General features: G+C 45.3%; 117 protein-coding genes and 3 pseudogenes. 44 read left to right on the plus strand and 76 right to left on the minus strand.

Annotated features, from left to right (window positions below; all coding sequences use genetic code 11):
* Window positions 1-377: 377 nt before the first annotated feature.
* From QUA23_RS16115 to QUA23_RS16125, 3 genes are all read left to right on the plus strand, one after another.
* A complete protein-coding gene (locus tag QUA23_RS16115; RefSeq protein ID WP_333076906.1) occupies window positions 378-10667 on the plus strand; it encodes a DUF4347 domain-containing protein in 10290 nt (3429 codons plus the stop codon).
* 427 nt (window positions 10668-11094) lie between these two features.
* Entirely contained in the window at window positions 11095-11355 is a 261-nt protein-coding gene (locus QUA23_RS16120) for a hypothetical protein (protein ID WP_333076907.1), read from the plus strand.
* 537 nt (window positions 11356-11892) lie between these two features.
* Window positions 11893-12687 (plus strand): leucine-rich repeat domain-containing protein, encoded by a 795-nt coding sequence (locus QUA23_RS16125; protein ID WP_333076908.1) that lies wholly within the window; start codon window positions 11893-11895, stop codon window positions 12685-12687.
* Between the two features lie 109 nt (window positions 12688-12796).
* Here the strand turns inward: QUA23_RS16125 and QUA23_RS16130 are convergent, their stop codons facing one another.
* The 3 genes from QUA23_RS16130 to QUA23_RS16140 all read right to left on the minus strand — a co-directional run bounded on the left by QUA23_RS16130 (window position 12797) and on the right by QUA23_RS16140 (window position 15017).
* The gene (locus QUA23_RS16130) at window positions 12797-13150 is read right to left on the minus strand and encodes a hypothetical protein (RefSeq protein WP_333076909.1); all 354 of its coding nucleotides are present in this window, start codon (window positions 13148-13150) and stop codon (window positions 12797-12799) included.
* 309 nt (window positions 13151-13459) lie between these two features.
* Complete coding sequence (locus tag QUA23_RS16135; protein WP_333076910.1) at window positions 13460-14110, minus strand: hypothetical protein; 651 nt, start codon at window positions 14108-14110, stop codon at window positions 13460-13462.
* A gap of 16 nt (window positions 14111-14126) precedes the next feature.
* Entirely contained in the window at window positions 14127-15017 is an 891-nt protein-coding gene (locus tag QUA23_RS16140; RefSeq protein ID WP_333076912.1) for a hypothetical protein, read from the minus strand.
* A gap of 268 nt (window positions 15018-15285) precedes the next feature.
* On the opposite strand from QUA23_RS16140, the gene QUA23_RS16145 reads away from it, so the two are divergent.
* Together QUA23_RS16145 and QUA23_RS16150 are read left to right on the plus strand one after the other, a co-directional pair.
* On the plus strand, window positions 15286-16044 hold the full coding sequence (locus QUA23_RS16145; protein ID WP_333076913.1) for a phytochelatin synthase family protein: 759 nt from the start codon (window positions 15286-15288) through the stop codon (window positions 16042-16044).
* A 134-nt stretch (window positions 16045-16178) separates the two neighbouring features.
* A complete protein-coding gene (locus QUA23_RS16150) occupies window positions 16179-16493 on the plus strand; it encodes a YciI family protein (protein ID WP_333076914.1) in 315 nt (104 codons plus the stop codon).
* Window positions 16494-16895: 402 nt separating this feature from the next.
* On the opposite strand, the gene QUA23_RS16155 is transcribed toward QUA23_RS16150, so the two are convergent.
* Together QUA23_RS16155 and QUA23_RS16160 are read right to left on the minus strand one after the other, a co-directional pair.
* Complete coding sequence (locus tag QUA23_RS16155) at window positions 16896-17555, minus strand: DUF1295 domain-containing protein (protein WP_333076916.1); 660 nt, start codon at window positions 17553-17555, stop codon at window positions 16896-16898.
* Between the two features lie 53 nt (window positions 17556-17608).
* On the minus strand, window positions 17609-17854 hold the full coding sequence (locus tag QUA23_RS16160; RefSeq protein ID WP_333076919.1) for a tyrosine-type recombinase/integrase: 246 nt from the start codon (window positions 17852-17854) through the stop codon (window positions 17609-17611).
* A gap of 243 nt (window positions 17855-18097) precedes the next feature.
* Here QUA23_RS16160 and QUA23_RS16165 point away from each other — a divergent pair, with 243 nt between their 5' ends.
* The 4 genes from QUA23_RS16165 (at window position 18098) to QUA23_RS16180 (ending at window position 21683) form a co-directional block, all read left to right on the plus strand.
* Window positions 18098-18280 (plus strand): hypothetical protein, encoded by a 183-nt coding sequence (locus tag QUA23_RS16165; protein ID WP_333076921.1) that lies wholly within the window; start codon window positions 18098-18100, stop codon window positions 18278-18280.
* A 167-nt stretch (window positions 18281-18447) separates the two neighbouring features.
* Window positions 18448-19650, plus strand: coding sequence for a nucleotide disphospho-sugar-binding domain-containing protein (locus tag QUA23_RS16170; protein WP_333076923.1), 1203 nt, complete (start codon window positions 18448-18450; stop codon window positions 19648-19650).
* 155 nt (window positions 19651-19805) lie between these two features.
* The gene (locus tag QUA23_RS16175) at window positions 19806-20510 is read left to right on the plus strand and encodes a tyrosine-type recombinase/integrase (protein ID WP_333076925.1); all 705 of its coding nucleotides are present in this window, start codon (window positions 19806-19808) and stop codon (window positions 20508-20510) included.
* Window positions 20511-20711: 201 nt separating this feature from the next.
* On the plus strand, window positions 20712-21683 hold the full coding sequence (locus QUA23_RS16180; RefSeq protein WP_333076927.1) for a GIY-YIG nuclease family protein: 972 nt from the start codon (window positions 20712-20714) through the stop codon (window positions 21681-21683).
* Here the strand turns inward: QUA23_RS16180 and QUA23_RS16185 are convergent.
* On the minus strand, window positions 21655-23103 hold the full coding sequence (locus QUA23_RS16185) for a Tic22 family protein (protein ID WP_333076929.1): 1449 nt from the start codon (window positions 23101-23103) through the stop codon (window positions 21655-21657). The two genes, QUA23_RS16180 and QUA23_RS16185, sit on opposite strands and share 29 nt — an antisense overlap.
* A 459-nt stretch (window positions 23104-23562) precedes the next feature.
* Here QUA23_RS16185 and QUA23_RS16190 point away from each other — a divergent pair, with 459 nt between their 5' ends.
* The 5 genes from QUA23_RS16190 (at window position 23563) to QUA23_RS16205 (ending at window position 27775) form a co-directional block, all read left to right on the plus strand.
* The gene (locus QUA23_RS16190) at window positions 23563-24414 is read left to right on the plus strand and encodes a DUF1614 domain-containing protein (protein ID WP_333076931.1); all 852 of its coding nucleotides are present in this window, start codon (window positions 23563-23565) and stop codon (window positions 24412-24414) included.
* A gap of 321 nt (window positions 24415-24735) precedes the next feature.
* Window positions 24736-25218 (plus strand): Hsp20/alpha crystallin family protein, encoded by a 483-nt coding sequence (locus QUA23_RS16195; RefSeq protein ID WP_333076933.1) that lies wholly within the window; start codon window positions 24736-24738, stop codon window positions 25216-25218.
* Between the two features lie 650 nt (window positions 25219-25868).
* Complete coding sequence (locus tag QUA23_RS16200; protein ID WP_333076935.1) at window positions 25869-26102, plus strand: hypothetical protein; 234 nt, start codon at window positions 25869-25871, stop codon at window positions 26100-26102.
* A gap of 430 nt (window positions 26103-26532) precedes the next feature.
* The gene (locus QUA23_RS31065) at window positions 26533-26952 is read left to right on the plus strand and encodes a GFA family protein (protein WP_445243499.1); all 420 of its coding nucleotides are present in this window, start codon (window positions 26533-26535) and stop codon (window positions 26950-26952) included.
* Between the two features lie 472 nt (window positions 26953-27424).
* Entirely contained in the window at window positions 27425-27775 is a 351-nt protein-coding gene (locus QUA23_RS16205; RefSeq protein WP_333076936.1) for a hypothetical protein, read from the plus strand.
* Between the two features lie 171 nt (window positions 27776-27946).
* Here the strand turns inward: QUA23_RS16205 and QUA23_RS16210 are convergent, their stop codons facing one another.
* Together QUA23_RS16210 and QUA23_RS16215 are read right to left on the minus strand one after the other, a co-directional pair.
* Entirely contained in the window at window positions 27947-28444 is a 498-nt protein-coding gene (locus QUA23_RS16210) for a hypothetical protein (protein WP_333076939.1), read from the minus strand.
* Window positions 28445-28609: 165 nt separating this feature from the next.
* Window positions 28610-28933, minus strand: coding sequence for a hypothetical protein (locus QUA23_RS16215; RefSeq protein ID WP_333076940.1), 324 nt, complete (start codon window positions 28931-28933; stop codon window positions 28610-28612).
* Between the two features lie 261 nt (window positions 28934-29194).
* On the opposite strand from QUA23_RS16215, the gene QUA23_RS16220 reads away from it, so the two are divergent.
* Window positions 29195-29488, plus strand: a complete 294-nt coding sequence (locus tag QUA23_RS16220; protein ID WP_333076941.1) for a hypothetical protein — start codon at window positions 29195-29197, stop codon at window positions 29486-29488.
* Here the strand turns inward: QUA23_RS16220 and QUA23_RS16225 are convergent.
* The 15 genes from QUA23_RS16225 to QUA23_RS16295 all read right to left on the minus strand — a co-directional run bounded on the left by QUA23_RS16225 (window position 29468) and on the right by QUA23_RS16295 (window position 35742).
* Window positions 29468-30028: a hypothetical protein gene (locus QUA23_RS16225; protein WP_333076943.1), complete on the minus strand. Its 561-nt coding sequence runs from the start codon at window positions 30026-30028 to the stop codon at window positions 29468-29470. The two genes, QUA23_RS16220 and QUA23_RS16225, sit on opposite strands and share 21 nt — an antisense overlap.
* Window positions 30029-30052: 24 nt before the next feature.
* A complete protein-coding gene (locus QUA23_RS16230) occupies window positions 30053-30547 on the minus strand; it encodes an HD domain-containing protein (RefSeq protein ID WP_333076944.1) in 495 nt (164 codons plus the stop codon).
* 39 nt (window positions 30548-30586) lie between these two features.
* Window positions 30587-30964, minus strand: a complete 378-nt coding sequence (locus tag QUA23_RS16235) for a hypothetical protein (protein ID WP_333076945.1) — start codon at window positions 30962-30964, stop codon at window positions 30587-30589.
* A gap of 67 nt (window positions 30965-31031) precedes the next feature.
* Window positions 31032-31544 (minus strand): hypothetical protein, encoded by a 513-nt coding sequence (locus tag QUA23_RS16240; protein WP_333076947.1) that lies wholly within the window; start codon window positions 31542-31544, stop codon window positions 31032-31034.
* 28 nt (window positions 31545-31572) lie between these two features.
* On the minus strand, window positions 31573-31812 hold the full coding sequence (locus QUA23_RS16245; RefSeq protein ID WP_333076948.1) for a hypothetical protein: 240 nt from the start codon (window positions 31810-31812) through the stop codon (window positions 31573-31575).
* A gap of 202 nt (window positions 31813-32014) precedes the next feature.
* Window positions 32015-32311 (minus strand): hypothetical protein, encoded by a 297-nt coding sequence (locus QUA23_RS16250; RefSeq protein WP_333076950.1) that lies wholly within the window; start codon window positions 32309-32311, stop codon window positions 32015-32017.
* A 4-nt stretch (window positions 32312-32315) separates the two neighbouring features.
* Window positions 32316-32717: a hypothetical protein gene (locus tag QUA23_RS16255; protein WP_333076952.1), complete on the minus strand. Its 402-nt coding sequence runs from the start codon at window positions 32715-32717 to the stop codon at window positions 32316-32318.
* A 35-nt stretch (window positions 32718-32752) separates the two neighbouring features.
* Window positions 32753-33091: a hypothetical protein gene (locus QUA23_RS16260; RefSeq protein WP_333076954.1), complete on the minus strand. Its 339-nt coding sequence runs from the start codon at window positions 33089-33091 to the stop codon at window positions 32753-32755.
* 81 nt (window positions 33092-33172) lie between these two features.
* Complete coding sequence (locus tag QUA23_RS16265) at window positions 33173-33445, minus strand: hypothetical protein (protein WP_333076955.1); 273 nt, start codon at window positions 33443-33445, stop codon at window positions 33173-33175.
* A gap of 88 nt (window positions 33446-33533) precedes the next feature.
* Window positions 33534-34007: a hypothetical protein gene (locus QUA23_RS16270; protein WP_333076956.1), complete on the minus strand. Its 474-nt coding sequence runs from the start codon at window positions 34005-34007 to the stop codon at window positions 33534-33536.
* Window position 34008: 1 nt separating this feature from the next.
* Window positions 34009-34239 carry a hypothetical protein gene (locus QUA23_RS16275; protein WP_333076957.1) on the minus strand — a complete coding sequence of 77 codons (231 nt, stop codon included), beginning with the start codon at window positions 34237-34239 and terminating at the stop codon, window positions 34009-34011.
* A 214-nt stretch (window positions 34240-34453) separates the two neighbouring features.
* Window positions 34454-34696 (minus strand): hypothetical protein, encoded by a 243-nt coding sequence (locus QUA23_RS16280; protein ID WP_333076959.1) that lies wholly within the window; start codon window positions 34694-34696, stop codon window positions 34454-34456.
* A 21-nt stretch (window positions 34697-34717) separates the two neighbouring features.
* Window positions 34718-35005: a hypothetical protein gene (locus tag QUA23_RS16285; protein ID WP_333076962.1), complete on the minus strand. Its 288-nt coding sequence runs from the start codon at window positions 35003-35005 to the stop codon at window positions 34718-34720.
* A gap of 82 nt (window positions 35006-35087) precedes the next feature.
* Complete coding sequence (locus tag QUA23_RS16290; protein WP_333076963.1) at window positions 35088-35384, minus strand: hypothetical protein; 297 nt, start codon at window positions 35382-35384, stop codon at window positions 35088-35090.
* A 76-nt stretch (window positions 35385-35460) separates the two neighbouring features.
* Window positions 35461-35742, minus strand: a complete 282-nt coding sequence (locus tag QUA23_RS16295) for a hypothetical protein (RefSeq protein ID WP_333076964.1) — start codon at window positions 35740-35742, stop codon at window positions 35461-35463.
* A 127-nt stretch (window positions 35743-35869) separates the two neighbouring features.
* On the opposite strand from QUA23_RS16295, the gene QUA23_RS16300 reads away from it, so the two are divergent.
* The 4 genes from QUA23_RS16300 to QUA23_RS16315 all read left to right on the plus strand — a co-directional run bounded on the left by QUA23_RS16300 (window position 35870) and on the right by QUA23_RS16315 (window position 38103).
* Complete coding sequence (locus QUA23_RS16300) at window positions 35870-36904, plus strand: hypothetical protein (RefSeq protein WP_333076966.1); 1035 nt, start codon at window positions 35870-35872, stop codon at window positions 36902-36904.
* Window positions 36905-36919: 15 nt separating this feature from the next.
* A complete protein-coding gene (locus QUA23_RS16305) occupies window positions 36920-37117 on the plus strand; it encodes a hypothetical protein (RefSeq protein ID WP_333076968.1) in 198 nt (65 codons plus the stop codon).
* 130 nt (window positions 37118-37247) lie between these two features.
* Window positions 37248-37697 carry a DUF5049 domain-containing protein gene (locus QUA23_RS16310; RefSeq protein ID WP_333076970.1) on the plus strand — a complete coding sequence of 150 codons (450 nt, stop codon included), beginning with the start codon at window positions 37248-37250 and terminating at the stop codon, window positions 37695-37697.
* 55 nt (window positions 37698-37752) lie between these two features.
* Window positions 37753-38103, plus strand: a complete 351-nt coding sequence (locus QUA23_RS16315) for an HNH endonuclease (protein WP_333076972.1) — start codon at window positions 37753-37755, stop codon at window positions 38101-38103.
* On the opposite strand, the gene QUA23_RS16320 is transcribed toward QUA23_RS16315, so the two are convergent.
* From QUA23_RS16320 to QUA23_RS16395, 16 genes are all read right to left on the minus strand, one after another.
* On the minus strand, window positions 38066-38923 hold the full coding sequence (locus QUA23_RS16320) for a 3'-5' exonuclease (protein WP_333076973.1): 858 nt from the start codon (window positions 38921-38923) through the stop codon (window positions 38066-38068). The two genes, QUA23_RS16315 and QUA23_RS16320, sit on opposite strands and share 38 nt — an antisense overlap.
* A gap of 342 nt (window positions 38924-39265) precedes the next feature.
* Window positions 39266-41185, minus strand: a complete 1920-nt coding sequence (locus QUA23_RS16325; RefSeq protein WP_333076975.1) for a hypothetical protein — start codon at window positions 41183-41185, stop codon at window positions 39266-39268.
* Entirely contained in the window at window positions 41107-41583 is a 477-nt protein-coding gene (locus tag QUA23_RS16330; RefSeq protein ID WP_333076977.1) for a hypothetical protein, read from the minus strand. Before QUA23_RS16330 ends, QUA23_RS16325 begins: the two co-directional genes overlap by 79 nt.
* Before the next feature lie 2 nt (window positions 41584-41585).
* Window positions 41586-42365 carry a hypothetical protein gene (locus QUA23_RS16335; protein ID WP_333076979.1) on the minus strand — a complete coding sequence of 260 codons (780 nt, stop codon included), beginning with the start codon at window positions 42363-42365 and terminating at the stop codon, window positions 41586-41588.
* Window positions 42366-42457: 92 nt separating this feature from the next.
* Complete coding sequence (locus QUA23_RS16340; RefSeq protein ID WP_333076981.1) at window positions 42458-42829, minus strand: hypothetical protein; 372 nt, start codon at window positions 42827-42829, stop codon at window positions 42458-42460.
* A gap of 50 nt (window positions 42830-42879) precedes the next feature.
* The gene (locus QUA23_RS16345; protein WP_333076982.1) at window positions 42880-43086 is read right to left on the minus strand and encodes a hypothetical protein; all 207 of its coding nucleotides are present in this window, start codon (window positions 43084-43086) and stop codon (window positions 42880-42882) included.
* Window positions 43087-43091: 5 nt separating this feature from the next.
* Window positions 43092-43343 carry a hypothetical protein gene (locus tag QUA23_RS16350; RefSeq protein ID WP_333076983.1) on the minus strand — a complete coding sequence of 84 codons (252 nt, stop codon included), beginning with the start codon at window positions 43341-43343 and terminating at the stop codon, window positions 43092-43094.
* Between the two features lie 99 nt (window positions 43344-43442).
* Window positions 43443-43691, minus strand: a complete 249-nt coding sequence (locus QUA23_RS16355; protein ID WP_333076985.1) for a hypothetical protein — start codon at window positions 43689-43691, stop codon at window positions 43443-43445.
* 18 nt (window positions 43692-43709) lie between these two features.
* Window positions 43710-44051 carry a hypothetical protein gene (locus QUA23_RS16360; protein ID WP_333076987.1) on the minus strand — a complete coding sequence of 114 codons (342 nt, stop codon included), beginning with the start codon at window positions 44049-44051 and terminating at the stop codon, window positions 43710-43712.
* 11 nt (window positions 44052-44062) lie between these two features.
* Window positions 44063-44362, minus strand: coding sequence for a hypothetical protein (locus QUA23_RS16365; RefSeq protein WP_333076990.1), 300 nt, complete (start codon window positions 44360-44362; stop codon window positions 44063-44065).
* A complete protein-coding gene (locus QUA23_RS16370) occupies window positions 44352-44537 on the minus strand; it encodes a hypothetical protein (protein ID WP_333076992.1) in 186 nt (61 codons plus the stop codon). The genes QUA23_RS16365 and QUA23_RS16370 overlap by 11 nt, the downstream gene beginning before the upstream one ends.
* A gap of 211 nt (window positions 44538-44748) precedes the next feature.
* Entirely contained in the window at window positions 44749-45075 is a 327-nt protein-coding gene (locus QUA23_RS16375) for a hypothetical protein (RefSeq protein WP_333076994.1), read from the minus strand.
* Window positions 45076-45272: 197 nt separating this feature from the next.
* A complete protein-coding gene (locus QUA23_RS16380) occupies window positions 45273-45869 on the minus strand; it encodes a hypothetical protein (protein WP_333076995.1) in 597 nt (198 codons plus the stop codon).
* On the minus strand, window positions 45847-46185 hold the full coding sequence (locus QUA23_RS16385; RefSeq protein ID WP_333076996.1) for a hypothetical protein: 339 nt from the start codon (window positions 46183-46185) through the stop codon (window positions 45847-45849). Before QUA23_RS16385 ends, QUA23_RS16380 begins: the two co-directional genes overlap by 23 nt.
* 108 nt (window positions 46186-46293) lie before the next feature.
* Window positions 46294-46479 (minus strand): hypothetical protein, encoded by a 186-nt coding sequence (locus QUA23_RS16390; protein WP_333076997.1) that lies wholly within the window; start codon window positions 46477-46479, stop codon window positions 46294-46296.
* A complete protein-coding gene (locus QUA23_RS16395; protein WP_333076999.1) occupies window positions 46476-47066 on the minus strand; it encodes a hypothetical protein in 591 nt (196 codons plus the stop codon). The genes QUA23_RS16390 and QUA23_RS16395 overlap by 4 nt, the downstream gene beginning before the upstream one ends.
* 221 nt (window positions 47067-47287) lie before the next feature.
* On the opposite strand from QUA23_RS16395, the gene QUA23_RS16400 reads away from it, so the two are divergent.
* The 3 genes and pseudogenes from QUA23_RS16400 to QUA23_RS16410 form a co-directional block, all read left to right on the plus strand.
* Entirely contained in the window at window positions 47288-47515 is a 228-nt protein-coding gene (locus QUA23_RS16400; RefSeq protein WP_333077001.1) for a hypothetical protein, read from the plus strand.
* A 381-nt stretch (window positions 47516-47896) separates the two neighbouring features.
* Window positions 47897-49858: a calcium-binding protein gene (locus tag QUA23_RS16405; RefSeq protein WP_333077002.1), complete on the plus strand. Its 1962-nt coding sequence runs from the start codon at window positions 47897-47899 to the stop codon at window positions 49856-49858.
* A 569-nt stretch (window positions 49859-50427) separates the two neighbouring features.
* A pseudogene (locus QUA23_RS16410) lies at window positions 50428-50625 on the plus strand (nuclease A inhibitor family protein); the annotation flags it as partial.
* A 137-nt stretch (window positions 50626-50762) separates the two neighbouring features.
* Here the strand turns inward: QUA23_RS16410 and QUA23_RS16415 are convergent.
* Both QUA23_RS16415 and QUA23_RS16420 read right to left on the minus strand, forming a co-directional pair.
* Window positions 50763-51299, minus strand: a complete 537-nt coding sequence (locus QUA23_RS16415) for an ATP-binding protein (RefSeq protein ID WP_333077003.1) — start codon at window positions 51297-51299, stop codon at window positions 50763-50765.
* Between the two features lie 474 nt (window positions 51300-51773).
* The gene (locus QUA23_RS16420; protein WP_333077005.1) at window positions 51774-51962 is read right to left on the minus strand and encodes a hypothetical protein; all 189 of its coding nucleotides are present in this window, start codon (window positions 51960-51962) and stop codon (window positions 51774-51776) included.
* An 843-nt stretch (window positions 51963-52805) separates the two neighbouring features.
* On the opposite strand from QUA23_RS16420, the gene QUA23_RS16425 reads away from it, so the two are divergent.
* Both QUA23_RS16425 and QUA23_RS16430 read left to right on the plus strand, forming a co-directional pair.
* Window positions 52806-53105 (plus strand): hypothetical protein, encoded by a 300-nt coding sequence (locus QUA23_RS16425; protein WP_333077007.1) that lies wholly within the window; start codon window positions 52806-52808, stop codon window positions 53103-53105.
* A 291-nt stretch (window positions 53106-53396) separates the two neighbouring features.
* Window positions 53397-53990 (plus strand): hypothetical protein, encoded by a 594-nt coding sequence (locus QUA23_RS16430; protein ID WP_333077008.1) that lies wholly within the window; start codon window positions 53397-53399, stop codon window positions 53988-53990.
* 97 nt (window positions 53991-54087) lie between these two features.
* On the opposite strand, the gene QUA23_RS16435 is transcribed toward QUA23_RS16430, so the two are convergent.
* Window positions 54088-54750 carry a thermonuclease family protein gene (locus QUA23_RS16435; RefSeq protein ID WP_333077009.1) on the minus strand — a complete coding sequence of 221 codons (663 nt, stop codon included), beginning with the start codon at window positions 54748-54750 and terminating at the stop codon, window positions 54088-54090.
* Between the two features lie 254 nt (window positions 54751-55004).
* The gene (locus QUA23_RS16440) at window positions 55005-55355 is read right to left on the minus strand and encodes a hypothetical protein (protein WP_333077011.1); all 351 of its coding nucleotides are present in this window, start codon (window positions 55353-55355) and stop codon (window positions 55005-55007) included.
* Window positions 55356-56314: 959 nt separating this feature from the next.
* Here QUA23_RS16440 and QUA23_RS16445 point away from each other — a divergent pair.
* The 4 genes from QUA23_RS16445 (at window position 56315) to QUA23_RS16460 (ending at window position 59616) form a co-directional block, all read left to right on the plus strand.
* Complete coding sequence (locus tag QUA23_RS16445; protein WP_333077012.1) at window positions 56315-56749, plus strand: hypothetical protein; 435 nt, start codon at window positions 56315-56317, stop codon at window positions 56747-56749.
* A 194-nt stretch (window positions 56750-56943) separates the two neighbouring features.
* Window positions 56944-57213: a hypothetical protein gene (locus tag QUA23_RS16450; protein ID WP_333077013.1), complete on the plus strand. Its 270-nt coding sequence runs from the start codon at window positions 56944-56946 to the stop codon at window positions 57211-57213.
* Window positions 57214-57763: 550 nt separating this feature from the next.
* A complete protein-coding gene (locus QUA23_RS16455; RefSeq protein WP_333077014.1) occupies window positions 57764-58516 on the plus strand; it encodes a leucine-rich repeat domain-containing protein in 753 nt (250 codons plus the stop codon).
* A 620-nt stretch (window positions 58517-59136) separates the two neighbouring features.
* Entirely contained in the window at window positions 59137-59616 is a 480-nt protein-coding gene (locus tag QUA23_RS16460) for a hypothetical protein (RefSeq protein ID WP_333077015.1), read from the plus strand.
* 484 nt (window positions 59617-60100) lie between these two features.
* On the opposite strand, the gene QUA23_RS16465 is transcribed toward QUA23_RS16460, so the two are convergent.
* Window positions 60101-61342: a WD40 repeat domain-containing protein gene (locus QUA23_RS16465; RefSeq protein WP_333077016.1), complete on the minus strand. Its 1242-nt coding sequence runs from the start codon at window positions 61340-61342 to the stop codon at window positions 60101-60103.
* Between the two features lie 463 nt (window positions 61343-61805).
* On the opposite strand from QUA23_RS16465, the gene QUA23_RS16470 reads away from it, so the two are divergent.
* Window positions 61806-62441, plus strand: coding sequence for an adenylate/guanylate cyclase domain-containing protein (locus tag QUA23_RS16470; protein WP_333077017.1), 636 nt, complete (start codon window positions 61806-61808; stop codon window positions 62439-62441).
* 623 nt (window positions 62442-63064) lie between these two features.
* A complete protein-coding gene (locus tag QUA23_RS16475; RefSeq protein WP_333077018.1) occupies window positions 63065-64396 on the plus strand; it encodes a Rieske 2Fe-2S domain-containing protein in 1332 nt (443 codons plus the stop codon).
* 498 nt (window positions 64397-64894) lie between these two features.
* On the opposite strand, the pseudogene QUA23_RS16480 reads toward QUA23_RS16475, so the two are convergent.
* From QUA23_RS16480 to QUA23_RS16490, 3 genes and pseudogenes are all read right to left on the minus strand, one after another.
* Window positions 64895-66017, minus strand: a pseudogene (locus QUA23_RS16480) (IS630 family transposase).
* An 810-nt stretch (window positions 66018-66827) separates the two neighbouring features.
* A complete protein-coding gene (locus QUA23_RS16485; RefSeq protein ID WP_333077019.1) occupies window positions 66828-68150 on the minus strand; it encodes an acetamidase/formamidase family protein in 1323 nt (440 codons plus the stop codon).
* 293 nt (window positions 68151-68443) lie between these two features.
* Window positions 68444-68698 (minus strand): annotated as a pseudogene (locus QUA23_RS16490) (IS701 family transposase); the annotation flags it as partial.
* 274 nt (window positions 68699-68972) lie between these two features.
* Here QUA23_RS16490 and QUA23_RS16495 point away from each other — a divergent pair.
* Together QUA23_RS16495 and QUA23_RS16500 are read left to right on the plus strand one after the other, a co-directional pair.
* Window positions 68973-69461 carry a hypothetical protein gene (locus QUA23_RS16495; protein ID WP_333077021.1) on the plus strand — a complete coding sequence of 163 codons (489 nt, stop codon included), beginning with the start codon at window positions 68973-68975 and terminating at the stop codon, window positions 69459-69461.
* A gap of 246 nt (window positions 69462-69707) precedes the next feature.
* Entirely contained in the window at window positions 69708-69920 is a 213-nt protein-coding gene (locus tag QUA23_RS16500; protein WP_333077023.1) for a hypothetical protein, read from the plus strand.
* 113 nt (window positions 69921-70033) lie between these two features.
* On the opposite strand, the gene QUA23_RS16505 is transcribed toward QUA23_RS16500, so the two are convergent.
* The 7 genes from QUA23_RS16505 to QUA23_RS16535 form a co-directional block, all read right to left on the minus strand.
* A complete protein-coding gene (locus QUA23_RS16505; RefSeq protein ID WP_333077024.1) occupies window positions 70034-70600 on the minus strand; it encodes a thermonuclease family protein in 567 nt (188 codons plus the stop codon).
* Window positions 70601-70780: a hypothetical protein gene (locus tag QUA23_RS16510; RefSeq protein WP_333093892.1), complete on the minus strand. Its 180-nt coding sequence runs from the start codon at window positions 70778-70780 to the stop codon at window positions 70601-70603.
* The gene (locus QUA23_RS16515) at window positions 70770-71624 is read right to left on the minus strand and encodes a hypothetical protein (RefSeq protein WP_333077026.1); all 855 of its coding nucleotides are present in this window, start codon (window positions 71622-71624) and stop codon (window positions 70770-70772) included. The genes QUA23_RS16510 and QUA23_RS16515 overlap by 11 nt, the downstream gene beginning before the upstream one ends.
* Before the next feature lie 9 nt (window positions 71625-71633).
* Entirely contained in the window at window positions 71634-72647 is a 1014-nt protein-coding gene (locus tag QUA23_RS16520; RefSeq protein WP_333077027.1) for a metal-dependent hydrolase, read from the minus strand.
* A complete protein-coding gene (locus tag QUA23_RS16525; RefSeq protein WP_333077028.1) occupies window positions 72644-72850 on the minus strand; it encodes a hypothetical protein in 207 nt (68 codons plus the stop codon). The genes QUA23_RS16520 and QUA23_RS16525 overlap by 4 nt, the downstream gene beginning before the upstream one ends.
* Window positions 72847-73560, minus strand: coding sequence for a hypothetical protein (locus QUA23_RS16530; protein ID WP_333077029.1), 714 nt, complete (start codon window positions 73558-73560; stop codon window positions 72847-72849). Before QUA23_RS16530 ends, QUA23_RS16525 begins: the two co-directional genes overlap by 4 nt.
* A 74-nt stretch (window positions 73561-73634) precedes the next feature.
* On the minus strand, window positions 73635-74186 hold the full coding sequence (locus tag QUA23_RS16535) for a hypothetical protein (protein WP_333077031.1): 552 nt from the start codon (window positions 74184-74186) through the stop codon (window positions 73635-73637).
* A 196-nt stretch (window positions 74187-74382) separates the two neighbouring features.
* Here QUA23_RS16535 and QUA23_RS16540 point away from each other — a divergent pair, with 196 nt between their 5' ends.
* Window positions 74383-74802, plus strand: a complete 420-nt coding sequence (locus QUA23_RS16540; protein WP_333077032.1) for a hypothetical protein — start codon at window positions 74383-74385, stop codon at window positions 74800-74802.
* Between the two features lies 1 nt (window position 74803).
* Here the strand turns inward: QUA23_RS16540 and QUA23_RS16545 are convergent, their stop codons facing one another.
* The 4 genes from QUA23_RS16545 to QUA23_RS16560 form a co-directional block, all read right to left on the minus strand.
* Window positions 74804-75259, minus strand: coding sequence for a hypothetical protein (locus tag QUA23_RS16545; RefSeq protein ID WP_333077033.1), 456 nt, complete (start codon window positions 75257-75259; stop codon window positions 74804-74806).
* A 587-nt stretch (window positions 75260-75846) separates the two neighbouring features.
* Window positions 75847-76005, minus strand: a complete 159-nt coding sequence (locus QUA23_RS16550; RefSeq protein WP_333077034.1) for a hypothetical protein — start codon at window positions 76003-76005, stop codon at window positions 75847-75849.
* Window positions 76006-76228: 223 nt separating this feature from the next.
* A complete protein-coding gene (locus tag QUA23_RS16555; protein WP_333077035.1) occupies window positions 76229-76726 on the minus strand; it encodes a hypothetical protein in 498 nt (165 codons plus the stop codon).
* A 151-nt stretch (window positions 76727-76877) separates the two neighbouring features.
* A complete protein-coding gene (locus QUA23_RS16560) occupies window positions 76878-78518 on the minus strand; it encodes a DUF2493 domain-containing protein (protein WP_333077036.1) in 1641 nt (546 codons plus the stop codon).
* An 853-nt stretch (window positions 78519-79371) separates the two neighbouring features.
* Between QUA23_RS16560 and QUA23_RS16565 the strand changes: the two genes are divergently transcribed.
* The gene (locus QUA23_RS16565; RefSeq protein ID WP_333077037.1) at window positions 79372-79659 is read left to right on the plus strand and encodes a hypothetical protein; all 288 of its coding nucleotides are present in this window, start codon (window positions 79372-79374) and stop codon (window positions 79657-79659) included.
* 312 nt (window positions 79660-79971) lie between these two features.
* A complete protein-coding gene (locus QUA23_RS16570; RefSeq protein ID WP_333077038.1) occupies window positions 79972-80700 on the plus strand; it encodes a DUF4417 domain-containing protein in 729 nt (242 codons plus the stop codon).
* Between the two features lie 98 nt (window positions 80701-80798).
* Here the strand turns inward: QUA23_RS16570 and QUA23_RS16575 are convergent, their stop codons facing one another.
* The 5 genes from QUA23_RS16575 to QUA23_RS16595 all read right to left on the minus strand — a co-directional run bounded on the left by QUA23_RS16575 (window position 80799) and on the right by QUA23_RS16595 (window position 84160).
* Window positions 80799-81731 carry a DNA phosphorothioation-associated putative methyltransferase gene (locus tag QUA23_RS16575; RefSeq protein WP_333077039.1) on the minus strand — a complete coding sequence of 311 codons (933 nt, stop codon included), beginning with the start codon at window positions 81729-81731 and terminating at the stop codon, window positions 80799-80801.
* Window positions 81732-81823: 92 nt separating this feature from the next.
* Window positions 81824-82282 carry a hypothetical protein gene (locus tag QUA23_RS16580; RefSeq protein ID WP_333077040.1) on the minus strand — a complete coding sequence of 153 codons (459 nt, stop codon included), beginning with the start codon at window positions 82280-82282 and terminating at the stop codon, window positions 81824-81826.
* A gap of 119 nt (window positions 82283-82401) precedes the next feature.
* Entirely contained in the window at window positions 82402-83271 is an 870-nt protein-coding gene (locus QUA23_RS16585; protein WP_333077041.1) for a DUF5895 domain-containing protein, read from the minus strand.
* A gap of 136 nt (window positions 83272-83407) precedes the next feature.
* On the minus strand, window positions 83408-83704 hold the full coding sequence (locus tag QUA23_RS16590; RefSeq protein ID WP_333077043.1) for a hypothetical protein: 297 nt from the start codon (window positions 83702-83704) through the stop codon (window positions 83408-83410).
* A gap of 75 nt (window positions 83705-83779) precedes the next feature.
* Window positions 83780-84160, minus strand: coding sequence for a hypothetical protein (locus tag QUA23_RS16595; RefSeq protein ID WP_333077044.1), 381 nt, complete (start codon window positions 84158-84160; stop codon window positions 83780-83782).
* A gap of 142 nt (window positions 84161-84302) precedes the next feature.
* Here QUA23_RS16595 and QUA23_RS16600 point away from each other — a divergent pair, with 142 nt between their 5' ends.
* Window positions 84303-84656 carry a hypothetical protein gene (locus QUA23_RS16600; protein ID WP_333077045.1) on the plus strand — a complete coding sequence of 118 codons (354 nt, stop codon included), beginning with the start codon at window positions 84303-84305 and terminating at the stop codon, window positions 84654-84656.
* A 79-nt stretch (window positions 84657-84735) separates the two neighbouring features.
* Here the strand turns inward: QUA23_RS16600 and QUA23_RS16605 are convergent, their stop codons facing one another.
* The 6 genes from QUA23_RS16605 to QUA23_RS16630 all read right to left on the minus strand — a co-directional run bounded on the left by QUA23_RS16605 (window position 84736) and on the right by QUA23_RS16630 (window position 87916).
* Entirely contained in the window at window positions 84736-85080 is a 345-nt protein-coding gene (locus tag QUA23_RS16605) for a hypothetical protein (RefSeq protein ID WP_333077046.1), read from the minus strand.
* An 86-nt stretch (window positions 85081-85166) separates the two neighbouring features.
* On the minus strand, window positions 85167-85790 hold the full coding sequence (locus QUA23_RS16610; protein ID WP_333077047.1) for a hypothetical protein: 624 nt from the start codon (window positions 85788-85790) through the stop codon (window positions 85167-85169).
* The gene (locus tag QUA23_RS16615) at window positions 85787-86044 is read right to left on the minus strand and encodes a hypothetical protein (protein ID WP_333077048.1); all 258 of its coding nucleotides are present in this window, start codon (window positions 86042-86044) and stop codon (window positions 85787-85789) included. The genes QUA23_RS16610 and QUA23_RS16615 overlap by 4 nt, the downstream gene beginning before the upstream one ends.
* Before the next feature lie 14 nt (window positions 86045-86058).
* The gene (locus QUA23_RS16620; RefSeq protein ID WP_333077049.1) at window positions 86059-86475 is read right to left on the minus strand and encodes a hypothetical protein; all 417 of its coding nucleotides are present in this window, start codon (window positions 86473-86475) and stop codon (window positions 86059-86061) included.
* Between the two features lie 132 nt (window positions 86476-86607).
* On the minus strand, window positions 86608-87438 hold the full coding sequence (locus QUA23_RS16625; RefSeq protein ID WP_333077050.1) for a siphovirus Gp157 family protein: 831 nt from the start codon (window positions 87436-87438) through the stop codon (window positions 86608-86610).
* 142 nt (window positions 87439-87580) lie between these two features.
* Entirely contained in the window at window positions 87581-87916 is a 336-nt protein-coding gene (locus QUA23_RS16630) for a DUF3846 domain-containing protein (protein WP_333077051.1), read from the minus strand.
* A gap of 88 nt (window positions 87917-88004) precedes the next feature.
* Between QUA23_RS16630 and QUA23_RS16635 the strand changes: the two genes are divergently transcribed.
* Both QUA23_RS16635 and QUA23_RS16640 read left to right on the plus strand, forming a co-directional pair.
* Window positions 88005-88871 carry a DNA phosphorothioation-associated putative methyltransferase gene (locus QUA23_RS16635; RefSeq protein WP_333077052.1) on the plus strand — a complete coding sequence of 289 codons (867 nt, stop codon included), beginning with the start codon at window positions 88005-88007 and terminating at the stop codon, window positions 88869-88871.
* A 10-nt stretch (window positions 88872-88881) separates the two neighbouring features.
* Window positions 88882-89163 carry a hypothetical protein gene (locus QUA23_RS16640; protein ID WP_333077053.1) on the plus strand — a complete coding sequence of 94 codons (282 nt, stop codon included), beginning with the start codon at window positions 88882-88884 and terminating at the stop codon, window positions 89161-89163.
* Between the two features lie 476 nt (window positions 89164-89639).
* Here the strand turns inward: QUA23_RS16640 and QUA23_RS16645 are convergent, their stop codons facing one another.
* From QUA23_RS16645 to QUA23_RS16665, 5 genes are all read right to left on the minus strand, one after another.
* Complete coding sequence (locus tag QUA23_RS16645) at window positions 89640-89900, minus strand: hypothetical protein (protein ID WP_333077056.1); 261 nt, start codon at window positions 89898-89900, stop codon at window positions 89640-89642.
* 462 nt (window positions 89901-90362) lie between these two features.
* Window positions 90363-91580 (minus strand): hypothetical protein, encoded by a 1218-nt coding sequence (locus tag QUA23_RS16650; protein ID WP_333077057.1) that lies wholly within the window; start codon window positions 91578-91580, stop codon window positions 90363-90365.
* Window position 91581: 1 nt separating this feature from the next.
* Window positions 91582-91830, minus strand: coding sequence for a DNA cytosine methyltransferase (locus tag QUA23_RS16655; RefSeq protein WP_333077059.1), 249 nt, complete (start codon window positions 91828-91830; stop codon window positions 91582-91584).
* Between the two features lie 37 nt (window positions 91831-91867).
* A complete protein-coding gene (locus QUA23_RS16660; RefSeq protein WP_333077060.1) occupies window positions 91868-92209 on the minus strand; it encodes a hypothetical protein in 342 nt (113 codons plus the stop codon).
* A gap of 2 nt (window positions 92210-92211) precedes the next feature.
* Window positions 92212-96057: a toprim domain-containing protein gene (locus QUA23_RS16665; protein ID WP_333077062.1), complete on the minus strand. Its 3846-nt coding sequence runs from the start codon at window positions 96055-96057 to the stop codon at window positions 92212-92214.
* A gap of 193 nt (window positions 96058-96250) precedes the next feature.
* Here QUA23_RS16665 and QUA23_RS16670 point away from each other — a divergent pair, with 193 nt between their 5' ends.
* Window positions 96251-96643, plus strand: a complete 393-nt coding sequence (locus tag QUA23_RS16670; RefSeq protein WP_333077063.1) for a hypothetical protein — start codon at window positions 96251-96253, stop codon at window positions 96641-96643.
* Window positions 96644-96739: 96 nt separating this feature from the next.
* Here QUA23_RS16670 and QUA23_RS16675 read toward each other — a convergent pair whose 3' ends face one another.
* Entirely contained in the window at window positions 96740-97429 is a 690-nt protein-coding gene (locus QUA23_RS16675) for an iron-containing redox enzyme family protein (RefSeq protein WP_333077064.1), read from the minus strand.
* Window positions 97430-97637: 208 nt separating this feature from the next.
* Between QUA23_RS16675 and QUA23_RS16680 the strand changes: the two genes are divergently transcribed.
* The 4 genes from QUA23_RS16680 (at window position 97638) to QUA23_RS16695 (ending at window position 100188) form a co-directional block, all read left to right on the plus strand.
* Window positions 97638-97985, plus strand: a complete 348-nt coding sequence (locus tag QUA23_RS16680) for a hypothetical protein (protein WP_333077065.1) — start codon at window positions 97638-97640, stop codon at window positions 97983-97985.
* Window positions 97986-98078: 93 nt separating this feature from the next.
* Window positions 98079-99062 carry a GntR family transcriptional regulator gene (locus tag QUA23_RS16685; protein WP_333077066.1) on the plus strand — a complete coding sequence of 328 codons (984 nt, stop codon included), beginning with the start codon at window positions 98079-98081 and terminating at the stop codon, window positions 99060-99062.
* A 35-nt stretch (window positions 99063-99097) separates the two neighbouring features.
* Complete coding sequence (locus QUA23_RS16690) at window positions 99098-99646, plus strand: GIY-YIG nuclease family protein (RefSeq protein WP_333077067.1); 549 nt, start codon at window positions 99098-99100, stop codon at window positions 99644-99646.
* Window positions 99647-99741: 95 nt separating this feature from the next.
* A complete protein-coding gene (locus tag QUA23_RS16695; RefSeq protein ID WP_333110429.1) occupies window positions 99742-100188 on the plus strand; it encodes a hypothetical protein in 447 nt (148 codons plus the stop codon).
* On the opposite strand, the gene QUA23_RS31070 is transcribed toward QUA23_RS16695, so the two are convergent.
* The gene (locus tag QUA23_RS31070; RefSeq protein ID WP_445243500.1) at window positions 100185-100328 is read right to left on the minus strand and encodes a GMC oxidoreductase; all 144 of its coding nucleotides are present in this window, start codon (window positions 100326-100328) and stop codon (window positions 100185-100187) included. The two genes, QUA23_RS16695 and QUA23_RS31070, sit on opposite strands and share 4 nt — an antisense overlap.
* 379 nt (window positions 100329-100707) lie before the next feature.
* On the opposite strand from QUA23_RS31070, the gene QUA23_RS16700 reads away from it, so the two are divergent.
* Window positions 100708-101067 carry a hypothetical protein gene (locus QUA23_RS16700; RefSeq protein ID WP_333077071.1) on the plus strand — a complete coding sequence of 120 codons (360 nt, stop codon included), beginning with the start codon at window positions 100708-100710 and terminating at the stop codon, window positions 101065-101067.
* Window positions 101068-101090 lie beyond the last annotated feature (23 nt).

A 101090-nucleotide genomic window follows, 5' to 3' on the forward strand; every position in this document is an offset into this window, starting at 1 on the left:
TCCTGGCACATCTTTAGATGAACTCATCTGTGCCTACTGCGCTCAATAGTGTCTCTTTTTTATTTGAAATGACTATAATCTCCAACGATCTTTCTGGAAGCACTTCCGTCGGCTGTATTTTTCAAAATTGACCACGAATCGCGATCGTGACATGGCTTTCGGAGTATTTCTACTCAAATCTCACCGACTGATCGACTCTTCCTTCCCACCCCAACTGTGTGTGTGCCAGTTGAGGGTGCGGAATGTGGGTTTTATGAATAAATATTAAAAGAAATTGAGAGATGCCGTTCTCACTTATATCTAGTATTATTGTATAACTCATCTATCCGCCGACATAGATTTTCTTGAATAATCCTTAATCCAGGGAATAGCCAGCCATGAATTTCACCGGATCAACCCATTCCAGTACCTTAGTCTTCATTGATTCTAACGTTACCGATATTAATCATCTGCTCACGGGTCTTGCTTCTAATACCGAAGTGATTACCCTCGATACAACCCAGGATGGAATTGAACAAATTACCCAAGCGCTCTCAGAACGAAAAAATATTGACAGCATTCAAATCGTTTCTCACGGTGCAGACGGACAGCTACAACTCGGCGCAACAACATTAACCTCAGAAACCTTAAACACTTATACTCAGCAGTTGAGCCAGTGGGGGCAAGCACTGAACCCCGATGGAAATATTCTACTTTTAGGCTGTAATGTCGCCGCCTCTGACAGCGGAAAAGCCTTTGTACAACAGTTAAGCCAGATCACAGGCGCCCATATTGCCGCCTCCGATGACCAGACCGGAAATGCGAACCTCGGTGGAGACTGGCTATTAGAATATGCAACCGGGTTAATTGACGCGCCTCTCGCTTTTCAACTCGCAGCAATGGAAGCTTACGAAGGCGTACTCGCGAACTTTTCAGTTAGCACCCCCGATGGATTAAGAAATGCCCTAGAAGCCGATAATCAAGCGAAGAATAACTTTGAAGCCGATCAAATTACTTTAACAGGTAATATTAGCGGATTTACTGAATCCTTTGCCATCGATCTTCAGGATGGTGAACCTTTATCTATTATTGGAAACGGTCGTACTATTGATGGCGGGAATAACACTCAACTCTTTAATATTGTCAGTGGAAAAGTGGTTCTCTCTAACCTTACCCTTCAAAATGGTTTAGTCAAGGGAGGAGATGGTGCTGGTGGCGGTGGCGGTGGTTTAGGTGCGGGTGGTGCTTTGTTTGTCAGTGGTGGGAACGTCACCGTTGAGAGTGTCACCTTTAATAATAACCAAGCCAGAGGCGGAAACTCTCCTAACGGCGCTGGTGCTGGTGGTGGCTCTGACAACGCAGGACAACCAGGAGGCAGTGGCGGAAAGCTAAATAATGGGTTGGAAACTCCTGGTGCTGGCGGTCAGGGTGGTGATACACACGGGGGGGAAAACCGTGGCGACGCTCAAGCCAAGCAATTTGGGGGAGCGGGTAGTTTTGGCACAGGTGGCGGAGGTGCTGGTGGTGGGGGTGGAGACGGTGCAGATCCTGTGTTCGACCAAGATGCGGGTCGAAATGGTGGTAACGGAGGTCAAGGAGGATTTGGCGGTGGCGGTGGTGGTGGCGGTGGTGGTGGACGGGATGATGGAGATGGGTTTGGTGGTGATGCTGACAGACATGGTTACAGAGGAGCCGGAGGTCAAGCTGGAGAATTTGGAGGCAATGGCGGGGGTGATGGGGGAGAATTTCAAGACGGCGCTCAAGGTGGCGGCGGTGCTGGTTTAGGCGGAGCCATTTTCGCCAACGAGGGTGCATCGTTAAGCTTAATTAATGCAACGTTTAATAATAACCGTGCTGAGGGAGGTACGGGAGCGAATAACGGTCAAGGTCAAGGGGGGGCAATTTTTGCCAGAACGGGTGCTGTTGTTAATACGGTGAATGTGAATTATAGTGGGAATTTTGCTTCATCAGGTAGTAATAATGGATACGGAAATATTGGTAATCTCACCCTTCCGACATTATCAGTTTCTAATTTAACTAACCCTGCTGAATTCAATACAAACGGAGCATTCCAACTAACACTTGATCGAGCGTTTTTTAACGATATTACCGTTAATTATAATATTGCTGGAACGGCAACCAAAGACACAGATTATACGATTCCCCAAACCATTGTTATTCCGGCGGGTCAAACAGTTGCTGAAATTCCTGTCACCGTAAAAGACGATATCGGCTTTGATCCGAATGAAACGATTCTTTTAACCCTAGCAGCAGGAAGCCCAAATTTTTATACCATTGGCGCTGCTAATAGTGCCACACTAACCCTGAATGACAACGAACCAGAAGTTAGTATCACCGCCGGAACCACTCCAAAAGAAGCGGCTGAAGTTTCTGGAACCTTTAATATTAACTTAACCCAACCTGCTCCGGATGGAGGGTTGGAAATTCAATATACAGTTGCAGGAACGGCTAGCAAAGATGACTACACTGCCACATTAAATGGTAATGTAATTCCTTCAGGTTCTCTGATTATTCCGGCGGGAGCCACTACAGCGTCAGTTAATCTTAAACCCGTTGATGATAGTTTGATAGAAGGGGAAGAAACGCTAAAATTTACGCTGATTGAACCCTCGGATTTAGAAAAATATGCGGTTAAAGATGATGCAACCGAAGCAACTTTATCAATCACCGATAACGAAAAACTACCCATTGTTAAACTCGGAAAAATTGGCAACCCGTCAGAACAAGGACCAACTTCGGGCAGTTTTAGCATCTTTTTAGCCGATCCAGAAACAGGCGAACCGTTAAAAAATTCCCCGTTAAAAAGCGATGGACAAGCTTTAGAATTAGAAGTTTCCTATGAAATTAGCGGAACTGCAAATAACGGAGCCGATTATTCTGAGATCTTAACGTCTCCGATTACCATTCCCGCCGGAAAAACGAGCGCCGCTTTACCTGTAGAAACCTTAGAAGATCTGATTGATGAAAACGATGAAACCGTTACAATTACCCTCAAAGATGTTAAACCCGAGGGTGCCATTTATACGATTGACACGACCCCTGCAACCTTAAATCTAACGGATAATGATACGGTGGGAATTACCGTTTCTCCGATTAACGGTTCTACCCATGAACAGGGAGGAGAAGCTGGTTTTACCGTCCAACTGAATAGTCAACCCGAACAACCTGTTACCTTCAATTTTACCAGTTCTGACACCACAGAAGGACAACTTCCAACCCCATCAATTACCTTTGATAGTAGTAATTGGAATCCACTTCAAACGGTTAAAGTGAAAGGCGTTGATGATAGTGAAAGAGATGGCGAGCAAAGCTATTCGATTCAAACCACAATTAGCAGCGATGATGTTAATTATAGTACACTTAGCCTAGCAGGTATTCCCGTCATAAATATTGACGACGAAACCGAAAACGTTTTAATTTCTCAGTCCAATGGAAGCACAGAAATTAGCGAAGCAGGTGCAACCGATAGCTTTGAAGTGGTCTTAACGGGTTTTCCAATTAATGATATTGTTGTTAACGTGACCCCAGATTCACAAACGGATCTTGGTAACGGACTCGGACAACCGCTCGCCTTAAATTTCACCCCAGAAACTGCCAGTACCCCGCAAACTGTCACCGTTAAAGCTGTTGATGATGATGTTGTAGAAGGCAAACATCAAAGCAAAATTAGCTATATTGCCAATAGTATCGATCCGCTTTATGCAGGTTTAAAAGGGGAAATAAACGCTGCGATCGCAGATAATGATAGTCCAACCGTTAGCGTTAAATCGGCTGGAAATGGAAGTGAACAAAGCATCGTTCCTGGTATTTTCCAGCTAACCTTAGATCATCCCGCACCCAGCGAAGGATTAACCGTTAATTACACGATTTTAGGGGTGGCAACGCCAGGGGGAGATTATAAAGCCGTTGGTTTAAATACAGCTTCAAAAACAGGGTCAGTTTATATTGCACCCGGACAAACCGGAGCTAATCTAAATATTACCCCAATTCAAGATTTAATCACCGAAATAGGCGGAGAAAGCGTCACCGTTCAATTAGAAACAGGTGCAGGATATAACATCGGAACAGCCACACCAGTTAACGTTCTGATCACCGATGATGATGTGCCAGGGGTGCGAGTTTTAGAAACTGGAAATGGGACTCAAGTGGTTGAACAAAATGCCACTCCACCGACTATTAATAAAGCCGACACTTATCAAATTTCCCTCACCAGTTCCCCAGCCGTCGGTGAAATTGTTACCATTACACTGAATTATAATGCTGCCAATTTACAACTCCTCGACGCGAACCAAAATCCCATTACCGAAATTACATTTGACTCCACCAACTGGAATCAATCTAAAACGATTACCGTTGTCGGTTTAAATGATAATCAACCCGGAACCCTTGAACAACTGATTACCCACAGTACCAGCAGCACCGATCCAACTTCTTCCTATAATACTGGCTTAGAAATTGATGGGAAACTCCTTCCTAATGTCACCGTTGCGATTACTGAACCGACTTATAATTCTGCGGAAATTGCCGACGGATTAGGGTTACTTCTTGAACGCATTGCCGAAAGTTTGCGGCAAATGTTTAAAGATACCAGCGTTCCAATAATTGGTTCTCTGAGTGGTTCTGAACCCGCATTTATTGACACCATCAAAAATAATATTGTCAATGCGGTTAAAAGTACCGCTAACCTCACACAAGACAAGTTAAAAACGTTACTCACCGACCAATTAAAGACCATTTTTCCCGATGTAAACGTGATTTCATCGGCTCTCCCAGAAGACGTTTCGTTTAGTATTGATTTGGGGAAACGTTACGCTACCGCAGCCAATTTATCGAAAGATTTTGGTTTACCGGGTTTGGGTTTAGAAGTCGAGGGTCAAGCGGAAGCAAGTTTTGAATACGATTTAGACTTAAAGTTTGGCTATCATCAAGATTTTGGCTTCTATGTTGACACCGCAGGAACCAAACTTTCAGCCGATGCGTTGGTGGGTTTAAACGATAACTTTAATGCGAAGGCGACCTTGGGTTTCCTTGAATTAAATGTTGCAAATGGCGCTGAAGATAAAGTGAATGGGGGAACTAAAAAAACTCAAGCCTCACTAGACGCTAAATTTGCATTGAAAGATATTGATCTAAATGCAGAAGGAGGTTTAATTGCAGATTCTGGGGATGGAAACCGACTCACGTTAACCGAATTAAAAGGATTTAATCAACTTCGTCAAAACAATCAAGTTACCCTTGAAAATCTGTTTGACCTCGATATTGAAGCAGGCGCTCAAGTCGGATTAAATGCTAAAACGACTATTCTCGGAAGTTCTGCCATTCCTTCCTTTAATTTCGAGGTAGCGGGACAATTTGATATCCTCAAAGTAGACGGTTTTAAAGTCACTGGCCCCCAAACCCCGCAAATTGATTTTCAAAATGTTGCGATCGATATTGGCAGCTTTGTGAGCAACTTTGCCAAACCGATTTTAGAACAAGTTGATAAAGTTTTGCAACCGTTTCGGCCTCTCGTTGATGTTCTAATTCAAGATACTAAATTACTATCTAAATTAGGATTAGAGGAAGTCTTTGATAAGAAATGGCCGATTCCCAATGGGGGAGATGATCAGGTTTCAACCTTAGAATTAGCGGATGTTATTTTAAAGGTTTTAGGGAACGAACTTCCGCCAAAAGTGTATCAGTTTTTAGATACATTCATCAAGGTTGATAACTTCGTCAAGCAAGTTAATAGTTTGCCGGCGGGTGAAACCATTCTCATTCCCCTCGGTAATTTTAAATTGCCTAAATGGCAGGATTTAAGCAAACTGAGTGAGAGTGAAGTTGATACGATCGCCCAAAATACAACAAGCTTGAGAGCAGATTTTGAGCAAATCTTCCAGACGGCAACGGATAGTGCTAAAAAGCAAGCGGCAGAATATTTGAAAGGATTAACCGCCGATCTGTCCTTACCCAGTCTTGAATCTGTTCTCGCGCTTCAGCAAAACGTTAATCTGCTCGAAACTGAACTCAATAACCTTCTCCAAACCACCCCGGATAGTGCGAAAAAACAAGCGATTCAATTCCTAACAGATTTTGCAGATCGCCTACCCTCATCGCAATTTGGTGATTTTAGCAAGCTTAATTTAAGCGAGATTGAGCAACAAGCCAACGATGTTAAAACCGAACTGGATAAAATTATCCAAAATCCCAGTAGTTCTAGTCAAAAAGCAACTACTGAATTTACGAAAAATTTCACTTATGGTGATGGGAATACCGCCTCTCTTTTTGATATTCCCCTACTCAAAGATCCGAAAAAAGCGATCGGTTTATTGTTAGGTCAAGATGTCCCTTTATTTACCTTTGATGTTCCTGAAGTTGCCTTTAATGTCGGGGTGCGACAAACCTTCCCCATTTATGGCCCAATTCGGGGTTTACTGGAAGGTAAATTTGGTGCTTCCGCCGACTTTGCTATTGGTATGGATACCTTCGGTTTGCGGCAGTGGAAAGCGAAAGATTTTGCCGCTAATCAAGCGTATCGCATCCTTGATGGGTTCTATATTAGCGATCGCGAAAAGCCGGATGGTACGGGTGCAGATGTGGCAGAAATTAAGCTCACTGCCACCGTTGCAGCAGGCGCAGGTATCGATATTGTCGTCGCTTCTGGTTATCTCAAAGGCGGAGTTGAAGGGTTATTTAACCTCGATTTAGTTGATAAAGGTGAAGCCAATAAAACCGATGATGGTCGCATTCATGCGATCTCTGAAATTGTTCCTCGTTTTGATGATTTGTTAAGTTTAATCGGAGAAGTTAACGCCTTTCTTGGTGCAGAAGTTACGCTATTTGGTGAAACCGTTTATGATAAGCATTTTGCCACCTTTAACTTAGCAAAATTCAAAATCGGGAACAGCAGTATCGGAAAAGTACAGGATGGTTATATTTCGGGAGGCAAGGTTTTCTTAGATGCTAATTTTAACGGCATTCAAGATTTTGCTGATCTCAATAGTAACGGAATTCGCGATTTTGAGGATCTCAATAATAACGGAATTCACGATACTTATTCCGCACCCGATCTCGATACCGGAGAAATCGTTCAACTGCTCGAAGTTTTCAGCGAACCCTTTAGCGAACCCAGTACAATTACCAGTCCTGATGGTAGCTACGATCTCAATATTTTCAATCATTTTGATACGAATGGCAATGGAAATATTGATGCCGATGAAGGTCGAATGATTGTGATTAATGGAGTTGATACCTCGACCTTCCTCCCCCAAATTGTTCCTCTTACAACCACCCCCAAAGCAACCATTGCTTCACCCCTAACGTTGCTCGCTTCCCAAGGTTTAACCCCTGATTTTGACGGAGCTACAACTCAAGTTAAAAATGCGTTTAGTCTGCCGTCCGCGTTAGATTTATTAACGGATATTCCGACGGATGTAGACATTAAAGTTCTGGGGTTACAGGTAAAACTTCAGAATCTGATTATGGCAGCAACCCGAAGCCTTTCCGAAGCACCGTTTATCGGCTTACAAATTGATTCAGCCGAGGTTAAAAATCAAGCGGGTTTACTGTATCTGGATCGCAACGGTAACGATCAGTTTGCTACCGAAGAACCTGAAGTCATTAGCGATCCGGCTAATGGTGGAATTCGTTTTCTCGATCTGGATGGTAATGAACAATTAGATAGTGGAGAAGTCTCTTCTCCCGTTGCAACCGCCGGAATTGCTAAAGCTGTATTCCAAACCGTTGCCACTTTAATTCAGAACGGAGAAACACCCAACTTAAGTGATGAAACGGTTGTTAAAACGTTGCTAGAAAATGCTATTTCTGGTTTAACTCAACAAGACCCAAATTTAACTCTGGATGCCGATATTTTAACCGCAACAGTTGCAGAAATTATCGGGAAGAATCAAAGCGTTGATAGCATTCTCGCCAATACGGCTTTGGATGAAGCTACTGCTCGTCAGCAAATCGTCAAACCTTGGGTTTTCTTTGATGCGAATTATAATAAAGTTCAAGATGCAAACGAACTCTTCGCTTATCAAGCCAGTGATGGGACGAATGAGTTAGAAATTCCCGTTGCTCAATTTGATGCAAATGGCAATGGTCGCCTCGATCCGAATGAAGGAGAAACCCTCGAAGTTGAAGCTTTTGAATCAGTCGAATTAGCAACAGGTTACTCGCAGCTTGTGACGAATCCGTTTGAAACTTTAGTTCGATTATTAGCTGAACCTGTTGATCCCGAAGCTGCACAAACCCAAGTTAAAACGGCTTTAGGGCTTCCTAATGTTGATCTCTATAACTTTGACCCGCTCAAAGCAATTGCAGAAGGGAATCCAGACGGTTTAATTGTCTTCAGCAAACAAGCGCAAATTTATAATACGTTGGTGCAATTAAGCCAGTTTCTCAGTAGTTCTAGCGGTGAAGCGACCAATCGCATTTTAGAAGAACTCACGAAACAGATTAACCAACCGCATGTAACGCTAAATTTGAGTGATCCAACCCCAATTCAAGCACTCATTCAGGTGATTAATCCTAATATTTCGGCAAATACGGCGGCGGGTGTTGCGAATATTATTGTTGCTGGAAATATCCGCATTGAGCAATTAGTTTCCGACTCACCTCTGAACTTGGTTCAAAAAGCAACAGAAATTGCGAAAGTTCAGCAGGTTCTTCAAGGAAAAACAGCCACCGATTTACAAAAAGTGGGAGCAGGAACGTTATCCATTGAACAAGCGATCGCGGCTCATACGGATGAAGCTCTTAATACTCAAATTCAAGCTTCAACCGCTCAAGATCCAACTTTCCAACTCGATCTAATCAATAATAATCCAACGGCTGAAGCTGATGCTAATATCACAACCTTGGAAGATACTCCAATCACAATTAATCTGCTGGAAAATGACACAGAGACTGATAGTGGTGACTCCCTAACAGTAACAATGGTTGGCAGTTTAGCGATTGACGATGGGGGACAAATTACAGCCATTCTGCCAGAAACAAGCCAAGGTGGGACGTTAGAAGTGAGCGAGGATGGAAAATCAATTACCTATACTCCTGCTGTTAATTATTTTGGTGAAGATAGCTTCTTTTACCTGATTAAAGATAGTAAAGGCAGTGTTGCGAATGCGGAAGTGGCAATCAATGTTACGTCCGTTAACGATGCTCCTGAACGGATCACCGAAACTCCTGATCAGTTGAATGTTCAGCAGGGTCAGCCATTTACCCTCGATGTCTCTCCTAACTTTAGTGACCCCGATGGCGATGTGTTGGTGTTTTCAGCCGCCGGACTTCCAACTGGCTTGAATATTGATCCGGTAACGGGCATCATTAGCGGTACTCCCACTGTTGGCACTGTTAGTCCGTTAGCGATGGGCTTCGCCCAGCCGGAGGCTATCGCAGTTACGGCAACTGATACCAGTGGAGCAACCGTTAGCGATCAGTTCGACTTGAGCGTTAACGCGCTTCCTCAGCCGACGTTGCAACCTACACCGCAACCCACACCGCAACCCACACCGCAACCCACACCTGAGCCAACGCCTCAACCGACGTTGCAACCTACACCGCAACCCACACCTGCATCAACACCTGCACCAACCCCCGCACCAACCCCCGCACCAACACCCGCACCAACACCCGCACCAACCTTACCAACCCCTGCACCAACGCCTGCACCAACGCCTGCACCAACGCCTGCACCAACGCCTGCACCACCCTTACCAACGCCTGGGGAAACACCGACACCGACGCTAACACCATCGATAACACCAACAACCAACAACATCCCTAACGATGATTGCATCTGCGATGACATTGCTTATCCCAACTTAAACCAACCGAATAGGGTTGAAAACACCATACAGGGTGTATCGTCCATTCAAATAGGCACTGCCCAAAACGAGGAATTTCTCGGCACTAACAACGGCAATATATTCGATGCCAAATCAGGGAATGACAACTTATATGGTGAAGCCAGCAACGACATCTTTAATGGCAACCAAGGCAACGACTTCATCACTGGAGGCAAAGGTGACGACATCCTCTATGGAGATGAAGGAAACGACATCGTTCTTGGCGAAGTGGGCAACGATTTAATCTTCGGAGGCAAAGGCAATGACTTGTTACATGGCCGCGAAGGTATTGACATCATTTATGGCAACAAAGATGATGACTTCATCGATGGTGGCAAGGATAATGACACCTTATATGGAGGCAAAGGTAACGACATTTTGCTTGGCAGTCAAGGTGATGACAATCTGTTTGGACAGCAGGGAAATGATACCATCTGTGGCGGTGAAGGTAATGACTTAATCAACGGTGATGAAGGAGCAGATATCCTGGGAGGGTGTGCCGGAAATGATACTCTGTTCGGAGGCCTAGATAACGATACTCTCACAGGTGGCAAAGGCTCCGATCTCCTTGATGGAGGCATGGGCAATGATAGTTTGATAGGCGGTAGTGGCAATGATATCTTTGCCTTAAAAGCGGGTCTTGGATTTGATATCATCGCTGATTTTACCATCGGTCAAGACTTGATTGGATTAAGCGGAGGTTTGAGTTTTGGTCAGTTAGCAATAACTCAAAATACTCAGGGAACTCTCATCAAGAATATCTTGACAGGAGAGGAGTTAGGCGTGATGGTTGGAGTGAGTGCGAATGCGATAACATCGGCTAATTTCCGGTTGATTTAGGAAAGGAAGGAAAGTGCGAGAGCCCATTTGATCCAAAAGGGATCTCGCACTTGACCCAAAAGTCGAGATCCAAATGTGATCGCACTTGAGAAGCCCGACTTCTGTAAGCCGTTGGGCTTCTCGCCTTCATGCTCAACCTTTTCTAAGTCCTGCTACAGATAGAGACTCTAAAATAAATTCCCATCCCGTCAAAGAAGCAATAACTTCCAACCTCAACTTATTTAACTCTTTTTGCTGAGCAATGCTCTCAACTCTTCTATTTGGTCACATCTCAACTGTCAAGAACCTAAAATCTGAAATTATTTGACCAGAAAGGGCGACCGATATTCTGTTCGCTGTCGCATAGCGTGCGATCGCGCTTGCCGACAAATCACAAGAACCAGAATCCTCAACTAATCTCAAAGTTAGTTCTTTACCGCAATTGCTCATGGGTAGCCAATCTACAGCCAAAACTATGTTTCTCCTCGCCTCTATGGTGGGCTGGCTTATCGTTGGTGCATCTTTGATGTATCTTTTTCCGGTCGTCGCAGATTGGTTAATATCCGACGCTCGCACCCATCTATGGATGCAGACCCTCAGCCGTAGCGGTTACAATCCTATGCTGGCTTGGGTAGGAGGAGGCATCACTCTGGTTATTACCGTGTCGGGGTATATCCTCTGGCATCAGAGGTTTGAAGGCAAGATTTAGAGCGATGGTCACAGATCGATTTTGGAGCGATCGAGTTCTGAGTTCAAAGAAGTGTGGGAGGCATGAGCGGTGAGGCGTAAAAAAAGCCTCCCAAGACGACTATCATAATTTTAGATATTTATAAGTGCTGGTTTGATATACAGTGCTTACTTTTTGGAAAACAGCGAGTGCTATATTTCTGAAACTTTGGGCTTCTGTAAAGCAAGATAGTATTAATGAATCTGAATTGGCAACACTTATTAAATTCTCAGTGATTTAGTCTTTAAGTTTCTGCTAGATTGCCTTTAGGTCTTAATAAGAGCATGGATAGTAGAGATTGAAAGCTTAAATTTTATTACAATATGCTTTCCAGCTTATCTACGTTACCTTAATTCTTTTCTCATTTGATGAAAATTAGGCGTAATAACCTCCCATTCTTTCACCGGGTAGGGCTATGTCCTTGATTTTATAAAGCTTTTGATGGGGTTGTCACCCCGTCAGCTACCAAACAAAAATTATTGTCATCACAATGAAATGAATCCTACCGAGACAAAGAATATGACGCGAAACGAAGCAATGCGACGAATTGACCGGGCAGCCCAGGAAAATTGGAAGAAACTGGATTTGTCGGGGTTGGACTTGGAGGAAGTGCCCTCGGAAATTGGCAAATGTACGCAGCTTGAGACGTTCGTGTTAATGGAATTCCAGTTCATGCCATTCCAAGAAAAAGGGAAAGAAAGGGGAAAACGGCTAACTAAGTTTCCTGATGCTGTTCTTCAATTAACCAACTTAAAAATACTTAACCTCCATGGCAATGAGATAACCTCCATCCCAGAGGCTATAGGGCAACTGTCCAATCTTACACTGCTTGAACTCGGTCTGAATCAGATTACCTCCATCCCAGAAAACATCAGGCAACTGTCCAATCTGACACTGCTCTACCTCGGGCACAATCAAATAACCAAAATCCCAAAAACCATCGGGCAACTGTCCAATCTGACAGTGCTCTACCTCCATGACAATCAGATTACTTCCATCCCAGAAACCATCGGGCAACTATCCAATCTGATATGGCTTGACCTCAGTCACAATCAAATAACCAAAGTCCCAGATGCAATCTGGCAAATGTCCAATCTTACACAGCTTGACCTCAGTCACAATCAAATAACCAAAGTCCCGGATGCAATCGGGCAACTGTCGGATCTGACACGCCTCTACCTCGCTAACAATCAAATAACCGAAATACCAGAGGTACTCAAGCAAATGTCGAATCAAATCAAGGTTGATTTAGATAACAATCCAATTACCCCAATCCAAAAGGCTATTGAGCTGCTATCCGATTATACACAGTAACCTGATAGCATTGACTTTATTCAACAAATCCGCATATCCTGACCCAGGGCTTAAAACTGCTACAGATTCATCAGTATCTAAGCATTTCCTCGCCTAACCTTACTCCTCACTAGCTAGAAAAACCCATTGGATGGAAACCAGAACGAGACGATGAATTCAGTCCCTTAATAATTTCTCGAACTTTTACAAAATCTTCTTTGTCCAAAATCTCTACATGAGCCTCAATTCTGAAAATATCATCAAGTCTTTCTTTGTCATTTTCTATAACTTTTAATATCTTCACAACCTTACTTGCAAACGAAAAGCATTCGTCACCGTCGTGAAGAATCAGCTCAATGTCATCCCCTACTTGTAAGCCCAAATTAAAATTGTACTTAGCAACTTGCTTCGACCAATTGATTTGTTCTTTTTCTACGTCTTTTTCTTCAAAAAGGGAAGGAATCATTACAAAATACTGAAACATACAGCTCGCTCCTAAATATATTAAAATAGTTTAGCTGTGAACTTATTTTCTTTTATAGTATTTAAGATTTATTTAATTATTTACGTCAGGAAAAATTATAGAAAATAAGAGTTTTATTTTTAATCAACTCTACGGGTAGCACTTCCAAGTCCTAGATAGGGAAATAAGCGTTTCCCCGCCTATATTGTTAGTGGCACACCCGCTCTGTCACGGCGGAAATTGTAGAATTAGGTGCTGAGTATTGGCACGGGTTTTGACAATCTTAGGGGTTGCAGGCTTAACAAACCCTCAATCTTCCTCTGAAAATTCTCACGGGTTAGGTCGAACGCAGCTCACGCCCCCATCGGGAAATTTCTCGTTCAAACTCTGATTGAAATAATACTGACACCAAAATTCTGCGACTTCTAACAACAGGGGTACAGATTCAGCCACGATACCCGAACCAGACTGCAATCCATAGCCTTCTACATATTCTCTAGCTAACTTGTAAACCCAATAGGGAAAATCTGTCTCTACAAAACAGCGCAGTGCATACTCTAGCTTTAGTAAATCTCCACTGCGGACAAAGCGCACCGTTGTCCACCTAAAATTACGGTAGTCATCCCCTTGCACCCCATCAATGTCTCTCAATAAGTTTCTCAAAGATTGCCGACTTTCGTAACTAGGGTTTTCTCGGTAACTGTCCATCAGTGAGATCGCTTCATCCACTAATTGTTTTTGCTGTTCCCATTCTTCCTCCGTAAAATGTTCTGGACAATTCGCCTGATTTATCTGCTGCTGCACCAGTCGAGCAATGTAGAGCGCAAACTTTTCGGCGACGAGTTCATCAACGCACAGACTTTTGATACTCGTCAGCCTGGTTATCGGTATGGCAAAGCGAGCTTTTTCAACTTCTTGGGTGGCTTGAATCCATTTTTTGATTTTCTTAGCAATAGCAAGCTGTTGTTTGTTTTGTTTCATTCTAAATTGCCGACTATTAATATCCCGATTGAAGCAGCGCTCCAGAAAGTAAATCTGTTAGTTGGAGTGTAACAGCCCACTGGTTTAAGTAAGCGAGATCGAGTCGTTCCTTTTGCACCTTCAAAACTCCCAACACATCCCTCCACTGCTTTTGGGAACCGCCAGGAATTAGTTTGTACCAACTGAGTTTTTGCAGGACGATATCTTCGGGTGAGTAGATGTAAATTCCCTCCTCTGTTAAACCGCTAACAGGGAAAAGTTGGCGTCGGCTCATCACGGAAGCCGAAAAAGGGTCATCGCTGCCCATCACAAAAATATCTGCTTTCTCCATCGAAGGCAAATAGATGACATTGAACGATGATTCGCGGGGTGCTGTTCTTGAATTGGCAATCGCTTCAGTCACAGCCGGCTCGCTTATGTAAAACTCGCCTGACATGGCATCAATTAACCTCTGTGCTGTTCGCGATTCCAGGTCAATTACTAAGTCCAAATCTTGCGTTGATCTGTTCTCTCCCAACAGCGAACTCGCCACCGAACCTCCCACAACATAGGGAATATTCAGCGGTAGCAAGATGCTGGCTATTTTTTGCGCTAACAGAATCGGATCAGCAATCACGAGTTCGCCCCAATCTTTACTGTCTGATAAAACTTCTATCCACTCAACACCCAAGCACCTTTTAATAAATTCTTGCCGAACTTTTGTCTCAGCAGCATTGGGATACTGGTTCTTTATTCCAGATATTGCCAGCCTTCGCACCGCTTGATTGAAAGCGCAAGTCCGCTGTACTTTTTGTTGGGGCGTTAACTGTCGCAATAGCTGAAACATCAGCACGTCCGCCTCAATGCTGGTATCGATAGATTGTGGCTTGTATCCTGACTTGACTGGGACTGTTGGTATTGGCGGCATGATGCAATGGAGATCGAGGGTATAGATTTCACAATTGTATTACATAATCCCTGTTTTTCAGACCGCTTGATAACAATGATATTTTTCCTTAATTATAATGAAAGTTTAACCCTGAAAAGACTTGCTATAATGATGTCCCAAGCAAAGGCGATAGTTACCCGATCTGCTAACCCAATCGCAAGGTTTAGACATTGTAAGGTTTAATTATTCAACGAAAAATTCTGACTAAGACTTTTTTCACACAACTGTTCTTGGGAGAGATGAAGATATGGACTTAAATCAAAAGTCGAGAAATCATCGATGGCGAGGGCGACTAATAAAAGCTGGAGGGGGTATTCTACTAATTTTCGGCACAGGTTTAAGCGTTTTTACCTGGAAAGCCTTCTCGCCACCTTCTGTTAATCGACTACCACTTCCCAGAACTTTAGTTTCCCTAGAATCACCCGAAGGACAACACCTATTGAGCCAGAGCAAGAGCAAACAGGATTTTCAACCGCTTAGCACCCACATTGAAACTCAAAAGCGTCCCGCCTATTGTGGTGTGGCTAGTAGTGTGATGGTTCTGAATGCACTCGGCAGCAAAAAACAGGGATATCGCACCCTCACCCAAGACACCTTTTTTGACGGTCAAACCCAGAGCATCCGTTCTTCTTATGCCGTCACTTTTTCGGGGATGACTCTTGATGAATTAGCGGCTTTGCTCAGAAGTCACAACGTAAAAGTTGAGGTCTACTATGCGTCGGAGACAACACTTAACCAATTTCGTACCCAAGCTAAAGCTAACCTTGCCCGTTCTGGCGACTATATAATCGTGAACTACCAACGCTCTGTTTTGGGTCAGGGTAAAAGCGGGCATATTTCTCCCCTTGCTGCCTATCACGAGCCAAGCGATCGGTTTCTGATTGAAGATGTAGCTAGTTATAAATATCCGCCTGTATGGACTTCTACTGAAAATCTTTGGAAAGCGATGAATACTATTGATTCAACTTCCAAAAAAACACGGGGCTATCTAGTTGTGCATCAGTAAAAGACCGAATTAAGCATTGCATAGGCTCCGCTTCAATCACTTACCAAAAAATGCCAAGACTGCGAGTGCGACCCAAAGTTCTTGGAGCATTATGCTATTTTTGATTTGAACTTTATCTGTTGTGGAAAAGCATTATGTCTAAACTTTTTGCCGTTGTTGTAGCAACCATTCCAGAGTATTACGCCTACAAAAACGCTCACCCAGAACACGACCCAAATCAGCTAGCTTGGTTTCGCGAGCAACAGGAGAAAGGAATACTGCTGTGTTGTGGCCCGTTTTTTCCCCATGATGGAACGGGGCTTTGGGTGATTCAGGCAGAAAATGTGGAAGAAGCTCAAAAGATTGTTAACAGCAGTCCCCGCGCCCTGGATGGTATGTTAGCAGAATCTACCAGAGTAGTGGAGTGGCAGTTGCATATTGGGTGCGAGCGTTTTGGGGATAGTAAATAGGTAGGGGCTATATATGTTATTCCCATCACTATGGCATATCGTTACTAGCGCCATCGCTGATGGCCTGCGAGGCAGGGCCGACGAATCAAAGAGGCGATCGGCTGGCCTGTACCCGCTTAACGGTATGCAGCAGCAGTTCAAGACTTTAAAACGCCTTGAGTTGATTTTCCTACGCCGCCTGCTTGATAGAAAACGGCCATAATTCCGCTCATCAATTCACTGCTGACACATCGGTCTTGAGTGCCAGCATAACAGGAGTATCAGTTACTTGTTCAACTCTATCTCGCGTCAAATGTCGCTACCTTTGAAAAGACCTTTCCTTCAGGACATACGAGCAGACAAAGGCATTCATAATGGAGACTCATTGTGAATGCCTAAAGTAGAGCCATAGATTGCTGGATATCACCAAATAAAGGGTATCAGACGAGTGCTGGCTTGTTGATACTCTTGATAGTTTGGGTACTTTTGAGACATTGACTGTTCTTTGGAGAAAATACGCTGTATGTAAAGTAGAGCAATTAAACTTGGTAGTAAATAAGACCAAATGGAACCCGCCACAACACTGAAACTTAGGTATCGCAGCAAATCACCAAAGTAGTTAATATTACGGGAAAAGCGCCAAATTCCATCACTAACTAAACCCGCTCCATGTTGCTTAGCCGTCAGTTTTTGAATGTCAGCCGTGGCATTGATTAGAGAGCCAAAAAAGAAGAGCGGCAGCGCGACAGCAGCGGCTGCCCAAGAGAGAGGCTCCGGGTTTGTGAAGGCTAAATATCCTGGGAAAGAGTAAAAAACACCGACAAATAATAAACTGAAGATGAAGCCAGTAACTCCTATCGGCTCGCTGAATATCTGTTGTCGCCGCAAGGGATAAAACCATTGCTCAACAAGCCACCACAGACAATAACTAATGTGCAAACAAAGATAGATGATTTGGCGCAGGTCTTTGATGCCAAAAATTAAGGCATAGGCAACCAATAATAAAATGGTGAGGACTTTTGCCGTATTAATCGCTGTCAGTTGGGTAATCCCAGAACGAGTTGAACTAGCTGTGTTCTCCATTGTTTTTCCAGAAATAAACGTCATCGTAGATTCAACAGAGGGCGAACGCTTGATTAAATTGGAGCGCACGCGGCTCTTAGTAGGAGTGCGATCCGGTTTTTAGTCATGATAAACCGACAGGTACTATCCATTGGGTGTACGTGAAGATAGACACTGGTCGCCGAAATTGAAGTATGTCCTAGAGTAGCTTGTACCAAATGGAGCGGTGCGCCTTTGTCAAGAGAATGTGACGCATGAGCGTGACGCAACCAATGGGGGGATACTTTAGCCGCAACGTCCGGTTCTATGGGCGATCGCAAAGGAACGGGCTAACTTTGTCCAGTCCCGTCTTGAACCAAGCGGCGGAGGCTGTGTATTCTACGCCCTCCGTGAGCTGGACTACCCACGTTAAGAAATCCCCGTCTACCGATTAGTAATGCAGTATTTGCGGCAAACTTTGTGGTATCGGGTCTATTGTGCATGATTGGCGAGATAGAAAGACACGGACAAGCCAAGATACTCACCCAAGCTGACGGGAGTAAATATCGGCAACATCTACGCTGGTGGCACAATCAGAAGCCTACAGGGTAGAGGCAAATGCCAATAATGCGCGAGCGCCCAACTCCTCTTTGACATGGATACCAAAATTACCGCTGCGAGAAAAACGCCGCGCCCAAACCCAAGTCATCAAACAGGGTATGATGCCAGAATTTTTAACCAAAACAACGAGGATAATTGATAATTAATAATTTCTTTGCTCGTCTGGGACTTTAGACCTTAAACAAACTTTTTCATCAACTACTAAATCCCACTAAGTAATATGACCCACTTCGCTATTATTTGCCCATCAGCCATCGGACATCTTAACCCCATGTGTGTCCTGGGACGAGAATTACAAAGACGGAATCATCAAGTGACTTTGTTCAGCATTCCCGATATCCGTTCCAAAGTCATAAACTCGGGTTTAAACTTTGAGGCTATTGGTGAAACAGAATTTCCACTCGGAAGTCTGGAAAGGAAATACAAACAGTTAGGAGAAATGAGCGGAATTCCTGGGTTTAAATTTACCGCAAATTGGATACAACAAGAAACCGCTATGTTATTGCGAGAACTTCCAGAAGCACTTAAAGCTGCTGGTGTCGAAGCATTGCTGGTAGATCAAACGACCCCTGCAGGTAGCACTGTTGCCGAGTTATTGAATCTTCCCTTTATTACTATTTGTAATGCTCTATTGATCGACCGCGAACCGGGTGTTCCCCCTTTCTTTACTGACTGGAGTTACCGTCCTGTATGGTGGGCGCGTCTGCGAAATCTTGTGGGTAATTTCTTCATAGATCGCCTTTCTCAACCGATCGAGTCTCTTGTTGCCCGTCAGCGAGATATTTGGAATTTAGCACCTTACTCTAGCGTGCAGGATTTTTACTCTCCCCTCGCGCAAATCTGCCAATTGCCCCCAGAGTTTGATTTTCCTAGAAAAGAATTGCCCCAGTGGTTTCATTACATTGGCCCTTTAAAAGACCCCTCTGGTTTAGAACCTGTATCTTTCTCCTCTATTTCTTTTCCTTTTGAAAAATTGACGGGTCAACGTTTGATTTATGCTTCTCTGGGAACTTTGCAAAATCGCAAATGGGAAATTTTTCAAACTATTGCCGAGGCTTGTTTGGGGAATGACGCACAAATAGTCATATCTCTAGGAAACCCTAATATCCAAGATTTCGCTCTCGATTTACCTGGTTCACCTTTAGTGGTTCCCTACGCTCCTCACCAACAGTTAATCGAAAAAGCAGCTCTAGTTATTACTCATGCTGGGATGAATACGACTTTGGCAGCTTTAAGCAGCGGCGTCCCTCTTGTGGCTATTCCTATTACTAACGAACAGCCCGGTATCGCAAGTCGTATCGCCAGAACTGGTGCAGGTGAGGTCGTACCTCTGGTACGCCTAAATGTTCCTCGGTTGCGCGATGCCATCCGTCTCGTGTTAGCAGAGGATTCTTACAAACAGAATGCCCTCCGGTTACAAGATACTATTAGTCATGCAGGCGGTGTGACTCGCGCTGCGGATATTATCGAACAAGCAGTTTCTACGGGTCAGCCTGTTAAAGCTGACGTTCGCTAACCCCCAAAACCCGGTAGTACACCAAATTCTCTTTATCTCCGAGCTATTGGCGACCTTAAAAGAGCCGCCGCATTAATAAGAAATACCCCCAATGCAATGCAGCAATGCAGTATTTGCGGCAAACTTTCTGGTATCGGGTCGGGTATACACCAAGCATGAAGATAGAACGGCACGGGCAAGCCAAAATACTTACGCAACACGAAATCGAACTCTTATTTAACAAAGGTTTGCAGACTTCACGCGATCGCACCTTGTTTGGAGTTTGTCTCTACACGGCCTGTCGGATTGCCGAAGCTTGTTCGCTGGAAGTCATCGATATTTACACGGCCAAAGGTACAGTCCGACCTACAATCAACTTCCGCAAGGGCAACACCAAAGGTCAACTCCAAACCCGAACGATTCCCGTCATTGAAGATTTGCGGAGTCTCCTGACATCTTGGAAACCCCACGCCGGCCAAACTTATTTATTCCCCAGCCGCCACCATTCCCACCACTGGAAGCATCTGCACACCAACTCAGCGGATCAGATTTTGAGAGAAGCGTTCGAGCGAACTGGCATCGAGGGAGCCTCCACCCACAGTTTTAGGAGGACGGCTCTCACCCAGATGAGCAATGCGGGTATCCCATTGCGAATTATTCAAGAAATCAGCGGTCACAGCAACCTCGAACAGTTGCAGCATTACTTAGAGGTGAAGCCGGATCAAGTCAAAGGAGCGATCGCAAGTCTTTCCATGCTTTCCTACACGGGGAAACCTACATTTTCCCCTGTAGAGGATGAATTGTCTGCTGTGCCGTTACCGAGAGAGCAACTGTCACAAGACCTATCAGACGACGCGGCCCAAGAAATTCCCGACTGGTGACGAGCAATTTTAGATTTTAGATTTTAGATTTTAGATTGACAGTCGCGCATCAAGAGCATCGAGTGCCGATCGCTTTCTTTCCCGAGGCAGAACCCCTAACCCCTAGATTTGTTGTTACAATTCTCGTAGCGAAGCGGGGCGTAAGCCATCGTGTGGAGCAGGTGCATCTCCAAAACCGGCTCAAAGGAGAATTGACAGACAATGTGGCTTAAATACGGCGTTGCTCTCAGCGGTGAACTGACGGGCATTGATGAAGTTGTGCGCGGAAAAACTAACCTCGCTTGTCTCTACTGCGGTGGCGGATTGACAGCAAAAAAGGGTTCGGTGAAAGAACATCACTTCGCGCACACTGAGGAAACTTGCAAACCAGTGTCGCAGCGGATTAAAACCAAAGCGTTTCCCTCGCTGCCCCTCTACGAGCATTTCAACATCGAACTCAAGGGTGAGGAACTAGAACAACTAAAAGTGCTGTGGAAAGAGTACGGCGCACAAAATTACGCCATTCCCAAAGACTTGGTAAACTTTCGCTGGCAGTTGAAAGGATTGCTGGAGTCGTCGGGCGATCGCACTTATCACTTTACCGACTTGGGTAAAATCCCAGTGGGTGCTCTTCCCTTGGTGTTGTTCAACAAAGTCCAAGAACCGCTGCTGCTGTCGGAGTTAATGAAGTTGGAAGGCTCTGTAGAAATTGCTTTATCTGCGGGGTTATCTTGTTTAGAAGAACGGCGGGCTGATTTGCAGATTTATCGAGCGCAACTTCGTCGGATTTTGGTGAACGCGCTCTATTTTCTGGAAGTCAAAGCTGACGAAAGCTGCTTCTATAAAATTGGGGTGACAACTCGATCGATCGAGGAACGCATCGCCGAAGTGCAGCGGGATGTGAAAGCGCATTACTCGGATGTGGTTGTCAATTTGCTGGGATTGTGGGAACATCGGGGGAATGTGGAACTGTACTTCAAACACCGCTACAAAGCGTTTAATTATCGCATTGGTAAACTGACGGAGTATTTTGTGTTTCCCAACGTCAAGGTTGTGCTATGCGATTTGTACGAGATGGAACCCAAAGACCCCAGCGATGTTGAGTTGGAGGTGATCGACTTGTGCAATACTTATCTGGGCTACACATTGCGAAGGTCGATCGCTATTACCCCAAGTTCAGAATCGAATCTGTAGTGGATGCGATGAATGTGGCACTGCGAACAGTTGCGGGTGCTGCATTTAAAACATTGGCTAAAATGTCGCCATTAGCTAACAAGATTAACGTGTTTGCACCCTCCGCATTGAAATTGAGGTCATTAAGACTGATACTGCCTGCGAGCGCTATTCTATCCCCTTGATTTAAATCGGTAATTCGATCAGCAAAATTTGCATCCCGCACCCCTGCATCAACATCCGTTTTGATAATAAAAGTATCTATTCCGCCGGCGCCAGTAAGAATGTCAAAACCTGCATCACCTAATAAAAAATCATTGCCTTCGCCGCCGTTCAAAGTGTCATTTTGTCTACCTCCCCGCAAAAAATCATTGCCACTTTCGCCGGAAAGACTATCATTATCTTGACCGCCGCTGAGCAGATCGCTGCCATCATCTCCGAAAATTAAATCGCTGCCTTTGCCACCCCGCAGCAAGTCGCTACCAGCGCCGCCGCGCAGCACATCATTTTCAGCATTCCCATTAATTACATCATCCTCTGATGAACCGCTCACGGTATCGTTACCGTCTAAGGCTCGCACGCCGCCTGAAAATTTAGTTGCACTGTTTGGAGGTATTTGCAATAAATCATTGCCCAGAGTTAAGTCAAAAAAACCTCCGCTAGCTGATGCAGTCAATAAGTTATTAAAAACGCTCAACTGCTCAAAGTCTGTGATAATTCCAGAACCCTCGCGCACAAAATTCAGCGACTCCTGCGGCGGCACCAAAATAATTTGTTCAAAGAACGGGTCGTTCTCAGTTGGCAAAGCTTCCAGAACGCTCTCCAAATTCACCACTTCAATCTTAATTGTGGCAGTGAGATTCGGCTGCTGCTGCTTAAAAGTATCCACAATTCCTTGCAATTCTTCCCTGTTAAAAAACAGGGGAACAACCTCTTGCTGACCTCGCTGAATCGTCAAATAACGGTTGTCCGTGCCGACTCTTGCCAAAAACAGAGGTACACCGCTGTACTCGTTAACTTGCTGACCATTTTGCCGCAACACCGTTTTAGCAGACTCAAGCTGCTGCGGTGCCGGAACGTAAGCAAACTTCACCTCGTCGGGCTTGCCTTTATTTGCTTGAGAAAGCTGGTAAATTTCCCCCAGCGACACCGGCATCACCCGCACCAAAGCCGCCAACTGAGGGTTTGTAGTTTTCAGTTGCTCGACAAAAGCTTGAGCATCCTGCTGGCTGATAAAAATTCCTGCCACCGAATCATTGCCGCTTTGACCCTGACCTTGTTTGGGAACAGAAGCGATTACAGGCGCACCAGTCGCGTCTGTAATCGCAAACACGGGCACCTGGCCCAGCTTTTCGTCAATTTGTGCATTAGACAGTGCTAATGCTTTTAGATTTCCCGCTTCGGAGGAAGCTAGCAAGTTAACCTTAACTAAATTAGACATGGTGGTATTAATCCGTGTTAAATCCGTATTAAATTCGTTTTAATGCCAGCAGTACGGAGCCATAGGGTTTTGTTCCGCTGGCATCAGTTATCAAGATGGGGGAACTTTATTTAATGCTATCGCTAAAACTATAACATTCTGTGCGGCGGTGGGCCTCACAGAGGCTTTGGAACATCGGGCGAGCGTGAATAATAATACCGAATTCAGTTGGAGGCGATCTTAGGAATTAGTAAGATTTATGACTTTTATGAAATTAAGGTTATGACTTTTATGAATTCAAGCAATGAATTTATGAATTGACTTATCATCTCGCCTGTGGAATGATGTTAATTAATTTCCGATAGATCGTCGTCTCCCAAAAAAATGAAACACTGTTGGTAGAGAGTGATTATGTAAATGCGTAAACTTAGCATAATATGAAAGAAAAAACGGAAATATCTCTTCTACTAACTTGGCGCGATGTATTCCCTAAAACAACGATTGACACGCTGGTTATACAGTAATTTTTACATCAGTAGAGAAGGGGCAGCGAGCTGGAATCTTCAACCCAAATCTTGTCTAGGCTGCCTGCTTTTTTTGCTGCTATTTGTGACTATTTTTTTGTACATAATTTTTCTAATTTTCAAAATTTATCCAATTGTGTTTTCAACCCTGATTGCTCGATTGGGCATTGCCCCAGGGTTGGGTTTACCTCTCCTCATTGCAGCTTTTTTCGGGTGCTCTATCAATTTACCGCTCTTCATATTGACACAGGCTCGCCAGTCAAAACAGCGAGTCAGCTTTGAAATCTTTCCGCTTTGGTTGTTAAAGTGCTTGTGCTTACCTTCATACAAAACCCAATCCGAATTTTATGGTTATATTGGTTTAAATGTATCAGGAGGGCTCATTCCCATTATTTTGGCGCTTTACCAATTTCATCGCGCTCAACCTGTAGCAATTTTGATAGTAACAGCGGTCGTTGCGTCGTTTAGTTACTTCCTAGTGACAGTCATTCCAGGAAGAGCAATTGTTACTAGAGTGTCGAGGTTTTGGCTAATCACGATTGTTGCGGTTTTGTCAGCAATGGCATTGGTTGTTGGCGGAGTGAACCGCTCAGACGTGTCAGTTGCTTTTGCGGGAGGAGTATTGGGAACGACGATCGGAGGTGATTTACTACACCTAAAAGATGTTCGCCCCGAAATTGCTGCAACTCCCCTTAGTATCGGAGGTGCAGGATTGGATGATGGGATCGCGCAATGCGGTTTGTGCGCTTTAATAATAGCTGAATGGCTGCCTGCGACAATGGCTTGGCTATCTGCTTGTTTACGGTAGATTCTTCTAACATAATCGATCGCAATACGGTTGGCAACACCGCCGATCCTTCCCCCGACGCTCGCACGCCGTGCAGAACGGGCAAGGCAAGCTCATGGTGTTGCTACAGCATGGTGAGGTTTCTAGGAATAGCTTTGTACGGTTTTCTTCACTGCTAATTACTCTGATTGTTTCGCACTTATGCGGGCAAATACGACCAACAGAGTAGGGTTCTCCTGACTGTTCCTCCTACTTGTAAAGCGGCATCATAATAACTGCAAGCAACGAGCTTCAACCCAAACTTTCCCTATAAAGCTTTACCAATCTTTGAGGTGACACACTATGTTGATGCGCTACTGGCAACCCTTCACAGAAATTGAAACCATCCGTCAGCAACTCGATAAAGTTTTTGACGGACGGGCAGCAGCGAGAGATAACTCAGAAGCCGCTTGGATGCCAGCTTTAGAATTGGCTGATGCTGGGGACAACTTCGTATTAAAAGCGCAACTGCCTGGAATTGACCCCAAAGACGTTGACGTTCAAGTCACCCGCGAAGCAATTTCTATTTCTGGCGAACGCCGCTACGAAAACACAGAAGAAAAATCTGGCTACGTCCGCTCAGAATTCCGCTACGGCAAATTCCACCGGACGCTTCCCTTGCCCGCACACATTCAAAACGACTCTGTGCAAGCTGAATACAAAGATGGCATTCTAACGCTAACCCTGCCCAAAGTAACTGAAGCTCGCAATAAAGTCGTCAAGATTAATTTGGCCGAAATTGCTGGAGCTTCAACCAATCCCGCTTTGGAACAGGCTAACCAATAACGATCTGCTGTGCTGAATCGAGTGAGGCAAATTTTCCTTTCATTGAGCCTGATTGGATTTACTTAACAACAACGGAACTGGAAAAGTTGATGCCGGGAGCTACCATTGCTCTCGGTATTCTTTATTTGGGAAAGCCCAGCGAAAAATCACTTGAACCCGCAGTAAATTCAGCAACGCTTACAACGCAGGCTTCCAGTAAATGCACGAGAGAGCACGACGAGCAGAATACCCAATTGTGAGCCCAGGGGCATTGAAATCCCTCAGTCCTCCGTTGCACCACTTCTGTGGCAAGTAAAGGCACTGGAATGTCTGTGGCTATGATTGAGACTGGAGGCGAGCCCGGTCATGAAAGAGCCCGTCACACCTATGAAAAGGTGGGCTTCGAGCTATTCCCAGTCGCCAGATACTTCAAGAAGCTCGGTAGTGCAGATGTGTTGATTTGGCTCGCGCATTGTATCCTTCAACTTAATGCGCGAGCCCGCTCGTTTTTGTAAATCGTTGTTTAGAATCCGTGTCTAGTACAGTTTTGGCTCAATTAGTGTTTGTTTAGGTAATGATATAACTCAAATACTATAAGAGCAATGATAGAGGAACATACGCGGACAGACTTGCAACAGCGGCAATGGATTTGTGATCTAGAAGATGTTAATTTGGTACCACAAAGAGCTTCATTTGTTAGCTTGTGGAAACAGTATGCAAATGGCGTTGCTATTACGCTCTCTATTCATTCCGAGAACGGTCAGTTTGCGTTGTATCGAGATATCGGTCATGCGGCATCTGGAACAAAAAGAACTAATTGCGGTACATTTTCAACTGCCGATGCTGCGGTACATCAACTGATTCAAGAGTGCTATAGCTGGGATAATACGTGGGGAATGGAATAGCATCAAGGTATTTGAGGTATGAGAATGTGAGCTATCTCAGTTTGTAGCTTGCTCGCGCATTCTATCCTTCAACTTAATGCGAGCGCCCGATCTTGTAGGTTGGGTTGAAGGATGAAACCCGATACTCATTACTGCTTCTCAATCTCAACCCCGGTGCGCTCGCCCCATCGAGCCATGTTTGGTTTCACGTTACCCTGATTCACAAGCCTTGACGTGGCAAGCTCAACTCAACCTAGGGCAACGGGCAATTGCGCTTGAGGATATGCGGAAAAATTCAGCCTTTCCTCCAGAAAATACCTAATATACGGAACAATTCTACGTATCCACTAAATTTAGAATGATATACAGTACGATTCTGACTATCCATCTAGTTCTGGTGGATAACTAGAATCGTTCAGCCTAATAATATTTAGACACTCGGAGAGAGCAGATGGATAAGCCCAGCATTCACGGTAGTTGCCTTTGCGGAACTGTGACCTTTGAAGTGAACCCACCGTTCCAGAAAATGGCTCATTGCCACTGCTCGCGGTGTCGCAAAGGCACGGGCACAGGCCACGCCACAAATCTAACCGTTGAGCCGAGCCAGTTCCGATGGCTTTCAGGGGAGGAAGGCATCACACGTTATGACCTTCCCACAGCTCATAGCTTCAGCAAATGGTTTTGCAGTCATTGCGGGTGTCCGGTCCCGCGTCTAACGCGCAACAGCAAAATTGTGGTTGTTCCAGCCGGCTCGTTGGATACAGCACCGCCTATGGCTCCGACAGATCGCATTTTCTGGGCATCGAGAGCGCCGTGGAGTTGTGCTAGCGGAGGGCTTCCAACCCATGCTGAGTATCCAGAGTCATGGTAGAGCAAGAAAGTGCCTAAAAAGATCCTCCAGCCGTCGGCCCAGCAAGTGCTCAGCGATCGCTATGTATGCGATATGAACTACAGGTTGCAATCAAAATAAAAGCCGATCGTTGGAGGTTCTAATTGGAACTGAATAGAGATTGCAGGTACGACCAATGCTTAGAGAGTAAAGCGTACCGCTAGATTTATAGTTTGAAATCTGATGCAAGCGATGGCATTCTATCCTTCAACTTACTCCTGTAGAGAGGAAAGTCTTAGAACTGCTTACTAAAACACAATCAAATCGTCTGCCAATTTGAAGCATTTGAATTTTTTTCACGAAAGCAGATGCAGAATGCTAGGGAATTTAAGCTGCAAACAATCAGAGGGGATTTGTTGTGAAATCTCGAAGACTGCAATCACGGTTCCGCGATCGCCACTAACACCCCCATTTGCGAGAAACTAAACCCAGACCAAAACCCCACAAACCCGCCATGCCCAAAATCTCCGAATGTGATCGCTGTCTCCTCTTTGCCCGCAACCCACACCTCATCTGTGCCGTGCATCCCACAGGCCCCAACGCCGATACTTGCCTTGACTTTCGAGAAGACCCCAACGCTGAACCCGATGAACTGTGGGAACCCGAAGGGGCGAGCTACTACAACGGCGAACTCATTCTGCAACCCCGGCAACGGTGGACTTTGGAACAGCAGCTAGAGCTTTTGGATACCCACCCCTTGTTTACCAGCCGGTGTCCCCAATGCGAAATGACTTATCCCAAATACGAAACGCCCCCGGTGCATTGGGATTGCCCGGAGTGCGGGTGGATGGACGATTCGGTGTGAGGCGGCGGTTCGCAGCGATTGGGCGATCGTTGGTTTTATTGGCTGGACGATGGGAATTGAGTTGGGGAAATTGGCTCTGCTGCTGTCACTTAAGGAAGAAGGAAAAGGGCTGCTCATTCTAAATTTGGGGTCTTCGCTTCCCAGTCTTTAGTACAGTAGTACAGCGTTTTCTCAAAGTTCGGTGAGGGCGCGTTCAGAAATTTGCCGGATTCGCACGCACGCTTCCTCTGCCGTCATCGCCTCGGCGGTTTCCCACTCGGAAAAAGTTTCTTCCAGGGCTTCAGACAGCGCTTGTCGGTAGGCATTGTCTTCGCGTTCGACTGCATTCAAAACTGCGCTGACAAGCCTGTCAAAAGCATTATTATAAGCTACAAAACTATCGGTTTCACCTTGAATTGCCATCCCAAATAAAACGGCTGCCAAGTGAAAGCGCTCTAAAAAATCGAGAAACCTTTGCTCGATCCCCCGAGGCGGTTCGATTAGATCGCGGGCAAAAACTGCGAACAATTCTTGCGTTGGGGCGGGAAGTTGTTCCCAGCGACTTTCAACGATTGCAGCTAAATAGTTGGCTCTGCGAGCCAGTTCCCCAAACCTCGAAGCGCTGGCGAACCGGCGCTGCTGGAATACCTGCCGAATTTCGGCTGCGCTAATCGCGATGGTAGCTGGCACTTACTTGACCTCTGGCACTGCGAGTTGTTTGAAAAGCGGTCGCCTTTTCCAGGATACCGACTCGCAAGCAAAATAGCGAAGCTGCTACGAGGCGTAAAGTAGCACTTTAACTCCATACCGGATAAGAGTTTGAGCGCCTCGCACCTTGCCGTTGCGCGCCCGCCATCAGCTACGCAAAAACGCTCGCTCTACACCCCACTTGGAAGTACAGCCAATTAACCCCCCAGCAAACACCACAAACGCGCATTGAGGCAGCACGGTGAACCAAACCCACTCCTGCGGCCACCACTGCCACGCACCAAACAGAATTGCTGTGTAAAGACCGAGTTCGGTTATTTTACCTGTGGTTGCTTCACCGACCGTCCAGCCCTGCCTGATTCCCCGACCACAACCGACTATCAATCGAACGAACAGCACCAAATTAAAGAAGATAGCGATGCTGCTGAGGATGTTGCTGTTGATGTTCTGCAAAAAAGTGATGAAATCCATAGGGTTGATTTTTTAGACTACTACACAATCTAGCAAGCTTAACAAAAGTTGTGGGGCGGTTGTTTTTCAAGTTTCCTGAGCAACGGCCATCAGCCCTGGGGTCACACAAACTAAAAAACTTGGGGGTTGCTGAGAGTGTGCGATCGTCAAGCGAGTTTCTGCTGCTGTGTATTTTGTGTGCTCTGACTCGGCGATCGCTCAAGAGTCAGACAAGCGTGAAATGATGGTGATGCAGGCACTAAGAAATATGGAATGCAGAGAATGACTGACTCGCCGCTCGAACAAATCGATTTGCTAGACACGGACTATGCCGACATCCTTGCCAACAGCAGCCACCCCGCGTTTGAGATGCAACTGGTTCGGTTTGGGGTTGACACCGCAGAAGCGCGCATCAAAACCAATTTCCTCACCCTGGTGCGCCAAAAACCCCAGACTCCAGAGGAATGGGCTATTTTAACCGAAGCATGGGAAGCAGCTTGCGGGTATACACCAAACACTCAAGATTTTCAGCTAATTGTAGAGTTGCTGTGGGAATCAAGAGAGTCTGGAGATTGATTGATTTTCAACAATACCCACTTCACTTCCCCGCAGCAAGTTAGCAAAAGCATCGACCGGCAATCCATCTTTGAGCAGGGAAAATCGCTCGATGTAATTGCCGTCAAATATGCTGAGGTTATCCATGCGGTTGCGCGTGGCTAAAACAGACTCCACCCATGTGGTAGAGAGCGGAACTCCAAAATAGCAACCCACTGAATCCCAAGTGGGGTCGATGGCATATCCGTCGGGTGCGAGCAACCAAGCATGGCTAATTGGAAACCCGACAGCGGCGTGGAGGGCGTATCCTTCGACGTAGGTGAGGCTGTTATCTGCAAACGCTAACTGCTGGCAATTCCAATAAGAAAACTGAGGTGCGCCAACTTCGATCGTTTCGGGTAGTGGCTGAGGTTCCATAATGAAGCCGCAGTCTAAGACTAATTCTTCATAGCGTTGATACTTCCAATGCGCTCTGGCGGGTGGTACTTCCATTGCTGCAACTACCGCTTCTAAGTAGAGCTTGATCTGCTCTCCTGAGATAGTTTTGGTAAGGGTATTCACGGTAAAAATCCTGTTCTCTTGAGTTTACTTGTTCGGGTTTTCCAATCGATTCCACATCGGCATTAGCTCGACATCCTGCGGATTGTACAGGAGTTGTTTGAATAGCGGAAACTCTTTGAGGTACATCTTGTAGAGCTTGGGATTGCTTTGGAGGCTAGCTTCGGTGTTAGCTATCCTATCGGCAAGTTTAACAATCAAAGCTTTTTTGTTGGACTGGATTTTTAGCGCAGTTTTGCGAAAGCGATCGGCTCGGTTTTCCCCGGGTTCGCTGGTTACAGCAAACACAATATCGGCTACCTCATTGCCAAATTCGGACACAAGCATCTCATAAGTTGTTGGGGTATCTTCTAGCGTATCGTGGACCCATCCTGCTGCTGCAATCGCTTCATCGCCTGCATAACCGAATTGGGCCAGCACTTGAGATACTTGAGCTAGATGATAGGAATAGGGATGCTCGCCGTATTTCTGAGTGCCGTGTTGGGCGATTGCAAATTCTTTAGCTGCGTCTGCAATATTCATTGAATCTACCCCCTTCAACCATCTTTTATAATGCGCCTGCTACTGTTTAACTGAGCCCTTAGTTTGCTTCCTTTCTTCTAACCGCCAATCTTTGTTTAAGTACCCCAAATCGCCTCGTTGCATCCTATCTAAAACTTCATCTTCCCAATTGCTAGGAAAATACTGCTTGATTAGTTCGACGTGTTCGATCTCCTGTTTGGTCAGCCACCACTGCCGACCCGCGAATCTCATAGGGGATGTGAGCTGTTTGTTTACCTCAAGGTACTGCTGTAATTCAGCAATCTCATTCTCATTCAACCCGTAGGCTTCTGCTTCTTTCTGCCACTCCGTCCAACTCATGTGCGTGTGAGAAGGCAAACTTGATAAAAAATCTTGAGTTAGCTCGTCCAGCTCCATAGTGTTGATGTAATTAGTCATTCCTAATTTCCTCTTTGGTGGATTGATAATTTGAGTTAATCGGCAACGGTCTTAAACTAATGGAAAGTTATGCAAGAGCATCAGCCGGGAATCCTTGTTTGAAAATCGAAAAATCTTCGAGATAATTCCCCTGCAAAATGCTCAGTTCATCAGGGCGTCCCTGCTGCTTTCGAGAATTCCAAATTGATTTTACCCACGATGTCGCCAGGGGAATGCCCAAATAACAGCAGCCAGGAGTTTCCCAAGTCGGGTCGATAACGTATCCGTTGGCATCGAGCAGCCAAGCGTGGTGCAGCGGGATAGACACGCCTTGCGCCATTGCGTAGCCTTCGACGTAAGTGAGGTTGCGGTTTTTTAAGGCTAATTGCTGGCAGTTGGCGTAACAAAGTCTCGGTTGACCTGGTTTGATGGTTTTAGGCAGCGGTTTGGGTTCCATCACCCTTCCGCACTCTAATGCCAATTCCTCAAAACTCCTGTACTTCCAATCGGTTCTGCCGGGTACGTTTTTCATCACGGCAGCTAAGTCTTGCAAGTATGCTTTGAATTCCTCTATGTCGGTAGTTTCAGTTGGATTGTTCATGGTAATAATTTGGGTGTTGCTAACTTACTTAGGATTTGAATTCTTGGGTCATTTCTAGCAATTCTCTCGCTTTCTCTATTAGCTCGTCCTTACTGTTGAATGGGAGTTCGCCCTGGAAACACTTCCAATTCAGCATGAATTCAATAACTCCGCTGGAGCGAGAGTGAAACGTCACCGCAAAAGAATGTTCGCCTAACGATCCGCTTAAAGGTTCTAGTATGTCAAAGACCTGATCCATTGTTTCACTTAAAGTTAAATCCTTTTTCATTGTGCTGACTCCACCATCTCATACAGGTCACTCTCTTTTTACCAACAACACTTACGTCTATTATACTTAGCTTATCGTATTTTGGTAGATTCAATTCTCTTTTATAGGCTGTGTTTAAAGTGCAGAGAGTACGCTTTCTCAGGATGCCTTTAGCTGTTGTTTTTATGTATTTTTAATTAAATAATTCACGGTTATAACTCCTTTATTGAAAGACTCCTGGTGGGGCAACATCTACATTTACATTTACATCTACATCTACATTAATGTTAACTACGTTAATGCTATAGCCTTTTTTCTGGAGTAGGTCGTGCCAACAAGCACTTCCGTATGCTGAAAGAAGTAAGTCATCCCCTCGTTCAATCGCCCTCCATGCTCCTTTCTCTGTTTTAAACTTAGTGGCAAAGCAAGTGTTTGTTACGGCACTCCATTCACCTTTCTTGTTGCGATATCCGAAAAACGTTTCTTCTTTTTGCTTCAGTTGAATGAGGTAGATACTCATTTTGTTATTCCTTTTTCCTAATGCTTTCCAAATCCATCAACTCTTCTAACTTGCGATTCAGCAGTTGAGCATCGCTTTCATTCTCGTATCGCTCCCGTTCTAACCATTCTAAAATCTCTGGTTTTGGGCGAAACGAGAGAACGGGGCGCTTGCTATCGTACTTAGCTTTAGCTTTGCGGATAACTTCGGGATTGTTGGTGTGATATTGCTGCTGCGCTGAGATTTCCACAACTTCGATCTCAGTCCAGCGGGCTTGGATTCTTTCACCCTGCCGCCCTACCAAAACATGAGATTCGAGGTACTTTCGAGCGCCCCGTTCCGTTTTCCACTTCTTTGCTCCTTCCAAAGTAGCCGAATCAATGGCGTTGTATTCGGGATTTCCCTGCGTTTCGGTGGCATAGCGCACTCGAGTATCCTTTTTGAACCTGATGGCGTACAAGCTCAACTTGTGGCCTCCTGCAACCGCTGCTGCTGGTAGCGTTCCCAAGCCCGCACCGCCAATTCTTCAAAATGAGTGTCAGGGTATTCGGGTGAGAAAGCCTCGGAACTATGATTCCGATAAGCCTGTTCTGCTGCTTTTTCTACCTGGGTGCGAGCTATCAGAAACTGGGATTTGTGTTCTGGCGAACCTATTTCCCCTTCTGCGATTACTATGTAACTGTTGGGATATTGAGCAACGGCTTTGTCAGCACCCCTGCGCGTTTTCCAGCGCCTAGCACTCGACAAAGTATGGGCGTAGTAAAACTGTTCGGGTTGTCTGATGGATTGAGCTATAAACATCTGTGTTCTTCTTTACTATGTGGTAACCAAGCTTTAGATAGCGCATATTAAAGCTTGATTGTGTTGCGAATTAATAACCGACTAGCGGACTCGATACTCGGTTTCTAGGTACTGAATTATCAACCTCCATTTGGCTTTACAGAACTCCAAAAAATCTGGAAACTTTTCTTCAGGGATTCTGAAACCGGCTTGCCGTGCAAAATAGTAACAAGAGTTATCAAAAAGAGCTCTTCCTCCCCTATCTCGGTATACTTTGTACACCTCTTGCATTGTTAACCCTGCTACAAGTTCTAATTCACCATCAGCAGGGACGGGCAAGCTTTGGGCATCTTCCCAAGTGACTGGCACTTTCATTGGTTTTTTTCCTCATTTTGGTTGCAATGATTCTACCTGCAAGGCTTTTTAACCTTGAGTAAATGTCTGAATTAATGAACGTATTTAGTCATGAAACACCCTCAGTTGTAACAGCTTTTAAAATTTCCACTTTTAAACCCAATTCTGAATGGATAGTTTTCAAGCAATTCTCTGCCAGCATTTTGTATGGTTGCCTTCCTGCCTGCACGAAAAAATAAATGCTGAGAATGTCTGCCTCATCTAAACTTCGCATTAGAGCGATCGCTTCGCGGCTGTAGGCTCTGGGATACACCGCAAACCGAGAACCCACCTCATCCCAAACGCACTTGACTTTAGTTGCGCCGAGAACATCTTGGAGGTCGTCAACTATCGCAGAGGGGCCCGACCAATAGAAGCGACCGTCGTAATGCTTGACTGGCAACTGAGCTGCTGCCGCATCCAAACAAAACTGGCGGTGTTCCGGTTCCGAGTATCTGTTAGCTATTCCCAGGATTGCACTTCCTAGAGGTGGCCCAGGGCTGTTGCCGCCGAGTACAACATCGTATTGATTGGGTTGAGCCATGTTAGCCTTCCTCCTGATTCAGTACCTGCGGCATTTCATACCTTGCATTAACTTCTAAATCTCCGAATTCAACCTCTTGTTCTTCCAGATAATTATCGATTTCACCCAAGCAGGCTGCCGCCATCTTTCGATACACTTTCATTCTCGGATTGTCGCCGTGAATATCTTCAATCTCCCAACCTTCTGTTTGGGCTAGTATAAGCGCCAATCTTTCGAGCAATTCGTGATACATTGTTATGACTCCTGATTTGATAGGGTTGGTATCTGACACATTTCGGACACTTTTAAGTCCTCAAACTCTAGCTTTCTTTGTGAGAGAAAACTATCGATTACACTCAAACACGTTTTGACCATTCCTAAATACACTTGAATAATAACATCGCCCAAGTAGATATTTTCAATTCTTTGTCCGTTAACCTTAGCTAGATTAACGATTAGTCGGTCGGTCAATTCATCCAACAGCAGAATGTTGGCACTAGGAGAGGAAGATGTTTGCCCATAGTGTACACTTCCAGGTCTTTGAACTTGATACCTTCTTCTTTCAATAACCCATCAATGGTTTCAAGGGAAACTTTTGCCATTGCTGGGTAGACTTGAAACTTGGGATTATTGGTATTGATGTTTCTAATTGAGCATCCCTGTCGTCTGGCTAGCTCTACTGCTAGTATTTCGATTAATTCACGATACATGATAGACTCCGGATTATTTGTTTAGGGGGCGTCCGTGCTAGAAGCTAATTGGTGAACTCGGATAATCTCAGCTTGCACCCAATCGATTGTTGGTTGAGCTTCAAAGGGTAAAGATTTGTTGGACGCAAGGGTGTATTCGCAGCCCCCATTTTTGACTCCAAAACCTGCATAGTTCCACCCCTCGCTATCTTGGATATCCCATTCTTCGGAGTAGCCGTTAGTAACGGGAGAATCCAGTTTGTTAATTTTCAATCCTTTGAAGGACAAGGATTTCTGTAGTTCGGCAATAATTAGCTCCGCTGTATTCATGCTTTCTCCTTTTTCAACGCCGTTTTGTTTGCCATTACGCCACCTATCACCAAACTCTCGAACTAAACTCCTAATAAGGTGCTTAAGATAGCGATTGCGGATACTTTTCGTTCAATTGTTGGAGCAACTTCGGCGCCCTCCAGGATACAAGATTGATGAGAGCTTCTAACCGCTCGTACCAATACTTGCGGAGCGCGTCGATTTCGGAATTGGCTAAGTTTCGCTCTTGTTCGGTTAAGCCTGCCGCCGCCCGTTCAATGGCTTGCTGGGCTTTTTGGAGCTCGGCTATACAAAGCGCGTATTCCGATTCGATGCCGGCCTCGAATTCTGCAACCAGGACTTGCTGTGGTTGAGTCATGTATTCTTTGCCTTTGAGCATACTCGCCCTCCTGTAAAACCTAATATCTTGCTGGCGATAAAACTTTCGATGCACGCTTCGGCGAACTTTTTAACTGTCATCTTTTCCCCTTGTCGAACATCGATCTGTCTGCCGCTACCCCGTCTATCACCAAACTCTCGAATGCAGCTTCAATCCAAATAGTCGCTCCCGAACACCGAGCTTTGCTCGCATCCTGAACCAACACGCAGCCGCCGGTGAACTCTACCCGCTTGGCATAAACCGACCCCAAGTAAGTGTTGATGCTGATGGCCCGCTCGTCCACCAAGGCTCCCTTCAGCTTGCTGGCTTTTTTGTTGGCGGCAGCGATGTGCCTGTTCACGTAAATCTGTGCTTTCATTAATCTTGTATCCGATTTGCTTTGGGTGCTGGGCGATCGCTCTTGACTTTGACCGGACTCGGGCGCTCGCCTTTTCGATAACCTGCTAGCTAGTGTAGTTAGTTTACGAACTATTGTCAAGGGGCGTATGTCTTATTTCTTGGGAGATGCACCATCAATAGAGGATTATTGGCGGGGCATCATCCTCTTTGGCAAGAACGTCGCCTCGTACAAGTTTGCGCTAGCTCAGTCGCTGTTGGAGTTAGCACCCGGTGGTAAAAGCACCATTACCTTGGAAGAGTTGGCACAAGCTTATGCGCGGCATACTCTGGAACACCTGCGCCTGTGTGATAGCCAATCTCAACAAACCAATGTTCCCTACCCCTTCTTGGAAGCTTGCCGCCGATACGACCGGGGTGAGATTAGCTACGAGGAATTGATTTCGATTACGGCGAAAGAAGGGTTCAAGGTGGTGCTCGACAAGTTCCACAACGTCAATCAAGCGGAGACACCGATGCGTTTCTTCGCTTACGAACGCCGGGGTGCTAAAGCCATTACCCTGACCGATGAGTTATTTGGGATGTTGGAGGGAAACCAGGGGCAGAACTTACCCAAAGAGGTGGATGCGCGGTGGCGGTTGGTGGAAACGGCATGGGAGTTGAAAGTATCCCGCAATCTCATTTCCATTGGTTGCGACCTCGACGAAAGCCTGCTATTTACTCAGAATCGCGCTCGCCGGGTCAACATTACCTCGTGTCGCGGTGCTTTAAACGGTTATCAAAGGGGTAAGTGTTTCTATTGCTTTGGCGATATTTCGATTATCAGCAGTGCAGCAGATTTAACGGATGTAGACCACTTTTTCCCCCGCGTTCTCATCAACTACGGCATCGCTCATCCCATTGACGGCATCTGGAATCTCGTGCTAGCTTGCGTTAGCTGCAATCGCGGGGTGGGTGGGAAATTCGACCAGCTCCCCCAGCTTCGGTTTCTAGAAAGGCTCAGCACCAGGAACGAGTTTTTGATTGGCAGCCACCACCCGTTACGCGAAACGCTGATACAGCAGACGGGTGATTCAGAACCCAAGCGCCGCTCTTTTTTGGAGAGGAACTACAATGCAGCAAAAACGGGTAGGCTAATTAATAGTAACTGGCAACCTGCTTTTGAGTATCCCCCAGCTTTTTGATTGATGGTTCAACCGATGGCTAATAATTTTCAACGAATCAAGCTTTACTTCAACGTAGAAAAGATTTGTTTGGGCGGTGTAGATGATGATTGGTGGTTGAAAGATTTCGACGGCGATTATTGGGCTTCTGATTACTTTTGGCTACCAATAGGCTATAACCCGATTGGAAAACATGGAGATGAACTTTTACAATTTCTCAAACCTCGTGCTTAACTAATCAGATGAAAGAATACCGATGCACCCGCAACGCGCCCTACACCCCTGTGGCAGTTGGTACTTACTTTTCAAGTTGCCCAAGCCCATCGACTACAAATTCTCCTAATTCAACACACACAAATTGTTTATGAACACTCAAAGTCACTCCATATTAAAATCGCATCCTATCCCCGGTGATGGCGGTCAAGCCCCCGGTTACATTACTCTCAGAGAATGGCGTCCGAATGAAGAATGGGTAACACACTTTTACAACTGTCAAGACGGTGGCTTTTATTACGGTCGGTACTTCACAGATTTAGCTGAAGCTGAAGCTAACTTCGAGCTGCGGGTAAAGGAATATCTCGGTTTGTTGGGGAAGGTGCCCAGTGCGCTAGAGTCAGAGGAACCGATCCACATCCCAGAACCCATCCTGGAAGGCATTAATGCAGTTCGAGAAGCACAGACGACCAATATGTTTAATGCAAACATGGTGCGCCTTCAAGCCGTAGCTTTGGGATATCTCGAAACAGCTCAATGGATTGAAGCAAACTTGGAAATTTATTGCAGCGGCGTTTTTAGGGGATTCGCAGCTCTCTAAAATAGATTGAACGGTGACAGGAAAAGCGATCGCCTTATTGGTAGAGAAATGAGCTATGCCTAAACCCAAGAGGTATCCCGACAATTGGCAACAGATTGCGATCTCGGTGAAAGAAAACGCGGGGTGGCGCTGTGCTAAGTGCCATCAACAATGCCTCCGACCCGGTAAACAAAGCGGCTTAACCAAATCTGAACGGTGTGCTTTAACTTTGGCGGTGCACCATCGCAATCGGATACCGGAGGACAATCGCCCAGAAAACTTAATCGCTCTGTGTACCGCGTGTCACTTGTCGTACCACAACCGCGGTCAGTCTAACGTATCGCCGGGGCAGTTATCCCTGTTTCCCGATGATGCTATTGATTGGGAGCTCATGAGTTTTTCTGAGGAATTGGCACGGGGCAATTGATTCGATCCGAATCCGCTGCCATCTTCTTAATTAACTGGAGGGCTGCTATGCAATCTCCTAATGCTCGGTGTCCGCCGTTGAGAGGGAAATACCTATAATTTTTATAATAATTGCTCCAAGATCCCTTCCACTGTGCAGCCCATTCCATCAGGCATTCGGAGCGTTGTTGTAAATTTAACATTGGCAAGCCGTGCAATTTGCAGCAGTCATTTAAAATTTTGATATCAAAGGCAGAATTGTATATTAACACTTGTTTATCTTCCAAAACTTCCGCAATGGAAGGGTAAATCTCTGGAAAAGTCGGTGCATCATTTACATCTTCATCCGTTATCCCGTGAATTTCCGTTGCTTCTGCGGGAATAGAAATCGTAGGTCTAACGAGTGTATTGAGCAGCGGTTCTCCCAACGGATTAATAATTGCAATTTCCACAATCTCTGCATCATTTAGCCCCGTAGTTTCAGTATCCAGAATCAACCATCCATCAGGTACAAGAAGCTGTTCGCGAGCCCACTTCACCGCTCTTACCCTATCTTTTTCTATGAAACCTACTTCGCGATACCACTCTTGATAATCTCTTTTAATTTGGGCTTGGAGGCGGTTGGCTGCCAGGGTTTCCAATTGTTTGGGAGTGGGCTTTCTTTTGGGTCGGCAGGATTCAGGATTGTTGGTGTCGTAGAGGAACACGTCATATTTCCGCGTTTCGATGATGCCTGAAGGTTTCAGAGGCGATAAACCCAGTTCACCCAGTTGCTTTTTAGTTTTCAGGTGCGGTGGCGGTTCGTTGGATTCACCCCACCAACTATATTTGGTTAGTCCCATATTTGATAGCCTAATATGAAAACAGCACATTCAAAATATAGCTCGATGGGTAGTATTTTAAAACCACCCAACTAGCTCACAAAGCAAGTAGCATCCAAATAGAAAACCCCCAGCTTGGGGGATGAGTCACCCGCTGCAAAACTAAACGACAATTTAATTATTTTATCAAATAAGCGTCACTGCCTGCGAATTGAAACAACCAATACCACCTCGGCTTAAGGTATCCGCAGCAGCTAACATCACTCAAATTTCCCTTCTTAAGCATCGGCTGCTAAAGCTTTGCGGCAATTCTCTAACAGTTCGTCTTTCTGGTCTGACTTTTACCCAGGATTATTCAGGTTTTTACCTATCCAAGAAATCGGCAAAATGTGCAATCAAGGCCGCCGTTCCGTATTTCCGAATCAAGTAAATAAATACGGGCTTGCCGACGCTTGAATACGAACGCGGCGAATCCTTATCGGGTTTGGTGCATTTCAAAACATTTTTAATAATATCAGAGGCATTGCGACTCGTATCTAGATACGCTAATACCTGCTCGAAAAGAGCCGATTCCGTTGTTTCACAGAAGTACCTGGATACGAGAGACGCGCCGTCTCGAATGGGATACTCTTTATCTGGCAAGGGTTCTAGAGGTATCCCACCGCCCTGTTGGGGTTGCGGTACGGATACGTCAGGTTCTTGCGTATCCCGCTCTGAGTGCTCCCCTGTTTCAGCAATTTCTGATGATTTAAAAGTCTCTTCAAGGCGCTGTTTTGCTAATTCCCAAAGTTGTTGCGGGTCATCATTTTCGCTTGTTTGGCTAATCCCGGCTTTCTCTTGATTCGTGTCAGCAGTTGGCTCAATTGGCTCTTTTATAACCTCTCGCTTCCAACCGCTCAAGTCGGGCACAACAGCCGGGAATTCACCCAATTCGCAGCTAATCCATGCAGCCCGATTCCCCCAAGATTCCAAGTAATCCCGTACTTGCTGGTACTTGGCGTATTGTTCCGAATCCTTGGGATATTTGTTGCGATACTTTTCACACTCCTCTAGGGCGAATCTACCCATATAAATGCTGCAAAAACACTCAGCTAAATCGCTCTCATCCTCTAATCCCCATGTCACCACCTGCCGCCCCTGAGCCAGAGCAAAGATGCGGATGCCGAGTTCGCGGGCGAGAGTAATCATATCGCCCATAATCTGTTTGGCAGAAGGCGATATGATTTGCTTGGTTTTGCGATCGACAATCGCTTTGATATTCTTGCTAATCACTCTCCATTCATCAATGCCCACATTCCAAATTGGGAAATCAATTCCCTTCGCCATCAATACAGTGCGACGAATTCTTTCAGACTGCAAACTTTCTAAAGCTGTTCGGATGGCACCGTAATCTTCGGGAACTCCAATTACCTCTAATCCAGTCCATTGATGCGGTTTCCGTTTGATGGTAATTACTAGCTTTTTATCGCATGGCATCACATCCATCAGCCAATCAAATAGCGTGGTTTTTCCGCCATTTGTGGGTGCAACTCCTCTCAAGTGAGGAAACATCTCAGGAGTATTCCTAAACTGGTTCCAATCAAAGAATTTAACGCCTAAATCTGGGGTAATTGGCAGTTCTACGCCCAACAATTGATTGTTATTTTGGGCGGATGCTGTGTTTAATAGGAGTTCCGCATTTTCAACTTCCTCGGACTTTGATTCCATTGGAGCGGGTAAAGATTTGGGAGCGGCGGTAGTTAAAGCATCCAACAGTTCGGGATTCTTCTCTAAATAAAGCGTGTTGTAGCCGTCGTAGAGTTCACGCTTGAAGTCCTTCACTCTCAAATCAGCAGCAATCGCTGTTTTCTGGATTTCTTCCTCATCCAAAATGTCGCTGGTAGTTGCTTCTAACTGCTTTTGCCGTGCCTCAAATATCGCAGCCTCTTCCTCGCTCTTTCTCTGCTTCACCGATGCTGCACCCGATGTGAAATAACCCGCCCCAAAGCTGATTGCACCAATTACGCCGGATGCAGTACGCAGCAGCCCCCAGCCTTGATGCAGCTTCACAAACTTAGCATTCTTGGGATATTGGGAACCCGATACCACAACAGGCGTACAGGGGTTTGTAGCTCCATTGCAATAGCTGACGTGTTTGTCAAAGTACCCGAACAAGCTAAACCCGCTACACCCGATGCCCACAATTAAAGGAGCGATCGCGCTTTTCACGGCATCCACCTCCGCAGCAGTGCGACCAACAAAAGCAGAGCCACCGCCACACCGACAATCGCGACAAGGTGCCACACAGGGATTAAGCCGAAGCCAAAGCCTACGCTTAAAGGCATATTTGCTAGCAGCCACGCCGCATCCCAAAATGCAGCAATAGTTCCGACAATCACCACCAATCCGCTAATCCGACGCATCGACAGCAAGTAAGGCGTTGGGTTTTTCGGTTTTACTACAAACAGAAACCCGGCAACCAAAATCACTGCGACGAGCATTACAGGAGCACAGAGAATCCTCGCAACGTGAGCAATTGACAACCCAACCGCAAACCAAAATCCTTGACCGCAGAAGCTATTTAGGTTTTTGAGAAACCTCAATTGGTCTGATTCTTCTAGGTCGGGGAGTTGTGGTTGTTGTGAAAGTGGAGAGACAGGAGGATTTTGAGGTTTGGGGATGAGAAATGGTGGTAACTGCATGGCTACTTCCCGGAGAAATAATCAAAGGCTTTACCGCCCCATTTTTTTAGCCACCCGCTTGCCTTGCTAGCGTTATTGCTAGCGCTATTGCTAGCGTTATTGCTAGCGCTGCTGGCAGGACTCAATTGCGGGCTACTCGATGATGGCAAACCGTATTTCCCGCGAGTACCGTAAGCGATTAAATCTTGAATCCTTTGTTTCTCGGCCTTTTGGGCTTCTTGAGCTTCTTGCCGCCACGAGAAAAGTGCTTCTTCTTGTTCTGGCTTTTGGGAGAGCACCGCTTTTCTGCGGGCTAATCTGTTAGCCATGATCTTCAGAGAAATCTCCAGATCGTATTCTCCTAAATCCCCGTAATCGCTAACTTCTTGGTCGAGAAGCTTTACGCCAACATCCGAATCTTTGGCTAGCTTTTTAGTATTGGCCTGCCAACCTTTCCATGCCAAGAACACGTCGAGCGTGGCTCGATCGATCTTTTCCATGCCATTAGCACCGGCTTTGACGCATCGGGCTACAAACTCGTTGTATTTGACAACGCCGTCAATATAATCGCTGACGTGTTTTTCTAGTTTGTCGAGGTTTGCAATCAGGAACTTGATTTCTTCAACCGAATCTACGAATGCCCCCAATTCTTCCTCGGACATCCCCGCAAACGCTGAGGGGTCGAAACCGTAGTATCCCTGAAAAGTAGTCAACATTTCAGGTGCGCTATCAAATGCTTTGACTTTTCCGACTAGGGCTGGTGCTATGGCTCCACCACCAGTATATTTAACAATTTGGCTCATGGTTTGTCTCCTTTAATCTTGCGGCTCGTTAATTAGGATGCGAGAAGTTTTTTAAGAGGGACAAAAAAGCCCCTCGAACATTACCTGGTTTCCTAGTTTTTTGGTAGTTGTGAAGCAACCAACGGTTGCAATAAACCCCTTAGCTCTTGAGGAAGCACCATCAACGCCCGTCGGTCGCCCTTGGTTTCCTTATACCGAACTGCTGCGTTGAGGAGCGACCTCGGAATCTCAAATTCTTTGTATTGGGTAGTAGATTCTTGCCACAACTCCACCCAAGTTCGCGCGGCTTTGTCGCTGACCATTTCTGACATGAGCGCGGGGATGTGATCTCTAGTTAAAACTACCCCCAGTGCTGTTATGGATGACTTACACACGTACAACTCGATGAACAAAGGGATGTAAGTTTTCCAGGTTTCGGGATTGTTAGTTGCAAAGAGTTCATCTATCGTCTCAATTTGGCTCATGATTTGTGTCCTTTAATTAATACTGAGTCCTCTAATTGATTGGGGATAGATTATTTGCCTCCCAGCGAGGGTGCAAATTGATAGTTGTGGTTCGTGCTGTTGTCGATATTCTGGTCGCCTTGAACTACTGTTGGCGGTAAATCTTTTACGGCTTGCCGATAACCGTCGTGGTAGATAGATTGACCTGCGTAAAGTAGCATAGCGGGAATAGCTGCAAACAGGAGCGATGCACAAATGACCGAGAGCTTATCAGACATAGTTGTTACCTCGAAGTTTCATTGCTGTGGTTAAAATCAGGAAGCGTCAAATGGTGAATGAACCTTTGCGTCAAGTCGTCGCTGATTGTGGGCGGTTTGAGTTGAATCAACCAGTCACCACCTATTGCTGGCTGCTCTAGCGTTAAATCGTCGCTGATTGCTGGCTGTTTGAGTGTCAAATTCTCGCTAATTGTTGGCTGTTTGAGGGTTAAATTATTGAAATCGAAAGATTGGCTACCATCTGGTTTTTTGTTCATATTTTTTGGTTGTTAGCTGTTGCAGAGTACATCTCAATTGTCGCATTACCAATTCGCAACTAACCTCTAGACTCGGTGGGTTAATGTCTCGTTAGTCTTCTACTTGCTGATGTCATTCGGACTAAATGAAATGTAAACCTGTCCTTGACCGCTACATTTAATATGAGCCGGAATGTAACCCAAAATCTGACAGATTCCATGCCACAACATCTCTTTACAAATCAGGTAGTTGTCGGGGATTTGTCCTTTACGGTACACAGCCCATGCCATGTCTACAGATTTGACAATTGCCTCTGGTGCTGGGTCTAGTTCCACTAACTGCTTTACTCTGTCTAATTCGCTGCTCATTTCTTGTTACCTCATTAACTACGATTCTTCCAAGAAGTTGATATTGATAGCATCGCGTCGTTTCCACCACGCCGTTAATCGATTTATCCAGCCTTTTCTATTACCTCGCTCCTCATCTTCACTTTCAGGCTCACTTTCATCTTCAACCTCAACCTCATCCTCATCTTCTGCGACTGGTGGACTGTGCCAATTGCAATTGGGTCTGTCTATCCAGTAGGGATAAACATAAACTGGCTTGCCATTTACCCGATCTACCAGGTTTATTCCGTTTGTGTTACATTCGGCGTAGAACTGATCTTCTTCAGTAAGATTTGCTGGAAGTAGCAACTTTTGGTCTTTGATTGGTTCGGAACGCTTCATTATTTTGTACCTTAATCATCTGCACAAAACCTATTTATTTCTGCCTCGGCGCTAGCCATTGCTTCTTCTTTCGTGGCACACTTTCCTATTTCAAAGACGATACACCCAAACATTACGCTCCATTCCCAACAATTATTTTTGTTGACTATTAGGACAACGACTTCCCTGTCTTCGTAAGTTAAACTCTCTTCTGCTAGTTTCTCAACTATTGGCTTCCTGATTTCGGCTTGATTGGGAAAGCGGAGAAATCTAACATTTACGAGTCTATAGACAACTTTAACAACCAGAAAGTTAAAAATCTTAGTCAGCATTTTGTACCTCAGTAGTTTGTTTAAATTCATCGGTCGGCATCAACAATTGAATTAAGGATGCTGTCAAATTAGGGCTGACTTCTGGCTCAGGAATAGAAACAGACAAATTGATACGAATGGTTGTTGCAGGAATGGGTACAGCTAAGTTATCGCTGATAGATGTACTAGCTGACACTTTTCCTGGTCTTTGTAAAAAGAAAATGCACTAATTTTTGCTCTTTTCTTCCTGACTCAGCATAATGAATTGTCGCTAAAACCTCTCTGATTTTTACGCTCATGCACAACCTCCCACCAGCACAGCAACCTCGCTAATTACGGCAAACTTAGACTTAATAGTTCTCCAAAGTGTTAAGGGAACCAAATACATTTCAACGAATCCAAAACTCTCAACCATCGCGATCTCCTTCCCAACATTCTGAGTCTTGTTGTTCAGTTTCGACGCGATAGCACACTCCTGGGTAGGTGCATTGTTCTGGGCCCACGCATTCTGCAGGGAAATACTTTTCTTGGGGAATGCAGAGATTTTTGTTCTCGTCTGCTGGTTCCAAGAAGAGTTTTTCGGCACCAAACCTTAAAATTTGCTCTTTCATGTAATACATGCTGAGGTCTTTAATCTGACAAAAGCGCTGGCATTCGTTCGCTGAGTTGTAAACAAAAACATAGGTGTCGTCGTGCCAGCTAAGGACTTCTCTACTGCATACTGAAATCAGCATTAATTTCTCCAGAAATACTTACAAAAACCTCATTAATGCTATTGTATCTTCAGCATTTGTATTGAAGGGCAACTCAGTTGTTTTACGTTGTTTGTTGCCCCCGCATCTCAGGCTCAGAAAAAAGATTAGCTGAAACAACACTTTTTCACGCTTAGCCTGTTGGAAAGCTAGGGCTTCCCCTAGCTCTTTGTGAGCGTCTACCAGAGTCCTGGTGAAATCCTCCGCTGCGGTGCTGGCTTGATTGGTAACAAAGGCTTTGGGGCTGGTAGATTTGCATCCCTCAAGTCCAAAGGGGCCGCTTTCACGGCATCGGCAAGGACACCAAAATTACCTCGAATCTGAGATGCCATCTCGGTCAATCCACTTGTCAGATTGGCGGTGAGAGAAATCTTAAAAGCATCTAAGATTTGGTGGCTCACTGCTCCGGCAACATCGGCCATCCCCAAGGATGCTTCGCGAGTCATTCCCTCAATGGCTTGTATCGCTCCGCTTTTCTCTTCTTCAGCATCGCGGTTTTCCCCGCTGGCGATCGCTTCAGAGTCGATGTCGTTGCAGTATTCACCGCGTCCGTTTCGAGTGTTCGCTATTTGTTCGAGTGCCAAAGGCGGTGCAATTCGCTGATTCAGTACCAACTCGAAATAAAGGTCGATTTCTGCGCTGTCATCAGGGTTTAAAAGAGAGTTTTGCCAATCGGGCTGCCCTAAAGCTTTGCGAGCGTTGGTTACGTCAGAAACTTTGTTAAGTCCCCATTTGGCTTTGATGTCGCGGCGGTCAATTGTCGGTTCGGTATTCATGGGTGGGTAATCCTTCTTGTGCTAATCGTTCTCGAACAGTGGCAATGCAGCGGTTGGCTTCAAGAATCCAAGTTTCTAGGGTTAGCAAGCAGTTCAAATGAAATTGAGAAAATGTCCGGCGGTAAGGTTGTCTCTGAAACTCGGGGCATTCTGCTTCTAAAAGAGCGAGTCTGGTTTTGAAAGTAGCTTCAGGCATCGGTTTTCCCCCTTTACCTAGAATTATCCTTACCTCTGCTCTGAAGTAATTTCGATGGTTCCATTGGCCGCACCGACTGTTAAAAACAGCTACGTCTACAGGCTTTTTAGGTGTTGGCATTTTCTGGCATTTGATTGGCTACTTGTTAGCTACATCACCCGAAACTCTGATTCTTTCGTTAGCTGTTTTCGGAGTCGCCCGAAGTAGCTAACGAAGAATCAAAAAAAATTATTTCCTTTCTGGCGGGCTAAATGATTTGGCATCCCAGATACCCCAGACTTCGCGGGCAGAAGCTACGGCATCTTGGAGCGCTTCTGCTGGCGATCGCCCGAAAACTATAATCTGGCGGGGTGGATTGTACTTGCGGGTGACGGTAACGCTCCACTTGAATTGATGGCTTTTGAGTGCTTTCATCGATCGTCCCTCCCGTCGCCTGGAGAGGGTGCAGCTTCCGATGAAGCTAACAGGGAACCGGAGAACAAGCGAATTAGGCGCAGGGCTTCGGGTTCGGAAAGCCAAACGTCCAAGTGTTCCAAGGAATCGGAAAACAAATCCGATAGTTCGCATTGAGAGAGCGCTTGAAGCACCGTCGATGAATAGTGCTGGGCGTAAGTTATCGCTTCAATCAGGGCAAGCTTTTGGATGCGGTTGCAAGCAGTCAGCAGCGATTGCCAACAGGTGTGGAGTTGGCGGCGGGAGAATTGGTCGGCTATGGCTTCCACGAGGGCGATGGCTTCGGAATCGGTTGGCAAGAAATCGAAATCTTGGGGCCAGCGAGTGCCAAAACATTCGACAGTACCGCACTCTTTAATGGAGCGGGTGAGCGTGTCCCTTTGGCGGAGCGAGTAAACGGCTGCTTCCATCAGAGCCCAGAGCTCCGGGTCTGCCATCTTTTCTGCGGATGCCAACAGTGAAGGATACAAAGAAGCGCCCGCCACTCCTGGAGTTGCTGCGGTGGCGGACACCTCAACCGCTATCGGTATCGGTATTTGTGTCATCATGGGAAAACCTCATTAATGTGAGTGCCGTACCCCGCCCTTTGAGATTGCGAGTCATGGGGGGCGGGGTTTGGTTTTGGATGAATTTCCACATTATACCCCCTTCTGAGTCCCTGTGTATACCCTCAGAGTTGAATATTGGGCATGAGCGAGAATCCATAATGACTTAGGAGCCCCTCAATCCTTGTAGGATAAGCAGTATATGAATTGTGGAAATATTGAAAATGCCCGACAGTGATGCTCCTAAAATGGTACGCATTGATTTTTCCGTGCCTGCTCCGCTTTTAGAGCAAATGCAAGAATTAGCTAAGGATGAGGGTTGGAAACCTGCCGAACTGCACCGGATGCTCTGGGTCTTGGGGTTTGCAGCGTATACCGAACAGAGCAACAAACGCTTGGTAAACGACCGGCTCAGGGCAAACAAGGCTAAAGATAACCCCGACACTCAATAACAAGACCTCTAACTGGGTTCCAAAAAAGTTCAAGTTGTTTTAATTATTTTTCCAATTTGTATTCGTTACTTTGAAAAAGCTGCTAATTTAAAAGCTCAATAAACTGGGACATAAACTAAGATACCTGTCGGAGTTTGGTGTATACCCCCAATATTGGTTTTGCCTGCCTAGCTTTAGCACTTTTAAGCGCTGGGTCAGGATATGTCTCATGCCTTATTTTGAGCGACATATAAGCACCAATTATGTTGGTCCCAAAAACAGGCATTTACTCACTATCGAACACTCCGTATAAAGTTTTATTACAAAACGCAGAAAAAATTTGGGTCCCCCTGTTAACTCTATACTCCTATCAACCTCCAACAAAAAAAAGGTGAAAAGGCTATGACTTTGAATGATAATTTTGCTAACAAAACTTTGCTTAGCGGTTTAGCGCCGAATGGACAAGGATCAAATATTGGAGCCACGGGGGAAGTAGGTGAACCCGGCCAAAGTGGAGTGATTAACTCGGTATGGTGGTCTTGGACACCACCCTATAATGGGACTTATACTATTGATACCAAAAATAGTAATTTTGACACTTGGTTGTCGGTTTTCGATGGTAATCAGGTTAATTACCTCAATCTGATTAAATCTGATGATGATGCGGGAGGAAATTATACTAGCCTGGTTAGCCTGTATGCCACAGCCGGGACAACCTATCAAATAGCAGTCGATGGTTACGGGAATTCTACAGGTAATATTCAACTTAATATTGTACCCGTGGTTATTAATGGTACTGGTAACCGTAATTTCTTATACGGAACTGTCTATCCAGAAACCATTAATGGATTGGGAGAACACGATCAACTTTACGGAGATGCGGGAAACGACACGCTAAATGGTGACGAGGGTGACGATCGTTTAGATGGAGGTCTTGGAGCCGATCAACTTGCAGGCGGATTGGGTATAGATACTTACGTTGTAGATAATGTCGGAGATATCGTCAACGAACTTCCTGATCAAGGAATCGACCGGGTGGAATCTAGAGTTACCTATTATACCTTATCTGCAAACGTTGAAAACCTCTCTCTTGACAGCAATGCTGCAATTACTGGCTATGGAAATACTCTACCTAATACGATTACTGGCAACACTGCTAATAATTGGCTCGATGGAGGTACGGGAGCTGACCAACTTACAGGAGGATTAGGTAACGATACTTACTTTGTGGATGATACAGGAGATGTTGTTACTGAACTTGCAGGTGGAGGAACCGACGAGGTGCGCTCTACCATCACATACACCTTACTTACAGAAGTTGAAAACCTCCGTTTAGGAGGCAGTGGCCCGATAAATGGCACTGGAAATACTCTACCTAATAAGATCATTGGCAACGCCGCTAATAATGAACTCGATGGCGGTACGGGAGCTGATGAACTTACAGGCGGATTGGGTAACGATATCTACAAAGTGGATAATAGAGAAGATAAGGTCGCTGAATTTGCAGGTCAAGGAACCGACGAGGTGCGCTCAACCGTGAGCTACGGCTTACCTGAAGCAGAAGTTGAAAACCTTAGTTTAGAAGGCAGCGCACCGATTAACGGTTTTGGAAATAGCCTATCTAACATCATTACTGGCAACGCCGCTAATAATTACCTGACTGGCTTTGGCGGAGGCGACCAATTTAGAGGCGGATTAGGGGACGATATCTACAGCATTGACAATGATGGAAGAGATATCGTCATTGAACTTGCAGGTCAAGGAACCCAAGACGAGGTGTGGTCCAACATCACCTACACCTTACCTGCAGAAGTTGAAAAGCTCCGTTTAACAGGCAGCGGATCGGTGGACGGCTTTGGAAATAATCTAGCCAACCTTATTTTAGGTAGCGACGGCAATAATACGCTCAATGGCGGAGGCGGTCAAGATGCTCTAATAGGTAATCAAGGTGCAGATACTTTCCTCTTCAAATTTGGAGAGTCCTCTGTATCCGCCAGGGATAGCGTGGGCGACTTTGCGATCGGCACTGATAAAATCGACTTGTTGACTCAAGAAGGTGGAGCCGTGATGAATGCCCCTAGTAGCTTCAGCCGTGCTGCCGATAATAGCACTGCCACCACTTTACAACTTCTGGTAGATCAAGTGTTTATTGACGCTGATGGAGGATTAGCCGGAAACCAAGCTCTAGGAATTAACAGCGCTGCTTTAGTTGTGGCTACAAATTCCGCGATCCTCAATAACTACCTTGTTATGAATGATGCTACTGCTGGTTTTCAGGCGAGTAACGATTTAGTGATTCAATTAAGAACCACCGGGGTTTTTCCCCCTGTGGGCAATATCCCCGTTACGAATTTCTTTGTTTAAGCACTATTTCAAGGATTGGCGCTGTCTAGTAGAAATACAATTTGTGAATCCCAATCAAAAAAACTAGCTATCCTGATGTATAGCGGTTCTCAAAAAAATGAGGTAGGCCCTATGCCCACGGAGGCCTATGCCCTATGCCCAGCCGTACCTCATCTTTCTGAGAACGGCTATAACTCCAAAGAGTTCAAGCTCTAGCCTGGGAAAATTGGATTATCCTAGCGTAGCTGCAACGGTTACAAGCTCTAAGCTTGAAAATACCCCTTTCCCCGTCTAACTCGATTCCCGATCGCCCTGACTTCTTCCTGCTTTACAGTAAGCGAGCTAGTAATTAAAATTGAAAAAAATACAAAAGGGCTGTTTATATTTAATCGCGCTCAATGGTTTTAGAAATCATCGCTAGTAGAAACTTTAGCTGATCGCAGAGGGTTAGCTAAAGTTTCTACTAGCGAAACCGATGTTCCTTTTGAAATTGTTAGCTAGCAGATACAGAAAGAACTAACCCCGGCAAAACTGCTGCAAACGACCAACAACCCAGCAAACACTCCTCTTGAAATAAGACGGTTGACAGCTTCTTTATGATGACCGCCCAAGAAGAAAATTGGCACAACCAGGATGAACGGGAAACAGTGCAGCGGTTCCAGAAATTGAGCAGCGTGTTGGAGCAAAACTTACTGCAGTTGCAGGTTTATCAAGTGGGTAATAAAACCAACATTGAGACGTACATTGTTGGAGTGACCTACGAGGGAGGATGGGCGGGTCATCATTGACAACAAAAATTTGAGAGCAGGATTAGCAGTCATCACAAAAAAGTTTCTTTTTCGTGTAAATTAAAAGTCAGCAATTAAAGAACAGCTTTACTGAAACACAAATCCAATCTCGCTCAAACCGAACGGATCTTTTTTTTTTACTCTTCGTTCAACTTAGCCTTGAAGTTAAAAGGCTTTCCCCAATCCCAAATTTTGATTTCAAGACGTTCGTTAAATACTGCAATCGAAAGATCGATCGAAGTGTCTGACGGCATATTTTTGTGATGGTGAACGGCGAGGATAAACCCTTCAACCACCGCAAGTCGGGAAAGCTGCAAAACTGTTTCGGGAATAGGTAGATTATCTAGCTGCTCCACCCACCACAAAACTTGGCTAACAGTAGCAATGTCACTATTGAGCTCAAGAGTGATTTTTTGCAGTAGCTGGTGAGAATTTCGAGCAGATTGGCTAGTTATTTGCTTTTTCAGCCAGTTAAAGATGCTCAAAACATCGCTCGATGGCTTCAAACCACCTGCTTGAATGTTATCTTGAGGTAGTACGGGCTGGAAATATTTAACAATCGAAAGACAATTGCGACGTTCAGAAGTGTGGGTATAACTAAGTTCATCAGCAATTTGGCTAATTAGTTTTATACCTATTCCCAGTGACGGTTCATCAAAAAATCTATCTTTCATTTTTGCTGCCCTTATCTTTTGTAGTCAGGTAAATACTAAACTTTGGTGCGATCGCGAAACAGTTCCTACAGGAAGTCCGAACACCACACTTTTTCACACCAAACTTTTTCCCGGAGCTGAAACTTTTTTCCGAGTAGCTAGTTTGTGCGGAGTGTAAATTTTAAAAAACCTGTGGACTGCTCCTTTAACTTGCAGTAACAAGGTTTTAAAAAACCTAAAATCTAGGGGGTAAAATTGCTTTGTTCTGAGTGAAAGTGTCTTACACGTCTTACTCTCTAACTTCCGAAAGCTAGATGGTTGGGGCTGATTTGGTTACCAATATGTTTGATGTATCGTTGCCTGAAAATGAATGACATCCCACTTCTAAAAGCTAGAGAGCTAAATAAAAATCACAAATTTCTGTATCCTGACCTAGCCGTACCAGTTTTGAGTCCAAGATAGGGAAATATGGATATCCTCACCTAGCGGTACGGTTTATCGCAGTCGTAATCTTTGATGGGGTGCAGGGAGGTACAGCCCGGTATAAGCTCCAACCACAACTTTAGTCAAATCCCCAAACATCGGTCGGGTACTGGGGTCGATGGCAGCCAGCACCAGGGAACCGAGAACCAATACCCAAACGACAGTTCCCAAAATGCGGGCTTGCGAGAAAAGGTTTTTCATAGTCGTCACAAGTTAAATTACCAAATACCCAAAGTCTTTCTGCTCTTGGTGTTTCTTTTTTAACATTTTGATGTTTCTTTTTTAATAAGTTTGGTTGGCAGCTTTCTCTCGTTTATACAAACTTTACAAAAAACCTGTCGCGTTGCTGATTTACGGTTACCTCCGCCTAGAAGAAGGTTTTGGAGTGAGTGGGAAAGTGTTGTATCCCCGCCTAGAACAAGGTTTTGGAGTGAGCGGGGAAATTGGGGTTATCCTCGCCTAACCTCACCCAGCAACTCACCTAGCTCTCACCCTGCAACCCACTACCTTACCCTGCCTACTGAGGTTTCTCAATCTCAAATCCCGAAATGAAAAAAAATAAAACCCGATTTTGAGGCGCTTTTTTTTTTAAACTTTTCTCTCCCAGGTCTGGAAGCAAAATGAAAATATTGCCCCCTCTACCCCCTCGATTTTTTAAAAACTACTCAAAACTAACTAAAAACAGCCCAGACTTTCTTTCTGTCTGGGGTTGAGTTAATTGGAGTATCTTAAGCTTAATAATTAAGCTTAATGCTATCCATTGACCTTCACTTTGTCTCAAAGCTAGATTGTTGGGGCTGCTTTGGTTGCCAAGACGTTTGATGCACCGTTGCCTGAAAATGGCACCCCACTTCTAAAAGTTAGAGAGTCAAATAAAAATTAAAAATATTCTGTATCCTGACCTAGCCGTACCAGTTTCGAGTCCTAGGTCGGGGAATATGATTAATTCGCTAAAGCTGTAGCGATTTTCACCCCTAGGCTGGAAAATATAACAAGGCTGACAAAGTATCAGAAGAGCAACGCATTAAACCAACGAAACTACCTATGACAATTGGCAAGCTCGAACTCATCATCAAAATTAACGAACTCCCCAATAACGTAGAGACTAACAAAGACAACTGGAAAACCTTTGAGCTTGACTGCGACGGTCGGGTAGTGTCCGTTACTGTTAAACCAAAAATATGGAAGAAGCTTGAGGATGCTGCTGCCAACTATCCCATGTGGGTGGCTGCTATCGGCGGCAAGATGGGTGAATCAACCTCTAACGGCTTTGTGCTATCAGACCCAAATATCCAAGTTTTTGAGAAAAAACTGAAGGAGCCTAAACCTGAAGCAGAGCAGTGAGAGATGTTTGAGTAGCAATTGTCCAGAAACGCCTTGAAACAGCTTGCTTATACCGATATCCTGATGTAGCGGCAACACTTCCACGTCCTAGGCTGGGAAATGTGACTTGTACTTTAAGCACTGCTACCGTTGCCTAAATCGCACCCTAAGCGTGTTTGGTAAGGCTGTTACAGTCTGAGCGGTGGGAGTGTTTGCACAGTTCTAGCGGTCGGAAACCAGCACAGATTCACAGTTGCTAATCTTCCAAGTAAAAAGTTATCATTATTACACTGTTTCAAAAATTAAAATAATATGCTATACCAATTACCAGGTATTTATTTTTTGTTAGGTACTGCATCGTCTAATATCTCGTTATTAATTAGTAATATTATTAATAATAATTTTTTGGTAGGTGCTGTATTTTCTAGCGTATCGTTATTAATTAGTAATTGTATTAATAATAATTTTCAATTGAAGCGAGAAAGAGAACAAAGAATTTGGCAAGTAGAAAGCGAGCGACAAAAATGGTATCGTGAAAAAATTTATGAATCTTATAGAAATTCAATTCACATTTTAACAAAAGTTATACAAGCGCAATATAAATCGCAATTTACAAGTGAATACGACGATTCATATAATCCCGAACACGATTTAGACCTCGAACTACTCATAAAGAATTTATACTTTGAATTTTCTTCAGAGTTTAGTTTAATAATAGTGGGTCATCCTGATAAAGAGACTAAAGAAATCAATGAACTAACAACTATAATTATTGAGAAAGGTGTGTTTAGAAATCCTTTTACTCTACGGGAATTAATCACTGAAATAATGGAAAAAGACCCTCGGATAAAAGATGTTAATGAAGAATATTTAAAAAAGCAAAAGTCTTCAAAAATACTAACTTAATTTAGTAAGGTTCAAGACATATCTAACTGGTAGTTAATAGAAACCCTCCAGAGTATGAGTTTAGCGGGTTAATGGTGTTTTGATACAGTTGAGAGTTTCATTCGCAACCTATACCGTCCTTATCTCTATCGAATTTGTGGGGGTCTGGCTGTAGCACCCGAAAACGCTTGTGGGAAATATCCCCACAATTCAAATCAGGTGGTGCAGGTGGGATGCACACATCGGGATAACTTGGGTCACAATTTTTTTGTTGATTGGGTACGGGTCTTTGTGGATTAGGTGCAGGTTTTTGTGGGGCAATGGGATTCGCTGTACATTTATTTTTCCGATAGTCCCAAGGTGGGCAAGGATTATTTTTACTCCATATCCCAAGTCGCTGCTGTTTGGCTGTAGCCTGAGCTTGACGTAATTGTTGAGTTATAGTGCGACAGTTGCCAATATACTGTTCATAGACCCATGCTTGCCCTTCTTGCACCATTTGTAAATTAATATTTTTATTACCGAAAACTATCCCTACTGTGCGTCCGTATTGGTCTTTATCTACAGGTTGAACTTTGATTGATGTACCTTTTGGAAGTAGTACGCTAAGGCGATTAGCAGCCTCTTTTCCACCTTCTTGATTTCTTTCAGGTGTGTCTATGCAAGCTAACCTTACGGTTATATTTTGTCCGTTGCTGCGAACAGTGAGTGTATCGCCGTCTCCTACACTGACTACTTGGGCGTTAACAACTTGGGCTTGAACAGCTTGTGCAAAAATCATTATTTTCTTTTATTTTTAGTTGTTGTATTTGGTAGTCAATCTAACCATACCTGTTTTTAAGTTTATACTCAGGACAGTTTTTTAATTGGGTAACGTTTTACATCAAGATATGTATCTTTCTCATGTAGCTGCAAGGGTTACAGGACTTAGGTGGGGAAATCTGAGAATTTTGAACCAAAGAATAAAAACATAAAACCCGCCACTGTTAAGCTCTGGCGGGTCTAATAATTTTATAGCTTCTTAGATACTTTTTTCTATAAAAGCGAAAGTTCCTCACTTACTTTTATTTCATTATCTACATTAAGTAACCCTTTGTCTGTAATTGAAACAGCAGTGTATCCACTCATTTCAAGTAGACCATTGATAGAAAATACTTCTCTAATCAAATCTTGCTCTAGTAAAATTTTTAAAGCACCGTATAAGTCCTTACCTTGAATGTCTGTGGACTTTGTAATGTCTGAATTACTAATATTATGTCTACCTTCTTTTGTTAATTCATAAATAGTATATAAGACCTGTAATTCTTCATCTACGTGAGACTGATAAAATTCTACCAAAGATCGATAATTATAAGAACTTTTGTTACCTCGGTTAATTTTAATCATTTTGTTACCTCGGTTAATTTTAATACTTTTGTACGTTAACTTTTTTTACATAGCATATAAAGTGTTTATATACCATAGTAATCATACTGCAATGGTTACAAGCTCTAGGCGGGGAAATACTTGTACTCCGGCAGGGCCAACGGATAAACCCTAGTAGGGCGAACGGGTTGAAAAATCACCGCACCACATTCGCCATCATCTAACACCACCACAGAGCTGTCTATTTGCGCGTTCTAGGCGGGGTGCGTTGCGAGTGTGTTGATACCATCGTTTTCATCACGGCTGTATGCGGTGGCTGTGTGGGTGTGCGGCGCGATGGAGGGTGCTGATTTGTCGCGTTGCGTGATCGGATGAATTGGCACGGCTGCACGGACGGCTGGCACGGTCGGAACTGGCACGGCTAGAAAATCTTTTTCAATCCAACTGTGTGCATAGCTTGATTGAGAGTCTTGGTGTGTCGTAGCGGTGCGGGTGTCTTATCAATAAGACGGATGTATTCTCAATTAGTATTATAAATATTTATACTTAAAATAGTTTTTATCGACGCAAAATTTGATTGATGCCTAACCCCTAAGTAAGTGCATTTTGCGCCAATAAAAAATTACAATCCATACAGTGTGTATATTTGAATGGATGAAGTTGTCTGCCAGTTTCAGACGGTCTTTAAAAATTAACAGGTTTTTAATTTTCAATAAGAGGGTTTTTTAAACAATAAGTACGGCTGTACAGTCGGAGCGGTCGGGGCGATCACGGGCACAGTCGCACGGTTGGAGCGATCGGACTGTCGGAGCGGTGGCGGTCTAGCTTTTTTGCGTCACAGGTGCGAGTGATAACATCACACTTTTTTAAAAACTGAATAAATTTGCAGTGGTCACAAATGAATAAAATTAGATGTTGACAATTCACAGACCAGGAAGATATTTTATTACAAGTGAAAAATCTAGAATAAATAAAATCAAATGTTTAAAAAGAGCAATCAAATTAAGTGTTTACCTAGTTTAGTTTTCTTTTTCCTTAATATTTTTATTATTGGAAATACTTTACAGGCTATTGCTCAGCGTAAATTGACTGTGTATAACGGTGATATACCAGGTAGAGATCCGGGTTGTTCGATTGTATCAATTGATGATTTAACTAATAGTAAAGGAGGTCAGCAAGTATTAGCTTTAGAAAAAGGTATGACACCTGAACAGGTAGATGAAATTATAAGCGGTAGTTCTACTACACCTTGTTGGAGAGCTGAGGGTACAGAATATGGATTTATGCGTTGGAGTGCAGGAAATGAAAATCGCAGTGTTGAGTTATCATTAGGTTTTAGAAATAGACGTTTAAATGAAATTAACATGATTTATAGAAATGGTGGTGTGAGGTGTGTTATAGGAGTTGAAGTGTGATTAATTAAATATATTTATTGATGAATTTTTAATGATTACAGGGCTTAGGCGGGCAAATGCGAGATAGTGAATGAAAGGTACGTTCTTATAGACAAAACCCGCCACAGGTAAAGTGTAGCGGGTTCTGTCTATTGTTTTTATGTAAATTGTTAATGTGTTATCATGGGTGGTATTTAACTTTATAGGAACGTTAAATGTCTAACAAAATAAGGTATCACGACTATTACGGTTTAGACCGCGATCAAGTTTTAGCTTGGAGGCGTGTATTTCCCCAAAAGGGTATATGTGATGTAACTGGACATCCTGTATTTGATAAAGATGATTGGTATGTAGAGGTTTACATTCCTGGTAACAAGATTATTTTTAAAAATAAGGATGAAGGTTTTTATCACCTTATCAATGCTTTATACAAAAAATTTATACTTTATTCTCCTGAAGATGATTGTATAGATAAAAATTTGTAAAAGTTTAACACTCTAAATCAGTAAATTACTGAATTGTGAACCAAAGAATAAAGGTATTGGGGCGATCGTCTCGCTGGCAAGTCTAGCACGGTCTAGTGGTCGGATAGGCTGCTACACACTACCGCGCGCTTTTTCCAGTTCATCGAATTTGCCTCCAAGCCTTTCACATTTTTCTTAAGTTTGGCACGGTCTAATAAGATGTTATTACTCAACAATAAAAAAATGTAAAAGTACCCTGTAGCAATCAAAGTGCTTCAAAACTATGCCTAGTCTAGGTTTGGGCTGTTTTTACTGTGTGGGCTATAACTTTTAAGGGTAACTTTACTTTACCGTGTGAGGAACCTAGCGCTTATTTAGTAGCTGTCTAGCATTTCGCTCCCAAATTTCTAACATCTACCCCAGAAGCTAGAATGTTGGGGCTGATTTGATGCCAAGATGTTTGATGGGTCATTGTCTGACAATGAAGCCCCACTTCTAAAAGCTAGAGAGTCAAATAAAACAGAAATATTTTGAATTTTGTGACAATAAATGCTGTGAAGAGATAAGAGACATGACGAAAGAGTATCCAGTGCCACCATTTGAGCAGGTTAGCGATCGAATGCAACTGCGCTTGCCCTTGCAGAATTTGAAAGAATTCCCACCAGAAATTTTCAAGTACACGGCTCTAAAAGTGCTTGTACTCAGTGACAATCATATTACCTCGCTCCCAAAGGAGCTAAGGCAACTCTCCCATCTGACAGGGCTTGACCTCCGTAATAATAATATTACCTCCATCCCAAAGGAGTTCGGACAACTGTCCAATATAGGAATCCTTGACCTCGGTAATAATGAGATTACCTCCATCCCAGAGGAGTTCGGGCAACTATCTCATCTAAAATGGCTTGACCTCTACAACAATAATATTACCTCCATCCCAGAGGGACTAGGGCAACTGTCGAGTCTTAGGTGGCTTTATCTCAGTAAGAACCAGATTACTTTCATCCCCGAGGTGCTAGGAAAACTGTCGAATCTAATATACCTTGACCTCAGTCACAATCAGATTACCTCCATCCCAGACGCGCTAGGGCAACTGTCCAATCTGATAGGTCTTGACCTCAGTCACAATGAGATTACGTGTATCCCAGAGACACTAGGGCAACTGTCCAGTCTGACAAAGCTTATTCTCGGTAGCAATAATATTACCTCTATCCCAGAGGCACTAGGACAACTGTCCAATCTGACAGAGCTTGACATCAGTCACAATGAGATTACTTCCATCCCAGAAGCGCTCAAACAATTGCCGAAGCTGAAAATAGATGAATAGGCTAAAGAATCTGTAACAGTTTTCAGCTCTAAATAGGGAAATTGCAGTATTCTGACTTAGCTGCAAGGGTTACAAGTTGTAGGCTGGGAAAGTTACGTAAGTTGAGGCAGAGCCTGGAGTGTTCACTATCAGAGGTGGGACAGGAGCCGGGCCTATTTTTGATATGCTCGGCTGAAATAATTTAACATCCCAGCCATTGACCTAGAAAATTGAATTCACCGCCTGAGCGTAAAATTTGAGACAATAGCTTTATCCCTATTCAAGCTAGACACCTTAAGCTCATGAAAGTTCACTCATGGCCTGCATGGTTTTCTTATCCTATCTCGTGGTTAAAGGACTGCATTGTTTCCTTGATAAAGGGCTTCATTGTTTCCATGAGTTTCAGCTTCTTTGTATACAAGGGCTTCTCAAAAGTTAACAATATTGCTGATTGTTTCATATTGCTGACAATTGCTTGGTTCGTTCAGCTATTTCTTTTCACATTCCTCCACTACATGACCGCCAGAATAGTCGAAGCAGCCATAACAAACTTACCCAGCGAGGTGCCCAACTACGACCGCATCCGTCAATGGCTTGTTAGCAACCGATGTTCGGGAACTGGCTGGCACTGGCGAGAAGGGTTGAAAGCTTTTGTGTTTTTATTTTTAGGCTTCATTTTTGCAATTCCATTTTGCCTAGAAATAATAATGCTTCTTCCCTGGGAACCCTTATATTTGTGGAACAAGATAATACGTGTCCTCTCCGTTTTACCGATAAGTACGGCTTACTGCTATTTCTTTGAGCTTTTGTTCCGGCGGCGGAAAGCTGAAATTAAAACTACCCGCAATTTAGACCGTGAGTTGGCTCTAATGCAAGCGCAACTTGAAGTGCGGGAAGAGTTAGACAACAGTGAGGCAAAGCGCGCTCAACTGAGCTTAGAAGTCTCTGACCTGAAAGAAAAACTTGAAGCAGCCCTAGCTGAAAATCAAAAATCAGCGCTTGCCAGAAAAGATTTTCCCTACGCTGCTGATCTGCTCAATCAGTTGAAAACCAAGCGCCAACAATCAAGCGCATCGCTTGCAGATGTGGAACTCATTTTAGAAATGATTGAGAAGTCCTGAGACAATACATCCAGAGACTTTAGGTATATCCTTATTCATAACTACAACAGCCACAAATTTATCAAAATATCTCACAATCTGACGTAGCCTCCGCACTTCCACGTCCTAGGCTGGGAAATAGAGTTATCCCCACCTACAACAAGGTTTTGGAGTGAGTGAGAAAATTACCCTTCCCCCGCCTAAAGCTCCCAGCGGGATTTTTTCGACGGTGTACCATTTATATTTCGTAGTTACAATTTAAGATTTAAGTCGTTGGGAAAATCTCCGCACTGCCGTCCGCAAGGACATCTAAAGCATTGTGTCATGCGGCTGAGACTATTTAATGACCTTAGCGGTTCCATCCTCTGGCTCAGTAAATGGATTTATCTTGATGAAAGTGTACTAGTTCCGAGTGCAAGGTATTTATAAAAAATTTTAAAATTCCTAACACTCAGCGCCCCAACCTGTTATAGCTTCATTTTAGTTAATACAGGGTAAGTGCAAGCTAGTAACCTGGAGAATCTATTGGTGTTAGTGTGATATCATTCGTGGTAGCCAAAGCCAACATTTTGCCATCTGGGCTAAAGACGAGGCTAGTGAGCCGGCTACCTCCAGGTACCAAAAGGTTATCCCTCTGTTTTTGGCTTTGCACGTCCCATAATTTGATCGCCCTATTCGCAAAGCCTTCGGTAGCCGAAACAAACATTTTACTATCTGGACTAAAAGCTAGGATATGATCTGTGTTACTGCCACACAAGTTGTTTGCGAGAATAGCGATCACCTCTTTACTTTGCAAATCCCCTAGACTCAGTTCCTTCCCTCTACGCAGAGCAACACTTTTTCCATCTGGGCTAAAGGCAATAGATGTCCATCTCTTAGCTCCTGTTTTAGCTCCTGTTTTAGCTTCTGTTAAGGTAGATATCTCCTTTTTGTTTCGTCGCCAGTCCCACATTATTATCTGACTAGTACCATTCATAACCAAAGTTTGACCATCCGAACTAAAACCGCCTAAACCGTAAAATTTATATTCTGGGCTAGAAGTAAAGTTTTGGCTTTGCATATTCCATAGTCTTGAAAAGAAATCTCCCACAAGAGGAACAGGGTGATGACTACTTTCTTTTCGGCTGGGTACTTTCCATAACTTGATGGTACCATCATCGCTCCTCGAAGCTAAAGTTTGACCATCTGGACTAAAGACTACCTTCTTGACATCCTTACTATGCCCGGTAAGGGTAGCTAGCTCTTTTTTGGTTTGCAAGTCCCACAGTTTAATTGTTTTATCACTACTAGCGGAAGCCAGAGTTTGACCATCCGAACTAAAGGCGACATCCCAGACATAATCGCTATGTCCGGTAAGAGTAGCTAGCTCTTTTTTAGTTTGCAAGTCCCACAGTTTAATTGTTTTATCTATGCTAGCAGAAGCCAAAGTTCGACCATCTGGACTAAAGGCGATGCCTAAGACCAAGTTAGTATGCCCGGTGAGAGTAGCTTTGCTATAGACCAAGCTGCTATGTTTTTCCAAACTATTTAATTCTTTGACTGTGGTTGAATTTTTAAATTGAACCACTTGCTGACTAGCCTGATTGACTAAATTTCTAGTAAAAAAGCAGGTTCCAAACACTATTAATAGAGCTACCTTACTGATAACTGAAGCCACTGCTCTAATTTTTAAGATCCTTGGGTCTGTTCTAATCAGCCTCTGATTAGTACCTACAAAATTTTTTTTAAATTTATTTTGGCTGTCCATTTTTTCTCCTAAAATGGGTAATTGTTCAACTATACTAATTTTTTTTGATGCCTAATTAGGGCGCAACATAACTTAACACGGAATACTCGACGACTCTTGGTATTTGTAATTTCCCCGCCTACACCCTAGCGGGATTTTTTCGACGGGCTGTTAAGTCTTGGTCGAAGTGAAAAAGATTTAGAAGAGCGTCGGAAAAGTAGCCGCCTGCCCGTCCGGCTGAGGACATCAAAAACCATGTGTCACGCGCTTGAGACTATTTAATGACCTTAGCGGTTTCAGGCTCTGGGTCAGGATAAGCTTATATCCTGATGAATCTGTAGCGCTTCTAGTGGTTGGGTTGGGGGAATAAGTATTTATAACGGCAATTTAACAGTCAGTTAGAGTGGCTCTTAACGGACATCCGCGAGCGGCTTTGGCAGAATATCAGTTAGTGTTCCATCTATAAAACGTACCCTTGGACGATATGCCGAATGAATCTGATGAGTTTGATGAATTACTGGAAAAACTGAAAAATTTTCGCCCCAATGATGGAGAGAAAGAAGTTTCTATTTTGTTTGCAAATCTTTACGGAGCTGAGCGCTTAACTCAGCAAATGGAAGTAGAAACTCGCGTCGAGCTGTTCGACCACTATTTTAGAGAGATGGTGGAAACCATTTTCAATCATCGAGGCACAGTAGACAAATTCATTGATTCGACGATTATGGCAGTTTTTAATTCACCACTGCCCTTAGAAGACCATGCGCTGATGGCAATTAAAGCGGCATTGGCAATGCGAGAGCGACTACCAGAAATCAACAGTTCCTGGTTCCCAGAAGAGCAACATCCGCTGAGGATAGGAATCGGCATCAATACAGATCGTGTTTTCTGCGGTAATGTTGGTTCCCCTCGACGAATGGAGTTCACTGTCGTGGGGCATGGGGTGAATGTGGCTAATCACCTGAGTCAACAAGGGCAGCAATATGGCTGCGACATTTTGATTGGTCAAAAGACGTATGAAAGTTGTGCGGAGTATGTTCAGGTGAGAGAAAGAGACTCGACCCAACTAAAACCTGAAGGAAACCCATTCAAGGTTTATGAGTTGATTGGATTGAATGCTTAATTTTTGTCGAGCCAAAATCTTGCTTTATGACCCCAACAACTGATATTGTCCAAAAACTGTGGAATCTGTGCCATGTCGTGCGGGATAACGAAAGTTTGAGATACCAAACCTCACCCTGCATCCCCAGCCGATTGCAAAAGTGTGCAAAATTTGTCACACTTCGGGGTTTTGAGACAGGGGCAAACTGTCTGGCTTCTGTCTCAAAGCTAGATTTTTGGGGCTGCTTTGATTGCCAAGATGTTTGATCCACCGTTGCCTAAAAATGGCACCCCACTTCTAAAAGCTAGAGACTCCAATAAAAATTAATTTTGTATCCTGACCTAGCTGTACCAGTTTCGAGTCCTAGGCAGGGAAAGTACACTTTCCGGTGTAGGAAAGCATGGAAAGACTCGTGTCCCTCCTTTGACTTGATCCGGCTTCACCTCTTTCGTAGTGATGCAATTGTTCAACGTTGTTGTGACCACTGATTTTTTGAATAATCCGAAGCGGAATGCCAGCGCTGCTGCCAAAGGTCTGGGTAAAATATAAGGCACCTCCATTTCTTGTGCGAGCGCGCATAATAACCCAAGGGAACCTGGAGGTCTTTTTCTTTGCCTACCCGCGACACCCTAACTTTTTGTCAAATGAAACCAGAATTCAATTTTTTTGAGCATTGGTATCCTGTGATACCACTCGAAGACTTAGATCCCAAGCAACCAACTTCAGTAACACTTTTGGGACTGCGTTTAGTTATCTGGAAACCCAAATCATCTGAAACTTTCCAAGTGTTTTTAGATCGATGTCCCCACCGCCTTGCGCCTCTAAGTGAGGGGCGCATTGATGACGAAACAGGGAATTTAATGTGTAGCTATCACGGTTGGCAATTTGATGACCAGGGAAGTTGTACTCATATTCCTCAAGCAGAAAATCCAGAACTTGTAAGCAAGAATAAAGAAAATCTGTGCGCTGTAACACTACCAGTTCGCCAGCAACAGGATTTACTCTGGATTTGGCCGGATGCAAAATCAAGCGAACAAGCTGCAAATACACCCTTGCCTTTATCACCGCAGATAGATGCAGCTAAAGGGTTTGTTTGGTCTTCTTTTGTACGAGATTTAGAATATGACTGGGAAACCCTTGTGGAAAACGTGGCAGATCCGAGCCATGTGCCTTTTGCTCATCACGGCGTGCAAGGCGATCGCAAACAAGCCAGACCGATTGCGTTCCAAATCGTGCAATCAACACCCAATTTGATTGAAGGGGCAATAGTTGGGCCTTTTCAAACAAAAATCACTTTTGAACCGCCTTGTCGCTTGGAGTATGCGTTCAGTTTTGGCGGTGGCAGCAAAAAGTTTGGATTGCTCACCTACTGTATACCTCTGTCTCCTGGGAAGTCTAGAATTGTCGCTCTATTTCCCCGTAACTTTGGTCAAACCCTCCATCGTCTCAAACCCCGTTGGTGGGATCACATCACCAATCGCAATCTTGTTCTTGAGGGAGATATGATTCTTCTACAGCAGCAAGAGTATTTTCTCCAACAAGCAAAATCTACCCAAAGCTGGAAAACTGCCTATAAGTTACCTACAAGTGCAGACCGTTTAGTAATTGAGTTTAGGAATTGGTTTGACCGCTACTGTCACGGACAACTACCCTGGAGTGAAGTTGGAATCAATGTTTTACCGACACGGAATATCAATAACGATCGCCAACAAACGCTCGATCGCTACAAACAGCACACCCAACACTGTAGTAGCTGTCGAAAAGCACTTTTGGTCGTGCAACGCTTACAAGCATTGCTTTTAGTCTACTTTGTGATTACTGTTTGTGCTGTTGCTCTCTTTCCTGATGAATTGCGACTTTATGTGGGTTTACCCTTAATTGTGATAGCACTACTAGGTCTAGGATCTTACACTTGGCTGAGATTCTGGCTCCGTCCTAGATTTTACTTTGTGGACTACATTCATGCACGCAGATAAAGGCAATTCTCAGTCACTTTTGCAGTAGTTTCCTGCTCCAATTCAATAAATGAGCCAACAGATGCTCACAAGATAAATATACTAATTATCCTAGATAAATTCCTGTTTTTTATAATCCTTTTCTAGCGTTGCTCAGCTCAATACTTCGGACAGTTTTTTAACTGCCCTGTAAGCCTTACAGAGACAGCCCTGCCATTTTTAACGTATTTTAGGAAACTTAGGGCTGGACTTAAACCTTGAAATAATAGTCCACCATATAGCCAGTTTGGATTTCGCACACTCGATTAGATATAAAACTGTCCGAAGTATTGTGCTAACAGACATTAAAAATAAGAATTTCCGACAATTAATCAAACTTTGGAAAAAAAGCAAAAGTCAGCCTTAACCTACAAAATGCCTGTCTGAGTTTGGTGTATACCCGCAATATTGGTTTTCCCCGCTTAGCTTTAGCAGTTTTAAGCCCTGGGTCAGGATATGCTCCTATCCTGCTCTAAGCTGCTACGCAGCTAAACCGGATAAAATAGCATTGCCTTTATTTTTGATTTTTCGATCCCATTTAACAACCATTTCTCCTTCATTTAATAATCTATGTAGCAATTCCGACAATTCTTCTACTGATTTAAACAGTCGATGTGCTATATATTCTTTCGCTGAATGCCAGACCAATCAAATCAAATTATAATCGGGGCTGTAAGGTGGCAAAAATTCTAAAATAATATGAGGCATTTCGGCTGATATTTGGCTCAGAATATCTTTCTTTTTATGAAAACTAGCATTGTCTAAAACAATTACAATCTTCATTCCAGATTCAGCAAAGTTTTCAGCTTTATTACCCAGTTCTCTCCACTCTTGAACTATCGAATCATTTAAGGCATTAATTTGCTCATAAAACGTATTCGAGTCTCCTCTTTTTATCACAAAATTTAACCTTTTTTTGTCATGATATCTCAACCCACCCATGATATTTACTCTGCCTCTTCTCCTTTGACCTGTGATTTTTTTTCGACGACCTTTCTTACCCCAATTTTTTCTTCTTATCACTCGCAAACTGAATCCACTTTCATCCCAAAACCATACCTGTAAAAGTTCTGGCGTTTGTTTGGTTATTCTTAAATACTCCGACAGCTTCTGTTTAAATACTTCTCTTTCAACGGGATTTTGTTTGTCTTCTAAACTATATTTAGCCCAAATGTAAACGTATTTTTTTTTTATGTAGTATCCTGGATATTTGGGAACTACTCAATTTAATTCCTGTGACTTCTTCTAAATATGTTGCTAGTCTGGCTGCCGTCCATCTCCCAAATTCATATCCATATTCTTCCGGATCTTTATCGATTGTATCTATCAATATTTTTTCATACTCTGGAGTGACCTTGCGAAAATTCCCTGGGCTTCTTTTATCTAAAAAACTATCCAAATTATCTGGGTCGCCATGAACTGACCAATAAGCTACTGTTGTGCAAGCAATCTCCATAAATTCACTAATTTATCGATAAGTTTTTCCGTCATTTATTAGTAATAAAATTAGAACCTTTTCCCTCACGTAATTATCATCAGACTCTTTTAGTAGTTTAATGAGTCTCTGTTTTTGATTTTGAGATAGATGGTTTTTGGCTGGCATAGATTATAACTAATGAGCGCTTATTTTATATTTATATTATACAATCTAGCTGCGTATCAGCTTAGCCTTCGGGTGTGGCGTGTTAGGTAGGGCTTGGTGGATAAGTGCAGAAAGGTTACACGGTCTGGTTATGTGATCGTGGGCCCAAAAAAAGTGGGCAAGATAAACAGGTAAGGCATTGCTGATTCTGGCGTATGAATAAACTTTTCACTTGATGCTACAAAACTCACTCTACTTGGCTTATAGCAATTCCGAAAACTTGAATTCATACTTATATTAAGCAACGCCCTTCATCGGCGTTGCTTAATATAAGTATGAAAAAAATAAGTTGAAAATCTCCGAGCTTGATTGATGCTAATTACTGACTATCGATCACTACGCACCCGCAAGCTACGATACTTCAATCAGAGTTTCTGAGAAGTTGAGGGATTATGAATTTAACTTGAATTGCACTTATTAAGAAAAACTTGGTGTTGCTTAATCTGGGCATAAATAGAAATTTTCGGAATTGCTATAAGCCCTCGAAGGGTAAGTTTTGTAACATCAAGGGAAAAGTTGATTCATACCCTGATCAAGCAACGCCGGAAGGTGACAAGTAAGGGACTTAAGCCCCTTGTTTATAAGTTGGTGAGTGTCCTGAGAAGTCGCTCTTGATTTTAAAGTTGTGGGACTAAGTACCTTACAGCAAATTTAATTCTGGTAAGCCAAGTTAACGATCTTCAAGTCCCTCTTTTGTTGGCGTAGCCTGTCCAAAGGACATAGGGGGATTTAGGGGGATCGCACTACCACTTATCTGAACGCAAACTGCTGTTAACTTCTGACCCAAAGAGACTTGGGCATCAAGCAATGTAGATGTTTTGCTCCCGGCTCTATTTTGCCAATCCGTGCATCCATGGCTAAACTGGCAAGGGAATAGGCATCAAGGGGTACAAGTCCTTTTAGGGCCTGCATTCTCTCAATTAGACTCATGGCCGCCATGTTCATCGCCTGCATTGCATCACCATCGATGGCATGGGTGACAAAACTATCTGAGGTATCAGTGGTAGGGTTAGGGGCAAGGACTGGAGTTGGTTGTTTCGGTAACATACAATAGACCCCTTTTAGTTGATTGACCACCTCTGCTACTCGACAATCACCGTAGTTTGCCATGTATTGACGAGCTTCATTACTGTTTAAGCCTTTAGATTCAGCAAGAAATTTTAGGGTTTCTTCTTCCAGGATATTGATCGCAATATTGAGGTCTCGATCGTAACCCATGGTTATCCAATGAGTATCTGACTCAATCCGCGGCCAAGTCAGGCGTTTACCCTTAATTACTTCTACAGTCAGGTTCAGTTCATTAAAGGCAGACTCGATCGCTGTTAAATTAATCTCACCATTACCTTGCACCGCATGGGAATCCCCAGACCACAATAAAGCTCCATCCACAAAAACTGGTAAGTAAATCGTTGTGCCTTCTACTAATTCTCTACAGTCGAGGTTTCCGCCAAAAGGTCCAGGGGGTACGGTGCTATATTGTCCACTTTCAGCCCTCGCCACCCCAAGAATACCGGGGAACGGACGCACAGGTAATTCAATTCCCGGCAAAAATTCTGTAACCCCACGCTTGAGGTCAAGGAAGAAATGTTTTACTTGGGGTTCAGGGAAGCTAGTTGGGAATTGCCCTAGGGCAAGATTACCCGGCAAGTTCCAGTTGGAGCCATAGGTACGAGGCACAATCCGATTAATTTTGACTTTGAGAGTATCTCCGGGTGCTGCGCCCTCTACAAAGATCGGCCCTGTAATCGTATGGGGTCCACGACCGGGATTATTTACCCGCAGTCTAGTAATTTCTTCGATCGATACCCCCGGCAAAACTTGATTCATGGAAGCCATCATGGTTTCCATGACAACGGTGTCCCCTGATTTAATCCGAGCGCGGGGTGTCTCTGCATTATTAAACCAACCCCATTGGACTGTCTCATCATTGGCTGGCAGTAAGTACACACCACCCTGATACTGTCCCACATATCCTTCCTGTAAAGCTGCCATTTCCGGTCGATTGGTTGGAGTTTGAGCAGTCAGTTTATTTGGTAACAAGGTCGCAGCCGCAGCTACAGTCCCACCAAGAAGAAAACCACGTCGATTCGGCATAGCTTGCTTTTTTATTGTAAATGTCTGTAATCCCCTGATCCATCTAGATCAAAGCAAATATATTATTCAGGCTTATTCTTTTAGAATTTGTTATCTAAAATACAAATAGCTTAAAAAAGGAATAAACACTCACCATAAATCTATATCTTAAAGATGACAGATTTTGAGTATATTTACATCTAATGTCTGAAAAAATAAGGATATTTCAGAGTCCGGTGATTTTTCGCCACTCAAATTCTGGATATTGAGACCGTACTTCTAGAGGGATATTTTTAACGGGACTTAAACAAATTTCAAGCCCAAATAAAGCCCAAACTAGCTTTGTAAGCAGAGAATACGTCCCTATTTTCATTCAGCCACTTGACAAACCTAAAAGATATTGCTGTCCGAAACGCTTCCAGCGCTTTTGCAAAGGTATTTAAAGGTTTATTTACCCATCTACGTCTTAATCCGCAGGTTTTGGTATGCCAGAGAATAAAACTGTATGCACAAAATACCAAAATCAAATGCCTCATTAGACTGCGTTTATCTCTCACTTGATATTCTTTGGTGTTGCTTAATCAGGGTATGAATGAAAAATTTTGGAATTGCTATAAGCCCTCGAAGAGTGAGTTTTGTAACATAAAGGAAAAAGTCGATTCATACCCTGATTAAGCAACGCCCTTAAGCCTTTGTCGAAGTGAACAAAATTAGAAGAGCGTCGGAAAATAGCCGCCTGCCCGTCCGGCTGAGGACACCAAAGAGTCGTGTGTCACGCGCTTGACACTATTGGGCTTTCTTGCTATACCAAATGAAACGCTTGACACACTGGATTCAACCATTATGCCCAACCCCAAAGGATACGAAGATTCAATCAAAGATTCCCGCTTTAAAGCAGCTTGGCAAAACGGCCCGACTCGCACGATTCGAGTTCCGATCGCCCTGGCTAACGCTACTCTCGACTATGCCCGACAACTCGACCAAGGTATTGAACCGCGTGACACAAAGGACGTGTCTGATATCGTGACTAACACCGTTACCGTTGAACCGCGTGACACACGAAATAGGTATGGTGGTTTTGAAGTACAAAAAAAACAGTCTCAATCGCATGACACAAGGACTGGAGCCGAAGAAGTGGCATGGTTAAAGGCTGAGAATAGGCGCTTACAGAATTTAGTGAGTGACATGAGGATTGAACTGTACCATACCCCACCTCCTGAAATTGAGCTACCAGAGGCTGCTGACCTACTAAACAGACTGAAAGCCAAGCGTAAAAAATCAACGGCAACACTCGCAGACATTGAGGCAATTTTGGAGATAATTGAAGAGTAAACCCCAAAAGGGAATTAGGAATTATGCCCCTTTTAAACGGGGCTTTACTCGCACAAAACCTTACAGCAGTGTAGTGTAAAGAGCGAATTCAGTTCTTTGACGTATGGAGCTTCACTGAGTCTAACTCCGATACATTTCCCTGCAACAAGTGTCGATCAATCTTCAAATTTATCCAGTGATACAATGGACAAGGTAAAATGTATCCAGTTTCACGGTTAACAAATTAAATTAAAGATATATTAACTCATGGAAGACAATAAGATTTCCCAATTCATTCAAGCGCTTAAGTTCTTTGAACTAGAGCTAGAAGAAATAACCGGAAAGCCCGGTTATGAAGATAGAAGAGGTAAAGTTATTGCCGTGAGAAAAAAAGGCGATAAGTCACGGATACTGTGCGCTTATTCCACTTACGACGAACTATTTGATTGGGCAAAACAACAATTTCGCAACCCTATTTAACGCTTTGAGTGAGGATAATTTTACCGTTGTTTATCACCATTAGAAAGCAGCCATATTTCCTGCTATTTCCCTTGCTCCCGATAACGTTGGTGTATACCGTTGCTTGGCGTGTGTCAGCTCTGATTTTGCTTGCGATAATCCCAAGGACGCTGACCGCCATTGGGAAGCTTCCACACTCCCCGCTTCTGCGTTCGCCCCATCTCTTCTGCGATATCGAACGCCTCACGGTTGTGACAATTGGCGCTGAATTGCTTGTAGTGGTAAGCCATACCCGCTTTGAGCATTTCCTCTTGCACCGATTGTTCGCCTGACGGTGACTCTAGCAATACTTCAGCGACACTGCGACCGTACTTATCCCGATCCATCTCAATAACAATGACCTGACCTTGTGCTTGGGCAACCAGAGAACGCAGGTAATTCCGAGATTCGATACCCAAGGGTTGCTTGACTTCCGGCGCATCAATGCCGCACAGTCTAATCTTTTGTTCGCGATTGTCACACTTAACTCGAAAAGTATCGCCGTCGTAAATCGAGTTCTTAACTACCTCGCAGCGCAGAGATTGTGTTTCGCTCGGTGGCTTTGCTAGTTTGGGTTTATTGTCGCTGTTGGGTTGGTGGAAGTGAAACCAAATCAAAGCTGCGATGGCTAACAGGGGTAAGGCGTTGAGGAACTTGTGCATTTATTGATTCCCCAACGCTTTTTCTATTGCCAAGTGTGCCAATTGTCGATCAATCCACTTCTGGCAATCTGCAAAGGATTTGGCATCTTTAATCAATACTTTATTGCCTGAAGGAAATTGAATTAAAAAACCTACTTCTTGCAGAGTAACTGTGCAGTTGCGATAGCTTTTACTTAACATCAATTACCACCTCCAAGTTAATCTGCCTATCCTTCTGACCTAAATTTGTGATGCGGCGTATCTTGCCCGCTACGGGGGATTTAATCTGAGTTATTTCTCGCAGTTTCGATTCTATTTCCTGTTTTTGAGCTACCAAGCTGGCTACTTGGTACTGCTGCCTCTGCATCTCGGATTGCTGGCGGATTAGGTTGAGTGAATGCTGGTACTGCTGGTGCTGTTGGTCGCTTTGCGCTTTATCTAAGGCAGCAATTGCCTGATTCAATTCGAGCGCTAATTTAGCCTTGGCTTCGCTCACCTTAGCTCGTTCCGAAGCTTCTGTTCTGATACTCTCCGCCACTTTATTCATCTTTTCGGGTTCCAGAAGATTCCTTAACTTTTCATCCTTAAACCTGAAAAAAGGTGCTGGTGTTGCGGGTAGGGATGGTGTGCCGTTCATCAATTCAATTTCGCTTTTGATGCGCGCGATGGCGGCTTCTTGCACTGCAAAATTAGGTGGAGGTAATTCGGCTACTTGGCTCATAGAAGCGGATAGCTGCTTGATGCTGATATCGATTTGATTGCGCTGCGCTTCCAAACTTTCGCGTTCTTCGGTGCGGTCGCTGATGATTTGATTGGCTGCTACCTCCGCTCCTTCAGCAATCTTTAAATCGTTGAGGGAGATTACTTGTACTTGAATGCGGTGTCTTTTGCCTGGTTTAGTTGATTGCTGTAGCTGAATAATCGGTTGTTTTTGTAAGCGGGGTATGGGTGCGGGTGTTGGCGTGTTGGGCTGCGTGTTGAGGTTGAGGAAAGGCAAGAATCCCACAACTCCCGCTCCCAATGCAGTTGCTATATATTCTTTCATAGGCTTGTCTTAAAAATCGGGTTTAGGGCTAAATATCTTGGCTTCTAGGGAACCTGTGATGTATTGTCCGTTCAGTAGTTTGATAGCTGTTTCTAGGGGACAGTAATTAAAAGTTATTTTATCACCGATTAGTTTGGCAATCTCTAACTGTTTCGGATTGATTGCTATTTTAATCGATTGCGGGTCATCAACTGTGAGCGTACCCGCAAGCAAGATAAGAGTATCGGGAATGGGGGCGATGGCAAATTCTTCTTCGTCAAATTCTATAGTTTGAACCGATGCTGCTGCGGGTTTACCGACTTCGGCGGTCAACCGGCTGGTGATGATATTGGTTCCGGTTTTGAAGATTCCCAGTTTATTTACCACCACAAACTCGTTACCCTCTCCCGCTGCTATAAAATAATTGCCGTCGGCCGAACTAGAATCGCTGGCAAAGGTGCCGCTTACCCGAGCGTAAACGTGGTAAGAAGCTGCATTAGTTTGATAAATCTCTGTGGCATTCGAGCGCAATCCGAGGGAATTCCCCACCAATGCTGTCGGGCCGCCCATTCCGCTTAGCTTAAGCGCTCCCATCAACGTAATTGTGGCAATAGCTAACACCCAATATTCACCAGTGCCTCCAGTTTGCAAGCGCCGGTTGGGATTGGAAACCGATATACACCAAGTTGGATAGGGCCAGAAGAACTGCACTCCCTGTTTGGTGAATACATCGGAGAAGCAGCTCAGGAAGTGTCCCAAGGGTAGAGAAAGCCACGTTTTCCAATCTGCATAAAAGTAAAGCGGCAAAGATACCGCAGCCAAAGCGCAAGTTGCCAAAAAGCAGTGAGTAACCGAACGGTGGGGAAAGCGATCCTCAATCCAATTGCTAATCGGAAACAGGATTTGACCGACGGTACTTGTCGATGTATCCAAATCGGGTAGTTGGCTGCCGGCAATCGCTAATGCTAAATGCAAAGGATTGGCAGTGGTCAAAATCAAGCTCGTTCCCGCTGCTGCGATGATGCTGTGAGTTAATGCCATCATTTCAAAGTTTCTCCCAGAGGCATAGCTTTTCCGGTTTCGTCTATTAGCTCTAAACCGTATTCGGATGGTTCGTCTAAATCTAAATCTGCTATTTGACAGCAGTCATAAAACTCAGCACCGCCTGTCATAGTAAGCTCGTAAATATTAACCCACTGCCCGGGGTGAAGTTTATGCGATTCGGTGGCAGGAATCCCTTTAATCATTGTCCTAACCTCTTCTTAGCTCCTTCAACCCGCCCCAATTGTTTGGCAGCCATCGCCACAGTGAATACAACGCCACCAAAGATTTGCCAATTCTTGTTACCGGTTCCCATTCCCACATACCGAATCACGGCAAATGAAAACAATCCTGCCAGAATGATCGGCATCATCACCAAATACTGGCGGTGTTCCACTGTTGGATTGATGCCGTGTTTCTCCTGCCTCACTACTTTTCTCGCCAACATCGGATTCCTCCCCGCTAGCGGTTGCAGTTGGGAAAGCCGAGCTGCTGTGAGATTCAAACCCAATTTTGCAGCTTCATCTTCCATTGCGGATCTAATGGTGCGGTCGCTCGGCAATTCAAGTTCAACTTCGATCATTTTGATGAAGATATCGCGTCCGGGATTTGTCACCGCAGAACAACAAACGCGGCAACCAGCTTCGATTAGATCCTCCAACCAGAATCTAATCCCCGTGGTGAGGCGCTTGGCTTCGGGCAAAATCAACAAGGCATCAGTGGGAAGATTGAGTTCGATTTCCTCCTTAAGTTGGTCTACGGTCAATTGTTTAACTTTGCCTTTGTCATCCTCCATTTCGGTAGGAATATCCAGTTGTTCTGCCAATTGCTGAAAGAATTTCTTGCCGCTTCCTTTATAGGTAGCCGTAGCAATGGAGAACTCCCCCGCCAATTCCAGAGCAACGCCCGCTGCCACATCTTCCAATCCCGTGCCTAGTTCCCCGGTGACGATGCAGCAGTGACCGCTGCGGAGGATTTCGCAGACTTTGGTTACTTCGTTTCTTGATTTTTCTGTTGGTTCTTGTTGCGGTGCCGCTGCAACAGTTGTTGGGCTATTGATGCGGCACTCTGCTTTGGGTTGGCTGCATCCCTCACCGCTTGGAGTTTTGCTTTGAGGTCAGCGGGTAAATCATCCTCGGTCATCCCCGCCGCTAGGTGAAGCTTGATGAGTTCCGGCATCGCCGCCTGTTGCACCTTGAGTTCGGCTGCTTCCCGGATTAACTCTTCTAACCCGTCCCCATCATCGTCACTTCCGGGTATGTCCGGCTGCATCGGAATCTCTAACGCCGATGCCAAGCCCGAGCTTTCCGATAGCGCTAGCTGACCCCCACCGCCGAATCCCTGCATCTTCCCGGTTTGTCGGATGTGCTCGCTCAACTCCTCCATCAGTTTCATTTGCTCGGCGTTGAGATACGGGCCATCCGCATCCTTGCTTGCCTCAATTCCCAGGTGCTTCAATCTGTTGTAATACGTAGACGATCCGATACTTAGCTCTTCACAAACTTGTTCGGGCCGCCATTTGGTGGAAAGTTCTGCTGTCATTGGAATTATTGTAGTTTTTTAATATCAGATTTACATAATATGTACTATACACCGCACAAAATCCACACATCAACCGGAATGTCGAACTGGAATTCACCCTGCACTTAACTCAGTCATTCCACTGTCATAAAATGAGTAAAGCCAGTGTATTTTGTTACTTAGCGGTATCCCACAAACCAAATAGGAATGAGAACCAATGCACAGCGACATGAGCGACAAGCAAAGTAGAGCGTGGAACATGGGAACCTTAGCGAAAAAGCGCAGGAATCCCAAAAGCGGGGAAAGCAGAGATATCCTGACGGGTGCGGATTGGAACGAGGGTACCGCAAGCAAGAACAGCACCGGAGTTTCCACCATCGCTGAAAGCATTGGCGGGGATGACATCACCGACTGGGCGAGATTTCGAGTGAACGTTCCCGTACAAGTGAATTTAGTAACCGACAATGCCATCGCAGCAATTGTCAACTCTAGCCGCAGCGTGGTGGTGGATTCGAGCGATGGATATTCGAGCAACTTGACAACAGCTTTGGAGCAGGGAGTCTACTTTCTCCAGTTCAGTACCGAATCTTCGATTCCTGCTTTGTTTACGTCCAAGTTGACCTTAACGGAGGTTTAGACTAATCGGTGCAGATGATGGCATTGGGGCAGTGTTGGTCGATGAGAGAACGCACGACGCTCCACTCGCCCCGACCCCCGGACCATCCGAGTTTGTAGGGCAGGAAAGGAGTTAGTTCCAATTCCAAGGATTTACCGTAAAGCTTGGACAAACAAAGCGCCAGGGCACCGTAATCGGTGTAGCGTTTCTTGCTGCCGTGCAAGTTCTGACCCGCCATGCTGCACACCCAAAGCTCTGGAGTAAAGCTAACCCGAATCATTTGGATCTTGCCGGGAACAAACCGCTTTCCGCCTGCATCGGGGCCGCAGAAGCGTCGATATTCCGATTCCACCAACGGCCACTCGGATGCAATTGCTTTACCCAAACCCGTATGCAGCACGCCAGTGCAACAAACTTGGTGAGCGATGATGCCCGTTTCGATATCAGGGATGAGTTTGAGTTTTATTTCTAATACCATGTGCTCTATGATACTTAGCTCTAAACAAATCCAAGTTGGCTGAAGTAATGATTTTGTAACAAACTGTAATAACCTGGATTAAAGATTAAGTTGGTGGAGCATCAAAGTAACGTTAGAGAGAGCAATTCTGAGAATACCAAACGCAGAAGAACTTAGTGGGCGAGTGCACCGAAACGCAGCGAGAATCTTTGTATGCGCTAGCACCGAAACACAACGAGTATCTTGGTATGCGGTAGCACCTAAACGCAGCTTATAGCTTTGAGTGCAGAAACACCACAAATATCTTTTTGATATCCAGAAACACCGAAACACAGCGAGTATCTTAGTATGCGGGAGCACCGAAACATAGCCATAGCTCGGATAGCACAAACACCGAAACGCAGTACATAGCTTTGAGTGCACAAACACCACAAATATCTTCTTCTTGATTGATGATATGCGAGTGCACAGAAACACAAAGATTATCTTTATATGCCAGATCACCGAAACACAACGAATAGCTCTGTGTACCAGAACCTGAAAATAATGGGGAAATTCGGGCAACGGGAGAAGCTTGGTGTAATGCAACCGCTGCCCAACTCCAGTGATTACCAGCCTCCACAGGCATAATAGTAATCCGATTCTATTTCGTGCTGGAGTTCTAGTTGAGCTAAGTAAAGTGTGAGGGATGGTTCTGGTTCGATGTATTGTGCTAATTCTTGCTGTAACAATAGAGCTATGGATTGCACTAACCTAATTAGGAGCATGGAAATTAGGATTCCTGTTTCTAGTTTTACACCCCCTGCGATAGCCTTTTTATTGAGTTGTTATGGGTAATAATGTAGCGTTAATCTTTGGCTTTTATTATTCCCAGCAATCCCCTAATCTATGTAACCATGCACCAATTTAATTGAGGATTGCTGGGCAATCTAGCTATGCGGATGCACCCAAACACCCAGCGCACAAACTCTCGGCACGCCGGGCTTTTGATTAGATGCAGGGATTGGAAGAGTTGCCCCTACGCCCGGTTCTCATGGAGCCTAGCAGGGTACTGACAACGGTGCAGCGTTCGGCATTTTCTTTGACTAGGTGAATGCGACCCAAGCGTCCGTTGCTCACACCGAGCCAGTTGTACTGCATCCGATAGGCTCCATCTTTTTTATCGTAGTAGAACGTGGCAGTTTTAATCGTGACTTTTGGGTCGATGCCCGCACTTTGCCACTGGGGAGGTGCATCAACTCGGTTCACTGAATATTCGATGCCCTGGGGAGTTTGTCGAATCAGGCACTCCATGATTAATCTTTCACGTCGAGCTTCGGATTTAGCTGTTTGGAAGCACCAATAAATCCGATCGTTTGCTACACTAACTTGTTGGGAATTCATAAACCCAATCCATCCGGGTACTGCAATAACGCACAAGATGTTGAGGATTGCGATGATGATGAGTTTTTCAGTTAGCGTAAATCCAGAATCAGGTGAATAGCGCATGGCATTTAGCTCGTATTGTTTACACTTCCTGCGGTAGCTGTTTTCTGAGAATTTCTTTGTTCTCGATAATTAGGGTTGTTGCCATGAAAAAAAGCGATCGCACTCGCTTGTAAGTACGACCGCTCAGTTATTCGAGAGTGCGCTTACTCTTTTACTCTCGGTCAGCTTCACTAACTCGGCGTTTGGATTGTTTTACGCTTTTGATTCCGAGTTCGGCATCGATGTCGGGTTCCATTCCCAATAAATGGACGTTGCGCTCCATCCATTCACTAACCTCGTCTAGGGTGGCAGCGCGCCGTTTCAAGGACCTCGGTTGCGGTTGCTGGGGTTTGGGATTCTGGGCTTTGATGCGGTTGGCTTGGTTCCGAGCTTCCTCAAACTCTTCTGGGCCGGCATTCTCGGCCGCGTCTATTGCTTCGTTGATGCGGCGGGTTGCTTGCTGTTCGGGCGCTTCCACTTGGCGCAGGGTCAGCTTGTTCTCGTTGATTTCGAGCAGCCTCGCCTTCACCCGCTGGAGGTTGCGCTTGCGGGCTTGGGCGGATTCCAGACTTAGAAAGAAATCCGGTGCTGCGATAAATTCCTTGATGCCCGCATTCACTTTGGCGGCCAGTTCGAGCATTTCACCAAGGAGTTTGGCCGACTTGGATGTGAGCGCGGTGGCTCCTGCGGTATCGAAGTAAATCCTTCCCTGCCAGCAAGTATCGCCCCGCATTTGTTCGACCAGCACGTCCGGGATATTCGAGAAGTTGGGTGCACTGACGGCGATCGTCCGCTTGTTGGGATTTCGGAAATCCGCTTCAATTCTGATGCCGTTGGGAAGGTCGCTCGTGTACCGCGCTACGTTTTCTAGAGATTCTGACGATTCATCTTCAATGCGTTCGAGGATGCGGTGTCCCCATTCGTCTAAGGCTACTGAAAGCAGCTCTTCGGTAACGGCTAACAAATCTTTGAGCTTGGTCAATTCTTGGATGCGTTCTAAGCCAAAGGTATCCTCGAAGTGGGTGCAGAAACGCTCCCAAAGGTATTTATTCAGGGGTTGGAAATCCCATTCATCTTTGGAATAGGAACCGTCTTTTTGGCGGCAGCCCGGTGCGACGATGAATTGCTCTAATTCTCCCTTAGATTTAGCATCCATAAAGGTGGCCCGTTTGTCTCGGTTCAGCCAAGCTGTTTGCCTCAACCCGTAGTAGAGTTTCTTGTAGGTGGAAAGCGCATCCTTGATAGCGGTTTGCGCTTCGGCACCGATTGCCGCTTTTTCTGAAGCCTGGGGCGCGTAGATTCCGAGTTGGGATTTATTGATGAAGCTCACAGTCTTTGTCTCCTGAAATTGAATTCTGTTTGCACCGAATGCGAAAGCTGTTTTATTTACTTTCCTTTTTTCTTTTCTCTTCTTATTCGCGAGCCTTTTAATGCCTTGATCGGGGCAATTTTGTGAACGATAGCGCACGATTCTGACAGCCAAGTTGTATTGATTGGCTAGGTCAATCATGTGCTGGGTTCCGGATGACGACCCATCCCAGAAAACAATGCAGTGAGTGGCATACTGCGCCATTTCTTTGTTGCGCCGATAACCCGCTGATTTACCGTAGCGATTCCAATCTGCGGGCATTACCTTGAGCGCCATTTCCCGCGATTGGGCGTAGCGTTCGCCCAGGCGATCGGCACCCCGCGCTCCTCCAGATACTATTTCTATCTGGTCGGTCGAATAACGCTGGAGGTACATATCCACCAACCTTTCGAGCAATTCGTAATCGTTGAAATCTCTCGAACCGGCGATGATTACTTTGAGCATCTTCTTTTCCTCAGTCACTACACTTTTAGGAGACAGGGGAGCGAGGAAAAGTTAGATTTTGTTAGGCTTGCGCGAGCGGTTATCTACTTCTTAGCTAATCGGGTAGCTGCGACCGTTTTGTTGGCTTCTCGCCCTGTGGTTAGTAGCAGTTGGCGAGTCTTCGAGCCTTACTGCTACTTGATACGGGGCGCGAAGCTTACAAAACTGCCAGCTACCCGATTAGCTTAGAAGTTGTCTGCGAGCCGAGCCTTACAAAATCTTGCTTAGGTCAAGGCTTAGAGTTTGCTCGCTTAGAAGAGGTTAGAATTGGGAAGATTTCAGACGCCGCCAACTCGCTTAAATAAAATAAAAAAATTTGTTGGCGGCGCTTGAAATCTTAGTGCCGCCGACAACACCCAAGCAGCAATAAAAAATCGTTGTCGGCGGCACGTCCCAATTGTTAGCGAGTCTAACGATTGCAAACTCTTACTTGCTCTCGGACGCTTACGGAGACTTAGCAAATACGGTTCGCTTACAAACTGCAAATTTTCACACGCCGAACTTAGCGAATACGGTTTAGTTAGTGTCAGTTGGCGAGTCTTCGAGCCTTACTGACACTTAGTAAAGCCTATTCGATTAGTGAGACTGTGAAAATTCCTTGCAGTTTGTTAGTGAAGCCTATTTGCTCAGTCGGAGTTAGCGTGCGTGAGGCCTTGCACCGTTTCCGACCGCCTCTGTATACTGCCAAATGTAGTGACGGCCCAGCGGCCCGAGCGGCCCCAAACAAATAAAAGCGAAGCAACTGCTTTTGCGAGGAAGTTCGGGGGAGCAATTTCGCATTCATGCTAGAAATCCTCCCCCGAACTTCCGAGGAGTGTCTCCCCCCGAGGGGGCAGGGGGGGGCAACGAAACCAAAGCGCAGCAACCTTTTGAATTTCAAGTGCGATCGCTTGTGCCAGCGCTGATGTGTTTCTCAAGTGCTTTGGATGGCAGCGGGCGACCGTGCATGATAACCGCTTCTGTTAGTCAAAAAAGTGCGATCGCGATCGACAACCGTGAGGCCCACAGCACCAGGGGCGATCGTTGGTGCAGAAACACTCTTAAAGCGGGGACACGCGCAATATCCACCCCTGCTTTGACTGTAATTGTCCTAAAATATTGATGATTGTTCTGCAAACAGCCAACATCTGGAAGGTAAAAAAAGGACAGTTTACGCTTTCTCAAACGCTTGTTGTGATTGAAAACGAGCTGTTTTCTTCTGTGTTCAAAACTTTCGATTATTACCACATAGAAAATAACATCGGTGAAGTTTAGTTTTGGGTATTTGCAGCAACTTGTGGAGAGCAAGAGAGCATCCAGGATGTTGGTTTGAAATGTTTGCAGCAACTTGTAAAGAGCGGGGGAGCATCAATGGAGTTGGTTTGGAGTCTTTGAAGCAGGGTGTGGAAGAACTTGAGTACAGGGCGAACGAGAAATGTTACATCCAAAGCCAGAAACAATTGGGAGCGACCGTACTGAAGCGGGAAAGTTGCAGAGAAAGCTGCTGCGGGCGGGGGGTTTGGTATTCCCTGCCGATGATTGGGACGTACCCATGCTGATGCCCGAATGGCAGGCAACGGGTTTGGAGCTTCCCCTGGACGCTTGGGGCAGCAAAGCCAAGAAGCGGGGAACTACGGGAACTTTCCATTTTTACCAGGACGATTACAAATTTACGCAACTGCTGTCGAATCCGATGGCATTGCCCGCCCTTTATCCCAAGGCAGCCTGCGAATTGAATTTCAGCACCGACTTGAATACGCCCCTGGCTTACCTGATGGGATTGATTTATGCCAAGCGGTGGACGAGCCGGGTTTGGCAATCAGAAGCAGCGATTCGGATTTGGGTGGATGTTAACTTTGCTGCTGAACAAGCCGAGTGGCAACTGTTGGGAGTCCCTAAAGGGTGGAGGGCATACTCGACTAGGGGATGCGGCGATAACTTCCTGTACAACCTAGACCAGTGGGAAATGGCGTGCCAGCGGGCAGGGACGAAGGAAATCGTGTTTTTGGTAGTGGGAGGCGGCAAAAAAATCAAGGAACAGTGTACCAAGCGCCATTGGATATGGGCTCCCAGCTTTTGGGAAAGGGCAACGGGTAAATTTGAGGGAGAAGGAGCCGGTAAGGATGGGCGGCAGGAGCAGCGGGGGATGGGGGAACAAGTTTGAGGAAGCGCTTCAGAGGTTAGCCATGCTGGAAGAGAACCCGAATATGAAGGGGAAATACGGCATCAAGCAAGTTAGACCGGGGCGCTGGTCTGTCCTTCCTAAAACGTGGAAGGGGGTGACAAATCCATTTGCGCCATAGAAAAATGAGCCATGAAACCGGGTTGGGGAGCCACTGTAACTTTAGTCGCGGTGGGTGCCGGTTCTTTTAGAACTTGCTGGATGTAATCGATTCGGGAGGTAAGGAAATCCAATTGTTCCCTACGCTGCAATGCTTTAGCTGCTTCCTTGAATTCGGGAGACTCAACCGTTCCCAGATGCACTACAAAGCTGTTGCCCTTTTTACCCGGCAAATCTCGATTGGGAGAGCGCAATCGGTAATAAGTTCGATCGCTATTACTGGGTGAATAATCTTCAATGTAAGCGCCTTGGGGCAGTAAAGTTTGACACCCCAACCGATAGCGTTGTTTCTTATAATTGGCAAGCAAGCGCTGAAGTTCTGATGGCGGAGTATTGTAAGCGGTTAGGACTTTAGATGGAACCTTGGGAATAGCCCAAATGCAGTTTTCTAGGCGCACTAAATCGCATCCCAGTATTGCTTGCAGGTAAGCTTTTCCAGAGGTAGCAGAGTAGTGCTTTTCAAAGGTACTCCACTTGGTGATGATGCCGTCGTTGAATCGGTATGCCGACTCTTTTGCCTTACCCGATAGCAATCCAACTATCAGGTACTTACGAGCTAAATTCCACGCTCTAACCAACACTTGTTCGCGTTCTGCTGGATCTTCAATTACCGACAATACGAAGTTGAGCATTACCGCATCAGCGGACAATGGGGTCGAATCGGGGAAGTAGTACGGGTCGTAACGGCTGACTACGGGATATCCCAGTGCGCTCAACCGTTCTGCATCTTGCCCGTAACCGCAACCGTAATCGGTGATTGTAGTTTCTGGGGTGATGAACCCAAAATCAATGGCTCTTTGGCAAGGTCGCGATAACTTATGGCGGTTGATTGCTGCTTTGTGGCGGTGTAGCATTGGGTTGCATTACGTGTGATGAATAGATTCGATTCATACAATTGTATCTCCCAGGATGAGCCTGGGAGTAAGAGTCAATCACTTCGATTCAATTAGTAGGGAATCTCATCGGTTGCCCAAGTATCTGTTACCCGATTCGTAATATCCCAAGAACTAACATCTTTGAGCGTTTGGGGAGTTTTTACAGAGTTGGGAATTACCGATACCTTGACTTCCACATTCCGCCTTTCCCAAGAACGGCGGTTGTATGCTTTGAGTTCCTCCAAGTTCATTCCCCACTTTTGGGTAGCATAACTCACCAGTTGTTCGAGAGTAAAGCGCTTGTCTTCGGGAGTCCCAAATACCTCTGCAAACTTAGCTTTGTAGGCATCCCAGGAGAAGGTATCGCCCTGAGCTATTTTAGATTTCCTGAGCGCTCGTCCTTGCAGTTCTCGGATGGCATAGTACGCGCTTTCCCACTCTTTCTCACAGTAATCTTTGACGGTAAAACCCTCACCAAAAGCAGCATCAAAGTTCGGGAGTTGGGGTTGTTTCACAGTTGTGCGAGCCATAGTGTACCTCGTAATTGTTGTTTTCACCGCTGCGGTAGCCGTTTTGTGGTTTTTTCCTGTGCTTTTTTAGTGTTTGAGCTTTGGGGAATCGAAGTTACTCAATTCCCCAAAAGTGAGGATTAGCTCTCACATAAAGCTAAGGGCCCAGATGATGAAAATTCGGGGAGCGCGGGGATGGTCAAAGGGCGATCGGGTTCTAGAGCTTCCCAAGTCCATGCTTTAACGTGTTGGTCGTAACCTAGGAAGTGCTGTTTCCAAGTTTCTAGGGTGGGCTTTGTGTGCGACGTAACGTAACAGCAAGCCGATTTCTTTTTCTCTCCGACTATCTGGCGCTCTACCTCAAACTCGAACACGCACAGGCTCTTAAATAAAGCGTTTTTCGGTTTTGCTGCAATGCGGTTTTCGATGGCGTGACAAGCTGTAAGTTCCGCACAAAATTGCTGCCAGTGTTGGCTGAAACTAGCTTGATTCGCACCCTTGGCTTTGTAGCTCAACGGAATTGAATGCAGCGGTTGGTTGTCCGAGTTGAGCAAGAATACTTGGAACAACTGAATGTTGCTGATGCGCTCGTTTTCCTTGCAAGCGCGATCGTACAAACCGATGATGACTGTCTGCTGCAGTTTTTCGCTTTCATCCCGGTCAAAGGCGAGTACGGGTGTCTTGGGGCAGACAATTATTCGGGGTTTCTTTATCAGGATTCCCTGCTCGGTTTGACCTGAATTGAAGGCGTACTCGATGAGCTGGGATTCGTCGAAATTTAGCCAACCTGCTTGTGCCATCTGATCCGCACTTACGAAGTAGCCGCAGTGTTCTAAATTCGATTCTCCCCGCACTGCTTGAATGCGCGGCAAACGAGCTTCGGGGTCAACGAATTCAGGGCTGGCAAACTCATCGCGCTCTACGGTAGGTTCTACTGTTTCGGAGATGGGAATTGCATCGGATTGGATATCAGCATCGGATTGAACATTAGATTCAGATTTCTTAGCCATGATAAAACCTCCTATTTTTCACCCAAGCGAAAGCTCTTTACTTTCACTTTCATCGGTCATTTGTTATTGATAGTTGATAGTGAAAAAGCCCCAATAAACTTTTACTTGGGGCTGTTTTTTTCTATCAATCTGTGCGTTATTGGAGATGTGCTGGATTTACCACAAGCGCTCCATATTCTTCACCTTCTGGGATGAAATCTTCAACAAAAGCGCCGTTTACTTTAACTGTGGGTACGGGGCCTTGATTGGTTTTCACTTTGTGATACTCGGAACGCACGGCTTCTCTTGCTTTGTCTTGCAAGATGGCGATGCAGCAATCTTCATCTTCTTCGGGGTCTATTTGCGCCCATAACGAGCAACTTAAATCAACTGAATTGAAGTTAAGCAAGTTGAATTTACGGGTATACACCACGGCGATTGTTCTGATGTTCATGGGTTTACTTTATTTGGTAATGTTGCACCCCAAGCGCTAGCAATTACTTGGGAGCTTTGTTGGTTATTGATGCTGTTAGAAATAATCGGATTCAAAATCGCAGGCTTGGGGAGTTTGGGTAATTTTGTCCTCGGTCAGCCACTTTGTTTCTCCCTGCCCGGTGAGCGCTTTGACTCCGTAATACCAAATCGGTTCAGCCATCAAAGAGCCGTGCTGCCACCGGGGGGCGTAGAGTTCGATACCGAAGATGCGCTTTTCTTCCCAATCTTCAACTGGTAAATCTGGGGCGATCGGCCATACTTTTTGACCGATGGCATAAATCGGTGTTGGAATAATCCACTCGTCATCCGAGTCTGCTGCAACTTCGAGACAGCATTGCAGCTCGATGCTTTTGGTAGTTAAGGGAATGCGGTAAGGCTGAGGTAGCGGAATCGGTTTGTCGGGTTGAATTATCATGGCAATTACTCGCTAGTTTCACCCCAAGCGGTAGCCATTATTTTAATGTTTTATGATTCATTTAAAGGTGGAATAATCAATCACTTAATTGACTTCAATAAAAGAGCTAACGCTTTGGTTGCAAATAAGATCAATCAAAGCGATGAATCAGAATCAACCCGGTTGTTATTTAATCCACTGGCAACCCGCTATCGGTAATTTGAGCAATTCTAGAGGTACGGCATCCCACTACTTGGGCAGCACTAAGAAACCCGTAGGCGATCGTTTGATGGAACATCAATCTAAAGTAGGAGCGCGAATCACCAAAGCTGCGGTGGAACAGGGACGGGAGTTGGTGTTGGTGAGGACTTGGCGCGGGGGGTGGAGTCGGGAACGGGAACTCAAGAAGCGCCATAACAACCGTTTGTTATGCCCCATCTGCAATCCCCATTCTGGTGGCAAACGCCGTAAACCTAGAAAACACAAGGGTTGTGATGTAGCGGTAGAAAAAGATTAGCGATCGTTTGTTCGCCTGGACTCACCCCATCTCCATAAATGGCTGATGCGACCCCCCTGCTAAATAGGTTTAGGAAAGATCAGCCATTCAGGAAAGCTCGGACATCAAACAAACTAAGTTGCCCCGCACTTGTACTTACGGCTTTGCATCTTTGATTGCGCTGTGATAACCCGTTGCGCCAACCCGGATAGGATGCGGCCGGCCATCCCGTACTGATGAAAGAGGGAATCTTGGCAACTTCTTGGAGCCATATCCTGTAGGGCGTGTATTGTCTGAAGCCGAAGGGAAATCGCTCCTTCGATATCCATTTCTTAGCGCTTTTCCCTTCTATTGGTTCTCCCACGAGCAAGCATTGAGCTTCGTACTCTAACAGAGCGCTGGCAATGCTGCGGATTGCTTTATCCCTCCAGGTAAATTCTTTCATGGGCTAACTCCGTGTTTGCTACACTATCCGTGTGTTTTATACCCGTGCTGGGGCTGTAATATTGATACTTCCCCGGCATCAATAATTTAATTTTTCTCTAATTGCTGTTGGTGTTTCTTAGCTTCTGAGATTCTACGCTGGAGAGTTTCTAATGCCATTATTGCTGTCCCATTACCCCGATTAGCCGATTGGATGTACTGCTGAATCAATTCTTCGGTGATTTGTCGGTCTAGCCACTGCACTAATTGTTGACGTGCTTGGGGATTGGTGTTGCCGAACATCTCGAACATTCCCAACTTCTGCATCTGCTCTAAGGTAATACTTTCCACCCCTTTCACGGCTTCTTCAAACTCTTGGGCGGTCAACTGGGACGGCTCATGGGGATGCTGCTGTAAGAGAAAGTAATCGATTTCTTGGTACGCGCCGACATACATTTTATAGTGAACAGTGTCGCATAAAATAGCGTGTTCTGGTGCTTCATCATCAGAGCCTAAGTTGTAGGGTTCTAAGTGAATTGTTAGATTTATGTGTTCGATTAGAGGTGCGTACACGGTGTAGTAACTGAACGTAGCCATTGCTCTGCCGTTGCTCCATGTGGCTTTGCTTCCTTGATAGTAAAGAGCAAAGTATTGAGTGTTGCTGATTCCAATTATGGACGGTAACATGGGTGGCATTGGTACGGGTAATTCGATGAATTGTGTTCTTATCATGATGATGGCTCCTGGTTTAATAGAATAGAAAGAAAACAACCTTCAGCTTTATCAGGTAAGCTTTTCACCCCCTTTATTCCTTGGCTTTGCAAAACTCGATCTGCTTCATCTAACAACTCAAACGAGTCAAAGTAAACTTGGATGAGGGCTGCATTTTTATGATGCTTTAACGTGTAGCCTCTTTCGTGATGGCAAGGATTGCGGCATTTCACAAAACGAGCTTTTCTGAGGAGATTGTGAATCTTTCTGGTCATTTTCCTGCCTCCTGTTATTCAAAGAGAATGAGAGCGCTGCTCTCTTGTCCTTTCCTATACTCCAGGTCTACCTGCTTTCTCAAGCCTTCAAACTCATCAAATAACTCACTGCGGACGTACGTGGTATTCTTGAGACTAGAAAGCTTGTAATAGGCGCGCTGCCACTGGTCAAAAGAGTTTAATGATGCGGTGCAGTACAGCAGCCAATCGCAGTTGTTCAGGTGCTTGAACCCCCATTGTTCGTTCGTCCATTCGGTATTGGCATCTCTGCTGTGCCAGCACAGATACACGGCTCCCGGCAATCCTTTGAGCAGCACTATCTCGTAAAGATTCCAGGGGTTTGTGTATTCGCGGCAAAGTTCTTCGTTGATGCACTCACCGCATTCATCTAAACCCATTTGAGCGCAATTTAACCCTAAATAGCAGTGCATACTATCACCTCTAACTTGCTGTTGTTTTCACCCTAGGGATAGCAATTATTTTTAAAAGTATGTTTTTGTATTAACATAAAAGCATGAAAATATTGTCTCAAATTTACTAATAATTTCATGCTTTTAGTGTAACTATCGCACTCTCAAATGAGTTTCTCGCTCTGCAAAATAAGCAATTTTTTGAGCTTCGATATCTCCTGATTCCAAAGCTTGGCGGATAGCTCCGTTATCTGCTGATACTTCAATGCGCTGAAACTGGGGAGGAAGTTCTGCTGCTTCGCAAATTAGTTTGAGGGGCAAGACTCCACCGTTGTTGCTGATAGTTAAATTGAAGCGGCGCAGACTTAGTGTCTTGATACCCTGAGCTTCGAGACAACTCTTGAGCTGTGCCTTCATCCACTCGACTCGTTTGCTGCCGTTAGCTGCTAGTTTGCTCAGGCGTTCTGCTTCAGCTTTGCGCTGTTTGCTAGTGGCATGGCGGTTGGTGATGGCAGCGCAGTAATTGTCTATTTTGATGAGCCATTGGTCGTAGGTATCATCCCGCTGTTCGAGCAGTTGCTGCACTGCTTCTTCTAATTCGGGTGCGATTTCTTCACCTTCGATGCTGTCGATTAATTCGTCCAAATCTTCAAGTTCGGCGGTGAGTTGGTGCAGCGATTTACCGCGCGCTCGTTCTTTGGCTCGGTGAACTTCGCAGCGGCTGGAGATAAGAGCGCGCTGTTCTGGATTCATGTGCTGCCACGCTTGCTGCACGATTGATTCGGATTCAGCAGTTTCGGGAGTGTCGTGCTGTGCTGTTAGTTGAGCTTTTAGCATGGTCAGCGCTTCTATTCCCTGCTCTGAGGCTGCTAGCAATTGAGCGCACAGGGCATCCAATAAAGGCGTTTGGGGCGTAGATTCAAGCGATTCAGTGGAAGTAGGAACGTCTAAGGGCGCTGGTGATTGTGTCTTCTTTCTGGGCATGATGTTCTTACTATTATTCTAATTGTTTGCACCCACTGCGATAGCTTTTTTGTTTAATTTTTGTGAGTTTTTAGTTACTTAGTTATGCGTTATTATTTAAAATAATGGAGTTGCCCCAAGTGCGGACTTGAGGCAGAATTTATTAGAGCATGACAACCACAGTCAGATTAGCTGCCACTAATTTAAGTTGAGCTTCGGTCAACCCAATTGTTTCGCCATCATCCGTAGATGCAGCAGCAATCACTTGACCGCAGAGAGCAATCCTTCGGTTGGTAATGCAGGTTAAGGGTAACTCCTTGCATAAAAACTCTTCGTCGCAAATTAAATCGATGTTGGGGTCTGTGAATTGATCGCGCACGTATTCTATTAACGCCTCCTCACCTTCGACGCCTACTCGGTTTTGCAGGTCGGCAAGTTCCAGCTTTTCTGCCACTTCTAATCGGTGGATTCCAGTGTTGTTAATCAAAGCGTAGAGCATAGCTTACTCCCTATTGTTTGCAACCCAGCGCTAGCCATTTTATTTAAATTGTTTGTATATTTGATATTAATATTAATTGGATGCTGCCATGACATTAACAAACCTCGATAACCTGACAATATCCAGACACAAAGCGGCACTCAAACGCAATCAATTGAGCTTACCGATGGCTGCTGCCGTTGATGCGGGAATTCTGTTGCCCCATCACGCGCACTTGGATTACGGATGCGGTCGCGGTGACGACGTGCGCTTCCTTCAAGCAATGGGTTTTCGTTCTCGCGGTTACGACCCTTACTACTTTCCCCGCACTATTAAAAGAGCCGCTGATGTTGTTACGCTGCTTTACGTTCTAAGCACTATTGAAGTTCCCGCGCTGCGGTGTGAAACGCTCGTCTGGGCTTACGAATTCACTCGCCAAACTTTGGTAGTCAGTGCCATCACCGGGCGATCGAGGAATCATGGAGGTGTCGCTTACAGCGACGGCGTAATTACGCGGTGGGGTACGTTTGAGAAGTGCTATTCCCATACCGAACTCAAACACTTAATTGAAGATACTCTAGGTGTACCTGCCCGCTACCTGGCTCACAATACCTACATTGTTTCTCACAACTCTCATGCTCTTCCCCTAATTGTGCACAGCAGCGACCGCCGTTACTTGGAAAAGTGCCGCTCTCTCCTTTATTCGCAGCAGCAGGAATTACAGAGTGCTTGGATTCCTCCTGCGGATGCCATCATTGAAAAGCATTCCTCTATCCAGAAGGGTAAGCGCTATTACTATTTTAGGTTGAAGTCGCGTTCTCGCTCTCTCCCCCACGGTAAGCTAACCATGTACTTGGGAACTGCTCAAAGTGAATGCTACCTCAATGCCCTGGAAGCGATGGAACGTAGGGACTTACTCCGCATCAGCGAACGGAGGTTGGTTCGGATTGAAGCTATAATTAGTGGGATGAATTGAGGATGCAGCCTTGGATGATAAAGTGATTGTGCTGAAAGATTGGGTACCAGGTTGGGTAAGGGATTCTTACTTGACTGAGGATGAAATTGCTATGTTTGAGGAAGAATTGCGTCACTCTTCATTACCGCAACAGGATATCGAAAGTGTTTCGGATAATAATAATCCACAAACGCGGTTGGTCGGGGAAGCTTTGACCAAGTTGGAATCCCTAGACCGAGCTAGCGTGGAGAAATGGCTACACCGCATTCCTACTGAATTGTTAGTGGAATTAGTAGAAGAATCAAAACACTAAAAAACATCAACAAAATGGCTTACACCTTGTGTGTAAACAAATAGTGATTTAAGGATTGAGAACGATATAGCGCAGTTAGGATGAACGGCAAAAGCAAGACTATCAAACCGTTCAGTGGGCTAGAAGTATTTTATATTAGTTTTATGCCAACACTAAAGGTATACACAAAAGCCTCACAATGGAGCTTGGTGTATACTTTATTTGGGCTAATTAATCAGCAAGTTGCTATCAGTTTCTATGAAAGCGCCCTAGTATACACCAAGGCTTTTGATAGAGTTTGGGGTATACTGCTTGTTTGCCAAGTAACAATAGAGTTACTATCCACTTCATCCGTCGCATCGCAGCATACATCCAGCATCCTTGCTGCCATCCATTCAAGGCGAGCCACCCGCGCTTCGACATTGCCGTTGCCTTGAAAATAGCGATTCTTGAATCCTGCTAAGCCACCGCACCTCCTTCCGTGCTCGTTAGTGGCTCTACCTCATCCAAGCTTCACTATCCCCACATTCTTGTTTAGCCGATCGGGCTCGAACAAGGGGTCTTACCCCGCATCGCACCCCGATCGCTATTGGATTTCTATGCTGCGTATGGCTTTGAGAAGAACCCACATCAGCAATCGAGGCGATCGGGGTAAAGTAGGGGGTTTTACCCCGTATTATGCTGCGATCGCCTCCTAATTCCCTTGTGGTATATGGGTTTGAGTAGAAGCGATCGGGGCGATCGGGGCGATCGCCCACTCCTCACCTTTTTTATTAAGGGGTGTTTTGTTGTTGCAAGTAAATAGGCCCCCCTCTCTATTTTTAAGGAGTAGTACCCCGATCGCCCTGATCACCCTGATCACACCCTTAAAACCTTTGATATTGCGTTGTATTTCTAGTGATCGGGGCAGAACAAGGGGTAAGACCCTACAATGTGCCTCGATCGCCTTTATACGGCTCAAAGTATTGATATTTCGTAATGTGTTAGATGATCGGAGCAGAATAAGGGGTAAGACCCCCCATTATGCCCCGATCGCCTGGTCAATAAAAATGAGGGGTAAAACCCCCCATTTTTATGATTGTGATGGAACACAGGGATGGACTCTACATCCACGAAGAGATAGATGCGGATGGATGGTGAATGAGTTGTAGAGACATCAAAAAACTAAGAGAGTCCAAAGAAAGAGCTACCGCATGGTGTGAAAAAGAGAGGGCAATCAATCACAAGTTTCTCCCCAATACCTCAACCACTATCGCAGCGACGCTCAACTTACGAGCAATAGCTTCTTTTACTTTAGGGAGCTTTCCCACCGGGATGTAGACACTCTTCACATGCCACTTGCCGTTGGTTTTAACTTTGTAGCGGTAGTGGTTGACTGTGCTTTCACCCTTCCAAAAGCTGTACACCAACCCGCTGCCTCCTTGAATTACAGGCGCTTGGTGTATACTTTCGGTTAGTAAATCGTTAGTGGCATTGCTATCACTTTGATTGCCATCACTGGGGTATACACCAAGACTGGGTATTGAGGCTTGGTGTATACTTTCGGCTAGCAAAGAGGTGTCGGTGTTAGCATCAGTTTGGTTGTCGCCCCTGTGGTATACACCAGAGACTCTTTGATGTTCCAGTGATGCAGAGAATGAAGCTCGTTCTATACTATCAATTGTGAGAAAAGTTGGCAAACAAACAGAGTCATTGCTATCACTTATATGAGGTGCGAGTGAGGCTTGGTGTATACTCTTGCTCCCTAGAGTAATGCTAAAGCTGCTGTTAGCCCTATTGTGGATCGCTGAGTATACACCAAAAGGTGTTAATGAAGCTTGGTGTATACTATCGAGTGCTGAAGCAATGGGAGAGTTGTTGTCAGTTGCGATGGCAGAGCCATCACATAAACAAAACTCGGATAATTGAGCTTGGTGTATACTCAGGTTTGACCATATAATGGCAGAATTGCTATTAGCTTTAGTTGTAGAGTCAGAGTATACACCAAGCGCTTTGGAAGTTTGGGTTGATGTTACTTGCTCCAATGGCATAAATTCAAAGCGAATTACCCAAACTTCGAGGCTGCTGTTGCCTTTAAAGTATTGCTGAATGAACTCTGCGACTGAGGAACACATTCCCCCTTCAGCCTGCAAATCTCCATCGGGCATGGCTGCAAGTTGCTCTTTGTAGGGAGCGCCAAGCAACCGACACCAACCAATTTGCTTGCCTCCATAGCGGATATCTTTATCGAGGGCTTTGACTAATTTATTGTGATGGAAAGCGTTAACGAATTTTTGAGCGTGTTTATCTTTCCAAACACGGCGTGTCACCGTTTTATGGGTTAGATATTGCAGCGTTTTACCGAAACTAATACCCAACCCCGATAATGCAAACTCGGCGGTGTTCTCAATCGACGATTCTGAAAGCTTGGGCGAGGTGCTGCAATCGTTTGAGGGCAATTTAAGCTTGTCCCGGCATGGGTGTTTTGGCAAAGAGGTATCTGGCTCGGATTCTACTTTTGGTTGTGTTTTGGAAAGCGCTAAAAGTTCGGATGTCGCTGTGAATCGGGATGTGTAGATAGTGCGGTCGGAGTACATATTGAGCGTCCTCATCGATTTCTACCAACTGTTCGACGGTGAAACAATTTAGGGCAGCAGCAGCTAGCTCAAAACCACCGATGCCGCTGAATAGTGAAAGCGTTCGCATCATCTTCGATTCTCCTTTTGGGGAGTCACAACTGCGCTTCTTAAATAGGTGACTCAGCGGGTGTCAATAATCCCTTAGCATCCATAATTCCAGCTTCTAAAGCTAATCTTGGCGTATCGAATTCACCCTTTAAATCACCGAATAGCGAAGCGCTGTAAGCCAACCGATAAGCAAACTTCTGCGAGTTAGTTATCGAGTGCCACACTTCGACATAGTGCCAGCCTTTCAAAGGTATGCTAAGCCAGAACTTATCCCGAAGAATTGGAGCCAAGACTTGCTTTGCTTGCCATCGGTGATGGCAATTGTCGCAGCAAAGCTCCAAGCTGTGGGGATGGCGGCGATAAATATCAGGGGAAGCGCAATTCGGGCATTTTTTATTCATAGCTAAAACCAATCCTCCGATTCTGGTGAAAATCTATTTTCTGGTTTTGAAGGGGGATGAACATCGGGCAACAAATAGAGTTGTTTTGGTTCAAGGTTTGTTACTTCTAAATCCGCGTTTGTTACTTCCACTTCAACTGGTAGCTCAACGTCTCCCATTGCTAATTCAAGTGTTTGGGCGTACACCGATGCTCCAAAATCAAATAATCCAGATTTATTGATTCTTTCCACCCAATTACCGATACCCAACAAACACTGGCTCCATAAATCAAATTGTTGCCATTGATGGTTGAGTGCATCTGCATCCAACACCGACCAAGCTGCGATTGCCTCCCTCCACTTCTCGATATCTTGGGGAATCCGCCTCTCGAACTCTTCCCTCAACCCTTTGAGCCGTTCTTTTACCGATGGTGTCAGTGCAGCAAAGATTTCAGAGCGCTGGCGGTTCGGTACGCCCAATCCCTTCACCGCTTCATAGGTTGTGCCATCTCGGTTTGCTGCTTCAGAAAGCTGGGCTACCCATTCATCAATGCTGAGCGAACGAGCGGGGTAGATCGGGGTAGAGGGCAACTCCTCACCTATTTGCTGAGGGGGGGTGTTTGGTAGATTCGGAACATCCCCTACCCTTTCATTTGTTAGGGAAGTAGTACCCCGATCGCCCCCATCACCCCGATCGCTACCTCCAAACCCTTGAGTTTGCGTGATGTTGTTGCCGGTCGAGGTAGACTGTGCGGTGTCGCCCCCCGCTATGCCCCGGTCGCCTTGCTGATTCAAATCAGGGATAAGACCTCCCATCTTTTGCTGTTCGTTCCATTCTTCAAAAGCCAACAAACCGCCTTCTGAACAGCGGAATTTGGCACACCGCCACTCTGGTTCGGGGTGCGGTTGGTTTGGTTTGCCTTGATAGCCGTTAGAAGCATCCTCAGCGAGCGAAACATCGACCATGACACCGGGCAACAGAGCCATGTGAGTCCAGTGAGCGGGCTTTAACTCGCCATCTTGGCGGTGTCGGGATACGTGGTGCTGGGGGATTACTGTTTTCAGGTGAGCGATGAACTTGCTCATTCCCCGGTTGTCCGAGTAGCCGTGCGCCTTGCAATACGCGATAAACCAACTGTGGAGTTCGTGGTTTTGGATTGGTGAAGCACTTTCGGTCGGTCGAAAGCAAAGGTCGATGAAGCTGCGTACCGGGTCGCCGTAGGTCGCGGCATCGAGTTTGGCAAGGCGGATGCGGTTGTTCTTGGAAGGTTGCAGCAGCAGGGCATCGCGTTCGCTTCGGGGCATTGCCAGCGCCCAGGATACGATGTCCGCTTTGACGGCAGAGAGTTTGTGGCGCAGGTAGGGGTCTTCTAACCCTTCCCGCCCTTTGGATAGAAGGGGCAAGCACCGCCTGTCCCAACCGTCGCCCGCGTTTTCGATTTGCAGGTGGTCAACGGAAGCTGCAACGAAGCGGCAGTTCCATTCTTTGGTGTAACCGCAGGACGAATAAAGGCTGCGACCCGAAAGTTGGCCGTTGTCTACCAATTCGTAAAACGGTCTAATCCCCGTGATGTAGCCCCCGGTGTCGGGAATGGTGTACAGAGATTTACCGGTCAGGTGTTGGTGCCGAGATTCGGGATTGCTCAATTCTGCAAAGTCGCCCGAATGCGAATCCTCCAAACCGAAGATTTCGCCCCATAGCCTGAGTAGAGTTCCCTTGCCCGAACCCGAAGGCCCGATGATGTGCACGAACTTGCCGTAGGGTGCAGTCGGGTCGATGAGCATTGAAGTGTAGGCCCTCACCGCATCGAGTTGGTCTTCACCAAAAGCGGAAATGATGAAGTCGAGAAAAATTTGGGGGCAGGGGCGGTCGCGGACGTAATCCGATTCAATGGCCGAAGTGAGGTAGTGAGCGGGGTCGTGGGGCAGGAGTTCTCCCGTTCTCATATCCACGGTGCCGTTCTTGAACGCTCTAAAATATCGGTTGGGGGGAGGTTCTAGGTACAGGCGCTTGAGGGCGTACTTGAGTGCAGATTTAGCGCAGTTGTCGCTAGAAAAGGGAAACGTTTCCTCCCATTCCCACTTGCTTACTTGGTGTAGTTTGAACACCTTTTCGCTGCACGCTGCAATCATGTGTTCGCAGCGCTTCTCGTCCTGCCGCTGCCACCATCCCGCCCCGGTGTACTGATACATGGCGCTGTTGATGGCTTTGTAATGCGTTCCGAATACCTTTCTCACCGCGAAGTCGTCGAAAGTTCGCCCCCTGGTGTAGTAATTGAAGTCCAGACCCAATTTGTCGCACAGGCTTCGGTAAAACGCATCTCGCTTGCGGTCGGGACATTTGGTAATTTCCTGGCTTGGTGAATTATCTTGATTGCCCGCACTCAATTCTTTACCAAACTCCACCAACCAAGAGGGCGGTGAACTTCCCAGAGTTTCACCGATGGTCGGCCAATAGAAGATGTTTAGCGCCACCGCATCCTTAATATTGGTTGCCCACTTGGTTGCCTCTAAGAGCGCTGCTTGCTTGTCCGCATCGGTGTTGCCCGACAAGCGAGTTATTATTTGTTGCGCTTTCCACCTCAAGCCGTGCAGGGCTTTTGCCAAACTCGTATGTTCCAGCCAAGCATCGATGCCGTTGCGGGCAATGAACTTATCGGGGTCGCCGTCGCCGTCTTCACCCACAGGCAATCGGGGAGCTACATAAGGAACGATGCCCGCTAGCAGCAAAGACTTGATGCAGCTTTCGATACCCTTATCCCCCGCGCTATCGGGGTCGAGGCAAATCACCGCTCTCTCGATTCCCGAACGCCGCAGCGACTGCACCTGCTCTCCCGACAAGCTGGCGGCTACGCAAGCCACAACGCGGGTATCTCCCAGCGCTTGAGCCACCGCTGCATCGGTAACGCCTTCGACTACCACCACTTCTTTGTGACCCGCTGCCAAAGCTCGGTCGAAGTAAAGCGGCGATTCCTTCGTAGTCAGCCACGCGCCCTCCCCATCCTTGGGATTCCAGCAAGCGTATTTCTTCGGGATGGTCGGTTCCCTCCAAGGCTGCTCTACCTTGTGAGCTTCCGAAAGTTTTCCCCAAGCTCGGTAAGCCGCATCCCTCTCGCTTTTCCACCCCCGGTGGTGCTTTTTGAGGGGCAGGGGCTTCGTGGGACAGTGACCGTACACCGTAAGCGGTTGACCCAATGCCGTGTGCCAAGGAAAAGTAACGTATCCTTCCCACTTGCGGGTCAGCACGCCCACTTCTTCCGCAATCTCTAAGCTGTAATCTCGCGCTTTGAGCGCTGCTGCAACTTCATCCTTGCTCAGGTAGTAGCCCAATCCCAACTGAGCGATCGCCTCTCGGCTCATGCCCCTCTCTGCAATCAAGTGGTTGAGAGCGCCCGTCCCCGCCTCGCTCCACAGCCAATCTCGGCACTGAGCGTACACCGCAGCCAGTATCCCCCGGCGCGCTTCCCACTTCGCGGCTACTTCTATTTCCCTCGGAGTGTGTTCGCGTTCGGGCAGCGTGACTCCCACCCTGGATGCTGCTTCCCGCAGCGCTTCTACCCAATCAATGCCCTTGGGATGCTCCCACCGATTCATCTTAATGCTGTGGATGTAGGCAAGGGGGTCGCCTGCAAACTCGCATCCCGCATCGTAGAAGCGCAGAGTATCGGGCCACACGGTAAACGAAGTTCCCGACTTGCTCTTGCGAAACGGACTACCTCCCCGCCACTTCTGGGCGCTGTGTTGAAAAGCGTGTGAGGGATGGTCGTACACCAAGTCGGCAGTGAGTCGAGGCAGCACCTCCTGCTCCCAAAACCTCAACAAGCTGCTATTTTTAGCGCGGGTGTTGCTGTTTTCCGAAGAATCTGTCATGATAGAATTCCTTATTAATAATTTTTGAGCCCTCTTCTTTTCAACGAGGGTTTGTTTTTTTGGAACTCGTGTTCTTTTCTGCGTGACCGATGTGTTAACTTTGAGTTATCCTATGAGTCAATCGATTCGCCAATCATTGACAAATTATCCCCTCTGTCACCCATAAGCGACAGATATGTAATAAATATTTACAATGACTGAACCCGTATCACCTTTATTGAGGTGGCTTTGTGAAGAACAGGCGGACATTCACGGCACAGAATTAGCTCAACAAAGCGGTATTGCGCGGCAGACTTGGAGCAAAGTGCGGCAGGGAAAGCAAGATCTCAGCAGCGACTTGCTGTGGCGGTGCATGGAGGTGATTGCACGGTTGCGCCCGGGCAGCGAGTGCGCTCTGGTGGTGAGCATTATCACCTCTCAAAATGACTTGGAGAAGAAAAAAAGGGAGAGAGAAGAGCACCCGCTTTTAAGAATTGAACGCGCTCTGTCCGAATTAAAAGACGAGACTGAAGAAAATCAAGCCATGCTGTTAATGGCAAGGCGCTTGAGAGAATCGCAGAACAAGGTTAGTGTGATTAATTTTTAGGAAAATCAACGTGTAGGAACGCCCTGTGATAATGAAAATGGTGACGCTGTGTGAGTACCGCCACCATTATTAAGTTGCTTTTTCATTAGGTGTCCGCTATCTTCTTGCAGCCACCAACTGAGCAAGCGAAGGTGTCTCCTGATTGCCTTTGTTGGCGGTACACCAAGAATCCAGCATCCGACCATATAGGACGCTAGTTTCATAAGCAATGCGGCTGTACTCTTTTCCTAATGCGGAATCTTCATCACATTGCGGGATGAGGTCAATGCCCATTGCTAAGTGTTCTTGGTCTATTTCGCGGTGCACCATCCAATAGCGGTTGGTTTTGAGTCCCAAGCGCGCGAACACGGGGATGACCGCCGAAAAGAAATCAAAACTCACGCCCTCGGATATCAGGTTCATGGCAATGACTTGATGCTCGTAGGATTCTCGCAATACCGAGCGGAAACAATAGGCGCTCACTATTTGAGTTTCTAGGGTAGGAGCTGTGGAAGTTGGGTTTTCTCCCGGTTGTAAGAATTCGTGTTTGTGCATCCAATCGAGCAGCAGCGAGGCGTGGTCTACTTCTTCTGTAGCGTGGTGCGCGAAACAGCTTTGATACCGAAAATCTCGGCACATTGTATAGCGCATCGCAAGTGCCGCAGTAAAATCACTCGATTGATAGTAGAGTTGCCTGACCCAACCTCGAACATCTTCTGGATGCTCCGCTGCGGTTAGCTGATGATAAAAAGATCCAGAAAGCAAATTCTGGCGGTACTTGGCTCCCAAATCAAATAACCACTTCATTTTTGGAATCCCCTCTTTAGAAATTATGGCAATACAATAAGTGCTTTCTATGGTACACCAGTATTATAGTACCAGTCAACCAGTATTTTTGAGGTCGGCCCCTATCAAAGGTGTGATACAATGCACTAAGCTAATCCCACAGCTAAACCCCTCAATGCACTAGAATTGAGGGTTGAGAAAGTACAGATTTGTTAGTAGGGAAGTTCTGATGCTGTCAATTTCAGACCGACTACAACATCAAGAAAATGCCGGCATTTTAATTGTCAACCGCCACCGCCAAATGGTAGGAGTCACTCCCAACTTGTTGAGAATTTGGAATCTGCCCGAACTTATTGTGCGGTCGCTATCCGACCAACTCGCATTGGAGTTTGTATCCGAGCAGTTTGAGAACCCTCAACTGTTCTTGAAGGATATGAAAGAAATCTACGAGCAAACGCACCTAGAGATTAAGGAAAAAGTGCAGCTCAGGGATGGACGCATCATCGAGCGCCATTCCCGGCCCCTGTGGCTCAACGGAGTTTATGCAGGCAGGCTGTGGATGTTTGAAGTGAATTAGCGCGGTAGGCGGCACAGAATTATTAGCAATATTCTGCCTTTTAGCAGTGCCTCGCAATCGGTAAAGTATGAATTAATGACATGAGAAAGAATTATGCCAACTTGTATGACAGACCCGGTTTTACCGATTGTTGTGGATACTGCTGCGCCTATCACCATTAGTTCTCAAATTACCGAACAGCTTAAGCTGTTGATTGCCCGCGGCAATTTGAAGCCAAATCAACCTTTACCGCCGATTACCCACTTGGCTAAGTGCTTGGGAGTAAATCACAATACTGTAGCCCAGGTATACAACGAACTGATTGCTTTGGGATATCTTGTAGGCAACCGAGGTAAAAGAACGGTCATTGCCGATACTCCCTTCATCAGGCAAATGGTTGCCCGCAAAACCTTTTATGACCTAATCAGTCAAGCTTTCCATTCAGCCTCCCAATATGGGTTGACCGCATCAGAGTTTTCAGCAGCAGCTTACGCTCAAGCCGTGTTAGCCGATCGCCATCGAGTAAATGTAGCATTCGTGAATTTCTATCCCGACAGTATCGATATCAGTGCACGTTTAGAATCTGCAACGGGATTGGGTATCGTATCGGTTCCTTGGGCGGACTTAGAAGCTAAAGAACCACAAGCCTTTTCACAACTTTTATCTGCAGATTTAATAGTAACGACAATCAAAAACCTGTGGGATGTGGCTCAGATAGCAGACCCCCATAAGGAAGTAATAGGCATTGAAGTGCAGCCCGATATGCACTTATTAAGCCACATTTCATCGCTTCCCCGCAACGCCAAGCTGTTATTTGTGTGCGTGGAACAAAGCAGCAGCGAAGCAATGAAGCAAATTATCGACTATAACGTGCATCACGTAGAATCACAAGCCGTTACCCTAGAATTTGTTCAAAACAATGCGACCACACTTCAAGAAGTTGATTTAGTGGTATGTTTGAGCCAAGTGGAGAATCAGCTAAGTAGATACATTCCCAGAAACCTGAAATTAATGACCTTCAGCATCGGCATCGACCCGGTGAACTTGCTCGTACTCCAAGCCCGTTTGGGTGCGGTTGAAATGGAAAAATTAATGTAGCAGCAGTTTGCTAAATTTTAATCTTTGATAATCCTGTGAAACAACTAGAACTTTTCCCCGGCTTCCAACCCAGCTCCGCCAAACCCACTCAACTAACGATGACTGTTGGTGCCCTGCATTCTTGGAAACAGCGCATCCTTAAACACCAACAATCTGCTGCCTCCGAACAACCGAAACAGGGAACGCTGTTCGAGCTAGCGCCCAATCCCTGCGACCCCAACAATATAGACCCGTTTGCCCTAGAATTGCACAGTCTTTCATTCTGCGAGAAACCGGATTGGGGAGATTCCCATTGCCTCTATTTCGTCATAGATAACCAGCTTCCATTGCTATTGTATGTGGGAGAAACAGAGCGCACTCCCAAGCAACGGTGGATGAGCCACGATTGCCATAGATACATTGAAAATTACATCGAACTGCACCGGCGCTATTCCTTGGATGTGGCTGTGGCTATTGCATTTTGGTACGGAGCGCCGAGCAATCGGAAACAGCGGCTGCAACTGGAGTTAGAGCTTATTTACAAGTGGAAGTCACCTTTCAACAAAGAATGCTGGCAGCAGTGGGGACAGCCTTTTGGTAAGTGAAACGGCTAGAATTTGGTATGTTAAAGTTAGAAACCGTACAGGCACAGTCCGCTATCTCCGAATCAAACATGGATCGATTTGAATTTCAGCTAGCAATGCTGCAACAAGGAGCGGAGGAACTAGAGAAAAAAATAGCTAACTTCACAACAATCCTGATGCAATTAAAAACTGCTGCAATTACCATTTGGGTAGCGCTGGTCGGTTGGGTGTTTGCAAACAAAATAGATGCGTTAGTTCCGCTGGGGTACGTTATAATTTTTGGTTTTTGGTTTTTAGAAGCTACCTACTGGAGGGTGCAATTTTATTACATGCAAAGAGCCGCCGCAGTTACCGAATTCTTGAACGATGAAAGGGCTTTAGAGGAAAGTTTTAATGCCAGTTCTATACCCGAAGATCTAGTTCACCCCCTCGGTTCTTTGAAAATATTTAAAATGCCTTCTTTGTGGAGAGCTATGCGCGCTCCGTCAATCTATATTTTTTATACTTTTTTATTTGCTGTTAATTCGGTCGTTTGGTCGATCGCTTTTAAAACAGCTCTTTAACTGGTCGAGCTCCGAAAGTGCGATTGACCTGCTACCATCGACGGCATAAAGGTTATCAAATCGTGGGTGAGGCAGTTGAGGTCTAATACTGAGGTTTTGGGGTTGCTACCAAAGCAGCAGGTGCCGCATTGATGGTCCACAGCTTGCAAAGGAATGTTATTGCGGAATTACAGGCTAAACGGGATGACGGGCACGGCATTTCGCTAATCGACTTTAGAACCGCTGTCCAGTGATGAACCAGGCGATCAGCAGCTTCAGTATTATTCAGGGTGCAATCCAGGAGTAAGTTGTCACCGACAACACGCACGCGATTGTTAGGTTCGGCAAACCGAGGATTTGCCACCATTCCCACGGATCGTTCAGGCATCAGGTAGAGTTCAAAGCCTAGAATCAATTTCCGCTCAGATGGATTCTATGTCAAGTTTTTCAAATTAATCATTGCTAAAGAACGTGTTAACAAACTTTTTTGTCTCATCACTCGTATCAGCAGCTAATTTAATTTAAAGAGGTAGCCTACTAATGCCATCTGACTATCGCCAATCTCTCAACTGGCTGTTGCAGCAGTTTCAGCCATTGCCCGGTAAACCTGACCTTCTCTACGGCTTGCGTACCCTTTTAGCAGCGAGCGGGCCCATTGCAGTTGGCTTCATTGCAGGTCATCCTGCTGCAAGTGCGATCGCGGTGATGGGAGCTATGTTTGTTGGCATGGTCGATGCGGGTGGAGCCTATCGCCAAAAAGCAACTGTAATGCTCGCAGCCACCATTGGCGTTACTGTCGCCTTGCTAGTGGCGAATTTGGTTAGTAGTACCCTGTGGCTGGCTATTAGACATCTCCCAAAACTCGCAAAGCTTATCTGGCAAAGGCTTTGCGAATTATAACTCTTCTCAAAAATCTCTGCCTT

The sequence above is a fragment of the Microcoleus sp. Pol1C5 genome, assembly GCF_036701115.1.
Taxonomy (GTDB): domain Bacteria; phylum Cyanobacteriota; class Cyanobacteriia; order Cyanobacteriales; family Microcoleaceae; genus Microcoleus.

What these genes read in the sequence shown, in the direction of transcription:
- QUA23_RS16115 (WP_333076906.1), top strand. Translation starts at nt 378, where the DNA reads ATGAATTTCACCGGATCAACCCATTCCAGTACCTTAGTCTTCATTGAT.
- QUA23_RS16120 (WP_333076907.1), top strand. Translation starts at nt 11,095, where the DNA reads ATGGGTAGCCAATCTACAGCCAAAACTATGTTTCTCCTCGCCTCTATG.
- QUA23_RS16125 (WP_333076908.1), top strand. Translation starts at nt 11,893, where the DNA reads ATGACGCGAAACGAAGCAATGCGACGAATTGACCGGGCAGCCCAGGAA.
- QUA23_RS16130 (WP_333076909.1), bottom strand. Translation starts at nt 13,150, where the DNA reads ATGTTTCAGTATTTTGTAATGATTCCTTCCCTTTTTGAAGAAAAAGAC.
- QUA23_RS16135 (WP_333076910.1), bottom strand. Translation starts at nt 14,110, where the DNA reads ATGAAACAAAACAAACAACAGCTTGCTATTGCTAAGAAAATCAAAAAA.
- QUA23_RS16140 (WP_333076912.1), bottom strand. Translation starts at nt 15,017, where the DNA reads ATGCCGCCAATACCAACAGTCCCAGTCAAGTCAGGATACAAGCCACAA.
- QUA23_RS16145 (WP_333076913.1), top strand. Translation starts at nt 15,286, where the DNA reads ATGGACTTAAATCAAAAGTCGAGAAATCATCGATGGCGAGGGCGACTA.
- QUA23_RS16150 (WP_333076914.1), top strand. Translation starts at nt 16,179, where the DNA reads ATGTCTAAACTTTTTGCCGTTGTTGTAGCAACCATTCCAGAGTATTAC.
- QUA23_RS16155 (WP_333076916.1), bottom strand. Translation starts at nt 17,555, where the DNA reads ATGGAGAACACAGCTAGTTCAACTCGTTCTGGGATTACCCAACTGACA.
- QUA23_RS16175 (WP_333076925.1), top strand. Translation starts at nt 19,806, where the DNA reads ATGAAGATAGAACGGCACGGGCAAGCCAAAATACTTACGCAACACGAA.
- QUA23_RS16180 (WP_333076927.1), top strand. Translation starts at nt 20,712, where the DNA reads ATGTGGCTTAAATACGGCGTTGCTCTCAGCGGTGAACTGACGGGCATT.
- QUA23_RS16185 (WP_333076929.1), bottom strand. Translation starts at nt 23,103, where the DNA reads ATGTCTAATTTAGTTAAGGTTAACTTGCTAGCTTCCTCCGAAGCGGGA.
- QUA23_RS16190 (WP_333076931.1), top strand. Translation starts at nt 23,563, where the DNA reads ATGTATTCCCTAAAACAACGATTGACACGCTGGTTATACAGTAATTTT.
- QUA23_RS16195 (WP_333076933.1), top strand. Translation starts at nt 24,736, where the DNA reads ATGTTGATGCGCTACTGGCAACCCTTCACAGAAATTGAAACCATCCGT.
- QUA23_RS31065 (WP_445243499.1), top strand. Translation starts at nt 26,533, where the DNA reads ATGGATAAGCCCAGCATTCACGGTAGTTGCCTTTGCGGAACTGTGACC.
- QUA23_RS16205 (WP_333076936.1), top strand. Translation starts at nt 27,425, where the DNA reads ATGCCCAAAATCTCCGAATGTGATCGCTGTCTCCTCTTTGCCCGCAAC.
- QUA23_RS16215 (WP_333076940.1), bottom strand. Translation starts at nt 28,933, where the DNA reads ATGGATTTCATCACTTTTTTGCAGAACATCAACAGCAACATCCTCAGC.
- QUA23_RS16220 (WP_333076941.1), top strand. Translation starts at nt 29,195, where the DNA reads ATGACTGACTCGCCGCTCGAACAAATCGATTTGCTAGACACGGACTAT.
- QUA23_RS16230 (WP_333076944.1), bottom strand. Translation starts at nt 30,547, where the DNA reads ATGAATATTGCAGACGCAGCTAAAGAATTTGCAATCGCCCAACACGGC.
- QUA23_RS16235 (WP_333076945.1), bottom strand. Translation starts at nt 30,964, where the DNA reads ATGACTAATTACATCAACACTATGGAGCTGGACGAGCTAACTCAAGAT.
- QUA23_RS16240 (WP_333076947.1), bottom strand. Translation starts at nt 31,544, where the DNA reads ATGAACAATCCAACTGAAACTACCGACATAGAGGAATTCAAAGCATAC.
- QUA23_RS16245 (WP_333076948.1), bottom strand. Translation starts at nt 31,812, where the DNA reads ATGAAAAAGGATTTAACTTTAAGTGAAACAATGGATCAGGTCTTTGAC.
- QUA23_RS16250 (WP_333076950.1), bottom strand. Translation starts at nt 32,311, where the DNA reads ATGAGTATCTACCTCATTCAACTGAAGCAAAAAGAAGAAACGTTTTTC.
- QUA23_RS16260 (WP_333076954.1), bottom strand. Translation starts at nt 33,091, where the DNA reads ATGTTTATAGCTCAATCCATCAGACAACCCGAACAGTTTTACTACGCC.
- QUA23_RS16265 (WP_333076955.1), bottom strand. Translation starts at nt 33,445, where the DNA reads ATGAAAGTGCCAGTCACTTGGGAAGATGCCCAAAGCTTGCCCGTCCCT.
- QUA23_RS16270 (WP_333076956.1), bottom strand. Translation starts at nt 34,007, where the DNA reads ATGGCTCAACCCAATCAATACGATGTTGTACTCGGCGGCAACAGCCCT.
- QUA23_RS16275 (WP_333076957.1), bottom strand. Translation starts at nt 34,239, where the DNA reads ATGTATCACGAATTGCTCGAAAGATTGGCGCTTATACTAGCCCAAACA.
- QUA23_RS16280 (WP_333076959.1), bottom strand. Translation starts at nt 34,696, where the DNA reads ATGTATCGTGAATTAATCGAAATACTAGCAGTAGAGCTAGCCAGACGA.
- QUA23_RS16285 (WP_333076962.1), bottom strand. Translation starts at nt 35,005, where the DNA reads ATGAATACAGCGGAGCTAATTATTGCCGAACTACAGAAATCCTTGTCC.
- QUA23_RS16290 (WP_333076963.1), bottom strand. Translation starts at nt 35,384, where the DNA reads ATGCTCAAAGGCAAAGAATACATGACTCAACCACAGCAAGTCCTGGTT.
- QUA23_RS16295 (WP_333076964.1), bottom strand. Translation starts at nt 35,742, where the DNA reads ATGAAAGCACAGATTTACGTGAACAGGCACATCGCTGCCGCCAACAAA.
- QUA23_RS16300 (WP_333076966.1), top strand. Translation starts at nt 35,870, where the DNA reads ATGTCTTATTTCTTGGGAGATGCACCATCAATAGAGGATTATTGGCGG.
- QUA23_RS16305 (WP_333076968.1), top strand. Translation starts at nt 36,920, where the DNA reads ATGGCTAATAATTTTCAACGAATCAAGCTTTACTTCAACGTAGAAAAG.
- QUA23_RS16310 (WP_333076970.1), top strand. Translation starts at nt 37,248, where the DNA reads ATGAACACTCAAAGTCACTCCATATTAAAATCGCATCCTATCCCCGGT.
- QUA23_RS16315 (WP_333076972.1), top strand. Translation starts at nt 37,753, where the DNA reads ATGCCTAAACCCAAGAGGTATCCCGACAATTGGCAACAGATTGCGATC.
- QUA23_RS16320 (WP_333076973.1), bottom strand. Translation starts at nt 38,923, where the DNA reads ATGGGACTAACCAAATATAGTTGGTGGGGTGAATCCAACGAACCGCCA.
- QUA23_RS16330 (WP_333076977.1), bottom strand. Translation starts at nt 41,583, where the DNA reads ATGCAGTTACCACCATTTCTCATCCCCAAACCTCAAAATCCTCCTGTC.
- QUA23_RS16335 (WP_333076979.1), bottom strand. Translation starts at nt 42,365, where the DNA reads ATGAGCCAAATTGTTAAATATACTGGTGGTGGAGCCATAGCACCAGCC.
- QUA23_RS16340 (WP_333076981.1), bottom strand. Translation starts at nt 42,829, where the DNA reads ATGAGCCAAATTGAGACGATAGATGAACTCTTTGCAACTAACAATCCC.
- QUA23_RS16345 (WP_333076982.1), bottom strand. Translation starts at nt 43,086, where the DNA reads ATGTCTGATAAGCTCTCGGTCATTTGTGCATCGCTCCTGTTTGCAGCT.
- QUA23_RS16350 (WP_333076983.1), bottom strand. Translation starts at nt 43,343, where the DNA reads ATGAACAAAAAACCAGATGGTAGCCAATCTTTCGATTTCAATAATTTA.
- QUA23_RS16355 (WP_333076985.1), bottom strand. Translation starts at nt 43,691, where the DNA reads ATGAGCAGCGAATTAGACAGAGTAAAGCAGTTAGTGGAACTAGACCCA.
- QUA23_RS16360 (WP_333076987.1), bottom strand. Translation starts at nt 44,051, where the DNA reads ATGAAGCGTTCCGAACCAATCAAAGACCAAAAGTTGCTACTTCCAGCA.
- QUA23_RS16365 (WP_333076990.1), bottom strand. Translation starts at nt 44,362, where the DNA reads ATGCTGACTAAGATTTTTAACTTTCTGGTTGTTAAAGTTGTCTATAGA.
- QUA23_RS16375 (WP_333076994.1), bottom strand. Translation starts at nt 45,075, where the DNA reads ATGCTGATTTCAGTATGCAGTAGAGAAGTCCTTAGCTGGCACGACGAC.
- QUA23_RS16380 (WP_333076995.1), bottom strand. Translation starts at nt 45,869, where the DNA reads ATGAATACCGAACCGACAATTGACCGCCGCGACATCAAAGCCAAATGG.
- QUA23_RS16385 (WP_333076996.1), bottom strand. Translation starts at nt 46,185, where the DNA reads ATGCCAACACCTAAAAAGCCTGTAGACGTAGCTGTTTTTAACAGTCGG.
- QUA23_RS16390 (WP_333076997.1), bottom strand. Translation starts at nt 46,479, where the DNA reads ATGAAAGCACTCAAAAGCCATCAATTCAAGTGGAGCGTTACCGTCACC.
- QUA23_RS16395 (WP_333076999.1), bottom strand. Translation starts at nt 47,066, where the DNA reads ATGATGACACAAATACCGATACCGATAGCGGTTGAGGTGTCCGCCACC.
- QUA23_RS16400 (WP_333077001.1), top strand. Translation starts at nt 47,288, where the DNA reads ATGCCCGACAGTGATGCTCCTAAAATGGTACGCATTGATTTTTCCGTG.
- QUA23_RS16405 (WP_333077002.1), top strand. Translation starts at nt 47,897, where the DNA reads ATGACTTTGAATGATAATTTTGCTAACAAAACTTTGCTTAGCGGTTTA.
- QUA23_RS16415 (WP_333077003.1), bottom strand. Translation starts at nt 51,299, where the DNA reads ATGAAAGATAGATTTTTTGATGAACCGTCACTGGGAATAGGTATAAAA.
- QUA23_RS16420 (WP_333077005.1), bottom strand. Translation starts at nt 51,962, where the DNA reads ATGAAAAACCTTTTCTCGCAAGCCCGCATTTTGGGAACTGTCGTTTGG.
- QUA23_RS16425 (WP_333077007.1), top strand. Translation starts at nt 52,806, where the DNA reads ATGACAATTGGCAAGCTCGAACTCATCATCAAAATTAACGAACTCCCC.
- QUA23_RS16430 (WP_333077008.1), top strand. Translation starts at nt 53,397, where the DNA reads ATGCTATACCAATTACCAGGTATTTATTTTTTGTTAGGTACTGCATCG.
- QUA23_RS16435 (WP_333077009.1), bottom strand. Translation starts at nt 54,750, where the DNA reads ATGATTTTTGCACAAGCTGTTCAAGCCCAAGTTGTTAACGCCCAAGTA.
- QUA23_RS16440 (WP_333077011.1), bottom strand. Translation starts at nt 55,355, where the DNA reads ATGATTAAAATTAACCGAGGTAACAAAAGTTCTTATAATTATCGATCT.
- QUA23_RS16445 (WP_333077012.1), top strand. Translation starts at nt 56,315, where the DNA reads ATGTTTAAAAAGAGCAATCAAATTAAGTGTTTACCTAGTTTAGTTTTC.
- QUA23_RS16450 (WP_333077013.1), top strand. Translation starts at nt 56,944, where the DNA reads ATGTCTAACAAAATAAGGTATCACGACTATTACGGTTTAGACCGCGAT.
- QUA23_RS16455 (WP_333077014.1), top strand. Translation starts at nt 57,764, where the DNA reads ATGACGAAAGAGTATCCAGTGCCACCATTTGAGCAGGTTAGCGATCGA.
- QUA23_RS16465 (WP_333077016.1), bottom strand. Translation starts at nt 61,342, where the DNA reads ATGGACAGCCAAAATAAATTTAAAAAAAATTTTGTAGGTACTAATCAG.
- QUA23_RS16470 (WP_333077017.1), top strand. Translation starts at nt 61,806, where the DNA reads ATGCCGAATGAATCTGATGAGTTTGATGAATTACTGGAAAAACTGAAA.
- QUA23_RS16475 (WP_333077018.1), top strand. Translation starts at nt 63,065, where the DNA reads ATGAAACCAGAATTCAATTTTTTTGAGCATTGGTATCCTGTGATACCA.
- QUA23_RS16485 (WP_333077019.1), bottom strand. Translation starts at nt 68,150, where the DNA reads ATGCCGAATCGACGTGGTTTTCTTCTTGGTGGGACTGTAGCTGCGGCT.
- QUA23_RS16495 (WP_333077021.1), top strand. Translation starts at nt 68,973, where the DNA reads ATGCCCAACCCCAAAGGATACGAAGATTCAATCAAAGATTCCCGCTTT.
- QUA23_RS16500 (WP_333077023.1), top strand. Translation starts at nt 69,708, where the DNA reads ATGGAAGACAATAAGATTTCCCAATTCATTCAAGCGCTTAAGTTCTTT.
- QUA23_RS16505 (WP_333077024.1), bottom strand. Translation starts at nt 70,600, where the DNA reads ATGCACAAGTTCCTCAACGCCTTACCCCTGTTAGCCATCGCAGCTTTG.
- QUA23_RS16510 (WP_333093892.1), bottom strand. Translation starts at nt 70,780, where the DNA reads ATGTTAAGTAAAAGCTATCGCAACTGCACAGTTACTCTGCAAGAAGTA.
- QUA23_RS16515 (WP_333077026.1), bottom strand. Translation starts at nt 71,624, where the DNA reads ATGAAAGAATATATAGCAACTGCATTGGGAGCGGGAGTTGTGGGATTC.
- QUA23_RS16520 (WP_333077027.1), bottom strand. Translation starts at nt 72,647, where the DNA reads ATGATGGCATTAACTCACAGCATCATCGCAGCAGCGGGAACGAGCTTG.
- QUA23_RS16525 (WP_333077028.1), bottom strand. Translation starts at nt 72,850, where the DNA reads ATGATTAAAGGGATTCCTGCCACCGAATCGCATAAACTTCACCCCGGG.
- QUA23_RS16535 (WP_333077031.1), bottom strand. Translation starts at nt 74,186, where the DNA reads ATGACAGCAGAACTTTCCACCAAATGGCGGCCCGAACAAGTTTGTGAA.
- QUA23_RS16540 (WP_333077032.1), top strand. Translation starts at nt 74,383, where the DNA reads ATGCACAGCGACATGAGCGACAAGCAAAGTAGAGCGTGGAACATGGGA.
- QUA23_RS16545 (WP_333077033.1), bottom strand. Translation starts at nt 75,259, where the DNA reads ATGGTATTAGAAATAAAACTCAAACTCATCCCTGATATCGAAACGGGC.
- QUA23_RS16550 (WP_333077034.1), bottom strand. Translation starts at nt 76,005, where the DNA reads ATGCTCCTAATTAGGTTAGTGCAATCCATAGCTCTATTGTTACAGCAA.
- QUA23_RS16555 (WP_333077035.1), bottom strand. Translation starts at nt 76,726, where the DNA reads ATGCGCTATTCACCTGATTCTGGATTTACGCTAACTGAAAAACTCATC.
- QUA23_RS16560 (WP_333077036.1), bottom strand. Translation starts at nt 78,518, where the DNA reads ATGCTCAAAGTAATCATCGCCGGTTCGAGAGATTTCAACGATTACGAA.
- QUA23_RS16570 (WP_333077038.1), top strand. Translation starts at nt 79,972, where the DNA reads ATGTTACATCCAAAGCCAGAAACAATTGGGAGCGACCGTACTGAAGCG.
- QUA23_RS16575 (WP_333077039.1), bottom strand. Translation starts at nt 81,731, where the DNA reads ATGCTACACCGCCACAAAGCAGCAATCAACCGCCATAAGTTATCGCGA.
- QUA23_RS16580 (WP_333077040.1), bottom strand. Translation starts at nt 82,282, where the DNA reads ATGGCTCGCACAACTGTGAAACAACCCCAACTCCCGAACTTTGATGCT.
- QUA23_RS16585 (WP_333077041.1), bottom strand. Translation starts at nt 83,271, where the DNA reads ATGGCTAAGAAATCTGAATCTAATGTTCAATCCGATGCTGATATCCAA.
- QUA23_RS16590 (WP_333077043.1), bottom strand. Translation starts at nt 83,704, where the DNA reads ATGAACATCAGAACAATCGCCGTGGTGTATACCCGTAAATTCAACTTG.
- QUA23_RS16595 (WP_333077044.1), bottom strand. Translation starts at nt 84,160, where the DNA reads ATGATAATTCAACCCGACAAACCGATTCCGCTACCTCAGCCTTACCGC.
- QUA23_RS16600 (WP_333077045.1), top strand. Translation starts at nt 84,303, where the DNA reads ATGAATCAGAATCAACCCGGTTGTTATTTAATCCACTGGCAACCCGCT.
- QUA23_RS16605 (WP_333077046.1), bottom strand. Translation starts at nt 85,080, where the DNA reads ATGAAAGAATTTACCTGGAGGGATAAAGCAATCCGCAGCATTGCCAGC.
- QUA23_RS16610 (WP_333077047.1), bottom strand. Translation starts at nt 85,790, where the DNA reads ATGATAAGAACACAATTCATCGAATTACCCGTACCAATGCCACCCATG.
- QUA23_RS16615 (WP_333077048.1), bottom strand. Translation starts at nt 86,044, where the DNA reads ATGACCAGAAAGATTCACAATCTCCTCAGAAAAGCTCGTTTTGTGAAA.
- QUA23_RS16620 (WP_333077049.1), bottom strand. Translation starts at nt 86,475, where the DNA reads ATGCACTGCTATTTAGGGTTAAATTGCGCTCAAATGGGTTTAGATGAA.
- QUA23_RS16625 (WP_333077050.1), bottom strand. Translation starts at nt 87,438, where the DNA reads ATGCCCAGAAAGAAGACACAATCACCAGCGCCCTTAGACGTTCCTACT.
- QUA23_RS16630 (WP_333077051.1), bottom strand. Translation starts at nt 87,916, where the DNA reads ATGCTCTACGCTTTGATTAACAACACTGGAATCCACCGATTAGAAGTG.
- QUA23_RS16635 (WP_333077052.1), top strand. Translation starts at nt 88,005, where the DNA reads ATGACATTAACAAACCTCGATAACCTGACAATATCCAGACACAAAGCG.
- QUA23_RS16655 (WP_333077059.1), bottom strand. Translation starts at nt 91,830, where the DNA reads ATGATGCGAACGCTTTCACTATTCAGCGGCATCGGTGGTTTTGAGCTA.
- QUA23_RS16660 (WP_333077060.1), bottom strand. Translation starts at nt 92,209, where the DNA reads ATGAATAAAAAATGCCCGAATTGCGCTTCCCCTGATATTTATCGCCGC.
- QUA23_RS16665 (WP_333077062.1), bottom strand. Translation starts at nt 96,057, where the DNA reads ATGACAGATTCTTCGGAAAACAGCAACACCCGCGCTAAAAATAGCAGC.
- QUA23_RS16670 (WP_333077063.1), top strand. Translation starts at nt 96,251, where the DNA reads ATGACTGAACCCGTATCACCTTTATTGAGGTGGCTTTGTGAAGAACAG.
- QUA23_RS16675 (WP_333077064.1), bottom strand. Translation starts at nt 97,429, where the DNA reads ATGAAGTGGTTATTTGATTTGGGAGCCAAGTACCGCCAGAATTTGCTT.
- QUA23_RS16680 (WP_333077065.1), top strand. Translation starts at nt 97,638, where the DNA reads ATGCTGTCAATTTCAGACCGACTACAACATCAAGAAAATGCCGGCATT.
- QUA23_RS16685 (WP_333077066.1), top strand. Translation starts at nt 98,079, where the DNA reads ATGCCAACTTGTATGACAGACCCGGTTTTACCGATTGTTGTGGATACT.
- QUA23_RS16695 (WP_333110429.1), top strand. Translation starts at nt 99,742, where the DNA reads ATGCTGCAACAAGGAGCGGAGGAACTAGAGAAAAAAATAGCTAACTTC.
- QUA23_RS16700 (WP_333077071.1), top strand. Translation starts at nt 100,708, where the DNA reads ATGCCATCTGACTATCGCCAATCTCTCAACTGGCTGTTGCAGCAGTTT.